Source organism: Streptomyces javensis (assembly GCF_039525925.1).
In the GTDB taxonomy this organism is placed as follows: Bacteria; Actinomycetota; Actinomycetes; order Streptomycetales; family Streptomycetaceae; genus Streptomyces; species Streptomyces asiaticus.
On sequence record NZ_BAAAIF010000028.1, the window covers coordinates 1 to 113,602 of the forward strand.

Annotated in this window: 100 protein-coding genes, 3 pseudogenes and 1 riboswitch; of the genes and pseudogenes, 42 read left to right on the plus strand and 61 right to left on the minus strand. The window is 71.1% G+C overall.

All coding sequences use genetic code 11. The features are described from left to right. Nucleotides 1–517 precede the first annotated feature (517 nt). The gene (locus ABD329_RS24080; protein WP_198280661.1) at nt 518–1,222 is read right to left on the minus strand and encodes an NADH-quinone oxidoreductase subunit B; all 705 of its coding nucleotides are present in this window, start codon (nt 1,220–1,222) and stop codon (nt 518–520) included. Continuing rightward, nucleotides 1,213–1,635, minus strand: coding sequence for an NADH-quinone oxidoreductase subunit A (locus ABD329_RS24085; protein WP_037963650.1), 423 nt, complete (start codon nt 1,633–1,635; stop codon nt 1,213–1,215). Before ABD329_RS24085 ends, ABD329_RS24080 begins: the two co-directional genes overlap by 10 nt. A gap of 180 nt (nt 1,636–1,815) precedes the next feature. On the opposite strand from ABD329_RS24085, the gene ABD329_RS24090 reads away from it, so the two are divergent. The 9 genes from ABD329_RS24090 to ABD329_RS24130 all read left to right on the plus strand — a co-directional run bounded on the left by ABD329_RS24090 (nt 1,816) and on the right by ABD329_RS24130 (nt 14,200). Continuing rightward, nucleotides 1,816–3,081, plus strand: coding sequence for a sensor histidine kinase (locus ABD329_RS24090; protein WP_344316881.1), 1,266 nt, complete (start codon nt 1,816–1,818; stop codon nt 3,079–3,081). Between the two features lie 210 nt (nt 3,082–3,291). Beyond that, nucleotides 3,292–4,635, plus strand: a complete 1,344-nt coding sequence (locus ABD329_RS24095; protein WP_344316883.1) for a sensor histidine kinase — start codon at nt 3,292–3,294, stop codon at nt 4,633–4,635. A 96-nt stretch (nt 4,636–4,731) separates the two neighbouring features. After that, nucleotides 4,732–5,445 carry a response regulator transcription factor gene (locus ABD329_RS24100; RefSeq protein WP_198280659.1) on the plus strand — a complete coding sequence of 238 codons (714 nt, stop codon included), beginning with the start codon at nt 4,732–4,734 and terminating at the stop codon, nt 5,443–5,445. Nucleotides 5,446–5,696: 251 nt separating this feature from the next. After that, on the plus strand, nt 5,697–7,649 hold the full coding sequence (locus tag ABD329_RS24105; protein WP_198280658.1) for a 2-oxoacid:acceptor oxidoreductase subunit alpha: 1,953 nt from the start codon (nt 5,697–5,699) through the stop codon (nt 7,647–7,649). Continuing rightward, the gene (locus ABD329_RS24110) at nt 7,642–8,724 is read left to right on the plus strand and encodes a 2-oxoacid:ferredoxin oxidoreductase subunit beta (RefSeq protein WP_198280657.1); all 1,083 of its coding nucleotides are present in this window, start codon (nt 7,642–7,644) and stop codon (nt 8,722–8,724) included. The genes ABD329_RS24105 and ABD329_RS24110 overlap by 8 nt, the downstream gene beginning before the upstream one ends. Nucleotides 8,725–8,829: 105 nt before the next feature. After that, complete coding sequence (locus ABD329_RS24115) at nt 8,830–10,839, plus strand: APC family permease (RefSeq protein WP_344316885.1); 2,010 nt, start codon at nt 8,830–8,832, stop codon at nt 10,837–10,839. An 89-nt stretch (nt 10,840–10,928) separates the two neighbouring features. After that, entirely contained in the window at nt 10,929–11,786 is an 858-nt protein-coding gene (locus ABD329_RS24120; protein WP_198280701.1) for an SDR family oxidoreductase, read from the plus strand. Nucleotides 11,787–11,839: 53 nt separating this feature from the next. Continuing rightward, nucleotides 11,840–13,060, plus strand: coding sequence for an EamA family transporter RarD (gene rarD / locus ABD329_RS24125; protein ID WP_198280702.1), 1,221 nt, complete (start codon nt 11,840–11,842; stop codon nt 13,058–13,060). A gap of 195 nt (nt 13,061–13,255) precedes the next feature. Next, nucleotides 13,256–14,200: a M28 family metallopeptidase gene (locus ABD329_RS24130; protein WP_246618981.1), complete on the plus strand. Its 945-nt coding sequence runs from the start codon at nt 13,256–13,258 to the stop codon at nt 14,198–14,200. A gap of 73 nt (nt 14,201–14,273) precedes the next feature. On the opposite strand, the gene ABD329_RS24135 is transcribed toward ABD329_RS24130, so the two are convergent. The 6 genes and pseudogenes from ABD329_RS24135 to ABD329_RS24160 form a co-directional block, all read right to left on the minus strand. Then, complete coding sequence (locus ABD329_RS24135) at nt 14,274–15,221, minus strand: ABC transporter permease (protein WP_246618982.1); 948 nt, start codon at nt 15,219–15,221, stop codon at nt 14,274–14,276. Then, nucleotides 15,208–16,191: an ABC transporter ATP-binding protein gene (locus ABD329_RS24140; RefSeq protein ID WP_344316887.1), complete on the minus strand. Its 984-nt coding sequence runs from the start codon at nt 16,189–16,191 to the stop codon at nt 15,208–15,210. Before ABD329_RS24140 ends, ABD329_RS24135 begins: the two co-directional genes overlap by 14 nt. A 98-nt stretch (nt 16,192–16,289) precedes the next feature. Beyond that, nucleotides 16,290–17,534, minus strand: coding sequence for a LolA family protein (locus ABD329_RS24145; RefSeq protein WP_198280801.1), 1,245 nt, complete (start codon nt 17,532–17,534; stop codon nt 16,290–16,292). Between the two features lie 220 nt (nt 17,535–17,754). Then, a complete protein-coding gene (locus tag ABD329_RS24150; RefSeq protein ID WP_198280800.1) occupies nt 17,755–18,765 on the minus strand; it encodes a polyprenyl synthetase family protein in 1,011 nt (336 codons plus the stop codon). Between the two features lie 253 nt (nt 18,766–19,018). Beyond that, nucleotides 19,019–19,814 (minus strand): annotated as a pseudogene (locus ABD329_RS24155) (NAD(P)/FAD-dependent oxidoreductase); the annotation flags it as partial. A 242-nt stretch (nt 19,815–20,056) separates the two neighbouring features. Beyond that, nucleotides 20,057–21,295: a carboxylate--amine ligase gene (locus ABD329_RS24160; protein WP_309142897.1), complete on the minus strand. Its 1,239-nt coding sequence runs from the start codon at nt 21,293–21,295 to the stop codon at nt 20,057–20,059. A 287-nt stretch (nt 21,296–21,582) separates the two neighbouring features. Between ABD329_RS24160 and fahA the strand changes: the two genes are divergently transcribed. From fahA to ABD329_RS24200, 8 genes are all read left to right on the plus strand, one after another. After that, on the plus strand, nt 21,583–22,833 hold the full coding sequence (fahA, locus tag ABD329_RS24165) for a fumarylacetoacetase (protein ID WP_344316889.1): 1,251 nt from the start codon (nt 21,583–21,585) through the stop codon (nt 22,831–22,833). Nucleotides 22,834–22,893: 60 nt separating this feature from the next. Then, the gene (locus ABD329_RS24170; RefSeq protein ID WP_198282290.1) at nt 22,894–23,400 is read left to right on the plus strand and encodes a hypothetical protein; all 507 of its coding nucleotides are present in this window, start codon (nt 22,894–22,896) and stop codon (nt 23,398–23,400) included. Between the two features lie 228 nt (nt 23,401–23,628). Beyond that, the gene (locus tag ABD329_RS24175; protein WP_198282289.1) at nt 23,629–24,399 is read left to right on the plus strand and encodes a GntR family transcriptional regulator; all 771 of its coding nucleotides are present in this window, start codon (nt 23,629–23,631) and stop codon (nt 24,397–24,399) included. Nucleotides 24,400–24,450: 51 nt separating this feature from the next. Then, nucleotides 24,451–24,678, plus strand: a complete 228-nt coding sequence (locus ABD329_RS24180) for a 4Fe-4S dicluster domain-containing protein (protein ID WP_014054080.1) — start codon at nt 24,451–24,453, stop codon at nt 24,676–24,678. A gap of 11 nt (nt 24,679–24,689) precedes the next feature. Next, on the plus strand, nt 24,690–26,048 hold the full coding sequence (locus tag ABD329_RS24185; protein ID WP_198281196.1) for an ABC transporter substrate-binding protein: 1,359 nt from the start codon (nt 24,690–24,692) through the stop codon (nt 26,046–26,048). Further along, nucleotides 26,045–26,947: an ABC transporter permease gene (locus ABD329_RS24190; protein WP_246619051.1), complete on the plus strand. Its 903-nt coding sequence runs from the start codon at nt 26,045–26,047 to the stop codon at nt 26,945–26,947. Before ABD329_RS24185 ends, ABD329_RS24190 begins: the two co-directional genes overlap by 4 nt. Beyond that, a complete protein-coding gene (locus ABD329_RS24195) occupies nt 26,944–27,735 on the plus strand; it encodes an ABC transporter ATP-binding protein (protein ID WP_198281195.1) in 792 nt (263 codons plus the stop codon). The genes ABD329_RS24190 and ABD329_RS24195 overlap by 4 nt, the downstream gene beginning before the upstream one ends. Nucleotides 27,736–27,902: 167 nt before the next feature. Further along, complete coding sequence (locus ABD329_RS24200; protein ID WP_344316903.1) at nt 27,903–30,809, plus strand: fumarate reductase/succinate dehydrogenase flavoprotein subunit; 2,907 nt, start codon at nt 27,903–27,905, stop codon at nt 30,807–30,809. Nucleotides 30,810–31,344: 535 nt separating this feature from the next. Here ABD329_RS24200 and nuoN read toward each other — a convergent pair. The 14 genes from nuoN to ABD329_RS24270 are packed head-to-tail and all read right to left on the minus strand — an operon-like array spanning nt 31,345 to nt 47,593. Continuing rightward, nucleotides 31,345–32,997: an NADH-quinone oxidoreductase subunit NuoN gene (nuoN, locus tag ABD329_RS24205; RefSeq protein WP_198278446.1), complete on the minus strand. Its 1,653-nt coding sequence runs from the start codon at nt 32,995–32,997 to the stop codon at nt 31,345–31,347. Continuing rightward, the gene (locus tag ABD329_RS24210; protein WP_198278447.1) at nt 32,994–34,673 is read right to left on the minus strand and encodes an NADH-quinone oxidoreductase subunit M; all 1,680 of its coding nucleotides are present in this window, start codon (nt 34,671–34,673) and stop codon (nt 32,994–32,996) included. Before ABD329_RS24210 ends, nuoN begins: the two co-directional genes overlap by 4 nt. Nucleotides 34,674–34,676: 3 nt before the next feature. Further along, the gene (gene nuoL, locus ABD329_RS24215; RefSeq protein ID WP_198278448.1) at nt 34,677–36,617 is read right to left on the minus strand and encodes an NADH-quinone oxidoreductase subunit L; all 1,941 of its coding nucleotides are present in this window, start codon (nt 36,615–36,617) and stop codon (nt 34,677–34,679) included. Nucleotides 36,618–36,633: 16 nt separating this feature from the next. Further along, complete coding sequence (gene nuoK / locus ABD329_RS24220) at nt 36,634–36,933, minus strand: NADH-quinone oxidoreductase subunit NuoK (RefSeq protein WP_046084223.1); 300 nt, start codon at nt 36,931–36,933, stop codon at nt 36,634–36,636. Next, nucleotides 36,930–37,862, minus strand: a complete 933-nt coding sequence (locus ABD329_RS24225) for an NADH-quinone oxidoreductase subunit J (protein WP_198278449.1) — start codon at nt 37,860–37,862, stop codon at nt 36,930–36,932. The genes nuoK and ABD329_RS24225 overlap by 4 nt, the downstream gene beginning before the upstream one ends. Further along, complete coding sequence (nuoI, locus tag ABD329_RS24230; RefSeq protein ID WP_198278450.1) at nt 37,859–38,473, minus strand: NADH-quinone oxidoreductase subunit NuoI; 615 nt, start codon at nt 38,471–38,473, stop codon at nt 37,859–37,861. Before nuoI ends, ABD329_RS24225 begins: the two co-directional genes overlap by 4 nt. After that, nucleotides 38,466–39,791, minus strand: coding sequence for an NADH-quinone oxidoreductase subunit NuoH (gene nuoH, locus ABD329_RS24235; RefSeq protein WP_214665101.1), 1,326 nt, complete (start codon nt 39,789–39,791; stop codon nt 38,466–38,468). Before nuoH ends, nuoI begins: the two co-directional genes overlap by 8 nt. Before the next feature lie 26 nt (nt 39,792–39,817). Then, nucleotides 39,818–42,307 (minus strand): NADH-quinone oxidoreductase subunit G, encoded by a 2,490-nt coding sequence (locus tag ABD329_RS24240; RefSeq protein WP_198278451.1) that lies wholly within the window; start codon nt 42,305–42,307, stop codon nt 39,818–39,820. Then, nucleotides 42,304–43,686 carry an NADH-quinone oxidoreductase subunit NuoF gene (gene nuoF / locus ABD329_RS24245; protein WP_198278452.1) on the minus strand — a complete coding sequence of 461 codons (1,383 nt, stop codon included), beginning with the start codon at nt 43,684–43,686 and terminating at the stop codon, nt 42,304–42,306. Before nuoF ends, ABD329_RS24240 begins: the two co-directional genes overlap by 4 nt. Further along, nucleotides 43,686–44,495 (minus strand): NADH-quinone oxidoreductase subunit NuoE, encoded by an 810-nt coding sequence (gene nuoE, locus ABD329_RS24250; protein ID WP_198278454.1) that lies wholly within the window; start codon nt 44,493–44,495, stop codon nt 43,686–43,688. The genes nuoF and nuoE overlap by 1 nt, the downstream gene beginning before the upstream one ends. A gap of 17 nt (nt 44,496–44,512) precedes the next feature. Further along, on the minus strand, nt 44,513–45,895 hold the full coding sequence (locus tag ABD329_RS24255; protein ID WP_344316890.1) for an NADH-quinone oxidoreductase subunit D: 1,383 nt from the start codon (nt 45,893–45,895) through the stop codon (nt 44,513–44,515). Further along, a complete protein-coding gene (locus ABD329_RS24260) occupies nt 45,895–46,650 on the minus strand; it encodes an NADH-quinone oxidoreductase subunit C (protein ID WP_037955230.1) in 756 nt (251 codons plus the stop codon). The genes ABD329_RS24255 and ABD329_RS24260 overlap by 1 nt, the downstream gene beginning before the upstream one ends. Next, nucleotides 46,647–47,201 carry a NuoB/complex I 20 kDa subunit family protein gene (locus tag ABD329_RS24265; protein ID WP_198279837.1) on the minus strand — a complete coding sequence of 185 codons (555 nt, stop codon included), beginning with the start codon at nt 47,199–47,201 and terminating at the stop codon, nt 46,647–46,649. Before ABD329_RS24265 ends, ABD329_RS24260 begins: the two co-directional genes overlap by 4 nt. Nucleotides 47,202–47,233: 32 nt before the next feature. Beyond that, nucleotides 47,234–47,593, minus strand: a complete 360-nt coding sequence (locus ABD329_RS24270) for an NADH-quinone oxidoreductase subunit A (protein ID WP_020869381.1) — start codon at nt 47,591–47,593, stop codon at nt 47,234–47,236. Between the two features lie 712 nt (nt 47,594–48,305). On the opposite strand from ABD329_RS24270, the gene ABD329_RS24275 reads away from it, so the two are divergent. Then, nucleotides 48,306–49,121, plus strand: coding sequence for a C40 family peptidase (locus ABD329_RS24275; protein WP_138914458.1), 816 nt, complete (start codon nt 48,306–48,308; stop codon nt 49,119–49,121). 104 nt (nt 49,122–49,225) lie between these two features. Here ABD329_RS24275 and ABD329_RS24280 read toward each other — a convergent pair whose 3' ends face one another. Next, nucleotides 49,226–49,645, minus strand: coding sequence for a CBS domain-containing protein (locus ABD329_RS24280; RefSeq protein ID WP_198279838.1), 420 nt, complete (start codon nt 49,643–49,645; stop codon nt 49,226–49,228). A gap of 269 nt (nt 49,646–49,914) precedes the next feature. On the opposite strand from ABD329_RS24280, the gene ABD329_RS24285 reads away from it, so the two are divergent. Beyond that, on the plus strand, nt 49,915–50,697 hold the full coding sequence (locus ABD329_RS24285; protein ID WP_198279839.1) for a VOC family protein: 783 nt from the start codon (nt 49,915–49,917) through the stop codon (nt 50,695–50,697). 181 nt (nt 50,698–50,878) lie between these two features. Here the strand turns inward: ABD329_RS24285 and ABD329_RS24290 are convergent, their stop codons facing one another. The 6 genes from ABD329_RS24290 to ABD329_RS24315 all read right to left on the minus strand — a co-directional run bounded on the left by ABD329_RS24290 (nt 50,879) and on the right by ABD329_RS24315 (nt 57,532). After that, nucleotides 50,879–52,189, minus strand: coding sequence for a geranylgeranyl reductase family protein (locus ABD329_RS24290; RefSeq protein WP_198279840.1), 1,311 nt, complete (start codon nt 52,187–52,189; stop codon nt 50,879–50,881). Nucleotides 52,190–52,267: 78 nt separating this feature from the next. Then, complete coding sequence (locus ABD329_RS24295; protein ID WP_198279841.1) at nt 52,268–52,960, minus strand: demethylmenaquinone methyltransferase; 693 nt, start codon at nt 52,958–52,960, stop codon at nt 52,268–52,270. Between the two features lie 54 nt (nt 52,961–53,014). Then, a complete protein-coding gene (locus ABD329_RS24300) occupies nt 53,015–53,464 on the minus strand; it encodes an imidazolonepropionase-like domain-containing protein (RefSeq protein WP_344316892.1) in 450 nt (149 codons plus the stop codon). Next, a complete protein-coding gene (mqnC, locus tag ABD329_RS24305; protein ID WP_198279843.1) occupies nt 53,464–54,663 on the minus strand; it encodes a cyclic dehypoxanthinyl futalosine synthase in 1,200 nt (399 codons plus the stop codon). Before mqnC ends, ABD329_RS24300 begins: the two co-directional genes overlap by 1 nt. A 128-nt stretch (nt 54,664–54,791) precedes the next feature. After that, a complete protein-coding gene (locus ABD329_RS24310; RefSeq protein ID WP_344316893.1) occupies nt 54,792–56,633 on the minus strand; it encodes a serine/threonine-protein kinase in 1,842 nt (613 codons plus the stop codon). Between the two features lie 80 nt (nt 56,634–56,713). Continuing rightward, nucleotides 56,714–57,532, minus strand: a complete 819-nt coding sequence (locus tag ABD329_RS24315) for a menaquinone biosynthetic enzyme MqnA/MqnD family protein (protein ID WP_198277868.1) — start codon at nt 57,530–57,532, stop codon at nt 56,714–56,716. Nucleotides 57,533–57,927: 395 nt separating this feature from the next. Between ABD329_RS24315 and ABD329_RS24320 the strand changes: the two genes are divergently transcribed. Further along, nucleotides 57,928–58,131 (plus strand): cold-shock protein, encoded by a 204-nt coding sequence (locus ABD329_RS24320; protein WP_030834854.1) that lies wholly within the window; start codon nt 57,928–57,930, stop codon nt 58,129–58,131. A gap of 197 nt (nt 58,132–58,328) precedes the next feature. Here the strand turns inward: ABD329_RS24320 and ABD329_RS24325 are convergent, their stop codons facing one another. Continuing rightward, nucleotides 58,329–58,775, minus strand: coding sequence for a cupin domain-containing protein (locus ABD329_RS24325; protein WP_198277867.1), 447 nt, complete (start codon nt 58,773–58,775; stop codon nt 58,329–58,331). Nucleotides 58,776–59,020: 245 nt separating this feature from the next. Between ABD329_RS24325 and ABD329_RS24330 the strand changes: the two genes are divergently transcribed. Both ABD329_RS24330 and ABD329_RS24335 read left to right on the plus strand, forming a co-directional pair. Next, nucleotides 59,021–60,112, plus strand: a complete 1,092-nt coding sequence (locus ABD329_RS24330; protein WP_198277866.1) for an AraC family transcriptional regulator — start codon at nt 59,021–59,023, stop codon at nt 60,110–60,112. Between the two features lie 99 nt (nt 60,113–60,211). Continuing rightward, on the plus strand, nt 60,212–61,381 hold the full coding sequence (locus ABD329_RS24335) for a lipase family protein (RefSeq protein ID WP_198277865.1): 1,170 nt from the start codon (nt 60,212–60,214) through the stop codon (nt 61,379–61,381). Between the two features lie 4 nt (nt 61,382–61,385). On the opposite strand, the gene ABD329_RS24340 is transcribed toward ABD329_RS24335, so the two are convergent. Beyond that, on the minus strand, nt 61,386–62,090 hold the full coding sequence (locus ABD329_RS24340) for a TetR/AcrR family transcriptional regulator (RefSeq protein WP_198277864.1): 705 nt from the start codon (nt 62,088–62,090) through the stop codon (nt 61,386–61,388). Nucleotides 62,091–62,222: 132 nt separating this feature from the next. Between ABD329_RS24340 and ABD329_RS24345 the strand changes: the two genes are divergently transcribed. Beyond that, nucleotides 62,223–63,269, plus strand: a complete 1,047-nt coding sequence (locus ABD329_RS24345; RefSeq protein ID WP_344316895.1) for an alpha/beta hydrolase — start codon at nt 62,223–62,225, stop codon at nt 63,267–63,269. Between the two features lie 7 nt (nt 63,270–63,276). Continuing rightward, a riboswitch (guanidine-III (ykkC-III) riboswitch) is annotated at nt 63,277–63,342 on the plus strand. A 31-nt stretch (nt 63,343–63,373) separates the two neighbouring features. Further along, the gene (locus ABD329_RS24350) at nt 63,374–63,694 is read left to right on the plus strand and encodes a DMT family transporter (protein ID WP_198277862.1); all 321 of its coding nucleotides are present in this window, start codon (nt 63,374–63,376) and stop codon (nt 63,692–63,694) included. A gap of 62 nt (nt 63,695–63,756) precedes the next feature. Here ABD329_RS24350 and ABD329_RS24355 read toward each other — a convergent pair. Then, nucleotides 63,757–63,900: pseudogene (locus tag ABD329_RS24355) on the minus strand (dicarboxylate/amino acid:cation symporter); the annotation flags it as partial. A 351-nt stretch (nt 63,901–64,251) separates the two neighbouring features. Beyond that, on the minus strand, nt 64,252–65,124 hold the full coding sequence (locus tag ABD329_RS24360; protein ID WP_198277861.1) for a ketopantoate reductase family protein: 873 nt from the start codon (nt 65,122–65,124) through the stop codon (nt 64,252–64,254). A 70-nt stretch (nt 65,125–65,194) separates the two neighbouring features. Here ABD329_RS24360 and ABD329_RS24365 point away from each other — a divergent pair, with 70 nt between their 5' ends. Continuing rightward, nucleotides 65,195–65,830 (plus strand): TetR/AcrR family transcriptional regulator, encoded by a 636-nt coding sequence (locus tag ABD329_RS24365; protein ID WP_198277860.1) that lies wholly within the window; start codon nt 65,195–65,197, stop codon nt 65,828–65,830. Between the two features lie 181 nt (nt 65,831–66,011). Next, nucleotides 66,012–66,888 (plus strand): annotated as a pseudogene (locus ABD329_RS24370) (DDE-type integrase/transposase/recombinase). Between the two features lie 22 nt (nt 66,889–66,910). On the opposite strand, the gene ABD329_RS24375 reads toward ABD329_RS24370, so the two are convergent. The 6 genes from ABD329_RS24375 to ABD329_RS24400 form a co-directional block, all read right to left on the minus strand. Then, the gene (locus tag ABD329_RS24375; RefSeq protein WP_198277859.1) at nt 66,911–68,239 is read right to left on the minus strand and encodes a dicarboxylate/amino acid:cation symporter; all 1,329 of its coding nucleotides are present in this window, start codon (nt 68,237–68,239) and stop codon (nt 66,911–66,913) included. 377 nt (nt 68,240–68,616) lie between these two features. Continuing rightward, nucleotides 68,617–68,904 carry a DUF4229 domain-containing protein gene (locus tag ABD329_RS24380; RefSeq protein WP_198277858.1) on the minus strand — a complete coding sequence of 96 codons (288 nt, stop codon included), beginning with the start codon at nt 68,902–68,904 and terminating at the stop codon, nt 68,617–68,619. Between the two features lie 142 nt (nt 68,905–69,046). Next, nucleotides 69,047–69,571 (minus strand): GNAT family N-acetyltransferase, encoded by a 525-nt coding sequence (locus tag ABD329_RS24385; RefSeq protein WP_198277857.1) that lies wholly within the window; start codon nt 69,569–69,571, stop codon nt 69,047–69,049. Nucleotides 69,572–69,724: 153 nt separating this feature from the next. After that, nucleotides 69,725–70,384, minus strand: coding sequence for a UdgX family uracil-DNA binding protein (locus tag ABD329_RS24390; RefSeq protein ID WP_198277856.1), 660 nt, complete (start codon nt 70,382–70,384; stop codon nt 69,725–69,727). 115 nt (nt 70,385–70,499) lie between these two features. Beyond that, nucleotides 70,500–71,678: an aminofutalosine synthase MqnE gene (gene mqnE / locus ABD329_RS24395; RefSeq protein WP_164433317.1), complete on the minus strand. Its 1,179-nt coding sequence runs from the start codon at nt 71,676–71,678 to the stop codon at nt 70,500–70,502. Between the two features lie 46 nt (nt 71,679–71,724). Then, nucleotides 71,725–72,186, minus strand: a complete 462-nt coding sequence (locus tag ABD329_RS24400) for an Lrp/AsnC family transcriptional regulator (RefSeq protein ID WP_014054040.1) — start codon at nt 72,184–72,186, stop codon at nt 71,725–71,727. A 112-nt stretch (nt 72,187–72,298) separates the two neighbouring features. Between ABD329_RS24400 and ABD329_RS24405 the strand changes: the two genes are divergently transcribed. After that, the gene (locus ABD329_RS24405; RefSeq protein ID WP_198277855.1) at nt 72,299–72,475 is read left to right on the plus strand and encodes a hypothetical protein; all 177 of its coding nucleotides are present in this window, start codon (nt 72,299–72,301) and stop codon (nt 72,473–72,475) included. Nucleotides 72,476–72,663: 188 nt separating this feature from the next. Here ABD329_RS24405 and ABD329_RS24410 read toward each other — a convergent pair whose 3' ends face one another. The 3 genes from ABD329_RS24410 to ABD329_RS24420 all read right to left on the minus strand — a co-directional run bounded on the left by ABD329_RS24410 (nt 72,664) and on the right by ABD329_RS24420 (nt 75,791). Then, on the minus strand, nt 72,664–73,338 hold the full coding sequence (locus ABD329_RS24410; RefSeq protein WP_344316904.1) for a UbiX family flavin prenyltransferase: 675 nt from the start codon (nt 73,336–73,338) through the stop codon (nt 72,664–72,666). 81 nt (nt 73,339–73,419) lie between these two features. Next, a complete protein-coding gene (gene mqnP / locus ABD329_RS24415) occupies nt 73,420–74,343 on the minus strand; it encodes a menaquinone biosynthesis prenyltransferase MqnP (protein ID WP_086882087.1) in 924 nt (307 codons plus the stop codon). Then, nucleotides 74,340–75,791: a menaquinone biosynthesis decarboxylase gene (locus tag ABD329_RS24420; protein WP_198280251.1), complete on the minus strand. Its 1,452-nt coding sequence runs from the start codon at nt 75,789–75,791 to the stop codon at nt 74,340–74,342. Before ABD329_RS24420 ends, mqnP begins: the two co-directional genes overlap by 4 nt. 90 nt (nt 75,792–75,881) lie before the next feature. Here ABD329_RS24420 and ABD329_RS24425 point away from each other — a divergent pair, with 90 nt between their 5' ends. Continuing rightward, complete coding sequence (locus ABD329_RS24425; protein WP_198280250.1) at nt 75,882–76,370, plus strand: PLD nuclease N-terminal domain-containing protein; 489 nt, start codon at nt 75,882–75,884, stop codon at nt 76,368–76,370. A gap of 110 nt (nt 76,371–76,480) precedes the next feature. Here ABD329_RS24425 and ccsB read toward each other — a convergent pair whose 3' ends face one another. The 7 genes from ccsB to hemL all read right to left on the minus strand — a co-directional run bounded on the left by ccsB (nt 76,481) and on the right by hemL (nt 84,395). After that, entirely contained in the window at nt 76,481–77,575 is a 1,095-nt protein-coding gene (ccsB, locus tag ABD329_RS24430; RefSeq protein WP_198280249.1) for a c-type cytochrome biogenesis protein CcsB, read from the minus strand. Further along, nucleotides 77,572–79,434: a cytochrome c biogenesis protein ResB gene (gene resB, locus ABD329_RS24435; protein WP_198280248.1), complete on the minus strand. Its 1,863-nt coding sequence runs from the start codon at nt 79,432–79,434 to the stop codon at nt 77,572–77,574. The genes ccsB and resB overlap by 4 nt, the downstream gene beginning before the upstream one ends. A gap of 3 nt (nt 79,435–79,437) precedes the next feature. Next, on the minus strand, nt 79,438–80,202 hold the full coding sequence (locus ABD329_RS24440; protein ID WP_037955272.1) for a cytochrome c biogenesis CcdA family protein: 765 nt from the start codon (nt 80,200–80,202) through the stop codon (nt 79,438–79,440). A gap of 6 nt (nt 80,203–80,208) precedes the next feature. Then, nucleotides 80,209–80,826 carry a TlpA family protein disulfide reductase gene (locus ABD329_RS24445; protein WP_198280247.1) on the minus strand — a complete coding sequence of 206 codons (618 nt, stop codon included), beginning with the start codon at nt 80,824–80,826 and terminating at the stop codon, nt 80,209–80,211. A gap of 120 nt (nt 80,827–80,946) precedes the next feature. Further along, the gene (locus tag ABD329_RS24450) at nt 80,947–82,134 is read right to left on the minus strand and encodes a polysaccharide deacetylase family protein (protein ID WP_198277791.1); all 1,188 of its coding nucleotides are present in this window, start codon (nt 82,132–82,134) and stop codon (nt 80,947–80,949) included. Nucleotides 82,135–82,383: 249 nt separating this feature from the next. Beyond that, nucleotides 82,384–83,070 (minus strand): histidine phosphatase family protein, encoded by a 687-nt coding sequence (locus ABD329_RS24455; RefSeq protein WP_198277790.1) that lies wholly within the window; start codon nt 83,068–83,070, stop codon nt 82,384–82,386. 8 nt (nt 83,071–83,078) lie between these two features. Beyond that, nucleotides 83,079–84,395: a glutamate-1-semialdehyde 2,1-aminomutase gene (gene hemL, locus ABD329_RS24460; RefSeq protein ID WP_198277789.1), complete on the minus strand. Its 1,317-nt coding sequence runs from the start codon at nt 84,393–84,395 to the stop codon at nt 83,079–83,081. 117 nt (nt 84,396–84,512) lie between these two features. On the opposite strand from hemL, the gene ABD329_RS24465 reads away from it, so the two are divergent. Beyond that, complete coding sequence (locus ABD329_RS24465) at nt 84,513–85,061, plus strand: hypothetical protein (RefSeq protein WP_241787818.1); 549 nt, start codon at nt 84,513–84,515, stop codon at nt 85,059–85,061. A gap of 210 nt (nt 85,062–85,271) precedes the next feature. After that, nucleotides 85,272–85,604: a YnfA family protein gene (locus ABD329_RS24470; protein WP_198277788.1), complete on the plus strand. Its 333-nt coding sequence runs from the start codon at nt 85,272–85,274 to the stop codon at nt 85,602–85,604. Here the strand turns inward: ABD329_RS24470 and ABD329_RS24475 are convergent. After that, nucleotides 85,594–86,970, minus strand: a complete 1,377-nt coding sequence (locus ABD329_RS24475; RefSeq protein ID WP_198277787.1) for a hypothetical protein — start codon at nt 86,968–86,970, stop codon at nt 85,594–85,596. The two genes, ABD329_RS24470 and ABD329_RS24475, sit on opposite strands and share 11 nt — an antisense overlap. A gap of 256 nt (nt 86,971–87,226) precedes the next feature. Between ABD329_RS24475 and ABD329_RS24480 the strand changes: the two genes are divergently transcribed. Continuing rightward, nucleotides 87,227–87,982 carry an SDR family NAD(P)-dependent oxidoreductase gene (locus tag ABD329_RS24480; RefSeq protein WP_198277786.1) on the plus strand — a complete coding sequence of 252 codons (756 nt, stop codon included), beginning with the start codon at nt 87,227–87,229 and terminating at the stop codon, nt 87,980–87,982. 243 nt (nt 87,983–88,225) lie between these two features. Continuing rightward, complete coding sequence (locus ABD329_RS24485) at nt 88,226–88,798, plus strand: hypothetical protein (RefSeq protein WP_198277785.1); 573 nt, start codon at nt 88,226–88,228, stop codon at nt 88,796–88,798. Nucleotides 88,799–88,880: 82 nt separating this feature from the next. Here ABD329_RS24485 and ABD329_RS24490 read toward each other — a convergent pair whose 3' ends face one another. Continuing rightward, the gene (locus tag ABD329_RS24490) at nt 88,881–90,074 is read right to left on the minus strand and encodes an RtcB family protein (protein ID WP_198277784.1); all 1,194 of its coding nucleotides are present in this window, start codon (nt 90,072–90,074) and stop codon (nt 88,881–88,883) included. A 163-nt stretch (nt 90,075–90,237) separates the two neighbouring features. Between ABD329_RS24490 and ABD329_RS24495 the strand changes: the two genes are divergently transcribed. The 3 genes from ABD329_RS24495 (at nt 90,238) to ABD329_RS24505 (ending at nt 93,628) form a co-directional block, all read left to right on the plus strand. Continuing rightward, nucleotides 90,238–91,197: a DUF3558 domain-containing protein gene (locus ABD329_RS24495; RefSeq protein ID WP_306420126.1), complete on the plus strand. Its 960-nt coding sequence runs from the start codon at nt 90,238–90,240 to the stop codon at nt 91,195–91,197. Nucleotides 91,198–91,344: 147 nt separating this feature from the next. Next, complete coding sequence (locus tag ABD329_RS24500; RefSeq protein WP_198277783.1) at nt 91,345–92,049, plus strand: hypothetical protein; 705 nt, start codon at nt 91,345–91,347, stop codon at nt 92,047–92,049. A gap of 97 nt (nt 92,050–92,146) precedes the next feature. Further along, nucleotides 92,147–93,628 (plus strand): DUF2637 domain-containing protein, encoded by a 1,482-nt coding sequence (locus tag ABD329_RS24505; RefSeq protein WP_198277782.1) that lies wholly within the window; start codon nt 92,147–92,149, stop codon nt 93,626–93,628. A gap of 93 nt (nt 93,629–93,721) precedes the next feature. Here ABD329_RS24505 and lysS read toward each other — a convergent pair whose 3' ends face one another. Beyond that, nucleotides 93,722–95,470, minus strand: a complete 1,749-nt coding sequence (lysS, locus tag ABD329_RS24510; protein ID WP_198277781.1) for a lysine--tRNA ligase — start codon at nt 95,468–95,470, stop codon at nt 93,722–93,724. Between the two features lie 156 nt (nt 95,471–95,626). Here lysS and argS point away from each other — a divergent pair, with 156 nt between their 5' ends. After that, nucleotides 95,627–97,414 (plus strand): arginine--tRNA ligase, encoded by a 1,788-nt coding sequence (gene argS / locus ABD329_RS24515; RefSeq protein ID WP_198277780.1) that lies wholly within the window; start codon nt 95,627–95,629, stop codon nt 97,412–97,414. Nucleotides 97,415–97,471: 57 nt separating this feature from the next. Here the strand turns inward: argS and ABD329_RS24520 are convergent, their stop codons facing one another. Then, complete coding sequence (locus ABD329_RS24520) at nt 97,472–98,962, minus strand: alpha/beta hydrolase (protein WP_344316897.1); 1,491 nt, start codon at nt 98,960–98,962, stop codon at nt 97,472–97,474. A 215-nt stretch (nt 98,963–99,177) separates the two neighbouring features. On the opposite strand from ABD329_RS24520, the gene ABD329_RS24525 reads away from it, so the two are divergent. Beyond that, nucleotides 99,178–99,765 (plus strand): AMIN-like domain-containing (lipo)protein, encoded by a 588-nt coding sequence (locus ABD329_RS24525; protein ID WP_198278642.1) that lies wholly within the window; start codon nt 99,178–99,180, stop codon nt 99,763–99,765. Between the two features lie 85 nt (nt 99,766–99,850). Here the strand turns inward: ABD329_RS24525 and ABD329_RS24530 are convergent, their stop codons facing one another. Both ABD329_RS24530 and ABD329_RS24535 read right to left on the minus strand, forming a co-directional pair. Beyond that, nucleotides 99,851–100,732 (minus strand): D-alanyl-D-alanine carboxypeptidase family protein, encoded by an 882-nt coding sequence (locus ABD329_RS24530; protein WP_198278631.1) that lies wholly within the window; start codon nt 100,730–100,732, stop codon nt 99,851–99,853. 177 nt (nt 100,733–100,909) lie between these two features. Continuing rightward, the gene (locus ABD329_RS24535) at nt 100,910–101,863 is read right to left on the minus strand and encodes a hypothetical protein (RefSeq protein ID WP_198278632.1); all 954 of its coding nucleotides are present in this window, start codon (nt 101,861–101,863) and stop codon (nt 100,910–100,912) included. A 334-nt stretch (nt 101,864–102,197) separates the two neighbouring features. Here ABD329_RS24535 and ABD329_RS24540 point away from each other — a divergent pair, with 334 nt between their 5' ends. Both ABD329_RS24540 and ABD329_RS24545 read left to right on the plus strand, forming a co-directional pair. After that, on the plus strand, nt 102,198–102,818 hold the full coding sequence (locus ABD329_RS24540; protein WP_198278633.1) for a nucleoside/nucleotide kinase family protein: 621 nt from the start codon (nt 102,198–102,200) through the stop codon (nt 102,816–102,818). After that, entirely contained in the window at nt 102,818–103,108 is a 291-nt protein-coding gene (locus tag ABD329_RS24545; RefSeq protein WP_425574376.1) for a sodium:solute symporter family transporter, read from the plus strand. The genes ABD329_RS24540 and ABD329_RS24545 overlap by 1 nt, the downstream gene beginning before the upstream one ends. 116 nt (nt 103,109–103,224) lie before the next feature. Here the strand turns inward: ABD329_RS24545 and ABD329_RS24550 are convergent, their stop codons facing one another. The 6 genes from ABD329_RS24550 to ABD329_RS24575 all read right to left on the minus strand — a co-directional run bounded on the left by ABD329_RS24550 (nt 103,225) and on the right by ABD329_RS24575 (nt 110,547). Next, nucleotides 103,225–104,217: an aldo/keto reductase gene (locus ABD329_RS24550; protein ID WP_198278634.1), complete on the minus strand. Its 993-nt coding sequence runs from the start codon at nt 104,215–104,217 to the stop codon at nt 103,225–103,227. A 322-nt stretch (nt 104,218–104,539) separates the two neighbouring features. Beyond that, nucleotides 104,540–105,544, minus strand: a complete 1,005-nt coding sequence (hemB, locus tag ABD329_RS24555) for a porphobilinogen synthase (protein ID WP_198278635.1) — start codon at nt 105,542–105,544, stop codon at nt 104,540–104,542. Further along, nucleotides 105,541–107,205, minus strand: a complete 1,665-nt coding sequence (locus ABD329_RS24560; protein WP_198278636.1) for a bifunctional uroporphyrinogen-III C-methyltransferase/uroporphyrinogen-III synthase — start codon at nt 107,203–107,205, stop codon at nt 105,541–105,543. Before ABD329_RS24560 ends, hemB begins: the two co-directional genes overlap by 4 nt. Continuing rightward, nucleotides 107,202–108,191 (minus strand): hydroxymethylbilane synthase, encoded by a 990-nt coding sequence (gene hemC / locus ABD329_RS24565; RefSeq protein WP_198278637.1) that lies wholly within the window; start codon nt 108,189–108,191, stop codon nt 107,202–107,204. Before hemC ends, ABD329_RS24560 begins: the two co-directional genes overlap by 4 nt. Further along, on the minus strand, nt 108,188–109,747 hold the full coding sequence (gene hemA, locus ABD329_RS24570) for a glutamyl-tRNA reductase (protein WP_198278638.1): 1,560 nt from the start codon (nt 109,745–109,747) through the stop codon (nt 108,188–108,190). The genes hemC and hemA overlap by 4 nt, the downstream gene beginning before the upstream one ends. Continuing rightward, nucleotides 109,744–110,547 (minus strand): redox-sensing transcriptional repressor Rex, encoded by an 804-nt coding sequence (locus ABD329_RS24575; RefSeq protein ID WP_198278639.1) that lies wholly within the window; start codon nt 110,545–110,547, stop codon nt 109,744–109,746. The genes hemA and ABD329_RS24575 overlap by 4 nt, the downstream gene beginning before the upstream one ends. A 351-nt stretch (nt 110,548–110,898) precedes the next feature. Between ABD329_RS24575 and ABD329_RS24580 the strand changes: the two genes are divergently transcribed. From ABD329_RS24580 to ABD329_RS24590, 3 genes are all read left to right on the plus strand, one after another. Continuing rightward, on the plus strand, nt 110,899–111,177 hold the full coding sequence (locus ABD329_RS24580; protein ID WP_198278640.1) for a glutaredoxin family protein: 279 nt from the start codon (nt 110,899–110,901) through the stop codon (nt 111,175–111,177). Nucleotides 111,178–111,293: 116 nt separating this feature from the next. After that, nucleotides 111,294–112,217, plus strand: coding sequence for an HAD family hydrolase (locus tag ABD329_RS24585; RefSeq protein ID WP_198278641.1), 924 nt, complete (start codon nt 111,294–111,296; stop codon nt 112,215–112,217). 516 nt (nt 112,218–112,733) lie between these two features. Then, on the plus strand, nt 112,734–113,540 hold the full coding sequence (locus ABD329_RS24590; RefSeq protein WP_198281763.1) for an ECF subfamily RNA polymerase sigma factor, BldN family: 807 nt from the start codon (nt 112,734–112,736) through the stop codon (nt 113,538–113,540). Nucleotides 113,541–113,602 lie beyond the last annotated feature (62 nt).

Sequence of the window (113,602 nt, forward strand, 5' to 3'; positions counted from 1 at the left end):
TTCGCAGACCCCGCAGCCCTCGCCCCAGTCGACTCGGCCCCAGTCGGCTCCGGCCCGCTCGGCTCAGTCCCGCTCGGGCCCACGGCCCCGCTTGGCTTCGCAGACCCCGCAGCCCTCGCCGCCCCGGTCCGCTCGGCCCCGGTCCGCTCGGCCGCGGTCGGCTCGGTCCCGCTCGGCCCCACGGTCCTGGTCGGCTTCGCAGACCCCGCAGCCCTCGCCCCAGTCGACTCGGCCCCAGTCGGCTCCGGCCCGCTCGGCTCAGTCCCGCTCGGGCCCACGGCCCCGCTTGGCTTCGCAGACCCCGCAGCCCTCGCCCCAGTCGACTCGGCCCCAGTCGGCTCCGGCCCGCTCGGCTCAGTCCCGCTCGGGCCCACGGCCCCGCTTGGCTCCGGCCCGCTCGGCTCCGCCATGCCGTTCGGCCCCGCCGTCCCGTCCGGCCCCGCCGTCCCGCTCGGCCCCGCCGTCCCGCTCGGCTCGTTCGCCGTCTCGTTCGGCTCGTTGGCCTCATGCCGCTCGGTCATCGCGTGTCTTCCCGCTCCGGAGGCGTGACCAGCCCGCTGCGCAGCGCGCCCGCCGACGGTCGGCCCGCGGCCGTGGAGGCGGCGCCGGGTACGGAGTTTCCGTAGCGCTCGCCCAGCGACTCGCGGGCGATCTTCTCCTGGAGCTTGAGGATGCCCTGGAGCAGCGCCTCGGGCCGGGGCGGGCAGCCGGGGACGTAGACGTCGACGGGGATGATCTGGTCGACGCCCTTGGTCACCGCGTACGAGTCCCAGTAGGGGCCGCCGCAGTTCGAGCAGGCACCGAAGGAGATCACGTACTTCGGCTCCGGCATCTGCTCGTACAGCCGCTTCACCGCGGGTGCCATCTTGTCCGTGACCGTGCCGGAGACGACCATCAGGTCGGCCTGGCGCGGGCCCGGCGCGAAGGGGATCACGCCGAGCCGGATGAAGTCGTGGCGGGCCATCGACGCCGCGATGAATTCGATCGCGCAGCAGGCGAGCCCGAAGTTGAAGACCCACAGGCTGTAGCGGCGGCCCCAGTTCAGGACCACCTTCATCGGCTCGGGGGCCAGCCGGGCCAGCGGGCCGAGACGGCGCGGCTCCGGCAGGTCCACCGGGCCGCCGGGCGCGGGGACCGGCGGCCCGGAGACCGGCGGCCCGGAGACCGGCGTCGGTGTTGGCGTCGGCGTTGGCGTTGGCGTCGGGTTCGGTGTCACGTCCACTCCAGGACGCCCTTCTTCCATGCGTACAGCAGACCTACGGCGAGGAACCCGAGGAAGATGAACATCTCCACCAGCGTGGCGGCCCCGAAGCCGGGCGCCGCGAAGACCGTCGCCCACGGGAACAAGAAGATCGAGTCAACGGCGAAAATCACATACAGAAAAGCGTAGACGTAGTAGCGGACCTGGGTGTGGGCCCAGCCCTCGCCCACGGGGTCCACTCCGCACTCGTAGGTCAGCAGCTTCTCCGGCGTGGGCACGACAGGCCGCAGCAGTCGCCCGGCCCCGAAGGCCACGGCGACGAAGATCACGCCGATCGCCGCCAGCAGTCCGACCACCGCATAGCCGTGGAAGTAGTCGGCCGCGAGCTGGACGCTGGTGACGCTGGTGGTGCGTACGGTCGTCGCCTCCGGCACGTCCGCCCCTCGCTCCCTGGTCTCGTGGTCCTTGTCCGCTCCTCGTCGACCTCGCGTGTTCGACGATCCGTACGGACGGGAAGTCTAGGCCCTGCCGCGACCCGGCCGGGCGGCCCGTCCGCCATGCGGTGGGGGTAGCCCCATGGCGGAGTCCCCGCGGGGCCGGGCAGTCTTGCTGTCATGACCTCCAGTTCCCCCGTCGACGGGCCCGTCGACGGCCCCGTCGGCGGCGGCCCCGACGGCGGCCGTGGCCACGCCGACGAGCGGCTGCCGCGCCCGCCCGCGTTCGCCTTTCCCACGCAGACCTGGAAGGAGATCGCGTATCTCCTGGCCAATCTGCTGGTGGGCATCGTGTGCTTCGTCTTCACCCTGGTCTGGCTGGCCGTGGGCCTGGGACTGGCCGTCACGGTGGTGGGCCTCCCCCTGCTGGCCCTGGGGCTGCGGTTCAGCCGGCTCCTCGGCCGGTTCGAGCGGAACCGCGCCCGGGCGCTGCTCTCGGTGCGCATCGACGAGCCCAGCCCCCTGCCGTACCAGCCGGACAGCGGCTTCCTGGGCAGGCTGTGGACGAGTCTGCGGGATCCGGTCGGCTGGCGGGCCACGCTCTACGCCCTGATCCGGCTGCCGTGGTCGGTGGTCACCTTCGCGATCACCCTGACCTCGCTGTTCGCGGCCTGGCCAGTGCTGCCGTGGATCGCCCGGGGGCTGACGCATGTGGACCGGGCGATGGTGCGCGGGCTGCTGTTCCCCTCCGACGAGCTGGAGCGGCGGATCGCCGAGCTGGAGTCGGACCGGGGCACGGTGGTGGACACCGCCGCCGCCGACCTGCGCCGGATCGAACGCGACCTCCACGACGGCGCCCAGGCCCGCCTGGTCGCCCTCGCCATGGGGCTCGGTCTGGCGAAGGAGAAGCTGGAGGAGGACCCGGAAGCGGCCGCCAAGATGGTGGACGAGGCGCACGGCGAGGTGAAGCTCGCCCTCCAGGAGCTCCGCGACCTCGCCCGCGGCATCCATCCGGCCATCCTCACCGACCGCGGCCTCGGCCCCGCCCTCTCCGCGCTCTCGGCCCGCTGCACCGTGCCCGTGAAGGTGGCGGTCGAGCTGCCCGAACGCCCGGCACCGGCCATCGAGGGCATCGCCTACTTCACCGTCTCCGAGCTGCTCCAGAACATCAGCAAGCACAGCGGCGCCCGCACCGCCGAGGTCGAGCTGTGGCGCACCGAGGACCGGCTGCTGATCCAGGTGCGGGACGACGGGCGCGGCGGGGCGTCCACCGACGGGGGCACGGGGCTCGCGGGCCTGGCGGAGCGGCTGGGTTCGGTGGACGGGCTGTTCGTGGTGGATTCGCCGTCCGGTGGGCCGACCGCCGTGACCGCCGAGCTGCCCTGGCACCACCGGACCGGGTCGGCGGCGGGCGCGGCGGTGGCACGGTCCCGGCGAAGAGGCTGAGCACCGTACCGGCGAAGAAGCCGCACCCCGCACGGCCCTGACCTCACCCCGCCCGAGGACCTCACCCCGCCCGAGCACCCCCGCCCGAGGTAGGGCTAACCCCCCGGTGAAGAGGCCGACCCGCCCGATGGCCGGGCCGGTCACGCTCCGGGACTCTTGGGGATACGCAGAAGCGCGACCGATCAGGCCCCCCGGAGGACGGACGAGACGATGGCCACCGCATACCGCCCCTACGAGCCGGGGACCGAGCCCCGTGGCCAGCTGGTGCCCGCAGCGCTGAAGGCGCCGTTCCAGGGCCGCGTATGGCGTGAGTTCCTCTACGTCCTGATCAGCCTGCCGATGGCCATCCTCACCTTCGTCTACACGGTCACGATGATCGCGCTCGGCGCCGGGCTGCTGATCACCTTCCTCGGCGTCCCGGTGCTCGGCGCCGCCCTCGCGGGCTGCCGGGCGCTCGGCGTCGTCGAGCGGGCCCGCGCCCGGGCGCTGCTGGGGCTCGAGGTGGCCGAGCCCGAGCCGGTGCTCGGCCGGAGGGGCGGCCGCGGGGGCAGGCGCGGACCGGTCGCCTGGGTGGGCGCGCTGCTCAGGAGCGGCACCTCCTGGCGTCATGTGATCTACGCGCTGATCCATCTGCCGTGGGCGGTGTTCTCCTTCGGCTTCGCGGTGGCGTTCACCTTCTACGGCTGGGGCTTCGCGACCTATCCGCTGTGGCGCTGGGTCTTCCCCCGGTATCTGGACGAGCCGGGTCTACAGGTCTTCGGGGACGACCACGGGCGCAACTTCTATCTGGACACCCCGTTCGAGATCACCGTGACCTGCCTCGCCGGGGTGCTGGTCCTGCTGCTGACCCCGTGGATCCTGCGGGCGCTGACCTCGGTCGACCGGATCATGGTGACCGGGCTGCTCGGCCCGTCCCGGCTGGCCAGCCGGGTCTGGGAGCTGGAGTCGGACCGGGGCACGGTGGTGGACACCGCCGCCGCCGACCTGCGCCGGATCGAACGCGACCTCCACGACGGCGCCCAGGCCCGCCTGGTCGCCCTCGCCATGGATCTGGGCCTGGCGAAGGAGAAGCTGGAGGAGGACCCGGAAGCCGCCGCGAAAATGGTGGACGAGGCGCACGGCGAGGTGAAGCTCGCCCTCCAGGAGCTCCGCGACCTCGCCCGCGGCATCCACCCCGCCATCCTCACCGACCGCGGCCTCGGCCCCGCCCTCTCCGCCCTCGCCGCCCGCTGCACCGTCCCGGTGAGGGCGACCGTGGACCTTCCGCGGCGGCCCGCGCCCGCGATCGAGGGCATCGTCTACTTCACCGTCTCCGAGCTGCTCCAGAACATCAGCAAGCACAGCGGCGCCCGCACCGCCGAGGTCGACGTCTGGCGCGCCGAGGACCGGCTGCTGCTCCAGATCACCGACGACGGACGGGGCGGGGCCGACACCTCCGCCGGTTCGGGTCTCGCCGGTCTTGCCGAGCGGATCGACGCGGTGGACGGCGTCCTCGTCGTCCACTCCCCGGCGGGCGGCCCGACCACGGTGACCGCCGAGCTCCCCTGGCGCTGACGGCGCACGAGCCTGGCGCTGACGGCGCACACCCCTCCACGTGTACGCGGCCCGTACGCGGCCGGTTCTGTGCGACGCGAGCGGCCGAACCCTGGGATGCTGGTCCCGACGAACCGAGTGAAACGGGGGCCGAGCATCGTGGCGGACAGAGTACGGGTGGTCATCGCCGAGGATTCGGTGCTGCTGCGGGAGGGGCTGACCCGGCTGCTGACCGACCGGGGCCATGACGTGGTCGCGGGCGTCGGGGACGCGGAAGCGCTGATCAAGTCGGTGCGGGAGCTGGCCGACGAGGGCGCGCTACCGGATGTGGTGGTGGCCGACGTCCGGATGCCGCCCACGCACACCGACGAGGGGGTCCGGGCGGCCGTCCGGCTGCGCCGCGACCACCCCGGGCTGTCGGTGCTGGTCCTGTCGCAGTACGTGGAGGAGCAGTACGCCACCGAGCTGCTGGCCGGGAACAGCCGGGGGGTGGGCTATCTGCTCAAGGACCGGGTGGCCGAGGTGCGCGAGTTCGTGGACGCGGTGGTGCGGGTCGCCCAGGGCGGCACGGCGCTCGACCCGGAGGTGGTCGCCCAGCTGCTGGGCCGCAGCCGCAAGCAGGATGTGCTGGCCGGACTCACCCCGAGGGAGCGGGAAGTCCTGGGGCTGATGGCCGAGGGCCGTACCAATTCGGCCATCGCCCGGCAGCTCGTGGTGAGCGACGGCGCGGTCGAGAAGCATGTGAGCAATATCTTCCTGAAGCTCGGCCTGTCGCCGAGTGACGGGGATCACCGTCGGGTGCTCGCCGTCCTCACTTATCTCAATTCCTGAGACTCTCAATTCCTGAAAGCAGACTCCCGCACACCAAAGCGGGGCCAAAGGCTGAACGGGGGATCAGCGGAAATGACAGCACGGGGGGAGGGACACGTCATGCCAAACCAGGACATATATGGTTCTTCTTTCGGCGTCCACCATGTGATCCGGCCAAGGAAGGCCACCCTTACCGACGTACGATGGTCATGGGACAACAACCGGTCGGCACCGACTGTCCAGGAGCGCCGCCTCAAGGGAGGTCCGAAGCAGTGACCAGCCAGGTCAGCAGCCCGGCCGAGCAGGCCGAACCAGCCGATCAGCAGGGCGGGCAGACGCCCGCCGGGGGACAGCGATCAGCAGACGGCGGCAAGGAGGTCCGCCGTCTGGACCGGGTGATCATCCGGTTCGCGGGGGACTCCGGTGACGGTATGCAGCTCACGGGTGACCGCTTCACCTCGGAGACGGCGTCGTTCGGAAACGACCTGTCGACCCTGCCGAACTTCCCGGCGGAGATCCGCGCCCCCGCCGGCACCCTGCCCGGAGTGTCGAGCTTCCAGCTCCACTTCGCCGATCACGACATCCTCACACCGGGTGACGCGCCGAACGTGCTGGTGGCGATGAACCCGGCCGCGCTGAAGGCCAACCTCCCCGATGTGCCGCGCGGGGCGGAAATCATCGTCAACACCGACGAGTTCACCAAGCGCCCCATGGCCAAGGTCGGCTATGACCAAAGCCCCCTGGAGGACGGCTCGCTGGACGGCTACCGCGTCCACCCGGTGCCGCTCACCACGCTGACCATCGAGGCGCTGAAGGAATTCGGGCTGTCCCGCAAGGAGGCCGAGCGCAGCAAGAACATGTTCGCGCTCGGGCTGTTGTCGTGGATGTACCACCGGCCGACCGAGAACACCGAGAAGTTCCTGCGCCAGAAGTTCGCCAAGAAGCCGCAGATCGCCGAGGCGAACGTGGCCGCCTTCCGGGCGGGCTGGAACTTCGGCGAGACCACCGAGGACTTCGCCGTCTCCTACGAGGTCGCCCCGGCCACCACCGCGTTCCCCACCGGCACCTACCGGAACATCTCCGGAAACCTGGCGCTGTCCTACGGGCTGATCGCGGCCTCCCGCCAGGCCGATCTGCCGCTGTTCCTGGGGTCGTACCCGATCACCCCGGCCTCGGACATCCTGCACGAGCTGTCCAAGCACAAGAACTTCGGTGTGCGCAGCTTCCAGGCCGAGGACGAGATCGCCGGGATCGGCGCCGCGCTGGGCGCGGCCTTCGGCGGCTCCCTCGCCGTGACCACCACCTCCGGCCCCGGTGTCGCGCTGAAGTCGGAGACCATCGGGCTCGCGGTCTCGCTCGAGCTGCCGCTGCTGGTGATCGACATCCAGCGCGGCGGCCCCTCCACCGGACTGCCCACCAAGACCGAGCAGGCGGATCTGCTCCAGGCCATGTACGGGCGCAACGGCGAGGCCCCGGTGCCGATCGTGGCCCCGAAGACCCCGGCCGACTGCTTCGACGCCGCGCTCGACGCCGCCCGGATCGCCCTGACCTACCGCACCCCGGTGTTCCTGCTGTCGGACGGCTACCTGGCCAACGGCTCGGAGCCCTGGCGGGTGCCGGACGTCGACGAGCTGCCCGATCTGCGCGTCCAGTTCGCAGCTGGCCCCAACCACGTCACTGCCGACGGCACCGAGGTCTTCTGGCCGTACAAGCGCGATCCGGAGACCCTGGCCCGCCCCTGGGCCGTGCCCGGAACGCCCGGTCTGGAGCACCGGATCGGCGGCATCGAGAAGCAGGACGGCACGGGGAACATCTCCTACGACCCGGCCAACCACGACCACATGGTCCGCATCCGCCAGGCCAAGGTGGACGGCATCGCGGTGCCGGACATCGAGGTGGACGACCCGACCGGCGACGCCCGCACCCTGGTCCTGGGGTGGGGGTCCACCTACGGCCCGATCACCGCCGCGGTGCGGCGCGTCCGCACCGCGGGCGACCGGATCGCCCAGGCCCATCTGCGCCATCTCAACCCCTTCCCGGCCAACCTCGGCAAGGTGCTGGAGGGTTACGAGAAGGTCGTGGTGCCGGAGATGAACCTGGGTCAGCTGGCGACGCTGCTGCGCGCCCGCTATCTGGTCGACACCCGCTCCTTCACCCAGGTCCGCGGGCTGCCCTTCAAGGCCGAACAGCTCGCCACCGCCCTCAAGGAGGCCATCGATGACTGACACCATCGCCGAGGGCGCGGCATCGGCTCGGCACGCGCTCTCCCTGGTGCCCAAGAGCGACACCAAGCAGACCATGAAGGACTTCAAGTCCGACCAGGAGGTCCGCTGGTGCCCCGGCTGCGGTGACTACGCGATCCTCGCCGCCGTCCAGGGCTTCATGCCCGAACTGGGCCTGGCGAAGGAGAACATCGTCTTCGTCTCCGGCATCGGGTGCTCCTCGCGCTTCCCGTACTACATGAACACCTACGGGATGCACTCCATCCACGGCCGCGCCCCGGCCATCGCCACCGGTCTCGCCGCCTCCCGCCGCGATCTGTCGGTGTGGGTCGTCACCGGTGACGGCGACGCGCTGTCGATCGGTGGCAACCACCTGATCCACGCGCTGCGCCGCAATGTGAACCTGAAGATCCTGCTCTTCAACAACCGCATCTACGGCCTGACCAAGGGGCAGTACAGCCCCACCTCCGAGGTCGGCAAGATCACCAAGTCGACCCCGATGGGCTCCCTGGACGCGCCGTTCAACCCGCTGTCGCTCGCGCTCGGCGCCGAGGCGGGCTTCGTGGCCCGCACCGTGGACTCCGACCGCAAGCATCTGACCGAGGTGCTGCGGCAGGCGGCGGCCCACCCGGGCACCGCGCTGGTGGAGATCTACCAGAACTGCAACATCTTCAACGACGGCGCCTTCGAGGCCCTGAAGGACAAGGACCAGGCCCAGGAGGCCGTGATCCGGCTGGAGCACGGGCAGCCGATCCGCTTCGGCACCGACCAGTCCAAGGGCGTCATCCGCGACCAGCGCACCGGCGACCTCGAAGTGGTCACCGTCACCGCCGAGAACGAGCACCACGTGCTGGTGCACGACGCCCACGCGGCCTCGCCCACCACGGCGTTCGCGCTGACCAGGCTCGCCGACGCCGACACCCTCCACCACACCCCCATCGGGGTGCTGCGCGATGTGGAGCGCCCGGTCTACGACACCCAGATGTCCGACCAGCTCGACAACGCCGTGGAGCTCAAGGGCAAGGGCGACCTCGGCACGCTGCTCGCGGGCGGCGACACCTGGACCGTCGTGGGCTGACCCCCTCAGCGCGCTCAGCGGGCGCGTTCGTACATACGGGCACTGGCGGATGCCCGGCCGGAGCGTCTGACCGCGCTCCGGCCGGGCACCCGCTCTGCTGTCCGCATGGCCGACACCGCCGCCCCGCCCCAGCCGCCCGACCGCCCCGGCTACCGCCTCAAGCGGCTGCTGCTCGGCCCACCCCTGGTCACCGAGCGGATCCGGCGCGAGAAGCTGAGCAATCCGGCCGCGCTGGGCGTGCTGGCCTCCGACTGCATCTCCTCGACGGCGTACGGCAGCGAGGAGATGCTGCGGGTGCTGGTGCCGGTCATCGGGGTCGCGGCGTTCACCATGATCCTCCCGGTGACCGGGGCGATCCTGCTGGTGCTGCTGCTGGTCACGCTCTGCTACAGCGATGTGGTGATGATCTACACCCGGGCGGGCGGCTCATATGTGGTGGCGCGGGAGAACTTCGGTCCGGACATCGCCCAGATCGCGTCCGTGGCGCTGCTGGTGGACTACATCGTCACCGTCGCGGTCCAGGTCTCGGCGGGCACCAACGCGATCATCTCGTTCGCCCATCTCGTCGGCGGCACCTGGACCGGTATCGACCATCTCCAACTGCCGCTCAGCGCCCTGGTGATCCTGATCCTGGCCTACGGGAACCTGCGCGGACTGCGGGAGGCCGGGCGGGTCTTCATGGTGCCCGCCTACCTGTTCATCCTCGCCGTCGGCCTGATGCTGGTGGTCGGCGTGGTCCGCGGGCTCACCGGGACGCTGCCGCACGCCGATGTGCACGCGGCGGGCGCCGTGCCCCTCGGCACCGCGGGCAGCGGCTGGCTCTACGGCGCCTCGCTCTTCATCGTGCTGCGCTCGTTCGCCAACGGCGGCTCCTCACTGACCGGTCTGGAGGCGATCTCCAACAGCGTCTCGGTCTTCCGCGATCCCAAGGGCCACAACGCCCGCCGCACGCTGGTCACGATGAGCTGCGTCCTGGGCACGCTGGTCCTCGGGGTGTCCGCCCTGGCCCACTTCACCCACGCCATCCCGTACCGGGACGGCACCCCGACCGTTCTCGCGCAGGAGGCCCATCTGGTCTTCGGCGGCGGGGTGCTGGGCGCCCTGGGGCTGGCGTTCGTCCAGCTGGCGACCGCGCTCATCCTCTACACGGGCGCCAACACGCCCTTCACCGGCTTTCCGTTCCTGGCCAGCTTCGTGGCCGAGGACCGCTTTCTGCCCCGGCAGCTGACCCGGCGCGGCCACCGGCTGGCCTTCTCCAACGGGATCGTGTCGCTGGCCGTGGTGGCGCTGGCGCTGCTGGTGGTCACCGAGGCCAATGTGGACCGGCTGGTGGCGCTGTACGCGATCGGGGTGTTCACCGCCTTCACCATGGCCGGGTCCGGGATGACGGCCTATCACCTGCGGCGCCGGGAGCCGGGGCGGACGTGGAAGGTCGCGGTGAACCTCATCACCGCGGTGGTCTCCGCGGCCGTGGTGCTGATCTTCGGGATCACCAAGTTCACCGAGGGCGCCTGGCTGGTCGTGGTGGTCTTCCCGCTCGGGGTCTGGGCACTGATCCGGATCAACCGCGAGTACCGCGCGGAGGCGGCCGCCCTGGAGGCGGTGCCACGCCCCGGGGACGACGTCCCGCGCTGGCGGCGCCATGTGGTCTTCGTCCTGGCGGACAGCATCGACCTCGCGACGGTCAAGGCGCTGCGGTACGCGCACGAGCTGCGTCCCGACGAGGTCCGCGCGGTGCACTTCATGGTGGACGAGGCCCATGCCCGGCGGCTGATGGCGCGGTGGGAGGCCACGGCCGGGGTGACGGCGGCGCTGGAGGTCGTGGAGTGCCCGGACCGGCGGCTGCGCCACGCGGTGATGGAGCTGGCGGCCCGTACCACCGAGGACGGGCAGACCGCGCTGACCCTGCTGGTGCCGCGCCGCACCTACACCTCCCCACTGGGCAAGCTGCTGCACAGGGGCACGGCGGAGTCGCTGGCCAAGGCGCTGGAGCGGCTGCCGGGCGTCGCGGTGACGATCCTGCCGTTCGCCGTCAGCCTCGCGGCACGGGAGCGGGGGCCGCGGGAGGAGGAGTCCGGGGAGCGCGAGCCCCGGGAACGACCCGGCCCCGAATGAACACACTTACTTAACCGGAAGTACCTTTCTCTTGGTTAGCGCTTCCCTTATGGTGGGTGTGCCGATCCCGAACCAGGAGAGTCACACATATGAGCATCGTCGTCACCGGAGCCACCGGCCACCTCGGCCGCCTCGTCGTCGAGGGGCTGCTGGAGAAGGTTCCCGCCGACCAGATCACCGCGGTCGTGCGCGACACCGCGAAGGCCGCCGACCTCGCCGACCGCGGGGTGCGGCTGCATGTGGCCGACTACAACCGGCCCGAGACGCTCCCCGGCGCCTTCGCCGCCGGCGACAAGGTGCTGCTGATCTCCGGCAGCGAGATCGGGCAGCGGGTGCCGCAGCACCAGGCCGTGATCGACGCCGCCAAGGAGGCCGGTGTCGCGCTGCTCGCCTACACCAGCATCCTGGGCGGCCCCGCCGCCGACTTCTCGCTGGCCGATGAGCACAAGGTCACCGAGCAGGCGATCACGGACTCCGGTCTGCCGTACGTACTGCTGCGCAACGGCTGGTACAACGAGAACTACACCGAGAACCTCTCCACCGTCCTGGAGCACGGCGCCGTCGTGGGCGCGGCGGGCGAGGGCCGGGTGTCCTCCGCCGCACGCGCCGACTACGCGGCGGCCGCCGTCGCCGTCCTGACCGGTGAGGGCCACGAGGGCAAGGCGTACGAGCTGTCCGGCGACACCGCCTGGGGCTTCGCCGAGTACGCCGAGGTGGTCGCCCGGCAGTCCGGCAAGGAGATCGTCTACGGCGCCGTCTCCCCCGCCGAGTACCAGTCCATCCTCACCGGCGCGGGCGTCCCCGAGCCGTTCGCCGTGATCCTCTCCGATGTCGAGGCGGCCATCGAGCGCGGCCGGCTGGACGCCACCCCGGGCGATCTGTCCCGGCTCATCGGCCGTCCGACCACGCCCATCGCGGACTCGGTGGCGGCCACGCTGAAGGGCTGACCCGCCCCGTACGCGCCACGGCCCGCCTGTCATCACCGTATTCCGATACGGGAATGACAGGCGGGCCTCACCAGCGCTACCTTCGGACCCTCGGAACGGGCCCGCCGGGGGCTCGTCATGCCGTCGGGGAGGGTGCCGTGACGCCGCAGGACCAGCAGGACCGCGTCGATCGCGCGGGTCTTCTCTACGGCTTCGCGGCGTACGGCATCTGGGGGCTGGTGCCGCTCTTCTGGCCGCTGCTCGAGCCCGCCGCGGCGATGGAGATCCTGGCCCACCGGATGGTGTGGTCGCTGGCGGCCGTCGGTCTGGTGCTGCTGGTGCTGCGCCGCTGGGGCTGGATACGGCCGCTGCTGCGGCAGCCCCGGCGGCTGGGCATGATCGCGCTCGCCGCGACCGTGATCTCGGTCAACTGGGGCCTGTACATCTGGGGCGTCAACAGCGGGCATGTGGTGGAGACCGCGCTCGGATACTTCATCAACCCGCTGGTCAGCATCGCCTTCGGGGTGCTGCTGCTGCGTGAGCGGCTGCGGCCCGCGCAGTGGGCGGCGGTCGGCGTCGGGGTGGTGGCCGTGGCCGTGCTGACGGTGGGCTACGGCAAGCCGCCGTGGATCGCGCTCACCCTCGCCTTCAGCTTCGCGACGTACGGCCTGGCCAAGAAGCGGGTCGGGCTCGACGGGCTGGAGTCGCTGGCCGCCGAGACCGCCGTGCAGTTCCTGCCCGCGCTCGGCTTCCTGATCTGGCTCGGCGCGCACGGCGGCAGCACGTTCGCGAGCGAGGGCGCCGGGCACGCGGTGCTGCTGGCGAGCTGCGGCTTCGTCACCGCGCTGCCGCTGATCTGCTTCGGGGCCTCGGCGGTGCGGCTGCCGCTGTCGACGATCGGGATGCTCCAGTACGTCGCGCCGACCTTCCAGTTCGTCCTCGGGCTCGTCGTCTTCCACGAGTCGATGCCACCCGAACGGTGGGCGGGCTTCGCCCTTGTCTGGCTCGCGCTCGCGCTGCTGACCTGGGACGCGCTGCGCACCGCCCGGCGGGCGCGGCGGGCGCTGGCCGACGCCGCCGCGCGGGCGGGGGCGCTGTCGGCGACAGTGGATGCCGATGTGGTTCCGGGGGCTGATGTCGTACCGGAGGCCGTTGTACCGGAGACCGTCGTGCCCGAGGCTGTCGTCCCCGAGGTCGTCGTGCCGGAGGTCGTCATGCCGGAGGTCGCCGCATCGGACGTCGTCTCGGATGCCGCCGTGCCCGATGCTCGGCCGGGACCGATATCCGGCGGGTGATGTCCGGTTTCCGCCCTTGACGCGGAGTCAGCCACGCCCGGAGCATCAGCACGTTCACCGCTCCACCGCCCCACGGGCACGTGCACCACACAGCGTCACGTCATTCCGTCCTGTCCTCGTTCGGAACCGGAGCCCCCCATGTCCTCATGCGCGCCAGCCCGCCCCCGAAGATCCCTGATACGGCGTACGGCCGCCATGGCCGCCGCCGGTACGGCGGTCGCCGCCCTGGTCTCGGCCGCCCCCGCCACCTCCGCCGCCGCATCGGCACGGCACACGGCGGACAACGCCCGTACCGCCCTCGCGGCACCGGACGTCTCCGTGGCCAATGTGAAGGCCCATCTGACCCAGTTGCAGTCCATCGCCACCGCCAACGGCGGCAACCGCGCCCACGGCCGCCCCGGCTACAAGGCGTCGCTCGACTACATCAAGGGCAAGCTGGACGCCGCCGGATACACCACCACCGTGCAGCAGTTCACCTCCGGCGGTGCCACCGGCTACAACCTCATCGCCGACTGGCCCGGCGGCGACACCAACAACGTGGTGTTCTCCGGCGCCCACCTCGACTCCGTCACCGCCGGCCCCGGGATCAACGACAACGGCTCGGGCTCCGCCGGAATCCTGGAGACCGCGCTCACCGTGGCCCGCCAGGGCGCGAAGCCCACCAAGCATCTGCGGTTCGCCTGGTGGGGCGCCGAGGAGCGCGGAATGGTCGGCTCCACCTACTACATCAACAACCTGCCGTCATCCGAACGGGCGAAGATCGACGGCTATCTCAACTTCGACATGATCGGCTCGCCCAACCCCGGCTACTTCGTCTATGACGACGACCCCGGGATCGAGTCGGTCTTCAAGGCGTTCTTCTCCGCCAAGGGCGTGCCCACCGAGATCGAGACCGAGGGCGACGGCCGCTCCGACCACGCGCCGTTCAAGAACAAGGGCATCCCGGTGGGCGGCCTCTTCAGCGGCGCCGACTACGTCAAGACCGCCGCCCAGGCCCAGAAGTGGGGCGGCACCTCCGGTCAGGCGTTCGACCGCTGCTACCACCGCTCCTGCGACACCTCGAGCAACATCGACGACACCGCCCTGGACCGCAACAGCGACGCCATCGCCTACGCGGTCTGGACGCTCGGCGGCGCCTGATCCCGGATGATGTGCTGCCGTGTTCGGCTCCACCGGCTCCACCGGCCCCGGCCGCCCGGACCGCTCCGGCCACTCAGGCCGTTATGTCCTTCGCGGTGAACCGGGCCCAGGCCGCCGAGCCGAACACGGCCACGTACAGCCCCTGTAGCCCCAGGTTCTTGACCAGCTCGTCCCAGTAGACCGGCTCGCGGAGGAGATCGGCGAAGCTGAGCCAGTAGTGCGGGAAGAGATACGGGTGGATCGCGTGCAGCTGCGGGATGGTGTCCAGGATCTGCGTGGTGACCACCAGCCCCACCGTCGTGGCCATGGCCGCGATCCCGCTGTTGGTGAGGGTGGAGATGAACAGCCCCACCGTGGCGATCCCCACCAGCGACAGGGCCACCAGGGCGGCCACGCCGAGCGCTCTGAGCAGCGCCTCCTCGAACGAGACGGTGATGCCCGAGATCAGCGTGACATCGCCGAGCGGGAACAGCAGCGCCCCCGTCACCAGGCTCGAGAGGGCCACCACCAGGGTCGCGATCAGGCAGAAGGCCATGGTGGTGGTGAACTTGGCCAGCAGCAGTCGGGTCCGCCCGGCGGGGGCGACCAGCAGATAGCGGAGCGTTCCGGAGCCCGCCTCACCGGCGATGGCGTCACCGGCGATCACGCCGATCACCATCGGCAGGAAGACCGGCAGCGTCGCCGCCAGTGACGCGAAGACCAGGAAGATCCCGTTGTTGGTGATCTGCGGGAAGAAGGCGGGGCCCTCCCCCTCTCCCCCGCGGCCGCCGCCGAAGCTGCCGCCGTCGCTGGTCTCGATCTTCACCGCGATGCCGATGAGGATCGGGATCAGCGCGAGCACTCCGAGCAGGACCAGGGTCCGCCAGCGGCGGAGGGTGATGGTCAGCTCGGAGCGGAAGAGCGCCAGGGCCCACAGGGGATTCGGGCGGGGTGGGTTCGCGGCCCGCCCGGCCGGTGCGCCGGTGTGGGCCGTCTTGGGTACGCCGGTGTCGGCCACCCTCTGTTCCTCAGCCCGCGACATCGAAGCCCTCCCCGGTCAGCGCGACGAAGGCGTCCTCGAGCGAGGCACGTTCGGCCCCGAAGGCCCGGACCCGCACCCCGGCGCGTACGAGGGCGGCGTTGAGATCGGCCAGCTCCAGCGGCGCGTCGTCCAGGCCGGGGCCGGGCACCGGCAGCTCACCGGAGACGCGCTCGTCCAGGACCACCAGATCCGTCACCCCGTGCTCCTTGAGCACCCGGACCGCGTCCACCGGGTCCGGGGTGGTGACGGCCAGCCGGCCGCGGCTGCCCGCCGCCAGCTCGGCCACCGTGCCCTGGGCGATCAGACGGCCCTGGGCCATCACGGCGGCGTGCGTGCACACCTGTTCGATCTCATCGAGGAGATGGGAGGAGAGGAAGACGGTGGTGCCCTCCTCGGCCAGCTCGCGCACCAGGGCACGGATCTCGCGCATGCCCTGCGGATCGAGGCCGTTGGTCGGCTCGTCCAGCACCAGCAGCTCACGCGGCTGGAGCAGCGCGGCGGCCAGGCCCAGGCGCTGCTTCATGCCGAGCGAGTACGCGCGGGCCTTCTTCCCCGCGGCGGCGGCCAGCCCGACCCGGTCCAGGGCGGCCGCCACGCGGGGGGCGCGGGTGCGGGGGTCGGCGGTGGGGTCGGCCGCGTCGTAGCGCAGCAGATTGTCGCGGCCGGTCAGAAAGGGGTACAGGGCGGGGCCCTCGATGAGGGCGCCCACCCTGGGCAGCACGCTCCGGGCGGCGCGCGGCATCGGCTCGCCGAGCAGCCTGGCTCTGCCCGAGGTGGGCTCGATCAGGCCCATGAGCATGCGGATGGTCGTCGTCTTCCCCGAGCCATTGGGCCCGAGGAAGCCGAAGACGCTGCCGCGCGGCACGGACAGGTCGAGTGCGTCGACCGCGAGCTGCCCGCCCCGGTAGCGCTTGGTGAGCCCGCGGGTCTCCACCGCGGCGTCGTCCCCCTCGGTGGACCGCTGCTCCACGGGCTCCCCTTCGTTCCGCGTCGTATCCGCGCCCTACGTGTGCTGCGTCGTATCCGCGGCTACGTCGTCCGTCACCGCGCCTTACGAGCCCAGGGGGCTCACTTGGCCGCGTTGGCGGCCTTGACCAGGGCGTCCTTGTCGACCGCGCCGACGAACACCTTGCCGTCGTCGGTGAGCAGCGCGTTCACCAGCCGGGTGCTGATCACGGTGCCGGAGCCGAACTTCCCCTTGACCTCCTTGCCGAAGCCGCCGAGGAGGCCGGAGGCCGCGCCCGGGCCGCCGTCGCCGCCGGGCGTCGTGGACGCCGCGCCGCCGCCGGGGGTGTCGAGCCTGGCGACCGAGTCCCAGCCCTCGCCGACGACCTTCAGCCCGGACAGGGCGCTCTGGGCGTCCTTGAAGTCCTTGCCGCCGAAGTCCTTCGAGGCGGACCTGTGGTCGGCCTTGGGCTCCTCGGTGACCTTGGCGCCCTTGGGCGGGTGGAAGTCGAAGGTGCTCGCCTTGGGCTTGCCGAAGTCCACGTCGGTGAAGCCCACGTCGACGATCGCCTTGCCACCGCTCTTCGGGGAGAGCGTGAACTTCAGCGGGACACCGTTGTCCGCGTCCACCGCGATACGGACGGACCCGATCGTGGAGTCGCTGTTCTGCTTGGGCTTGATCAGCAGGTCGTACGCGTCCCGCCCGGCGACCCGGGAGGTGCCGTCGACGGTCACATCGGTGGTGTCGTCCACGGAGGAGAGCAGCGTCTTGGCCATCTCCTGGGGCGTGGCGTCCCGCAGGTCCTTCGGCACCTCCTGCCGGTGGTCGCCCTTGGCCTTCGCGTCCTTCGGGGCGGTGGCGTGGAAGGCGGAGTTGCTCCCGCTGTCGTACGCCCAGATCTCGTCGCCGTTGTGGATCATGCTGTACTCGGCGGCGTTCTCGACGATCGACACCCGCTGCCTGTCGGGGCCGTCGGAGGCCACCCGCAGGGTGTGGGAGCCGGAGACCAGCTCCATCAGCTTGGACTCGGGAGCGGCGGACGCGTCGCCGCCCCGCGCCCCGCCGAGGTCGGCGATGGAGCCGCCGCCGGGGAGCGAGGGGATGCCCAGATCGGTGGTGATCTTCACCGAGCCGGACATCTGCTGGGCGTCCGATGCCGCCATCTTGCTGATGAGCTCTTGCGCCGAGATCTTCGGCAGATTGGGGTCGCCGGTGCTGGCGAGCGCCGGGACCAGTCCTATGGTCGCCGCCGCGATGCCCGCGACGGCGACCGGGGCGGCGTACCGGGCGGCCTTCTTCCCCCGTGATGGCCGCTCTTCATCCCAGAAGCCGTCGTCGGCGACCTGTGTCGGTCGGATCCGTGCCATATGTGCTCTACCTCCGTCGTCGGCGGCGGTTCGTCAGCTTGCACTCGTCCACCTCTCGGGCCATTGTCACCCGATCCCGCCATGTGGTGGTCTTTTCATCCCACCAAATCGTTCGACGTGGCGCGTCAGCCCGCAGGATCACCTCGGCGTAATGCTCGGGTATGACGCCGCTCCACCGGGAGTCAGGGGCCGGTCGGGGTGGATGGGGCGCCCGGCGGGGTCATCCGGCGCGGTGGACCACCGCGTCGCACAGCCCCTCCAGGGCCGCCTTCGCCGGGCCCTCGGGCAGCGGCGCCAGCATCGAACGGGCCTCCGCCGCATAGCGGACCGTGACCCGGCGGGCCCGCTCCAGCGCCGGATGGGCGCGCAGCCGCCGCAGCACCTCGGCATGGCGCGCGTCATCGGTGAGATCGCCCGCGAGCAGCTCGCACAGCTCGCGGTCCTCGGTCGAACCGGTCGCCTCGGCCTGCTCCCGCACATAGAGCACGGGCAGGGTGGCCACGCCCTCGCGCAGATCGGTGCCGGGGGTCTTACCGGACTCATGGCTGTCGCTGGCGATGTCCAGCACGTCGTCGGCGAGCTGGAAGGCCATGCCGAGCCGCTCGCCGTACTGGGTGAGGATGCTGACGATGCTCTCGTCGGCACCCGCCATCATCGCGCCGAACCGGCCCGAGACGGCGATCAGCGAGCCCGTCTTGCCGGCCAGTACGTCCAGGTAGTGCTCGACCGGGTCGCGGCCGTCGCGGGGACCCGCCGTCTCCAGGATCTGGCCGGTGACCAGCCGCTCGAACGCCTCCGCCTGGATCCGCACCGCCTCGGGGCCCAGGTCGGCCAGGATGTGCGAGGCCCGGGCGAAGAGGAAGTCGCCGGTGAGGACGGCCACCGAGTTGCCCCAGCGGGCGTTGGCGCTGGAGACGCCGCGCCGCACCTCCGCCTCGTCCATCACATCGTCGTGGTAGAGCGTCGCCAGATGGGTGAGCTCGACGACCACGGCCGAGGGCACCACTCCGGGCGCGTGGGGGTCACCGAACTGGGCGGCCAGCAGCACCAGCAGGGGCCGGAACCGCTTCCCCCCGGCCCGTACCAGATGCTGGGCGGCCTCCGTGATGAAGGGCACATCGCTTTTGGTGGCCTCCAGCAGGCCCTCTTCGACCGCCGTCAGCCCGGCTTGGGTGTCGGCTTCCAGAGTCCGGTCCCGCACGCTCAGCCCCAAGGGCCCGACGAAGCTCACGGGGTACTCCTGTCTGCCTACGAATGACGCGAATGTCGATGTGTCGCTGCCTCCACCAACAGGCAGCGTATCCGGTCGGGTATCGATCACTGTGGGCGCCTTCCCGCCTTGTGCGCCTCTCACCGTTCTCTCCCGAACCCGACCGCTTCACATCGCAGTACCGCGATCGCAGCAGATCATTCATGCTCCGGCCGCCCGACCGGACCCCGATCAGACCCCGATCGGCCGGCCGATGGCCGCGGGCGAGGCCCGCTCATCCGTGCATGGCGGCCACCGCCTTCGCCAGCCGTGGCGACGCGTACTCCGTACCGCAGACGAACCGCGTCACCGGGCCGAAACTCGCCGCCGCGGGCAGCCCGGTGAAGTACGGCCCCGGGACCGAGGAGCCGTAACCGGCGTCGAGCCAGGGGCCCCCGGCCCCGGTGACCGCCCCAGAGCGGAGGCCGGGCCCGGGGAAGTCCAGGGCCGCGACGCTCATCCGATAGCCGGTCGCGGCCATCACACGGTCGGCGGCCGGCTCACCGACCCGGCCGCCGCCGCGCGGGGTGAGCACCGGCCGGCCGTCGCTCCCCACCGTGACCCGGCTGATCCGCCGCCCCTGGGCGACCCGGACCCGCCCGGCGAACCGGTCCCGCAGCCACCAGGCGCCCTTGGGCCCCAGCACCCCGCGCACCAGATACTCCCGAGCCGGTGCGGGCGGCCGCGGAAGCCCACGGCGTGGTACGACAGCGCGTACAGCGACCAGGCGCGGCCGAACGGCGACTCGGGCCGCAGCCTGGGCTGTCCGTCCGGCGGGGTGCCGAAGGCGACCGCGCGGTCCGCGGGCCACCACCCGCACCGCGGCGGCGCCCGCCCCGGCCAGCAGCACCGCGCTCTCCAACGCCGACTGCCCGGCCCGACCACCACCACCTCACGGCCCAGCAGCGGCCGAGGTCGCGGTGTCGCGAACCGTGGGGGACGGGGCCGCCCGGAGCGGGTCCGCCCGGAGCGGGTCCGTCCGGAGCGGGTCCGTCCGGAGCGGGTCCATCCGGTACGGCGGCGGCCAGCTCCCGGAGCGGGTCCGTCCGGAGCGGGTCCGTCCGGTACGGCGGCGGCCAGCTACCGGAGCGGGTCCATCCGGTACGGCGGCGGCCAGCTCCCGGAGCGGGTCCGTCCGGAGCGGGTCCGTCCGGTACGGCGGCGGCCAGCTCCCGGGGGCGCTCCAGCTCCGGCACCAGCCGCTCCCGGCGCCACAGGACCGGCGCCGATGACCGCTACCGGGTCGTTCATGAACCCCCCCGAGGTGGCGCGTTCACTGGGCGCGCCACAGCCGGTACAGCTGTGCCGCGCCGGGCCGCAGCGAGCGGGCCAGCATGGTGAAGAACGGCCGCATGTCGTCCCGCGCGGCCCAGGCCAGCTCGGTCCCGCTCGCCCGCGCGGGGGCGTGCGGGGTGGTGTAACCACTGCGGCGGTAGGCGACCAGCGCGGGCAGGTCGATGTTCTCGACCAGGAACCGCCGGGCCGGCCGCTGCCCGGCCCCGGGAACCGCGCGTCCGGTCAGATCGAGATGCTGGGCCCGTACGACATCGATCCGCGCCGCGTTCTCGAAGAGCCGGAACTGGGCGCCCATCCGCGGATTGAAGCCCAGCAGCTTGTACCGTCCGTCACGCCGGTCGAAGCGCCAGTCCAGATCGGCGATCCCGCTGAAGCCGATCCGCTGGACGAACCGGGCCGTCATCCGCGCCAGTTCCCCGTTCTCCACCGCATAGGCGCACGCCGTCACCCCCGCGTGCGGTGGCCAGGACCGCACCTTGACCCCGGTGAACATCGCCAGCGGTGTGCTCCGGGCGTCGAAGTACGCGTGCACGATCCAGTCCTCGGCCTCCTCTCCCGGCAGATACTCCTGTAGGACCACCCCCGGCCGCGGCCCCCACCGCCGCGCCAGCTCCATCAGCTCCCGCGGCCCCTCGATCCGGGTGGTGCCGCACACCGCGGGCTTCTTCCGCCGCTCGAACGCCTCCCGGTTCTTGGCGACCACCGGAAACCGGGCACTGGCCGCGAACGCCTTGACATCGGCATAGGTGTCCGGGAAGACGCCCTCGGGCGTGGGCACCCCGTGCTTGACGCACAGCTCGTGCAGCCCTCGCTTGCTCGCCAGCCGTCTGGGCAACTCGGGCTCGGCGCGCGGGAAGAGAAAGCGGCCCTCCCCGGCGAGCCGGTCCGCGTGCTCGGCGATCAGCACGGCCGCCTCCTCGTCGGTGGGCAGCAGCACCGTCGGCCGGCCGATCGCCCGCCCCATCCGCAGCAGCCCCTCCACCAGCCGCTCCGGCCGCTCCTCGCCGGTGGTCGGCCAGACGAAGGCCCTCCGCAGATAGCGCGAGAGCGCCGCCGGGGTCCAACGGTCCTCGGTGACCGCGTACATGGGGACACCGAGACGCCCCAGGGACCGGATGGCGCCGACGCCGCCGTGATGCAGCGGATAGTGGCCGATCTTCACGATCAGAGCGGGCACGGAACGGTCCACCGCGAACGGCACGGCACTGCTCGCCACGAGTCCCCCTTGGTCACCGCAGTGCAGTGGCCCCCCACTGTGCGTGACCCTGATGAAGGACGCTACTTCGGAATCGCCGCCTCCAGCAAGGATTTTCCGGGCATTGCCATCTCTTTAGGGAGTAGCGGGCACTGTGTCATCTTCCTTGCCCCTGGCCTCCCGCGTCGTCCGGGCCCGGCCTCCGGCGCCGCCCTGGCCACCGGCAATGCCCTGGGCCTTGCCCGCGCCCTCCGCGCCTTAGGGTGTGCTGCGTCCCACAGTGACGAGGAGAAGGCGAGGCAGCCCCGATGCCGCAGCGATCCCCGCTGGACCTGCCCGAAGGCGACCCCTTCGGCCCGCACAACCTCCCCTATGGCGTCTTCACCGCGCCGCACGCTCCTCATCTGCGGAAAATCGGGGTGCGCTACGGAAACCACGTGCTGGACGTGGGCGCCGCCGCGGCCGCCACCGCCTCCCCGCACGCCGAGCCGCTGGGCGCCGACACCCTCAACCCGCTGATGGCCGCGGGCCGTCCGGTCTGGCAGGCCGTGCGCGCCGAGGTGCTCGACTGGCTCACCGACCCGGCACACCGCTCGACCATCGAGCCCCTGCTGCACCCCCTCCCCACCGTGGCGCTCCACCTCCCCTTCGAGGTGGCCGACTACGCCGACTTCTATGCGAGCGAGCACCACGCCACCAACACGGGCAGGATCTTCCGCCCCGACGGCGAGGCGCTCACCCCCAACTGGAAGCACATGCCGATCGGCTACCACGGCCGGGCCGGCACCATCCTCGTCTCGGGCACGCCCATCGTCCGCCCGCAGGGCCAGCATCTGCCCCCGGCCGATACCTCCGCACCACACGCTTCCTCCCCCACTCCGGTCTTCGGCCCCTCGCTCCGCCTCGACTTCGAAGCGGAGGTGGCCTTCGTCGTCGGCGCCCCTTCCACTGTGAATACACCGGTGCCGCTCTCCGGGTTCCACGACCACGTCTTCGGCGTATGTCTGCTCAACGACTGGTCCGCGCGCGACATCCAGGCGTGGGAGTACCGCCCGCTCGGCCCCTTCCTCGGCAAGTCCTTCGCCACCTCCCTAGCCGCCTGGGTCACCCCGCTGGACGCGCTCACCGCGGCCCGTACCAGCCCTCCCGCCCGCGATGTCCCGCCCCTCCCCTACCTGGACGACGGCGCCACCGAGCCCGGCGGGCTCGATCTGCGCCTGGAGGTCGCCCTCAACGGCCACACGATCTCCCGCCCGCCCTTCTCCGCCATGTACTGGACCCCGGCCCAGCAGCTCGCCCACCTGACGGTGAACGGCGCCTCGCTGCGCACCGGCGACCTCTTCGCCTCCGGCACGGTCAGCGGCCCGCGACCGGACGAGCTCGGCTGTCTCCTCGAACTCACCTGGGGCGGCCGCCAGCCCCTGCGGCTCCCCGACGGCACCCGCACCTTCCTGGAGGACGGCGACGAGGTGACCGTCACGGCCTGGGCGCCGGGCCCGCAGGGGACCCGTATCGGCCTGGGCGAGGTGACCGGCCAGGTCGTCCCCGCCACGCCCTGACGCGGCTGCTAATTTGTCGTGCTCCTGCCCTGACGATCCCGGACGACCGAGGAGAAGCACGTGAAGAAGGCAGTGAGCATCGCCGGCACGGTGGCGGCGGCCGCCCTGCTGCTGACCGCATGCGGCAGTGACGGTGGCGACGACAAGAAGGACACCTCCAAGGACCCCTCCTCCGCGTCGAGCGCCCCGGCGGAGGGGGGCGCGGACACGAAGGTCTCCGGCACCTATGTGGCGAAGGCCGGTGACGGGGCCGCCATCCTGTCCATCAGCGGCAAGAAGGCCGTCCTGATGGCCGACAAGCACATCTGCAACGGCGAGTACGCCGACATGGGCGGGAAGATGCTCATGCTCAAGTGCGCCGATGGGAACACCGACCGCAGCGCGGGCAAGGTCACCGCGAGCGCGGACGGCAAGACCCTCACGGTCGACTGGGACGCGCTCGCCAAGAATGACACCTTCATCAAGGCGACGCCCGGCGACCTCCCCTCGGGCATGCCGACGTCGCTGCCCTCCGGCCTCCCGAGCGGTGTGCCGACCGATGTGCCGACCGACCTCCCGACCGGCTGAACCACGGCGCCGGACCCCCTCCGGCACCCCGGGCCCCTGGCGCGCAGGCGCGCCGGGGGCCCGCCGCGCACAGTGGCAGATCTTGCCGCCGCGGACGCGAAACCGCAGGCAGAAGCGGTAGGAAAGCCGCCGTCAGGTGGCGCAATACTTCGGCAACACCATTGGCCCGGGCCCGTCGGTATGGTCCCGATACGACCCCGCCGACCAGCGAACCCCCGGAGCCGGCCGATGCCAGCCGAACGCCCCCGCGAGCACGCCCCGCCGGTCGCCGCCGCGCGCCGCCGGCGGCTCCGTGCCGACCGGGCACGGCAACTCGCCGACCTGCTCCGCCACCAGGTCCTCACCGGTGGCTTCCCAGGCGGTGTGCTCCCCCTGGAGGACGCGCTCGGCCAGGACTACGGCGCCTCCCGCAACACCGTGCGCCAGGCGCTCGACCTGCTGCGCTCCGAGCGGCTCGTGGAGCGGCAGCCCGGGGTGGGCACGGTCGTGGTCGCGGAGAAGTACCCGCACGGCCTGGACCGGCTGATGGGCCTGGCCGAGACCCTCCACGAGCACGGCCGGGTCACCAATGAGGTGCGCACCGTCGGCCCCGTCCCCGCGCCCGCCTGCGTCGCGGACCGGCTGGGCGTCCCCGCCCGTACCGATGTCCTCTACGTCGAGCGGCTGCGGCGGCTCGGCGGACTCCCGCTCTCCCTCGACCTCACCTACCTCCCGATGGACATCGGCGCCGACCTCATCGGCGCCGACCTGGAGAACACCGATGTGTTCCGGCTGATCGAGAAGATCACCGGACAGCCCCTGGGCACCGCCGAGATCACCCTCGAGGCCGTCAACGCCGACGCCCACTCGGCCGCCGTCCTACAGGCCCCGCGCGGTGCGGCGGTCCTGATGCTGGAGCGGCTCACCCATCTGTGCGACGGACGCCCGGTGGACCTGGAATTCATCCGGTTCCGCGGCGACCGGATCACCATGAGCGGCCAGTCGCGCCGCACCGCCTGAGACCCACCCACCACACCCTCCGCCCCTTCACGCCCTTCCCTGGAGACAGCCATGCCTCTGGCGCCCCAGCGTGCCGATGTTCCGGTGACGATCGACGAGTCCAAGTGCATCGACGGCTGCACCCTGTGCGTGGACATGTGCCCCCTCGACTCCCTCGCGATCCACCCCGACAGCGGTAAGGCGTACATGCACGTCGACGAGTGCTGGTACTGCGGCCCGTGCGCCGCCCGCTGTCCCACCGGCGCGGTCACGGTCAACATGCCCTATCTCCTGAGGTGAAAGGCCCCTCGATGCAGCGCACGACCCTTCCGTCGGCCCTCGCGGCCGGCGCCCTGCTGCTGTCCCTCACCGGCTGCGGCGGCAACGCGGACGCGGACGGCAAGACCGTGACCGTCACCGTCGGCTACCAGTCCAAGACCATCAACACCGTGACCGCGGGCACCCTGCTGCGCTCGCTCGGGGCCTTCGAACGCGAACTGCGCGCCCTGGGCCGCCGCGACGGCCATACGTACAAGGTGAAGTGGGAGGACTACGCCACCGGAGCGCCCATCACCGCGCAGATGGTCGCCGGTAAGGTCGACATCGGATCGATGGGCGACTTCCCGCTCCTGATCAACTCCGGTCGTGGCACCCAGCTGAACGCGCCGACCCGCCTCGTCTCCGTCACCGGCTACAACCTGCGCGGCGGCCTCAATACGGTCCTCACCGCGCCCGGCTCCAAGCTGCGCGCCCTGTCCGGGCTGCGCGGCAAGAACGTCTCCACCAGCGTCGGCTCCGCCGCGGACGGCACGCTCGTGCGCGCCCTGCGGCAGGCGGGCATCGACCCCGAGGGCGGCATCCACAAGCTCAACCAGCAGCCCGCCGTGGGCGCCTCGGCCCTGGAGGCGGGCAGCGCGGACGCCCTCTCGCAGTTCGTGGCCTGGCCGGGGCTGCTCGCCTTCCAGGGCAAGGCCAAGGCGCTGTACGACGGCGCCCGGCTGAACCTCCCCACCTTCCACGGGGTCACCACGCGCAAGGCGTTCGCCGACGAACGCCCGGCCGTCGTCCAGGCGTTCCTCGCCGCCCAGATCGACGCCACCCGCTATCTGCGCGCCCATCCGTTCGACGCCGCCCGTAAGGTCGCCACCGCGACCGGGCTGCCGCCCGAAGTGGTCTATCTCTACAACGGCACCGGCGGCATCGCGACCTTCGACCCGACCCTCAAGCCACGGCTGACCGCCGCGCTCAAGAAGGACGTCCCGGTGCTGCGGGACGCGAAACTGGTCGGCCCGGTCGATGTGTCGTCCTTTGTCGACGACCGCTATCTCAAACGGGCGTACGGAAGCGCGGACGCCTACGCCAAGGCGCTGCGCGCCACTCCGCCCGCCTCCCCGAACCAGCTCTGGCTCAAGGGCGAGGACCGGCTTCGCACCTTCGCCACCCCCACCGAGCTGCTGCGCTTCGCCGGAAGCCACCGCGGCCGCGTCCGGGCCGCCTACGTGCCCGACGCGGCCACCGGCACCCGGTGGTTCGCGGACCGGGCGATCTGGGTCCGCGACGGCCACGACCTGCGGGCCTTCGTCACCCCGGACAACGCCCGCACGTGGATGGCCGACCACCCCGGCGCCCGTACCCTCAGCTACCCGGCGGCCCTGGCGGCGGCCCGATGAGCGCGCCCGCCTCGTCCGTACGGCCCCGTCCGGCCCCGGAGGGCCCCGGAGCCCGGGGTGCCGCCGCGCCCCGGCCGCTTCGGCGGCGCCCCTGGGTCCGCTACACCCTGCGCGCCGGTTCGCTGCTGGCCGCGCTCGGACTGTGGCAGCTGCTCACCGCCCTCGACGTCAACCTGTGGCTGCGTTTCGCGCAGTTCCCCTCCGCCACCGATGTGGTCCGGGAGTTCGCCGATCGCCTCGGCACCGGCGCCTACTGGCAGGATCTGACCGACTCGCTCAGCCGCGTCCTCACCGGTTTCGCGCTGGCCGCCGTCCTGGGTGTGGCGGTCGGCACCGCCATCGCCCGCTCCCCGCTCGTCTCCGATCTGCTCGGCCCCGTCCTCGAGGTGTGCCGCCCGATCCCGGCCATCGCGCTGGTGCCGGTGGCGATCCTCATGTTCCCCAGCAATGAGCAGGGGATCATCTTCATCACCTTCACCGCCGCCTTCTTCCCGGTCATGGTGAGCACCCGGCACGCGGTCCGCGCGCTGGCCCCCGTCTGGGAGGAGGCGGTGCTGACCATGGGCGGCGGGCGCGGACGCATCCTGGTGTCCGTCGTCCTGCCCGGGGCGCTGCCCGGGATCCTCGGCGGGCTCTCCGTCGGCATCGGCGTCTCATGGATCTGTGTGATCTCCGCCGAGATGATCTCCGGGGCCTACGGGGTCGGCTACCGCACCTGGCAGGACTACACGATCGTCGACTACCCGGGCGTCTTCGTCGGCATGACCACGATCGGCATGCTCGGCTGGCTCACCTCCACGGCGGTCGAGCTGGCCGGACGGCGGCTGACCCGATGGCTGCCCCGTACGGAGACCACGGGCCGGCCGGCGCCCGCGCGCAAGGAGGCAGCCACCCCGTGAGCACATCCGACGTCACCACCACCCCGGCCGCGCCGGCCGCCGAAGCCGCCCCGCCGGGCGTACGGCTGCGCCTGGAGGACGCCGCACTCGGCCGCCCCGGCGCACCCGTCCTCCACGGTCTCGACCTGGACGTCGCGCCCGGTGACATCCTTACGGTCGTCGGCCCGTCCGGATGCGGCAAGTCCACCCTCCTGCGCACCCTCGCCGGGCTGCTGCCGGTCCTCGGCGGGCGGGTCACCCAGGACGGCACCGCCATCACCCGGCCGCACGCCGACCGGGCGCTGATCTTCCAGGAGGACGCGCTGCTGCCCTGGCGCACCCTCCGCGCCAACGTCGAACTCCCGCTCGCCATACGGGGCGTACCGCGCACCGAGCGCCGCGGCCGGGCCGGGACGTGGCTGGAGCGCGTCGGGCTGGCCGAGCACAGCGGGCGGCTGCCGCACCGGGTCTCGGGCGGCCAACGGCAGCGCGCGCAGCTCGCGCGGGCGCTCGTCGGCGAGCCGCGCGCCGTCCTCATGGACGAGCCGTTCGGCGCGCTCGACGCACAGACCCGGGCCGGGATGCAGCGGCTGCTGGTCGAGGTGCTCCAGGGCACCCGTGCCACCGTCGTCTTCGTCACCCACGACGTGGACGAGGCGCTGTTCCTCGGCGACCGGGTGGCGCTGCTGGGCGGCACGGAGGGCGGCGGCCGGGTGCTGGACATCCCGCATCCGCGCGAGCGCGCCGCCCATGACGCCGCGGCGACCATCGCGCTGCGCCGTCAGGTCCTCGAATCCCTCGGCATGTGAAAGGCCCAACTGGCGTGAACAACAGGGAGCACAGGAAGCGTCCGGAGCCCGGGGAGCACCCGGAGAACGGGGAGCACGTGGCGGACGGGGAGCACGTGGCGGACGGGAAGCACGTGGCGGACGGGGAGCACGCGGCGGACAGGGAGCACGCGGCGGACGCCGCGACCGTGGAGATCCCAGCCCTCTCCGCGGCCGAGGAGCTGACCTGCGACGTCCTCGTCATCGGCGGCGGCACGGCCGGCACCATGGCGGCGCTCACCGCCGCCGAGCACGGCTCCTCCGTCCTCCTCCTCGAAAAGGCGCACGTCCGCCACTCGGGCGCGCTCGCCATGGGCATGGACGGCGTCAACAACGCCGTCATCCCCGGCCGGGCCGAACCCGATGACTACGTCGCCGAGATCACCCGCGCCAACGACGGCATCGTCGACCAGTCCACCGTGCGCCAGACCGCCACCCGCGGCTTCGCCATGGTCAAGCGGCTGGAGCGGTACGGCGTGAAGTTCGAGAAGGACGAGCACGGCGAGTACGCGGTCCGCCAGGTGCACCGCTCCGGTTCGTACGTACTGCCGATGCCCGAGGGCAAGGACGTCAAGAAGGTCCTGTACCGGCAGTTGCGGCGGCGTGAGATGCGCGAGCGGATCCGCATCGAGAACCGGGTGATGCCGGTCCGGGTGCTGACCGCGGGCGGCCGTGCCGTCGGCGCCGCCGGATTCCACACCCGCACCGGCCACTTCGTCACCGTGCGCGCCGGTGCGGTGATCCTGGCCACCGGCGCCTGCGGGCGGCTCGGCCTGCCCGCGAGCGGCTATCTCTACGGCACCTACGAGAACCCCACCAACGCGGGCGACGGCTACGCCATGGCGTATCACGCGGGCGCCGAGCTGACCGGGATCGAATGCTTCCAGATCAATCCGCTGATCAAGGACTACAACGGCCCGGCCTGCGCCTATGTCGCCAATCCCTTCGGCGGCTACCAGGTCAACCGGCGCGGTGAGCGGTTCGTCGACTCCGACTACTGGTCGGGGCAGATGATGTCGGAGTTCGCGGCGGAGGTGGCGAGCGAGCGCGGCCCGGTCTACCTCAAGCTCAGCCATCTGCCGGAGGAGTCGGTGGCCGCGCTGGAGTCCATCCTGCACTCCACCGAACGCCCCACCCGCGCCACCTTCCACGCGGGGCGCGGCCATGACTACCGCACCCATGACGTGGAGATGCACATCTCCGAGATCGGGCTGTGCGGCGGCCACTCGGCCTCGGGGGTACGGGTCGACGCCCACGCCCGGACCACGGTCCCCGGGCTGTACGCGGCCGGTGACCTGGCCTGCGTACCGCACAACTACATGATCGGCGCCTTTGTCTTCGGCGATCTGGCGGGCGAGGACGCCTCCCGTCAGACGGCGTACCGGGGCGAACTGCCCCCGGAGCAGCTCGCCGAGGCGCATGAGCTGATCTACGCCCCGCTGCGGAACCCCGGGGGGCCACCGCAGCCGCAGGTCGAGTACAAGCTCCGGCGCCTGGTCAACGACTACGTGGCGCCGCCCAAGAGCGGCGCCCGGCTGTCGCTCGCCGTCGAGGCGTTCGAGCGGATGCGCGGGGACATCGCGGCTATGGGTGCCCATACGCCGCATGAGCTGATGCGCTGCGCCGAGGTGAGCTTCATCCGCGACTGCGCGGAGATGGCCGCGCGGTCCTCGCTGGCCAGGACGGAGAGCCGGTGGGGGCTCTACCACGAGCGGACCGACCATCCGCTGCGCGATGACGAGGGCTGGCTGCGCCATCTGGACTTGCGCAAGTCGGCGTCCGGGGCGATGGAGTTCACCGCGCGTCCCGTCGCCCCGTATCTCGTCCCGGTGGCGGAGTACGCGCCCACGGGCGGGCCGTCCCGCCCGCTCGGGGAGGTGCGGCCGGAGCAGGTGGCCACGGCGGGGCCGCGCGAGAGTGCGCCGCGGGCGGGGGCGGGGGCGGGGGCGGGACGGGTGGATGAGGACGGTAAGGAGGTCGGTGAGGAGGTCGGTGAGGAGGTCACGGACGTCTCGGCCGTCCGTACGGCCCTCACCGCCGCCTCGCCGCGCATCCTCGAACTGCTCGCCCTCGCCGAGGAGCAGCCCGAACTCGCCGCGCTCCGGCCCTATCTGGCCGACCCCGACCCGGCGGTGCGCCGGGCCGCCGTCGCCGCGCTGACCGAGACCGCGCCGCCGGGCACCGGCCCGGCCCTGGCGGCGGCCCTGGCCGACACGGACGCCGGGGTACGCGCCGATGCCGCGGCCTCGCTGCGCGAGCTGGTCGAGGTGCTGCCCCCGGAGCCCGCTCTGCGCGAACCCCTGGTGCACGGGCTGGCTGTGGCCGATCCGGTGGTGCGGGCCGCGGCGCTGAACGTCCTGCGCGCGCTGGGCCTCGGCGACGCGGAACTGTTCGCGGGGGCGCTGACGGACGACGCGGCGGTCGGGGTCCGTATCCAGGCCATACGGGGGCTGGTGTCGGAGGACGCGCTCACCGCGCTCGAGCCGGGAGCGGTGGACGCGTCGCGTGAGGTGAGAGTGGCGACGGCGGGGGCGCTGGGGACTCTGGCTTCTGGCGGGCGTGCGGCTGATGCTGCTGGCGGACGGGCAGCGGATGCTGCTGGCGTGTGGGCAGCGGATGCTGCTGGCGGGCGGGCAGCGGATGCTGCTGGCGGGCGGGCAGCGGATGCTGCTGGCGGGCGGGCGGCGGATGCCCGGCGGCTGCTCGCGCCGCTGCTGCGGGACCCGGACGTCCTTGTCCGGGCCGCCGCTTTGGAGGCCCTGGCCTCGGCGGGGTGCCCGGCGCCGCTGGACGCCGAGGCGGTGGCGGCGCTGGATGATGCCGCCTGGCAGGTGCGCAAGGGGGCGGCGACGGCGCTGGCCGCGGCGTCGCCGGGGCTCGGGATACCGGCGCTGGGCCGTGCCCTGGCCGACCCGCACGCGGATGTCCGTAAGGCGGCGGTCTTGGCGCTGTTGCCCTTGGCGGAGCGGGAACCGGCCGCTCGGGAGGCCCTGTCCTCGGTCCGCGCCGACCCGGACGCGGATGTCCGTGCGTACGCGGCCAAGGCGACGGCCTAGCGGTCGACGCGCCGCGCCTGCGGCGGGCTCGCCCCTCCCCGCCCCTTCCCGAAACCGGGGCCTCCGCCCCCCTCCCCCCCGCCGGGGCTCCGCCCCGGACCCCGCTCCTCAATCGCCGGAGGGGCTGGAAGACGTCCCCCGGCCCGGACCAAGGGCCGGAGGCCATGGATCCGGGAAGGGCGGCGGGGGCAGCTCCCGCCCCCGGACGCCGTCGCGATCTCCCTACCGGGGCGCAGCCCCCGTTCGGGAAGGGGCGGGGTGGGGGAGACTCCGCCCGGTGAGGACACCGTCATGGTGTCCCTGCCCCGCCGGGAGCCCAAGGGCAGAACCCCTGACCCCGGATAGGGCGGCACAGAGGACTCCTCCGCCCCCGGCCCGCCCCGGACAGCGTCGCGCCCGCCGGGGCGGGGTCCGGGGGCGCAAGTCCCCGGTCCGGGAAGGGACGGGTGGGGAACGGCTCCGGCCGGGCGCGGGCACCGTGTTGGTGTCCGGGCCCGGCCGGGGGCAGGGGGCTCAACCCCCTGGGGTCGCGTGGTCAGCGGACGAAGACTCCCGCCTGGCTCGCGAGGTCCAGGAAGTACTGCGGGGCGATGCCCAGGACGAGGGTGACCGCTACGCCGATCGCGATGGCCGACGAGGTCAGCGGGCTCGGCACGGCCACGGACGGGCCGTCCGTGCGCGGCTCGCTGAAGAACATCAGCACGATCACCCGGATGTAGAAGAACGCGGCGACCGCCGAGGAGATCACACCGATCACCACCAGCGCACCCGCCCCACCGTCGGCCGCCGCCTTGAAGACCGCGAACTTCCCGGCGAAGCCGCTGGTCAGCGGGATACCGGCGAAGGCCAGCAGGAAGACCGCGAAGACGGCGGCCACCAGGGGCGAACGGCGGCCGAGGCCGGCCCACTTGGACAGGTGAGTGGCCTCGCCGCCCGCGTCCCGGACCAGGGTGACCACCGCGAAGGCGCCGAGGGTCACGAAGGAGTACGCGGCCAGGTAGAAGAGGACGGAGGAGATGCCGTCGGGCGTGGTGGCGATGACACCGGCCAGGATGAACCCGGCGTGGGCGATCGAGGAGTACGCCAGCAGCCGCTTCACATCGGTCTGGGTGACGGCCACGATCGCGCCGCCCAGCATGGTGACGATGGCGACGCCCCACATCACCGGCCGCCAGTCCCAGCGCAGCCCGGGCAGGACGACGTACAGCAGCCGCAGCAGCGCGCCGAAGGCCGCGACCTTGGTGGCCGCCGCCATGAAGCCGGTCACCGGGGTCGGGGCGCCCTGGTAGACGTCGGGCGTCCACATGTGGAACGGCACGGCGCCGATCTTGAACAGCAGCCCCATCAGCACCATCGCCCCGCCGATCAGCAGCAGCGCGTCATTGCCCATGGTTCCGGCGAGCGCCGGGGTGACGTTCCTGACCTGGCCGTCGACGACGTCCGCGATCCCGGAGTAGGAGACCGTGCCCGCGTAGCCGTACAGCAGGGCGATGCCGAAGAGCAGGAACGCCGAGGAGAAGGCGCCCAGCAGGAAGTACTTGACCGCGGCCTCCTGCGACAGCGCGCGCTGGCGGCGGGCCAGCGCGCACAGGATGTACAGCGGCAGCGAGAAGACCTCCAGCGCCACGAAGAGGGTCAGCAGATCGTTGGCGGACGGGAAGACCAGCATGCCGCCGACCGCGAAGAGGACCAGCGGAAAGACCTCGGTGGTGGTGAACCCCGCCTTGACGGCGGCCTTTTCGGCGTCGCCGCCGGGCACGGCGGCGGCCTGGGCCGCGAAGGAGTCGACGCGGTTGCCGTGCACCACCGGATCCAGCCGCCGCTCGGCGAAGGTGAACACCGCCACCAGCGCGACCAGGAGAATGGTCCCCTGAAGGAAGAGCGCCGGTCCGTCGACCGCGATCGCACCCATGGCCGCGATACGGGCCTTGCTGGTGCCGTAGTCACCGGCGGCGAGGCCGATCACGGCGGCGAAGGCCGCGGCCAGGGCGACCACGGAGACGAAGAGCTGCGCCACGTACCGCTGGCGGCGCGGAAGGAACGCCTCGACCAGGACGCCGACGATCGCGGCGCCGAGCACGATCAGCGTGGGCGACAGCTGGCCGTACTCGATATCGGGCGACGGGATCTTGTCGGGCGCCGCCGCCGCTGTTGTCCACAGGCTGTGGACAGTGGCCGCGTGGGTCACTTGGCACCTCCGGAAGCACCGTCGTGGTGGGCACCGCCGTGATGGGCGCCCTCGGGCATCGGGCTGTAGCTGAACCAGCCCGCATCGGTCACGGGGTGATCGGGCTTGGGATCCTTCTTGTCCACCACGGACATCGTGTGGTCGACCGCCGGGTTGACGATGTCGGCGAGCGGCTTCGGATAGACCCCGAGGAAGATCAGGAGCGCGATGAGCGGGGTCACGACGATCAGCTCACGCACCCGCAGATCGGGCATGGCCCGCACCTCGGCCTTCACCGGACCGGTCATGGTGCGTTGGTAGAGGATCAGGACGTAGAGCGCCGCCAGCACTATTCCGACGGTCGCGATCACGCCGAGCGCCGGATAGCGGCTGAACGTGCCGACCAGGACCAGGAATTCGCTGATGAACGGCGCGAGCCCGGGCAGCGAGAGGGTGGCGAGCCCGCCGATCAGGAAGGTGCCGGCGAGCACCGGGGCCACCTTCTGCACCCCGCCGTAGTCGGCGATGAGCCGCGAACCGCGCCGGGTGATCAGGAATCCGGCCACCAGCATCAGCGCGGCGGTGGAGATGCCGTGGTTGACCATGTAGAGGGTGGCGCCGCCCTGGCCCTGGGTGGTCATCGCGAAGATGCCCAGGATGATGAAGCCGAAGTGGGAGATCGAGGCGTAAGCGATCAGCCGCTTGATGTCCCGCTGGCCGATCGCCAGCAGCGCCCCGTAGATGATGCTGATGAGCGCCAGGATCATGATCGCCGGGGTGGCCCACTTGCTGGCCTCCGGGAAGAGCTGGAGGCAGAAGCGGAGCATCGCGAAGGTGCCGACCTTGTCGACCACCGCGGTGATCAGCACGGCGACCGGGGCGGTGGACTCCCCCATCGCGTTGGGCAGCCAGGTGTGCAGCGGCCACAGCGGCGCCTTCACCGCGAAGGCGAAGAAGAAGCCGAGGAAGAGCAGCCGTTCGGTGCTGGTCGCCATGTCCAGATGGCCGCCCGCCCGCGCCTGGACGATCTCCTGGAGCGAGAAGGTGCCGGTGCCGAGCTGATCGGCGGTGACCGCGTACAGACCGACCACCGCGGCCAGCATGATCAGCCCGCCCGCCAGGTTGTAGAGCAGGAACTTCACCGCGGCGTAGGAGCGCTGAGTGGCCGTCTCCTCCTCGGAGCGGCCCCCGGCCCGGTCCCCGAAGCCCCCGATGAGGAAGTACATCGGGATCAGCATGGCCTCGAAGAAGATGTAGAAGAGGAAGACGTCGGTGGCCTCGAAGGAGATCACCACCATCGCCTCGACCATCAGGATCAGCGCGAAGAAGCCCTGGGTGGGCCGCCAGCGGCGGTTGGGGCGGGCGCCCTCCAGTGGATCGGCGTCATGCCAGCCCGCCAGGATGATGAAGGGGATGAGCACGGCGGTGAGCGCGATCAGCGCGACCGCGATCCCGTCCACGCCCAGTTCGTAGCGGACGCCGAAGTCCTTGATCCAGGCGTGGGATTCGGTGAGCTGGAAGCGGGCGCCGCCGGGGTCGAAGCGGACCAGCACGACCGCCGCGAGGGCGAGGGTGACCAGGGAGAAGCCCAGCGCCACCCACTTGGCGGCGGCGCGCTGGGCGGCGGGCACGGCGGCGGTGGCCACCGCGCCGAGCGCGGGCACCACGGCCGTGGCCGTCAGCAGGGGAAATGACATGACTCAGACCGCCCTCATCAGCAGGGTCGCGGCGATGAGCACCGCCGTACCGCCGAACATCGAGACCGCGTACGTACGGGCATAGCCGTTCTGTAGCCTTCGCAGCCGGCCGGAGAGCCCGCCGACCGAGGCCGCGGTGCCGTTGACCACCCCGTCGACCAGCTTGTGGTCGACATAGACCAGACCGCGGGTCAGGTACTGGCCTGGTTTGACGAGCGCGACATGGTTGAAGTCGTCCTGGAGCAGATCGCGCCGGGCGGCCCGGGTGAGCAGCGATCCGCGGGGTGCGGTGCGCGGCACCGGCCGGCGTCCGTACTGCGCCCAGGCGAGGGCGACACCGATCACCAGCACCACCATCGTCCCGGCGGTGACCGCCGCGGCGCTGAGCGGGGAGTCGCCGTGGCTGTGGCCGGTGACCGGCTCCAGCCACTTCAGGAACGCGTCGTTGACGCTGAACAGCCCGCCCGCGAAGACCGATCCCACGGCCAGGACGATCATGGGGATGGTCATGGACGAGGGCGACTCGTGCGGATGCGGCTCGGCGTGCGCCCCGGCCGACTCGGCGGCGGGCTCGGCGCTGGGTTCCTCGGGCGAGGGCGTGGTGCCCCAGCGCTTCTCGCCGAAGAAGGTCAGCAGCATCACCCGCGTCATGTAGTACGCGGTGATGGCCGCGCCCAGCAGGGCCGCGCCGCCGAGGATCCAGCCCTCGGTGCCGCCCTTGGCGAACGCCGCCTCGATGATCTTGTCCTTGGACCAGAAGCCGGACAGCCCGGGGAAGCCGATGATCGCGAGATAGCCGAGCCCGAAGGTGATGAAGGTGACCGGCATGTACTTCCGCAGACCGCCGTACTTGCGCATGTCGACCTCGTCGTTCATGGCGTGCATGACCGAACCGGCGCCGAGGAAGAGCCCCGCCTTGAAGAAGCCGTGGGTCACCAGGTGCATGATCGCGAAGACATAGCCGATCGGGCCGAGCCCGGCGGCCAGGATCATGTAGCCGATCTGCGACATGGTGGACCCGGCCAGGGCCTTCTTGATGTCGTCCTTGGCACAACCGACGATCGCACCGAAGAGGAGCGTGACCGCGCCGACCGCGACCACCGCGGCCTGGGCGTCCGGGGCGGCGTTGAAGATCGCGCCGGAGCGGGTGATCAGATACACGCCCGCGGTCACCATGGTCGCCGCGTGGATCAGGGCCGAGACCGGGGTCGGGCCCTCCATCGCGTCCCCGAGCCAGGACTGGAGCGGCACCTGGGCCGACTTGCCGCAGGCCGCGAGGAGCAGCATCAGCCCGATCGCGGTGAGCTTGCCCTCGCTCGCGTCACCCGCGTTGGCCAGCACCGGGGCGAAGGTGAAGGTCCCGAACGTCGTGAACATCAGCATGATCGCGATCGACAGGCCGACGTCGCCGACGCGGTTGACGATGAACGCCTTCTTCGCCGCCGTGGCCGCGCTGGGCTTGTGCTGCCAGAAGCCGATGAGCAGGTACGAGGCGAGGCCGACGCCCTCCCAGCCGACGTACAGCAGCAGGTAGTTGTCGGCGAGGACGAGCAGCAGCATCGCCGCGAGGAAGAGATTGAGATAGCCGAAGAAGCGGCGGCGGCGCTCGTCGTGCTCCATATAGCCGATCGAGTAGATGTGGATCAGCGTGCCCACACCGGTGATCAGCAGGACGAAGGTCATGGACAGCTGGTCGAGCTGGAAGGCGACGTCCGCGCGGAAGCCGCCCACCGGGATCCAGCTGAAGACCTTGCTGTGCAGGGCCCGGTCGTGCTCGCCGCGGCCGAGCATGTCGGCGAAGAGCACGGCGCCGATGACGAAGGAGGCGCCGGCGAGCACCGTGCCGATGTAGTGGCCCTTGCCGTCCAGCCGCCGCCCTCCGCACAGCAGCAGGGCCGCGCCGAGCAGCGGGATCGCGACGAGCAATCCGATGAGGTTCTCCACTTGAACGCGACCCCTTCTAGAGCTTCATCAGGCTGGCGTCGTCGACCGAGGCCGAGTGGCGGGAGCGGAAGATGGTCACGATGATCGCGAGACCGACCACGACCTCCGCCGCGGCCACGACCATCGTGAAGAAGGCGATGATCTGGCCGTCGAGATTGCCGTGCAGCCGGGAGAAGGTGACGAACGCCAGGTTGCACGCGTTCAGCATCAGCTCGACGCACATGAAGAGGACGATCGCGTTCCGCCTGATGACGACGCCGGCCGCACCAATGGTGAACAACAGGGCGGCCAGGTAGAGGTAGTTGACCGGATTCACTTGGCGACTCCCCTCGGGTTCGGCGCACTGCCCGCGTTCTCACCGTTCTCACCGTTCGCGCCGTTCGCGCCGTTCTTGGAAGTCCCTGACTTCCCGGCGTTCCCGGACGGCTTGCCGGTCTCGTGCTTCCGGCCCAGCCAGCGCTGCGAGCGCTGCTCCAGCGCCGCCAGCTCGGCCAGCGCCTCGCTGGAGACGTCCCGGATCTGACCGCGGCCGCGCAGCGTCGCGTTGACGGTGAGGTCGGACGGGGTGCCGTCGGGCAGCAGACCGGGGATGTCCACCGCGTTGTGCCGCGCGTACACACCGGGGGCCGGCAGCGGCGGCACGTTCCGACCGGTGCGCACCCGCGCCTCGGACTGCTCGCGCTGGGTGCGGGCCCGCTCGGTGCGCTCGCGGTGGGTCAGCACCATCGCGCCGACCGCCGCCGTGATCAGCAGCGCGCCGGTGATCTCGAAGGCGAAGACGTACTTGGTGAAGATCAGCGACGCCAGGCCCTCCACATTGCCGCCGGAGTTGGCCTGGCCCAGGCCGTTCCACGTCTTGAGCGAGGCATTGCCGATCCCGGCGCACAGCAGGATGCCGAAGCCGAGCCCGCAGAGGGCGGCGAGCCAGCGCTGCCCCTTCAGGGTCTCCTTGAGGGAGTCGGCGGCGGTGACACCGACCAGCATCACCACGAAGAGGAAGAGCATCATGATCGCGCCGGTGTAGACGACGATCTGGACGACGCCCAGGAAGTACGCGCCGTTGGCGAGGTAGAAGACCGCCAGGACGATCATGGTGCCCGCCAGGCACAGGGCGCTGTGCACGGCCTTGCGCATCAGGATCGTGCACAGCGCGCCGATCACGGCGACCGTGCCGAGCACCCAGAACTGGAGGGCCTCACCGGTGGAGGTGGTGGAGGCCGCCGCGGCCAGAGCGCCGCCGCTCATGCCTGCACCCCCCGCTGCCGGTCCTGCGACTCCTCGTTCCCCGCTGCCTGGTCGGACAGGGTCTCGCCCTTGCTGACCGCCACCTGCTGGGTGGTGCCGGGCGCGGCCTCGGTCACCAGGCCCCGGTAGTAGTCCTGCTCGTCGGTGCCGGGGTAGATGGCGTGCGGGGAGTCGACCATCCCGTCCTCGAGGCCCGCGAGCAGCTCCTCCTTGGTGTAGATGAGCGATTCGCGGGTGCGGTCGGCGAGCTCGTACTCATTGGTCATGGTGAGCGCCCGGGTGGGGCACGCCTCGACGCACAGACCGCACAGGATGCAGCGCAGATAGTTGATCTGGTAGACGCGGCCGTAGCGCTCGCCCGGGGAGTAGCGCTCCTCGTCGGTGTTGTCCGCGCCCTCCACATAGATCGCGTCGGCGGGGCAGGCCCAGGCGCACAGCTCGCAGCCGACGCACTTCTCCAGCCCGTCCGGGTGCCGGTTGAGCTGGTGGCGTCCGTGGAAGCGGGGCGCGGTGGGCTTCTTCACCTCTGGGTACTGTTCGGTGAGCCGCTTCTTGAACATGGCCTTGAAGGTCACGCCGAAGCCGGCCACCGGATTCTGGAAGTCAGACACCGTCGGCCTCCTTTCCGTCACTTACAGTGTCGGGGCCACCACTGACAATCAACTCACGCTCGGTGCGCGGACGTCGGCGGGGGACGGGCGGCAAGGTCTGGCCGGGCAGCGGCGGCACCGGGAAACCTCCCGCCATCGGATCGAAGGCGGGCTCCGGTCCCTGTTCCGCTCCGGCCTCGGCCTGCGCCGACCGGTCGCGGAAGAAGTCGACCACGAAGGACAGCAGCAGCAGCGCGATCACCGCGCCGCCCACGTAGAGCACGATGTCCTGGTAGTCGTAGTTCTCGTTGCGCAGCGCCCGGACGGTGGCGACCAGCATCAGCCAGACCATCGAGATCGGGATGAGCACCTTCCAGCCCAGCTTCATGAACTGGTCGTAGCGGACCCGCGGCAGCGTGCCGCGCACCCAGATGAAGACGAACAGCGAGGTCACGACCTTGCCGACGAACCACAGCAGCGGCCACCAGCCGTGGTTGGCGCCCTCCCAGAAGGTGCTGATCGGCCAGGGCGCCCGCCAGCCACCGAGGAAGAGGGTGACGGCGACCATCGAGACGGTGACCATGTTGATGTACTCGGCGAGCATGAACATCGCGAACTTGATCGAGGAGTACTCGGTGTTGAAGCCGCCGACCAGGTCGCCCTCGGACTCCGGCATGTCGAACGGCGCCCGGTTGGTCTCACCGATCATCGAGACGATGTAGATGAGGAACGAGACCGGCAGCAGCACCGCGTACCAGCGGTCCTGCTGCGATTCCACGATCTGCGAGGTCGACATCGACCCGGAGTAGAGGAAGACCGCCGCGAAGGAGAGCCCCATCGCGATCTCGTAGCTGATCATCTGGGCGCAGGAGCGCAAGCCCCCCAGGAGCGGATACGTCGATCCGGAGGACCAGCCGGCCAGCACGATGCCGTAGATGCCGACCGAGGCGGTGGCGAGGATGTAGAGGACGGCGATCGGCAGATCGGTCAGCTGCATCGCGGTGCGGTGCCCGAAGACCGAGACCTCGCCGCCGGCCGGGCCGAACGGCATCACCGCGACCGCCATGAAGGCGGGGATGGCCGCGACGACCGGCGCCAGGACGTAGACCACCTTGTCCGCGCCCTTGACGACCACGTCCTCCTTGAGCATCAGCTTCACGCCGTCCGCGAGGGACTGGAGCATGCCCCAGGGGCCGTGGCGGTTGGGGCCGATGCGCAACTGCATCCAGCCGACCACCTTGCGCTCCATGACGATGGAGATGAGCACGGTCACCATCAGGAACGCGAAGCAGAAGACGGCCTTGATCACGATCAGCCACCACGGATCGCGGCCGAACATCGACAGGTCCTCTGCGGCGAGAATCCTCACTGGGTCACCTCCGTCGCGGGGGCAGTGATCGTCACGACATCGCCGGGGCGGGCCCCCAGGTCGCGCTGGACACCGGAGCCGACGGAGGCCAGCGGCAGCCAGACCACCCGGTCGGGCATCGCGGTGACGCTCAGCGGCAGTTGGACCGAGCCGGCCGGGCCGGTGACCCGGACGAGCTGGCCGTCCTCGACCCCCGCCGCATCCGCCGTGGCCGCCGACAGCCGGGCCACCGCCGCGTGGCGGGTCCCGGCCAGCGCCGGATCACCGTCCTGGAGCCGGCCCTGGTCGAGCAGCAGCCGGTGGCCGGCGAGCACCGCCTCGCCCTCGGCCGGCCGGGGCAGCGGACCGCCCGTCTCCAGCGAGGCGGTGGCACGCGGGCCCTGCCAGCTGCCCAGCCGGGTCATCTCGGCGCGTACCGCCTCGACGTCCGGCAGGTCCAGGGGCGCGTCCAGCGCGTCGGCCAGCATGTGCAGCACCCGGGCGTCCGGGAGGGTGTGGCGGCGGGTCATCTGGTCGGGCTTGAGCGCCGCCTCGAACGGCCGGGCCCGGCCCTCCCAGTTGAGGAAGGTGCCGGACTTCTCGACGACCGCCGCGACCGGCAGCACCACATCGGCCCGCTCGGTGACCTCCGAGGGCCGCTGCTCCAGGCTGACCACGAAGTCCACCGCGTCCAGGGCCTCCAGGGCCCGCGCCGGATCGGGCAGGTCGGCGACCTCGACGCCCGCGACCAGCAGCGCGCCCAGCCCGCCGACCGCCGCGGCCTCGATGATCTGGCCGGTGTCCCGGCCCACCTGGTGCGGCAGGTCGGCGGTGCCCCAGACGGAGGAGACCTCCTCGCGGGCCCGCGGATCGTGCGCCGGGCGGCCGCCGGGCAGCAGCCCGGGCAGCGCCCCCGCCTCGATCGCGCCCCGCTCCCCCGCCCGGCGCGGAATCCAGGCGAGCGTGGCCCCGGTGGCGGCGGCGGCCCGTACGGCGGCGGTGAGTCCGCCGGCCACGGACGCCAGCCGCTCGCCAACGATGATCACCGCACCCTCCTGGCGCAGCGCCTCGGCGGCCCGCTCGCCGTCCGCGTCCAGACCGGTGCGGCCCGCGATGGCGTCCAGCCACTCGGTCTCGGTGCCCGGGGCGGCCGGCAGCAGGGTGCCGCCCGCCTTCTCCAGGCCCCGGGTGGCGTGAGTGGCGAGCGAGAAGGTGCGCTGTCCGTGCTTGCGGTGCGCCTTGCGCAGCCGCAGGAAGACGCCGGGCGACTCCTCCTCGGCCTCGAACCCGACCAGCAGCACGGCCGGGGCCTTCTCCAGCGCGGAGTAGGTGAGTCCGCCGCCGTCCATGTCACGCCCCCGGCCCGCGATGTGGGTGGCCAGGAAGTCGGCCTCCTCGTCGCTGTGGAGCCGGGCCCGGAAGTCGATGTCGTTGGTGTCCAGGGCGAGCCGCGCGAACTTCGCGTAGGCGTAGGCGTCCTCGACGGTCAGCCGGCCGCCGGTGAGCACGCCGGTGCGGCCGCGCGCCATGCTGAGCCCATCGGCCGCCGCGTCCAGCGCCTCGGGCCAGCTCGCCGGCTCCAGCTTCCCCGTCTCGCGGTCGCGCACCAGCGGGGTGGTGAGCCGCTCCGGCAGCTGGGCGTAGCGGAAGCCGAAGCGCCCCTTGTCGCAGATCCACTCCTCGTTGACCTCGGGGTCGTCCGCCGCCAGCCGCCGCATGACCTTGCCGCGCCGGTGGTCGGTGCGGGTGGCGCAGCCGCCCGCGCAGTGCTCGCACACGCTCGGCGAGGAGACCAGGTCGAAGGGGCGGGAGCGGAAGCGGTACGCCGCCGAGGTCAGGGCGCCCACCGGGCAGATCTGGATGGTGTTCCCGGAGAAGTACGACTCGAACGGGTCGCCTTCCCCGGTGCCCACCTGCTGGAGCGCGCCCCGCTCCAGCAGCTCGATCATCGGGTCGCCCGCGATCTGGTTGGAGAAGCGGGTGCAGCGCGCGCACAGCACACAGCGCTCGCGGTCCAGCAGCACCTGGGCGGAGATCGGGACCGGCTTGGCGAACGTCCGCTTCTGGCCCTCGAACCGGCTGTCGGCCTGTCCGGCGCTCATCGCCTGGTTCTGGAGCGGGCATTCGCCGCCCTTGTCGCAGACCGGGCAGTCCAACGGGTGGTTGATCAGCAGCAACTCCATCACCCCGCGCTGGGCCTTCTCGGCCACCGGCGAGGTGAGCTGCGTCTTGACCACCATCCCGTCGGTGCAGGTGATGGTGCAGGAGGCCATCGGCTTGCGCTGGCCCTCCACCTCGACGATGCACTGGCGGCAGGCGCCGGCCGGGTCGAGGAGCGGATGGTCGCAGAACCGCGGGATCTCGATGCCGAGCAGTTCGGCGGCGCGGATGACCAGCGTCCCCTTGGGGACGGAGATCTCGATCCCGTCGATGGTGACGGAGACCAGATCTTCTCGCGGCACCGCCGCCTCCCCGCCCGACGAGGGTGCGTTGGTGGTCACGGTCATGCGTTCACCCCCAGGTGAGTGGAGCGCGGCTCGTCGGCCCAGACGGTCGACTTGGCCGGGTCGAACGGACAGCCCCCGCCGGTGATGTGCTGCTCGTACTCCTCGCGGAAGTACTTCAGCGAGGAGAAGATGGGGCTGGCCGCGCCGTCGCCGAGGGCGCAGAAGGACTTGCCGTTGATGTTGTCGGCGATGTCGGCCAGCTTGTCGAGGTCGTCCATGCGCCCCTTGCCGGCCTCCAGGTCGCGCAACAGCTGGACCAGCCAGTACGTGCCCTCGCGGCAGGGTGTGCACTTGCCGCAGGACTCATGCGCGTAGAACTCGGTCCAGCGGGTCACGGCCCGCACCACACAGGTGGTCTCGTCGAAGCACTGGAGCGCCTTGGTGCCCAGCATCGACCCGGCCGCGCCCACGCCCTCGTAGTCCAGCGGGACATCGAGGTGCTCATCGGTGAGCAGCGGGGTGGACGAGCCGCCCGGGGTCCAGAACTTCAGCCGGTGGCCCGGGCGCATCCCGCCGCTCATGTCGAGCAGCTGGCGCAGGGTGATCCCGAGCGGGCCCTCGTACTGTCCGGGGTTGGCCACATGGCCGGACAGCGAGTAGAGCGTGAAGCCCGGGGACTTCTCGCTGCCCATCGAACGGAACCATTCCTTGCCCTTGTTGAGGATCGCGGGAACCGAGGCGATGGATTCGACGTTATTGACAACAGTGGGGCACGCGTACAGACCGGCGACCGCGGGGAAGGGAGGCCGCAGCCGGGGCTGGCCGCGGCGGCCCTCCAGCGAGTCCAGCAGCGCGGTCTCCTCACCACAGATGTACGCACCGGCGCCCGCGTGCACGGTGATGTCGAGACCGGGCAGTCCGTCCACCCCGAGCTTCCGCCGCCGCTGTTCCGCGGTGCCGAGGTAGCCCTCCTCGTACGCCTCGCGCACGGCCTCGTGCAGCCGACGCAGCACGGGGACGACCTCGCCCCGCAGATAGATGAAGGCGTGTTCGGAGCGGATGGCATGACAGGCGATGATCATGCCCTCGATCAGGGAGTGCGGATTGGCGTAGAGAAGGGGGATGTCCTTGCAGGTGCCCGGTTCCGACTCGTCCGCGTTGACGACGAGATAGTGCGGCTTGCCGTCGCCCTGCGGAATGAACTGCCACTTCATTCCGGTGGGGAAGCCCGCGCCGCCGCGGCCGCGCAGACCCGCGTCCTTCACCAGCGCGATCACCGCGTCGGGGTCCATCGCGAGGGCCTTGCGCATGCCCTCGTAGCCCTCGTGCCGCAGATAGGTGCGCAGGGACCAGGAGTTCGGCTGGTCCCAGAAAGCGGAGAGCACGGGTGCCAGCAGCTTCTCGGGGCTGTGCCCATTGATCTCGGTTGTCACGGTCATCACTCCCCCTCCTCGGCGACCGGACCTGCCGGGTGGTGCGGATCGGAGGCGGAGGTCCGCTGCGGCGCGTCATGCGAGCTGGGATGCGTCGGCGGAGCCTCGTCCTGCGGGGCGTCCGCGGACCTCGGCGAGACGACCCGGCCGGGGGTCACCTCCCCCTTGGCCAGCCGCAGCCCGACCAGCGAGGCGGGCCCCGCGGAGCCACCGGCCTCGACGGCGCCCGGACGGGCGTCGGGGAAGCCGGCCAGGATGCGGGCGGTCTCCTTGTACGTGCACAGCGGCGCGCCCCGGGTCGGCTCGACGGGCCGGCCCGCCCGCAACTCGTCGACCAGCGCCTTGGCGGATTCGACGGTCTGGTTGTCGAAGAACTCCCAGTTGACCATCACCACGGGTGCGTAGTCGCAGGCCGCGTTGCACTCGATGTGCTCCAGGGTGACCTTGCCGTCCTCGGTGGTCTCCCCGTTGCCCACCCCCAGATGGCTCTGGAGCTCCTCGAAGATCGCGTCGCCGCCCATCACCGCGCACAGGGTGTTGGTGCACACCCCCACCTGGTAGTCGCCGGAGGGCTTGCGCCGGTACATCGTGTAGAAGGTGGCGACCGCGGTGACCTCGGCGGTGGTCAGGCCCAGCATCTCGGCGCAGAACCGCATGCCGGTGCGGGTGACATGGCCCTCCTCGGACTGCACCAGGTGCAGCAGCGGCAGCAGCGCGCTGCGGCTGTCCGGGTAGCGGGCGATCACCTCCCGGGCGTCCTCCTCGAGCCGGGTGCGCACCTCGGCCGGGTAGTCGGGGGCCGGCAGCTCCGGCATCCCCAGCTGGACATCAGTCACCGGTCCACTCCTCCCATCACGGGGTCGATGGACGCGACAGCGACGATCACATCGGCGACCTGGCCGCCCTCGCACATCGCCGCCACGGCCTGAAGATTGGTGAAGGACGGGTCGCGGAAGTGGACGCGATACGGGCGGGTGCCGCCATCGCTGACCACATGGGCGCCCAGTTCGCCCTTGGGCGACTCGATCGCCGCGTACGCCTGTCCGGGCGGGACCCGGAATCCCTCGGTCACCAGCTTGAAGTGGTGGATCAGGGCCTCCATGGAGGTGCCCATGATGTTCTTGATGTGGTCCAGGGAGTTGCCGAGACCGTCCGGGCCGAGCGCGAGCTGCGCGGGCCAGGCGATCTTCTTGTCCGCGACCATCACCGGGCCCGGCTCCAGCCGCTCCAGGCACTGCTCGACGATCCGCAGCGACTGGCGCATCTCCTCCAGCCGGATCAGGAACCGGCCGTAGGCGTCGCAGGTCTCGGCGGTCGGCACCTCGAAGTCATAGGTGTCATAGCCGCAGTACGGATCGGTTTTGCGCAGATCGTGCGGCAGCCCGGTGGCCCGCAGTATCGGGCCGGTCACGCCGAGCGCCATGCAGCCGGCGAGGTCGAGGTAGCCCACGTCCTGGAGCCGGGCCTTGAAGATCGGGTTCCCGGTGGCGAGCTTGTCGTACTCGGGCAGGTTCTTCCGCATCGTCTTCAGCAGGGCCCGGATCTGGTCGACCGCCCCCGGCGGCAGGTCCTGGGCGAGCCCGCCGGGCCGGATGTACGCGTGGTTCATCCGCAGACCGGTGATCAGCTCGAAGATGTCCAGGATCAGCTCGCGGTCCCGGAAGCCGTAGATCATGATCGTGGTCGCGCCGAGCTCCATACCGCCGGTGGCGATGGCCACCAGGTGCGAGGAGAGCCGGTTGAGCTCCATCAGCAGCACCCGGATCACCGAGGCGCGGTCCGGCACCTGGTCCTCGATGCCGAGCAGCTTCTCGACGCCCAGGCAGTACGCCGCCTCGTTGTAGAAGGGCGTCAGATAGTCCATGCGCGTCACGAAGGTGGTGCCCTGCGTCCAGTTCCGGAATTCGAGGTTCTTCTCGATTCCGGTGTGCAGATAACCGATTCCGCAGCGGGCCTCGGTGACCGTCTCACCGTCGATCTCCAGGATCAGCCGGAGCACTCCATGGGTGGAGGGGTGCTGCGGACCCATGTTGACGATGATCCGCTCGTCGTCGGCCTTCGCCGCGGCGGCCACGACCTCGTCCCAGTCGCCGCCGGTGACGGTGTAGACGGTGCCTTCCGTGGTCTCGCGTGCCGAGGCGGAGGACGGCTGCGGCCCGGAGGGCCCCGTTGAGGGGTGGTGGCCGGGTGACGGGTGGGCGTGGGGGGCAGTCATCAGCTGTACGACCTCCGCTGGTCCGGAGCCGGGATCTGGGCGCCCTTGTACTCGACGGGGATGCCGCCGAGCGGGTAGTCCTTGCGTTGCGGGAAGCCCTGCCAGTCGTCGGGCATCATGATCCGCGTCAGCGCGGGATGACCGTCGAAGATCAGGCCGAAGAAGTCGTAGGTCTCGCGCTCATGCCAGTCGTTGGTCGGATAGACATCGACGATCGACGGGATGTGCGGGTCGTCATCCGGAGCGCTCACCTCCAGCCGCAGCACCCGGCCATGGGTGATCGACCGCAGGTGGTAGACCGCGTGCAGCTCACGTCCCTTGTCGCCGGGGAAGTGGACCCCGCTGACGCCGGTGCACAGCTCGAAGCGGAGCGCCGGGTCGTCGCGCAGGGTGCGGGCGACCCGCGGCAGGTGCTCCCGGGCGATGTGGAAGGTGAGCTCACCGCGGTCCACGACGGTCTTCTCGATCGCGTTCTCCGGGAGCAGCGACTGCTCCTCGAGCGCGCCCTCGAGCTCGTCGGCGACCTCGTCGAACCAGCCCCCGTACGGCCGGGTGGCCTGGCCGGGCAGCCGTACGGGGCGCACCAGCCCGCCGTAGCCGGTGGTGTCGCCGCCGTTGTTGGCGCCGAACATCCCGCGCTGGACGCGGATGGGCTCGCCCTGGTCGCCGCGGCGGCCGGGGAGGTTCTCGGCGTTGAGGTCCTTGTCCGGGTTGACCCCGTTGGCCCCGGGGTTGACCCCATTAGCCTCAGTCAACGCAGCAGCCCCTTCATCTCGATCGTCGGCAGCGCCTTCAGCGCCGCTTCCTCCGCCTCACGGGCCGCACGCTCGCGATTGACGCCGAGCTTCTCCTCGCGGATCTTCTCGTGCAGCTTGAGGATCGAGTCCATGAGCATCTCGGGCCGCGGCGGACAGCCGGGCAGATAGATGTCGACCGGGACGATGTGATCAACGCCCTGCACGATCGCGTAGTTGTTGAACATCCCCCCGGAGGAGGCGCAGACGCCCATGGAGATGACCCACTTCGGGTTCGGCATCTGGTCGTAGACCTGGCGCAGCACCGGGGCCATCTTCTGGCTGACGCGCCCGGCGACGATCATCAGATCCGCCTGGCGGGGCGAGCCGCGGAAGACCTCCATGCCGAAGCGCGCGAGGTCGTAGCGCCCCGCGCCGGTGGTCATCATTTCGATGGCGCAACAGGCCAGGCCGAAGGTGGCCGGGAAGACGGAGGACTTGCGGGCCAGCCCGGCGGCCTGTTCCACGGTGGTGAGCAGGAACCCACTCGGGAGCTTCTCTTCGATACCCATGCGATGTTTCCCCTATCTCCTCTAGAGCCCTTTTAGTCCCACTCCAGGCCGCCACGGCGCCACACATAGGCGTAGGCGACGAAGACCGTGAGCACGAAGAGGAGCATCTCCACGAGCCCGAACAGGCCGAGGGCGTCGAAGGTGACGGCCCAGGGGTAGAGGAAGACGATCTCGATGTCGAAGACGATGAAGAGCATCGCCGTCAGGTAGTACTTGATGGGGAAGCGCCCACCGCCGGCCGGATGCGGAGTCGGCTCGATGCCGCACTCATAGGCTTCGAGCTTGGCCCGGTTGTAGCGCTTGGGGCCGATGATCGCGGCCATGAAAACCGAGAAGATCGCAAAACCTGCCCCGAGGGCTCCCAGTACGAGGATGGGCGCGTATGCGTTCACCGTCCTCGCTCCCTTCAGTCGACGATGACTGCTTGGCGGACCGCACGGACATGCCGCCGCCCCACGAAGATCGCGCACATGTGAGGCAGTTCACAAGCCCGTTTCGCCTGCATCCTATGCCCGTCGGTCTGTGATCTGCGACACGGGGTACGACAACGTCTTTGTGATCTCCACCACCTGACGAAGGATCATGAAGTCGGATGAGCGGTGATCTTGTACACGAAGCATCCGAACGACCACGAGAAGTGACATTCGGAGACGTCATCACAGGTGAGCGCGTTGCGCCCTTACCAAGACATGGTACATACATGCAAATTTGCTCTGGACAACGTCAGCTGATACGCGCCTTCCATCCTCATGAGTGACCTTCGTCCCGGGACGATCGATCACGGGTTCACGCGCGTTCGCGATCACCGCTCCGCGCACGCGTTCACGAGCGGCTCGGAGCGAGTGAGGTATCCCACGCCCAGACGGGTTGTGGATCTAGATTTCATGGGAATCCTTTGTGCGCGAACCACATCGGTGGTAGGTCCCGCGCTGTCCCGGTATGGCCGTCAAATGCCGTGCGTAGACACATGATCGCGAAATCCGGGCAAGGCGGCCGAGTGGGCCGCGGAGATCATTTGGCCCGGTTTTTGGGCGTGTGCACGTCAAATGTGGCGCACCCCACTTTTGTTGATCTGGGCCTTAGGGCCCTGGTAGCCAGTGACCTATGTCCCCAGTCGCACACATACCCAGCCACCGGAAGCCCCGCCGTGCCGCGTCGACGCGTGCGCTCCGCGCAGGGGTGACCGGTGGCTTCCTCACCCTCGCGGTGGCCGGTGCCGCCGTGCCCGCCTCCGCCACGGAGAACAACGCCGCTCCGGCCGAGTCCACCCTGGAGATGCCGACCGTCAGCGCCACGCTGGCGAGCACGGCCGCCCAGACCGCGGACGCCACCCAGCAGGCGGCGTCCGACTACGAGCTCCAGGCCCAGAAGGACCAGGCGGCCGCCCACGCGAAGATCGCCGCCAAGAAGGCCAAGGCGGAGGCCGACCGCAAGGCGAAGGAAGCCCGGGAGGCGGCCCGTAAGGCGGCCGCCAAGCGCGCGGCCGAGGCCAAGGCCCAGGCGGCGAAGGCGTCGCGCTCCGCCGAGCGCACCACGCTCTCCACCACCAGCGTCAGCAACGCTTCCGGCAATGCCGCGACCCTGATCAGCTTCCTGAAGGCGCAGCTGGGCAAGGCGTACGTGCTCGGCTCCAGCGGTCCGTCCTCCTACGACTGCTCCGGGCTGACCCAGGCCGCCTTCAAGCAGGTCGGCGTGAGCCTGCCGCGGGTCTCGCAGGACCAGTCCACCGCCGGCACCCCGGTCTCGCTGGACTCCCTCCAGCCGGGCGACCTGCTCTACTGGGGCAGCGCGGGCAGCGCGTACCACGTCGGCGTCTACGTCGGCGGCGGCAAGTTCATCGGCGCCCAGAACTCGAGCACCGGGATCGTCGAGCGCCCGCTGGACTACGACATGCCCACCGGGGCCGTGCGCGTCCTGTAAGACGCCCGTGCGCGTCCTGTAGGGCGCCCGCCGGTCATCCGTTGGTTATTGGACCCTGGGGCCGCCGTTCCCGTCGTGGACGGCGGCCTCACGTCCTTCCCTCCCTACTGCGCGTAGACCTTCTCCACGAACTCGCCGAGCAGGTCGTCGCTGAGGTGATGGGCCAGATCCGCCTCGGAGATCATTCCGACCAGCTGCTTGTTCTGGTCGATCACCGGGAGCCTGCGGATCTTGTGCTCCTCCATCTCCCGCAGGACGTCCCTGACATCGGCGTCCGCGGGGATCCAGCGCGGGGTGCCCTTGGTGAGCGCGCCGACGGGAGTCCCCGAGGGGTCGGCGTTCTCCGCGACGCATCCGATGACGATGTCGCGGTCGGTCACGATGCCGCACAGCCGCTCGTTGGCGTCGCTGACCGGCAGGGCCCCCACCTCCAGGTCCCGCATCAGCTGGGCGGCACGCAGCACCGTCTCGTTCTCCGGTATCCACTGCGCGCCCGGGTGCATGATGTCCGCTGCCTTCGTCATGGTGTACCTCCTGCCAGGCCCACCGGCGGTGGATCCGGCCCCGTGGGCCCCATCGGTCCGGCGTCGCCGCGGCTGGCGCACACGGCGCCCCCTGCCTTCATTGTCACCACCGCCGCACGGCGACGTCATGTCGAGCCCGGCGGCGGCTGTCGGTGCCCGGTGCCAGACTGAGTAACGAGGCAGTACCGGACAGAACGAGGCAATCACCGGCAGAACACTTCCGCGCAACTCTCCTGCGCCTTCGCGCCCGACCGTCGAAGGAGCACCCCATGCTCACCACCGATTACGTCCCCGGCGCCCCCAACTGGCTCGATCTGGGCGCCCCCGACACCGAAGCGGCCGTGGCCTTCTACGGCTCCCTGCTGGGCTGGCGCTTCGAGTCGGCAGGCCCCGAAGCGGGCGGGTACGGCTTCTTCACCCTGGACCGGAAGACCGTCGCGGCCGTCGGGCCGCTCACCGAGGAGGGCGCGCGCCCCGCCTGGACGCCGTACTTCCACACCCCCGACGCCGAGGCGACCGCCAAGACCGTCGAGCAGGCGGGCGGCACGGTGCGGCTCGCTCCGTTCGACGTCTTCGAGGAAGGGCGGATGGCCCAGTTCACCGACCCCGGCGGGGCCCGCTTCGCCGTCTGGCAGCCCGGCAGGACGGCCGGGCTGGACGCGGTCACCGACCCGGGCACCCTGTGCTGGACCGAGCTGCACTCCCCCGATCCCGCCAAGGATCTCGCCTTCTACCGCAAGATCTTCGGCTGGGACACCGAGGAGATGTCCTTCCCCGGCGGGTCGTACACGGTGCTGATGACGTCCGGCGCCGGCCGGGAGGGCTCCTTCGGCGGCGTCGCCCAGCTCCAGGAGGGGCATTCGACACCGCCGCAGTGGCTGCCGTACTTCGAGGTGACGGACTGCGACGCGGTGGTGGCCAGGGGGCAGGACCTGGGCGGCTCGGTGCTGATGCCGGCCATGTCGGCCGAGGGGATCGGCCGGATGGCCTGGCTGGCGGACGCGGGCCGGGCACCGTTCGGCGTCATAGCGAGCGGCGGCCCCGGAGCGTAAGCGCTGCGCTCGCTGGGCGGTCGCGATACCTCTGTGCCGCGATACGTCGTGGATCGGCTGCTGCGCCGTTGTGGCTAGGCGCGCAGTTCCCCGCGCCCCTGCGGGGCGCCGTTGTGGCTGGGCGCGCCCCGCGGCGGAGCCGCATATCGATACAGCCCCGCGCCCCTTCGGGGCGCTGGTGTCAGGCGCGTGGGGTGACCTTGGTGAGGCCGTTGATGATGCGGTCCATGGCGTCACCGCCCGTCGGATCGGTCAGATTCGCCAGCAGCTTGAGCGTGAACCGCATCAGCATCGGATGGGTCAGCCCGCGCTGTGTCGCCAGCTTCATGACCTTCGGGTTGCCGATCAGCTTCACGAACGCCCGGCCCAGCGTGTAATAGCCGCCGTAGGTGTCCTTGAGCACCTTCGGGTACCGCTGGAGGGCCAGTTCGCGCTGGGAGGCGGTGGCGCGGGCATGGGCCTGGACGATCACATCCGCGGCGATCTGTCCGGATTCCATCGCATAGGCGATGCCCTCACCGTTGAACGGGTTGACCATGCCGCCCGCGTCCCCGACGAGCAGCAGCCCGCGGGTGTAGTGCGGCTGACGGTTGAAGGCCATCGGGAGCGCGGCGCCGCGGATCGGACCCGTCATGTTCTCCGGGGTGTAGCCCCAGTCCTCCGGCATCGAGGCGCACCACGCCTTGAGGACCTCGCGCCAGTCGAGCTCCTTGAAGGAGGACGAGGTGTTGAGGACGCCCAGGCCCACATTGCTCGTGCCGTCGCCCATGCCGAAGATCCAGCCGTAGCCGGGCAGCAGCCGGTCCTCCGCGCCGCGCCGGTCCCACAACTCCAGCCAGGACTCCAGGTAGTCGTCGTCATGGCGGGGCGAGGTGAAGTACGTCCGCACGGCCACGCCCATCGGACGGTCCTCGCGCCGGTGCAGTCCCATGGCGAGCGAGAGCCGGGTGGAGTTGCCGTCGGCGGCGACCACCAGGGGCGCGTGGAAGGTGACGGGCGTCTTCTCCTCGCCCAGCTTGGCCTCGACCCCGGTGATCCGGCCGGTGCGCCCGTCGATGATCGGGGCGCCCACGGTGCAGCGCTCGTACAGCCGGGCCCCGGCCTTACTGGCCTGCCGCGCCAGCTGCTCGTCGAAGTCGTCGCGCTTACGGACCAGGCCGTAGTTGGGGTACGCGGCCAGCTCCGGCCAGTCGAGCTGGAGCCGCACCCCGCCGCCGAGGATCCGCAGGCCCCGGTTGCGCAGCCAGCCCGCCTCCTCGGAGATGTCGATGCCCATGGAGACGAGCTGCTTGGTGGCGCGCGGGGTCAGGCCGTCACCGCACACCTTCTCGCGCGGAAAGGCCGTCTTCTCCAGCAGCAGCACATCCAGCCCCGCCTTGGCGAGGTAGTACGCGGTGGTGGAGCCGGCCGGTCCGGCGCCGACGACGATCACATCGGCGCTGCGCTCCGAGATCCCGGAGGACGCGCTCTCGGTGGGTGCGGTCTCGCTCACGCGGGGTCTCCCCAAGCCTCGGTAACGGCGTGCCGGTCACGCCGGGCACTGGACAGCTTGCAGTCTATGGGGGCGGTCTTACGGCTTGTACGCCCGGTGGAGGGCCACCACACCGCCGGTGAGATTGCGCCAGGCCGGGCGCTCCCAGCCCGCCGACCGCAGCCGCGCGGCCAGACCGGGCTGGTCCGGCCAGGCGCGGATGGACTCGGCGAGGTAGACATACGCGTCCGGGTTGCTGCTGACCGACGTCGCGATCGGCGGCAGCGCGCGCATCAGGTACTCGGTGTAGACCGTGCGGAACGGCTGCCATGTGGGATGGCTGAACTCGCAGATGACGACCCGTCCGCCGGGCCGGGTCACCCGCAGCATCTCGGCCAGCGCCCCCCGCGTGTCCTGGACGTTCCGCAGCCCGAAGGAGATGGTGACGGCGTCGAAGACCCCGTCCGCGAAGGGCAGCCGGGTCGCGTCGCCCGCCGTCAGCGGCAGCCCCGGATGGCGCTTCTTGCCCTCGCGGAGCATCCCGAGCGAGAAGTCGCACGGCACCACGTACGCGCCCGCCTCCCGGAACGGCAGCGAGGACGTCCCCGTACCGGCGGCGAGGTCCAGCACCCGCTCACCGGCGCGCGCGTCCACGGCCCGGGCCACGGCCTTGCGCCACAGCCGGGCCTGCCCGAGCGACAGCACATCGTTGGTGAGGTCGTATTTGGCCGCCACGTCGTCGAACATGGCGGCGACTTCGTGCGGCTGCTTGTCCAGGGATGCTCGGCTCACGCCCCCATTGTTCACCTCGCGGGCCCCGCGCCCCCGCCCGGGGCCCGGCGTGCCTCAGCGGCGCCGGTGCACCAGCCGCCCGGCCACCACCGTGGCCAGGCAGGCGCCGTCCGCGTCGAAGACGGCCAGGTCGGCGCGGCCCGCCGGGGCGAGGGCGGGCGGGCGCGGCCGGTCCAGGACGGCGATGCCGCCCCGGTGGGCGGCCGGGCGCAGCTCGGCGTCGGCGAGGTGCAGGGCGAGGACGGCGGTCGCGCCGCGCCGCAGCAGGGCGTGGATCCGCTCGCGCGGGCTGGGCGCGTCCGGCACCGGGCCCTCGTGGACCAGGGCCGGGCCGAGCTCCCCGGGCCACTCCCGCACCCGGGCCCGCGGATAGCTCTCGCGCAGCTCCGCCAGGGGGCCGATGGCCGCGATGCGGTCGCCGTCGACCGCGACGGCCGCGTCGTGCAGCGGCGCCGCGTCGCCGGGGGTGATCCGGACGACGGGCGCCGCGTGGAGCGTGAGCATCAGGACGCCTGGATCACCGTCAGCTCGGGGTGGGCCGTGCCACCCTCGATCGCCGTCGAGGACAGGTGCGAGACGACGTGGTCGTCGACCGGGTCGTTCGCCGGGTCGTCGTGCACCACCAGGTGCTCGTACGTCGTGGCGCGCTGCGCGGGGACCCGCCCGGCGGCGCGGATGAGGTGGAGCAGCTCCATCCGGTTGGACCGGTGGCGGGCGCCCGCCGAGGAGACCACGTTCTCCTCCAGCATCACCGAGCCGAGGTCGTCCGCCCCGTAGTGCAGGGCCAGCTGGCCGGCCTCCTTGCCGACGGTCAGCCAGGAACCCTGGATATGGGCCACGTTGTCGAGGAAGAGCCGCGCGATGGCGATCATCCGCAGGTACTCGAAGACGGTGGCCTGCGTCTGGCCCTTCAGATGGTTGTTCTCGGGCTGGTAGGTGTACGGGATGAAGGCGCGGAAGCCGCCCGTCCGGTCCTGTACGTCCCGGATCATGCGGATGTGCTCGATCCGCTCGGCGTTGGTCTCGCCGGTGCCCATCAGCATGGTGGAGGTGGACTCCACACCGAGGTTGTGGGCGATCTCCATGATCTCCAGCCAGCGCTCACCGGACTCCTTCAGCGGCGCGATGGCCTTGCGCGGCCGCTCGGGCAGCAGCTCGGCGCCCGCGCCCGCGAAGGAGTCGAGACCGGCCGCGTGGATGCGGCGGATGGCCTCCTCGGCCGAGACGCCCGAGATCCGCGCCATGTGCTCGACCTCGGAGGCTCCCAGCGAGTGGATCACCAGCTGCGGGAACGCCTGCTTGATCGCCGCGAAGTGCTTCTCGTAGTACTCCACCCCGTAGTCCGGGTGGTGGCCGCCCTGGAACATGATCTGCGTGCCGCCCAGCTCGACGGTCTCAGCGCAGCGGCGCAGGATGTCGTCGAGGTCGCGGGTCCAGCCCTTCGCGGTGTCCTTCGGAGGGGCGTAGAAGGCGCAGAACTTGCACGCCGTCACGCAGACGTTGGTGTAGTTGATGTTCCGTTCGATGATGTACGTCGCGATGTGTTCGGTGCCCGCGTAGCGACGGCGCCGGACCGCGTCGGCCGCGGCCCCCAGCGCGTGCAGCGGAGCCGAGCGGTAAAGGTCGAGCGCCTCTTGCGGGGTGATCCGACCCCCGTCGGCGGCGCGGTCGAGGACAGCCTGCACCTCTGCGTTTGCGGTCACCGGGGCGTACCTTTCGGAGGTTTATGGGTGGACCGAGCCAGACTACGCCAGGGCCTGTACGCCCGTACGAGTACGTGCCAGGCACACCTGTGGCCCCTCCTGAACCCGCCGCGCCCGTCGCTCCGCGCTCATTTGAGCTTGCGGAGGGTGCCCGTGGGATCGCCCGCCTGTTCGTCCTTCGCCTGGTAGCTGATCGTCCCGTCGGAGGTGAGCGTGAAGTGCTCGTCCGTCGAGGCGTCGCTGCACCCCTGCTGGGGCTCGGACCCCTTGAGGCGCGCGTCGAGGTGGAGCTGTTTCGGAGCCGCCGAGACCAGCTTCCAGGTGCTGTCGCAGCGCAGCACCGACAGCTTGACCCGGCCACTGGCGACGTCCTGCCCGGTGTGCCCCTGCCGGAAGGTGATGGTCAGGGTGCCCACCGGGATGCCCGAGTCGGAGGTCAGATCGCCCTGCCAGGTGCCGATGAACTTCTTGGGCACATCGCCCTTTTCTGAGCCGGTGTCCCCGGCTCCCGGCTGCTGTTCCGTGGCGGACGGACGGGCTCCCCCGGCGTTCTGGTCGGAACTGTCGTCGGAGCCGCCGGGGAGCACCTGGAAGAGCACGGCGGCGGTCGTCGCGGCGGCCAGCGCGCCCGCGACGGAAAGCACCAGCGTGCAGCTCAGCGCCTTGGGGCGCTTCTTACCGCCGACGGCGGCGGAGAGCGAGACGCTGCGGCGGCCGACCGGCTCCGACGACGGCGGGGCGGGGAGCGGGTGGGCGGCGGGCCGGTCCCTCCCGGGCAGCCCGTCGGCGTACGACGGGTCGGGCGGGCCGAAGGCGCCGAGCATGGGCGCGGCCGGGGCCGGGCCCACGGCCGGGGTGGGCGGCGGGGTCGGACGGTCCTCGGCGGACGGTGCGGCGTCGGACGGCTCGACGGCGGACGACTCCGTGGCGGACGGGGCGGCGTCGGACGGGCGGGCGTCGGACGGGCGGGCGTCGGACGGCCGGGGCGCGGACGGCTCGGGCGCGGACGGCGCGGGCGCGGACGGCGCGGGCGCGGACGGCGCGGGCGCGGACGGCGCGGCGACGGCCTCCGCCTCCAGGTCGAGCAGCTCCACCACCTGCCGGCTCACCCGCTCGACCAGCGCCCCCGGCAGCCAGCCCGGCCGCGCCAGCCCCGAGGCGCCGTCCTCCGGAGCGAGGCGCCGCACGATCTGCTCGGGGGTCGGGCGGTCGGCCGGGTCCTTGGCGAGGCACGCGGCGACCAGATCACGCAGCTCCCCGGTCAGCTCGCGGCCGAACCGGGGCTCGTCGTGCACCACCTTGTACAGCAGCGCGGCCGAGGTGTCGCCCGGGAACGGCGGCTCACCGGTCGCCGCGTACGCCAGCACCGCGCCGAGCGAGAAGACATCGGCCGCGCCCTCGACGTTCCCGCCCAGGATCTGCTCGGGCGCCATATAACCGGGCGAGCCGATGGAGGCGCCGGTCGAGGTCAGCGACACCGTGCCCTCGGTGGCCCGGGCGATGCCGAAGTCGATCAGCCGCGGACCGTCGAGCGCGAGCAGCACATTGGACGGCTTGACGTCGCGGTGGACCAGGCCGAGGGCGTGCACCGCGGCCAGTGCCTCGGCGAGCCCCGCGCCCAGCGCCCGCACCGACGACGCGGGCAGCGGCCCCTCGTCGGACACGGCCTGGTTGAGCGGAGGGCCCGCCACATAGCCGGTGGCGACCCACGGAATGCCTGCTTCCGGGTTGGCGTCCAGGACCGGTGCGGTGAAGGCACCGCCCACCCGGCGCGCGGCGTCGACCTCGCGCCGGAAACGGGCGCGGAACTCCTCGTCCAGCGCGAAATGGGCGTGCACGACCTTCACCGCGACCGTGCGCCCGCCCGCGCTGCGGCCCACGAAGACCCGGCCCATACCGCCCGAACCGAGCCGACCGAGCAGCCGATAGGCGCCGATGACCTGCGGATCGTCCGCTCCCAGCGGATCCATCGCGTTGCCTCCCCCTCCGTGCGCCGGTCCAGCTTAGGGGGTGTTCCGGCCATCCACCGCAGGTCGTGCGGCCGGGAAGGTCAGCTCAGCAGCTCGACCCGGACGTCCGCGGGGTATCCGGTCGTCGGCCCCGTACGGCGGGCGAACTCGGCGATGCCCTCCAACTGCGCCTGGCCGAGGCTGAAGTCGAGGGTGGTGAAGTAGCGCTCCAGCACCGACGCCTCGAGCTGCTCCCAGCGCGCCGCCTGCTCGGCGACCTTGCCGACCTCCTCCAGGGAGAGGTTCCGCGAGGACAGGAACGCCTCGTGGACCTGCCGGACGATCTCCGGCTCCCGCTCCAGATACTCGCGGCGGGCGGCCCACACCGCGAAGACGAAGGGGAGTCCGGTCCACTCCTTCCACATCTGGCCCAGGTCGTGGACCCGCAGGCCCAGCCGGGGCGCGTCATGGAGGTTGGCCCGCAGCGCGGCATCGCCGATCAGCACCGCCGCCTCGGCCTCCTGCATCATCAGGCTGAGGTCGGGCGGGCAGGTGTAGTAGTCGGGGGCGAGTCCGTACCGCTCGGCGAGCAGCAGTTGGGCCAGGCGTACGGAGGTGCGCGAGGCGGAACCGAGTGCGACGCGCGCCCCGTTCAGCTGCTCCAGCGGCAGCTGCGAGACGATCACGCAGGACATGACCGGCCCGTCACAGCCCACCGCGATGTCCGGGAGCGCGACGAGATCGTCGGCATTGCGCAGATACTCCACCAGGCTGATCGGGCCGATGTCGAGATCGCCACGGACCAGCAGGTCGTTCAGGGCGTCGGGAGACGCCTTGGTGAGGTCGAAATCCAGGAGGGATCCGGTCCTGGCGAGGCCCCAGTACAACGGCATGCAATTGAGGTACTGGATGTGCCCCACTTTTGGCCGACTCAGCCGATGGCCGCCGGGCGGTCTGAGGCTTTCCGAGGCGTCCTGTGTACTCCGCGAGGGGGAACTCGGTGAATTGTCCACGTCTCGGAGGCTAGCCCCGCTCGCCCCGGGTAATGGCGGCGGGGTGGTCCGGTAGCCTTGTGCTGACTGGCACGTACCCGCTCGACCTGCGATCTTATCCACCTCAGAGGCCCGGGAAACCCCTCGTTTTCGTGATCTTCGGCTCTTTCCTCGCGCACACGGAGCGTGCTAGGCTCGCCGCAAGTTGCAGTTTGGTTTCCTTGCAGTACAGAGCCTGCGGAGCATGTAACCGCAGGCTTTTGTAGTTTTCAGACTTCTTGCAGGTTCTGGAGCAGGGCAACCCTTTGGCCCAAGGAGGGCTTATGGCTACCGGAACCGTCAAGTGGTTCAACGCCGAGAAGGGCTTCGGCTTCATCGCCCAGGACGGCGGCGGCCCCGATGTCTTCGTTCACTACTCCGCGATCAACGCGACCGGCTTCCGTTCTCTCGAGGAGAACCAGGCCGTGACCTTCGACGTCACCCAGGGCCCGAAGGGCCCGCAGGCGGAGAACGTCAGCGCCGTCTGATCACAGCAGCACCACCCAAGGAGCCCTGCTCCCCGCCCAGCGGGGAGGCGGGGCTCCTGCCTTTTGGGCCTCCTGCCTCGGGCTCCCCCGGCCTCGTGCCTTGGGGCCCCTGGCTTGGGGGCCCGTGGCTTGGGGCCCGTGGCTTGGGGGCCCGTGGCTTGGGGGCCTGTGACTCCTGGCCCCGTGCCCGGATGTGTTCAGTCCTCCAGCAGCCGGAAGTCGGCGAAGTCGAAGCCCGGGGAGACCACACAGCTCACCAGGACCTCCTCGTCCGCCTCCGGACGGGCCGCCTGCCAGACGCCCGGCGGGATGACGACCTGGGGGCGCTGGCCGGAGGCGACATCGGGGCCCAGGAGCACCTCGGTGGGGACCGCCTCCGGGGCGTCGCCCATACCGGCCAGCCGCAGCCGCAGCGGGCCGCCGCTGTGCCACAGCCACAGCTCGGCCGAGCGCACCACATGCCAGCGGGACTCCTCACCGGGAGTCAGCAGGAAGTAGATCGCCGTGGCGGTCGCGCGCTCGCCCTCGTACCCCGACGGCCGCACCGTGACATCGCTGCGCCAGGTCTCCCGGTACCAGCCGCCCTCCGGATGGGGCTCGAGTCCGAGCCATTCGGCCGTCGCGGGCCGTCGGGTCGTGGCCATGTCGCTCCCCGCTCTCACACGTCCGTTCGGGCCCGTCGAGGATAGCCCGTAGGACCCGGCACCTCCTCAGGGCCGCTCACCGCCGCCCCTATGGCGCTCATGTCGTCCTTATAGCGCTCATGTCACCCTTACGGTGCTCACGCCATCCCTACGGTGCTCACGCCATCCCTACGGTGCTCACGCCGTGTAGGGGCCCCGCGACGCACCGCTGACGCGGCGCCCCCGCTCGGGCTACGGTTTTGACCATGGGGCACGGGCGGCGGACGGTGACGGTGCACCATGTGCGGGCCGCGCTGCGCGGTGCGCAGCGGCTCGGCCTCGACACCGTCCCCCTGCTCCAGCGGGCCCGGATACCCCCGCTGCTGCTCACCGACGACCGCGCCCGCGTCTCCCCGGAGCAGTTCGCCCGGCTGGTGCGCGCCCTGCACCGGGCCACGGGGGACGAGTTCCTGGGGCTGGGGACCGTCCGCAGCCGGCCCGGCACCTTCGCGATGATGTGCTACGCCGCACTGGGCTGCCCCGACCTCGGCACCGCGGTGGAGCGCGGCGCCCGCTTCTACCGGCTCTTCCCCGGCGGCCCCGATCTGGCCCTGGAGCGCGGCGCGGGCCGGGGCCGGGAGGCGGTGTTCGCCCTGCGCGGCGGGCTGGGCCCGCATGGGGACGCCCTTGCGGCGGCCGAGAGCCATATCGTCGCCGAATGGCTCATGCTCGTCTGGCACCGGGTCGCGGGCTGGCTGATCGGGCGCCGGATCCCGCTGCTGTGGGCCCAGTTCGCGTACCCGCCGCCCCCGTACGCCGAGGACTACGAACCGCTCTTCGGCTGTCCGCCCCGGTTCGGGGCACCGCGCACCGCGGCCGGTTTCGACCGCCGCTGGCTGACCGCCCCCGTCGTCCAGGACGAGGCCACGCTCCAGACGCTGCTGCGGCACGCGCCCGCCGGGCTGCTCAGCCGCCGCGACTACGGGACGACCGTCGCCGAGCAGGTGCGGCACGTGCTCACCTGCGCGCTGCGGACGCGCGGCGGCCCGGCCGACGGCCCACGCGCCCGGCACACCGCGCACCTCCCGGAGCTGCCCGAGGTCGCCGCCCGGCTGGCGGTCAGCCCGGCGACGCTGCGGCGGCGGCTGCGCAAGGAGGGCACGTCCTTCCAGGAGCTCAAGGACACCGTGCGGCGCGACGAGGCGGTCAGCAGCCTGGCCGAGGGGGCCGAGCCCATCGCCGACCTGGCCTTACGGCTGGGCTTCTCCGAGGACACCGCGTTCCACCGGGCGTTCCGGCGCTGGACCGGGACAACACCGGGCGCATACCGACATGAGACGTGGAGTCAGCACATCTGAGCGCCGCGGTCAGCCACAGACGCCCCGCTCATCCCTACGGTCCTCGCAGAGCGACTCAGCATCACCAAGGCGCACCGCCCGCACCGTTGGGAGAGCCGTATGCGCATCCGCACCACCGTGCTCGCCAGCCTCGCCGCCCTCGCCCTGACCTCGGCGCTGTCCGCCGCCCCGGCCGCCGCCGCATCGGGCACCCCGGCCGCCGGCACCGGCAGACCCGGCGACATCGTCACCTCCGCCCCCACCGCCTTCCACACCCAGCCCGGGGTGCCGACCGCCGCCAAGGCATGGCACATCACCTACCGCTCCACCACCGCCACCGGCCGCCCCGACGTCGTCTCCGGCACGGTCCTCGTCCCCGACGACGGCAAACAGGGTCCCCGGCCGCTCCTCACCTGGGGCATCGGCGCCGTGGGCCTCGCCGACGACTGCGCGGTGTCCGGCCGGTTCCCGCGGGGCACCTCGAGCGAGGCCCAGCTGATCGACCTCGCGCTGCGCCGCGGCTGGGCCGTGGCCGTCACCGACTACGAGGGCCTGGGCACCCCGGACGACCACACCTATACGGTTGGCCGGTCCGAGGGCCATGCCGTCCTGGACGCGGCGCGCGCCGCCCAGCGGCTTCCGGAGGCCGGGATCTCACCGGACGCGCCCGTGGGCATCATGGGCTACTCCCAGGGCGGCCAGGCGGCCGGCTGGGCCGCCGAACTGCACTCCTCGTACGCCCCCGAGCTGCGGCTGAAGGGCACGGTCGCCGGAGGCGTGCCCGCCGACCTGCCCACGACGCTGGAGTACAACGACGGCGGACCGGGGGCCGGGCTCGCCCTTATGGCGCTCACCGGACAGGACGCGGCCTTCCCCGCGCTGCGGCTCGACTCGTACCTCAACGACCGGGGCCGCGGCTATGTGGACTTCATGAAGCGGAACTGCGTGCCGCTCAGCACCATCGGCGGGCTCTTCCGGCACAGGTCCGAGGTGACCGTAAGGGACCCATTGGCCAGTCCGGCCTGGCAACTCGCGCTGCGCGGCTCCTTCTTGGGCACCCGCTCCCCCGATCACCCCGTCTACCTCTACCAGGGCACGGTGGACGAGCTGATCCCGTACCGGGTCGGCGCGGCGCTGCGCGACCGCTGGTGCGCCCGGGGCGTACCGGTGGAGTGGAGGGACTATCCGCTGGACCACGTCACCACGGCGGTGACCGGGATACCGACGGCCCTGGAGTGGATGGCCGGACGGCTGGCGGACGAGCCGACGCGGGGCAACTGCGCCGCGTAACCCGTCAGCCGGTCCGCTCGGGCGACCACCCCTGCCCCTGGAGCAGATTCCCCAGCCCGGCCCAGGCGAAGTTCATCAGGGTGGCCGCGGCCTCCTTGGCCGACGGCCCACCCGCTCGCCCGTCCGCCGTCCAGTCCGCGAGCGACTCGGCCGCGCCCACCAGCGCGTGCGCGAGCCCGGACACCTCGGTGCCCGCGAGGGTCCGGGCGCGCACCGCCCCGCGCGCCTGCTCCCGCGCCGCCGCGCCTATCAGCTGCGTCACGAACTCCACGATCTCCGCCCGCATCGCGACCACTTCGCGGGCGAAGGACCGCCCCTGCGTACGGGCCTGCACATGCAACAGCGTCCAGCCGTCGGGATGTTCGGCCGTGTGCGCGAAGAAGCCGCTCAGCCCGCTCCACAACTGCCGGTCGGCGGGCGCGTCCCGCTCCACGGCGGCCCGGACCGCGGTCACCAGCGCCGCGGCCTCCCGCCGTATGCACGCCGTGAACAGGTCGTCCTTGGAGTTGAGATAGAGATAGACCAGCGGTTTGGAGACCCCGGCCAGCTCGGCGATGTCGTCCATCGAGGCGTTCTGATAGCCGCTGCGCGCGAAGGCCCGCACCCCCGCGTCCAGCATCTGCTGCTCCCGCACGGCCCGTGGCACGCGCTTGCTCCCCGTCGCCCCGCCCACGCAGGCCGCCCCCTTCGATCGTGCCCCCGCACACATATCGCGGACAAGCCTACGTGGGACCGCTGTCAGCGCTCTTGCCACGGCCGCCCGACGACATCAAAGTTTCAACTGACCACGCACCGTGCCCCGTTCAGCTCCGTAACGCAGTGCCGCGAAGGAGAACGAACGATGCCGAACCGCCGTCGCACGCTCGCCGCGCTGACCGCGCTGGCCGCCGCACCGCTCCTCCCCGCCCGCGCGGAAGCCCGTTCCCCGGAACCAGGCGTCCCGGCGCCCGGCGCCCCTCAGCCCGGCTCCTCGAAGGCCCGTTCCCCGGAAGCCCCCGCCGGACGCACGGCGCCCACCCACGCACGCCTCGTCGCCGCGGAGCGCGTCGACGAGCGCGTCCTTGACCTGACGATCGACTCGCCCGCGCTGGGCCGCGAGGGCCACGCCCGCGTGCTCCTCCCCACCGGCTACGACCGCAGACCCCACCACCGCTGGCCCGTCCTCTACCTGCTCCACGGCTGCTGCGACCCGGGCCCCGGCTGGGAGGCATGGACCCGCAACACCGATGTCGAGGCCATCACCGCCGCCACCCCGGCGCTGATCGTCTCCCCCGAGGGCGGCCCCGCCGGCTTCTACTCCAACTGGTGGAACGGCGGCCACTACGGCCCGCCCGCCTGGGAGACCTTCCACCTGGCCGAGGTGCGCCCCCTGCTGGAGCGCGCCCTGCGGGCCAACGGCCGCCGGGCGATCGCCGGTCTGTCCATGGGCGGCTTCGGCGCCCTCTCCTACGCCGCCCGCCACCCCCGCCTCTTCCGCGCGGCGGCCTCCTTCAGCGGCGTCATCCACACCGCCCTGGACCCCGCCGGAATCCAGAACATCATCACGGGCCAAGGCGCCGACCCGACGGCCCTCTGGGGAGACCCCACCGCCCAGTCCGCGCTCTGGGACGCCCACAACCCGTACGCCCTGATCCCCCGGCTCCCCCGCGGCTACCCGCTCTACGTCGCCTGCGGCAACGGCACCCCCGGCCCCCTCGACCCGCCGGGCCGCCCCGAGGACGCCCTGGAGCGCGGCCTCGGCGAGATGGCCCAGCGCTATGTGCGCCGCGCCCGCGCCCACGGCCTGGCCGTCACCGGCCACCTCTACGGCCCCGGCACCCACACCTGGCCCTACTGGGAGCGTGAACTCACCCACGCCCTCCCCCTGCTCACCGCCCGGCTCGGCTGACAGGCGAGGTTTGCTACGGTCGGGAGGAACCCGACGAGACGCGCCGTACCGGGACCCGCAAAGACGACGCACCCCCGTAATCGAGGCTTCACGGAGGTGCCGTCATGGCATGGGTCCTGCTGCTCACGGCCGGGCTGTTCGAGATCTGCTGGTCGATCGGCATGAAGCTGAGCGACGGCTTCACCCGGCTGTGGCCCAGTGTGTTCACCGTCGCCGGTCTGATCGTCAGCATGGGGCTGCTCAGCGTGGCCGTGAAGAGCCTGCCCATCGGCACGGCCTACGGCGTCTGGGTCGGCATCGGCGCGGTCGGCACGGCCCTGCTGGGCATGCTCCTCTTCCACGAACCGGTCACCCCGGCCCGGATCTTCTTCCTGCTCCTGCTGGTGGCGGCCATCGTCGGCCTGGAGGCCACGGCGGGCGAGTGAACGGCACGGTGCCCCCGGACCGGGAGAGGTCCGGGGGCACCGCCCGTTGCTCGGGGCGGGTGTTACGCGGCGGCCAGCTGGGGCTCCGGCTCGTCGTGGTCGTCCAGCGGGGAGGCGCTGGCGTGGGCGTACGCCTCGTGGTCGAGGATCTTCTCGCGGGCCGAGACGAGCACGGGTATCAGCCACTGCCCGGCCACGTTCGTAACCGACGCTTCGGACTCGCGAAGCGGCTTCGGTCGTCAGGGAGACCCGCACCGAAACCGACGCCCTGGCCGTATGGAAGGACGAGGACATGCAGAACCTCGAACGCCGCCGGGCCATCGTGGCGAGTGTCACCGTCCACCACGGCCGATAGCGGAGCGCGTGCTCCGGCGGCGGTACCCACCGGGCGAGGATTTCAGCGATCCACTCCGGTGGTTCCCAAGGCCAGGTCTGATCATGCTCCCGTCATGACGGCACCTGCGGTCGTATGCCTGGAAGGCCCGGCGACGCTACGCCCGGACCGATCCACTGCCGCTAGTTGCGCTGTCTCTTGAGATTGGTGCCGTCTGCGGGACTCAGGGGGTGCCAGCGCGGGTGCGGATCTGCTCGGCCAACCGCTCCATTTCGGCCGCCGTCGCGGGTGAGAGGTTGTTGAGGCTGCTCTGCACCGCTGCGGGGCTCTTCAAAAAGGCGCGGATCCCGGCAACGAGGAATCCTTGCGGCAGGGTCCGCAGCGCGCCGAACGCGCGGGGCACCGGCCGCGTCCCCATAGCGGCGAGGTTGCACCGCATCCGGTAGAGCATGGCGCGGACCGCGTCCGGGTCGGCGGCCAGTGCCGCCGGTCCGCCCGCCGCGTGGACCGCCTGCCCGAGCGGGACTTCGAACGCGGCGTGGGTCTTGAGCCACGTATCGATGCGCGGTTCGGCCTTGGCGTTGATCCCGGCGGCACGGAACGTCCTCACGATCCGTTGCAGGCGCTGGGTGGTACGGCCGTCGCTCTCGCCGATCGGCATCGCGACCCGGCGGGTCATGGCGGTGGTCTTGCGGTAGCGGACCACGTCGCCGTCCATCGTGCCGGCTGCCGTGGGGAAGCCGAGCAGCACCCGGTTGTCGCCGATCACCGCACCCAGCGACTCCGGGCCGGCGGCCCAGTTGTGGAGGAACAGCACGTCGCCTTCGACGGGGGCGAGTGACTCCAGCACCGCGTCGACCTGGTGGGCGCGGACCAGGACGGTGATCAGGTCGTACGCGCCGTCCGGGTGCTCGACCACCGGTATCGGCACCCGCCGGATGGCCTGGCTGCCCGCCTCGGCGAGCTGCACTCCGTGCTCGCACAGGGAGGCCAGTCGCTCACCCCGGGCTAGGAGTGAGACGTGATGGCCAGCCTCGTGCATGCGGGCGGCGAACAGGCTGCCGAGAACCCCGGCGCCGTACACGAGCAGTTTCATGACACATCTCTTTCATACGTACGCTTAATTCATACGTTCGTTTCATTCAAGCATATGTATAGTCCACGCTGTGGCAACACCAGACACCCGCACCCAGATCCTCGACGCGGCCGAGCAGCTCTTCGCCGAGCACGGATTCCGGGGCACCTCAATCCGTGCGGTCACCAAGCTCGCCGGCGCGAACCTGGCCGCTGTCGGCTACCACTTCGGCACCAAGGCCGATCTCCTGGCCGCAGTTGCCCGTCGCGTGATCGAGCCCATCAACGCTGCACAGAGCGCCGGGCTCGACACTCTGCTCGCCCGCACCGCCGACCCACAGGTCAGGGAGCTCGTAGAGGCGTTCATCGGGCCGCTGGTCGACGGAACGCCAACCGGCGGCGAGGGTAGCGCCCGGACATCCCGGCTGCTCGTGATGATCCTCAGCGACCCGGCCGAGGAGGTCCGCAGCTGGGCCGGACCGGCCCAAGACGAGGTCCGCGAGCGCTACCTCGCGGCCTTCGCGCGCACGCTGCCCGGCCTGTCCCCACAGGAACTGCGCTTCCGGATGCGGGGGCTCGTCGCCGTGACGGCCGTCGACCGCGCCGAGGTCTACCAGCAGCCCTCCCCGAGCTGCGCGCCCCCGGCAGAGGGAGAGGAGGCCCGGAGGTGGGCGGTCACGTTCCTGACGGCAGCGATGAGCGCGCCCCCCACCCCGGCCCTCCCGTAGTGGAGCGCTGCGCCGTCTCTGGAGACTGGTGCCGTCTGCGGGACTCAGAGGTCGCCGTTGAACTCCTGGTGGAGGTCGCGCGCCGGCCTTCGCCGCCATCCCGCCAGGGCACACACCCTTCGGTGACCGCGTGCACGCTGAAACTGATGAGCACTCAGGGCTGCTGTCCTGAAGGGCCAATATGGCGAGGCATCCCAACGCCCCGCTGACGCCGAAAGGGCGTCGCCGACTCTGTGAGCGCGTGGACGCCGGGCGCCCGATCTCGCACGTCGCGGCCGAAGCCGGGATCTCCCGACGCTGCCTGGCCAAGTGGTACTCCCGCTGGAGCGCACACGGCGAGAACGGGCTCCTCGACCGCTCCTGCCGACCGCTCACCAGCCCGGCCCGCACCTGCGAACCGTTCTCCGACCTGATCTCGATCCGCCCACCGGCGAGCAACTGCGCGAAGCCATCCGCTACGAGTACGAACGCGTCGGCGACCTGGTCCACGTCGACGTCAAGAAGCTCGGTCGCATCCCCACGGGCGGTGGGTGGCGGATGCACGGCCAGGGGAGCGACGCTGCGCGGGCCTCCAACCGAACCGGCCCCGGCGCCGGGAAGGTCGGGTACACGTACCCGCACTCGGCTCGACGATCACTCCAGGCGCGCCTACACCGAGGCCAAGGATGACGAGAAGGCGGTGACCGCGGTCGCCTTCTGGCACCGCGCCGTCGCCTTCTTCGCCGCCCACGGCATCACCCCGATCCACCGGTGTCTCACTGACAACGGCTCGTGCTACCGGTCCACGACCTGGGCCAACGCGCTCGCCACGACCGGCACGAGGCACAAGCGGACCCGGCCCTACGGCGTATGTGCGCGACTACACGTCCGAGCACGAACGCCCCGTCGCGCTCGCCGAGTTCGTGAACTACTACAACCACGAGCGACCGCGCACCACGCTCGGCGGCCGACCGCCCGTCAGCCGGACCGATGGAAGCGACTCCCGCCTCGTCTTCGGCCAGCCGCCCGAACCGCTCGTCGACATCCCGCAGCAGCTCACCTTTGAGAACCTCGTGTAACCAACGTCCCGAGACACCACATCTAGGCAGCAGCCGCGACCGGCTGCGGCTCGGTCTCCGAGTCCTTCACGTCAACGCTCTTCACGTTGTCGTACGCGTCACGATCGAGGATTCCCTCACGCGCGGCCACCAGCAACGTGCATACCGATTGTCCAGCGACGTTGGTGGCGGTCCGCATCATGTCCAGGACCGGGTCGATGGCCATCAGCAGGCCGACGCCCTCCAGGGGCAGCCCCAGGGTGGAGAGGGTCAGGGTCAGCATGACCGTGGCGCCCGTAAGGCCGGCGGTGGCGGCGGAGCCGATCACCGAGACGAAGGCGATCAGGAGGTAGTCGCCGACGCCGAGGTTCACGTCGAAGATCTGGGCGATGAAGATCGCGGCGATCGCGGGGTAGATCGAGGCGCAGCCGTCCATCTTCGTCGTCGAGCCGAAGGGCACCGCGAAGGAGGCGTACTCCTTGGGGACGCCGAGCCGCTCGGTGACCTTCTGGGTCAGCGGCATGGTGCCGACCGAGGAGCGGGAGACGAAGGCGAGCTGGATGGCGGGCCAGGCGCCCTTGAAGAAGTTCAGGGGGTTGACCTTGGCGACCGTCGCGAGCAGCAGCGGGTAGACGCCGAACATCACCAGCGCGCAGCCGATGTAGATGTCGGCGGTGAAGGTCGCGTACTTGCCGATCAGGTTCCAGCCGTAGTCGGCGATGGCGGTGCCGATGAGGCCCAGGGTGCCCAGCGGGGCGAGGCGGATGACCCACCACAGGGCCTTCTGGAGCAGTTCGAGCACCGACTGGCTCAGGGTGAGGATCGGCTGGGCCTTCTCGCCGAGCTGGAGGGCGGCGACGCCCGCGACGGCGGCGATGAAGACGATCTGCAACACGTTCAGCTCGGTGAACGGGGTGATGACGTCGGTCGGCACGATGCCGGTGAGGAAGTCCAGCCAGGAGCCCGCGTGGTCGGGCTTGGCGCCGTCCTTGGGGGTCAGGTCGGTCCCGGCGCCCGGGTTGGTCACCAGGCCGATCGCCAGGCCGATGGCGACGGCGATGAGCGAGGTGGCCATGAACCACAGCAGGGTGCGGGTCGCCAGCCGGGCGGCGTTGTTGACGTTCCGCAGATTGGTGATCGAGATCAGGATCGCGAAGAACACCAACGGGGCGACGGCCAGCTTCAGCAGCTGGACGAAGATGGTGCCGATCTTGTCGAGCGTGGTGACCAGCCAGCCGACATCACCGCTGCGGGCGATCCAGCCGAGCACCACACCGAGGACGAGGCCCAGCAGGATCTGCGCCCAGAAGGGCACCTTGGGCAGGCGGAAGGACGACGACCCCTGGGGGGACGCCTTGAGGGCGGACGACAACGGACACACTCCGGTGGAGGTAAGAGGGCGGGAGAAAGCCAGGAGTCCGTACGGGATCTCCGGCCGCTGTGCGCGAGGTGGATCAGCGGCGACGACAGGCCGCGGACAGGCAGCGGCAAAGATCGATGTGCAGGCGCGCCACGAGCGGAACGCTCGCTGAGATGTGGGGCGCGGCTGCTGTCTTCATGACAAGTACGTTAACACCGCCGCTTTGGGGAACCCAAAGGAAATCTTTGACTTCGATGCGCGCCTGGGGTGATGGGAGGGCATCTGAGGGGTCAAAAGACGTCAACGCCCCCTGCGCCAGCGGAAGCTGGCCCAAGGGGCGTCGGTGGAGTGTGCGGGGTGGTGTGAGGAGGGTTACAGGCCAGCGCCGGTCAGACGCCGTCCTCCTGGCTCTGGTTCGCCGCCAGCCGCTCCTTGGCGCGGTCCACCTTCTCGGCGACCTCGACGGCCAGGGCGTCCCGCTGCTTGCGCAGCACGATCCAGCTGAGCGGCGCGGAGACGACCAGCGCGAGCAGCATCACCCAGAAGAGATTGGAGCTGCCGAGGCCGGAGGGCAGCACCCGGAAGTAGACCAGGCCCCAGATGACCAGGAACGAGCCGACGAAGATTCCCAGGCGCATGAGGGTGTAGCGGAACGCGGCGCTCGGCGTGAAGGACACGACTCGTCCTCTCTCTCCTGGGAGTTCTGCGGGAGTTCTGCGGGAGCTCTGTGGGGAGCTCTGCTGCGGGGCCTTCCGAGGGACTTCCGGGGGCTTCCACCGGAAGAACCTGTCCTCCCAGTGAACCACGGCCGGTTTCTGATCAATTCAGCGGCAGCCACATGGTGATGTCGTCCCGGAAGTCGTCGTCCGCGACCTTGATCGCGCCGGGCACCCGCCCGACCTCCTTGTAGCCGCACCGCTCGTAGAAGAGGTCCGCCCCGGTGCCACCTCGGCAGGTGAGCCGTATCCCCCGGATGCCGTCCATATCGCGCGCGGCGTCCTCGGCGGCGGCCATAAGGGCGCGGCCGTATCCCCTGCCCTGGTGGGAGGGGTGCACCATCACGGTGTAGAGCCAGCACCAGTGGCGCATCAGCCGGTGGGTGTTGAAGGTGAAGAAGGCGGTGGCGGCCACCGCGCCGCCCTCGTCGCGGCCGAGGAGCAGACGGGTCCGGCCCTCCGTCATCGCGGCGAGGTGCTTGATCAGCTCGGGGCGTATGTCGTCCTTGACCACGGGCGGTACGAAGCCGACGGCGCCCCCCGCGTTCGAGACGTCGGCCCAGAGGGCGCAGACGGAGTCGAGCAGCTCGGGGGTGGTCTCGGGGTCGAGTTCACAGCGCAGGGGCATGCGATCGACGATACCCAGGGGGTCTGTCAGCGCCCCCGCGCGCCCCGAGTCCGTACGCGGCCGCGGTCCGGCCGCCTCGTACGTGGCCGCGGTCCGGCCGACTCGTACGCGACCACGGTCCGGCCGACTCGTGCGCGACCGCGGTCCGGCCGCTCAGCCCAGCACTTCCGCCGCGACCCGCAGATCGGCCACCAGCCCCTCGTACACCGCCTCCCGGTCATCGGCCCGCAGCACCGCGGAGGGGTGGATCGTGGGGACGATCAGGGCGCCGCGCGCCGGCCCCGACGGGGCGCCCTCCAGCCGCGTGCCGCGCTGCTTGGTCACCCGGAACGACGAGCCCAGCAGCGCCTTCCCCGCCGTGGCGCCGAGCGCCACGACCACCTCCGGCTCGATCAGCTCCAGCTCGGCCTCCAGCCAGGGCCCGCACGCGGAGAGCTCGCGCAGGCTCGGCGGCTTGTGGATGCGCCGCTTGCCGCGCTCGGGGACATGGGTGAACTTGAAGTGCTTGACCGCGTTGGTGATGTATGTCTCGTCCGGGTCGATCCCGGCCTCGTCCAGGGCCCGGTCGAGGACCTTGCCCGCCGGGCCCACGAAGGGTTTGCCCTGCCGGTCCTCCTGGTCGCCCGGCTGCTCGCCGACGAGCACGACCCGGGCGTCCGGGTCCCCGGCGCCGAAGACGGTCTGCGTGGTGTCGCGGTGCAGCGGACAGCCGTGGCATCCGGCCGCCGCTTCCCGGAGCGCGCCCAGGTCGGCGCCCTCCGGGACGAAGGGGGCGGCGGTGTACGCGTCCTCGGGGCTCTTCGTACCGGCCATAACCCCCGAGTGCCCCGCTCGGCGGCCGTCAGACAGCGGCCGCCGGGCGAGGGCGATACGGGTCACACCGGCACCGGCGGTACGCCCGCGAGGCGCGTCATACCCGCCGTACGGATCACACCCGCATCGGCTGCGGGGTCTCGCGGCGGGCCGGGTCCGGGCCCTCGAACTCGCGGATGACCTCGTAGCGGGTGTTCCGCTCGACCGGCCGGAACCCGGCGTCCCGGATCAGGTCGAGCAGGTCGTCACGGGTGAGCTTGTTGGGCGTCCCGTAGTCGTCGGCGTCGTGGGTGATCTTGTACTCCACGACCGACCCGTCCATGTCGTCCGCGCCGTGGTTGAGCGCGAGCTGCGCGGTCTGCACGCCGTGCATCACCCAGAAGACCTTGACGTGCGGCACGTTGTCGAAGAGCAGCCGCGAGACCGCGAAGGTCTTCAGCGCCTCCGCGCCGGTGGCCATGGTGGTGCGGGCCTGGAGGCGGTTGCGGATCTTGCCGTCCTTCATGTCCACGAAGTCGTGCTGGTAGCGCAGCGGGATGAAGACCTGGAAGCCGCCGGTCTCGTCCTGGAGCTCACGCAGGCGCAGCACGTGGTCCACCCGGTGGCGGGGCTCCTCGATATGCCCGTAGAGCATCGTGCAGGGCGTCTTGAGCCCCTTCTCGTGCGCGAGCCGGTGGATGCGCGACCAGTCCTCCCAGTGGGTCTCGTGGTCGACGATGTGCTGCCGGATCTCCCAGTCGAAGATCTCGGCGCCGCCGCCGGTGAGCGACTCCAGCCCGGCGTCGATCAGCTCGTCGAGGATCTCCGAGGCGGGCATGCCGGAGATCTTCTCGAAGTGGTGGATCTCGGTGGCGGTGAACGCCTTGAGGGAGACCTGCGGAAGGGCCTCCTTGAGCGCCTTGAGCGACCGCGGGTAGTAGCGCCAGGGGAGGGTCGGGTGCAGGCCGTTGACGATGTGGAGCTCGGTGAGGTTCTCGTTCTCCATCGCCTTGGCGAGCCGGACGGCCTCCTCGATGCGCATCGTGTAGGCGTCCTTCTCGCCGGGCTTGCGCTGGAAGGAGCAGTACGCGCAGGACGCGGTGCACACGTTCGTCATGTTGAGGTGGCGGTTGACGTTGAAGTGCACGACGTCGCCGTTCTTACGGGTGCGCACCTCATGGGCGAGACCGCCCAGCCAGGCCAGGTCGTCGGACTCGTAGAGGGCGATGCCGTCCTCCCGCGAGAGCCGCTCACCCGCGCGGACCTTCTGCTCCAACTCCCTCTTGAAACCCACGTCGTGTGTGGTCCCCGTCACCCCGGTCGCCTCCCAATACGTCTGCTGATGTCAGCCTTGGCCGACACTACGCCTCGATGTCCTCCGGAAGCTCGCCGACCCGGTTCTCCCACTTCGTGGACAGCACGATCGTGGTCCGGGTGCGGGAGACGCCCTTGGTGCCGGAGAGCCGGCGGATGGTCCGCTCCAGGCCGTCCACGTCGGAGGCGCGCACCTTGAGCATGTAGGAGTCGTCGCCCGCGATGAACCAGCAGTCCTCGATCTCGGCGAGCTCGCGCATCCGGTGGGCCACCTCCTCGTGGTCGGTGGCGTCCGAGAGCTGGATGCCGATCAGCGCGGTGACGCCCAGCCCCAGGGAGGCGGCGTCCACGGTCGCGCGATAGCCGGTGATCACCCCGGCGGCCTCCAGGCGGTTGATCCGGTCCGTGACGCTGGGCCCGGAGAGGCCGACGAGCCTGCCGAGCTCGGCGTAGGAGGCCCGGCCGTTCTCCCGCAGGGCCTGGATGAGCTGCCTGTCCACCGCGTCCATATCCACGTACGCCTTCCATTATTCAAGGTTTGAGCGGGATTACATGTAGAATCTAAGGCATCAGGGCCACAAGCCCTGTAAATCTTTTAGGCGATCGACCATCCCTCAGGAGATGAGACTCACCGTGTACACGATCGAGGGCCTTGAGGCCCGCATGCTCGAGCTGCGGGACCTGGCCAGCCGCTCGCGTGCAGCCCGTACCACCGACCGGCCCGTCTCCCGCGCGGCCCGCCGCGCGGCCGTCGTCGCGGCCCGCACCGCGCGCACCAGGCGGCGCTGGACCCGCTAGGGCCAGTCGTCAAGGGGAGCGCCCTGCTCCCGACGCCTGGCACGGCCGCTCGCCGCGTTGTCGCATCACCCGAGTACGCCCAGTACGAGGGCGATGCTCCGCCTTGCGATCGACCGCACCAGACTCCCCCAGCTACCGCTGGGAGGTGCCCCCTGCTCGCGGCCGGGCGCCCCCTTTGACGCCAGACCCTAGGCCGTTCCCCGGTCCCGGTCCCCACCGAGTTCCCCCTCCCACCGGCGGTACAGCTTGTGCGGCACCCCCGCCGCGTCCAGCACCCGCCCCGCGACGAAGTCCACCAGATCCTGGATGTGCGTCGCCCCCGCGTAGAACGCCGGCGAGGCGGGCAGCACCACCGCGCCCGCCTCGTCCAGCGTCACCAGAGCCTTCAGCGTCTGTCCGCTCAGCGGTGTCTCACGCACCGCCACCACGAGCTTGCGCCGTTCCTTGAGCGTGACGCTCGCGGCCCGCTGGAGCAGGTCCTTCGACAGCCCGAGCGCCACCCCGGCGACACACGCGGTGCTCGCCGGGACGATCAGCATCCCCTTGGCCGGATACGAGCCGGAGGACGGCCCGGCCGCCAGGTCCCCGGGCGACCAGTGGGCCACGTCCGCCACCTCGGCGGGCACCTCGAAGGCGTCGGGGCTGCCGTCCGCGCCGCGCGCCAGCCAGCGGCGCAGATCGTCACGCCAGTGGGCGTCCCGGAAGCCGATCCCCGTCTCGTCCAGCAGCGTCAGCCGTGACGCCCGGCTGACCACCAGGTCGACCGCCTCGCCCGCCGCCAGCAGCGCGCGCAGCACCGAGGCGGCGTACGGCGTCCCGGACGCGCCGGACACACCGACCACCCAGGGACGGCGCCCGCCCACTTCTTCGTGCGGCCCGTACGGCTCGTGCGGCCCGTAAGGCTCGTGCGGCGTCTCCACGTCACCGAGCCTATCCGGCGGGTCTCACAGGCCGAGGCCCCGCACCACCAGGTCGAGGAGCGCGCAGCAGAACAGGGCGATCCCGATGAAGCCGTTGACCGTGAAGAAGGCGCGGTTCAGCCGGGACAGATCGCCCGGCCGCACGATGGTGTGCTCGTACGCGAACGCCGCCGCGACGATCGCCAGCCCGACCCAGAAGAACGCCCCGGCGTCCGTGGCCAGCGCGTACCAGACCAGCAGGGCCGTGGTGACCACATGGCAGACGCGCGCCCCGTGGAGCGCGCCCGCGATGCCGAAGCGGGCCGGCACCGAACGCACCCCGTGCGCCCGGTCGGCCGCCACGTCCTGGCAGGCGTAGATCAGGTCGAAGCCGCCGATCCAGATGCCGATCGCGAGCCCCAGGATGGCCGCGTCCCACGACCACTCGCCGGTGACCCCGATCCAGGCGCCGACCGGCCCGATGGCCTGGGCCACGCCCAGGATGGCGTGCGGATAGTCGGTGAACCGCTTGCCGTACGGATAGACCACCATCGGCACCACCGCGAGCGGCGCCAGCGCCAGGCAGAGCGGGTTCAGGAGCGCCGCCGAGCCCAGGAAGACGGCGAGCGCGATGAGCGCGCCGGTCCACGCGGTGCGCACCGACACGGCGCCGGTGACCAGCTCACGGCCGGCGGTGCGCGGATTGCGGGCGTCGATCTCACGGTCGATGATCCGGTTGCAGGCCATCGCGAAGGTGCGCATGCCCACCATGGCGATCGTGATCAGCAGCAGCCGCGTCCAGTGGACGGTGCCGTCCCACAGGTGCATCGCGGTCAGCGCGGCGATGTAGGCGAAGGGCAGCGCGAAGACCGAGTGCTCGATCATCACCAGCCGCAGAAACGCCCGGACCCGGCCGGGCGGCGCCGGTTCGGGGCCGAAGAGATCGGGGGTCGCGGAATCGGCGCTCACAGCCCGTACTCCTTCCATCGCTTTGTCACCCGATCGGCGGTCTCCGGATCGGACATGACCATGCGCGGCCATCCGCCGTCGCGCGTATAGCCCTCCTCGGGCCACTTCGCGGTGGCGTCGATGCCCGCCTTACCACCCCAGAACTGCTGGTACGAGGCGTGGTCGAGATGGTCGACGGGGCCTTCGACCACGGTCAGATCGCGGGCGTAGTCGGTGTTCCCCAAAGCGCGCCAGGAAACCTCGTGCAGATCGTGGACATCGCAGTCGGCGTCGACCACGACGATCAGCTTGGTGAGCGACATCATGTGGGCGCCCCAGATGGCGTGCATCACCTTCTGCGCGTGCTTGGGGTACTTCTTGTCGATCGAGACGATCGCGCAGTTGTGGAACCCGCCGGACTCGGGGAGGTGGTAGTCCACGATGTCCGGGATGATGATCTTGAGCAGCGGGAGGAAGAACCGCTCGGTCGCCCTGCCCAGCGGTCCGTCCTCGGTCGGCGGACGGCCCACCACGATCGACTGGAGCAGCGGTCGCCGCCGCATCGTCACACAGTCGATGGTCAGGGCCGGGAACGGCTCCTGGGGCGTGTAGAAGCCCGTGTGGTCGCCGAACGGGCCCTCCGGCAGCGTCTTCCCGGGCTCCAGCCAGCCCTCGATGACGACCTCGGCGGCCGCCGGGACCTGGAGCGGCACCGTCTTGCAGTCGACCATCTCGACCCGCCGGCCCTGGACGAACCCCGCGAAGAGGTACTCGTCGATGTCGCCGGGCAGCGGCGCGGTCGAGGCGTAGGTCACGGCGGGCGGCGCGCCGAAGGCGATCGCCACCGGGAGCTTCTCCCCGCGCCGGGCGGCCACTTGGTAGTGGTTGCGGCTGTCCTTGTGGATCTGCCAGTGCATGCCGATGGTGCGGCGGTCATGGCGCTGGAGGCGGTAGAGGCCGAGGTTGCGCACCCCGGTCTCCGGGTGCTTGGTGTGGGTCAGGCCGAGGTTGAAGAACGACCCGCCGTCCTCGGGCCAGGTGAACAGCGCCGGAAGCTGGTCCAGATCGACGTCCTCGCCGGTGCGGACCACCTCCTGGACGGGCGCCTCCTTCACCTTCCGCGGCGGCACATGGGCCATCGAGCCCAGCTTCCCGAACGCCTCGCGCAGGCCGACGAACCCCTGCGGCAGCTCGGGCTTGACCAGCCCGCCGATCTTCTCGCTGATCTCGTCGTACGAGCGGAGTCCCAGGGCCTTCAGGAGGCGGCGGTCGGTGCCGAAGACATTCATGGCCAGCGGCATCGCCGAACCCTTGACGTTCTCGAAGAGCAGCGCGGGGCCGCCCGCCTTGTTGACCCTGTCGACGATCTCCCCGACCTCGAGATGGGGATCGACCTCGGCCCTGACCCTCTTGAGGTCGCCTTCCCTGTCGAGCGCCCGCAGAAAGGAACGAAGATCGTCATAAGCCATACGTCCCAGTATCCGGTACGCACTACCCTGGTCCCGTAACTGGGGGCCCGAGCCACCGCCCCGAACACCACACGCAGGGGGAATCGCCTCATGCTACGGGTGCTGATGATCCTGGTGCCGCTGGCACTGAGCATCTACGCGTTCATCGACTGCATCACCACCGACGAACAGGACATCCGCTATCTCCCCAAGCCCATCTGGGCGATCCTCGTCCTGCTGTTCCCCGTCGTGGGCTCCGTCTCCTGGCTGATCACGGGCCGCAAGCGCGCCGCCCCCGGAGGCGCCGGCCGGCCCGGCGTCCGGGGCACGGGCGGCGGCGGGGGCGGCTGGATCGCGCCGGACGACAACCCCGAGTTCCTCAAGTCCCTGAACGACAAGGGGCGTAAGGACGACGGGGACGGACCGGCCGACACGTCCGGCGAACGTGAGAGCGACGAGGAGCGCCTGAGGGACTGGGAGGCCGACCTCCGCCGCCGCGAGGAGGAGCTGCGCCGCAAGGGCGAGGGGCCGGGCTCCGGTTCGGGTTCCGGTTCCGGGTCCGGGTCGGGTCCGGAGGACACCCCGCCGGCCGCGTCCTGAGAGGCGGCCGGACGGCCACAAGGCTGGAGCGGCCAGAAGGCTGGAGAAGTGCGGCAACGGCCGGTTCCCCCGACATGGGTCGGGGGAACCGGCCGTCGCGTTGTGCGGTGTCAGACCCCGGCGTAGGAGTGCTTGCCGGTGATGAAGATGTTGACGCCGTAGTAGTTGAACAGGTAGCAGCCGAAGGCGATCAGCGCGAGGTAGGCGGCCTTGCGGCCCTTCCAGCCGGCGGTGGCGCGGGCGTGCAGGTAGCAGGCGTAGGCGACCCAGGTGATGAAGGACCAGACCTCCTTGGGGTCCCAGCCCCAGTAGCGGCCCCAGGCGGCCTCGGCCCAGATCGCGCCCGCGATGATCGTGAAGGTCCACAGCGGGAAGATCGTGGCGTTGATGCGGTACGCGAACTTGTCCAGCGACGCCGCCGAGGGCACCCGCTCCAGAACGGACTTGGCGAACCGGCCGAACTGCTTGCCCTCCGGGTTCTCCAGCTGGACCTCGTAGCGGTCGCGGAAGAGGTAGAGCAGCGTGGCGACGGCCCCGATGTAGAGCGAGGCGCCGGAGACGATCGCGCAGCTGACGTGGATCCAGAGCCAGTACGAGTGCAGGGCCGGAACCAACTGGTCGCTCGCGGTGTACAAGACAGAGACGGCGAGACCGAGGTCGAGGAGGACCGTGGTGACGAGGGGCAGCCCGATCCAGCGCACATTCTTCTTCAGCGCCAGCAGCACCAGGTACGTGGCCACCGCGACCATGGCGAAGGTCGTGGAGAACTCGTACATGTTGCCCCACGGCGCCCGCCGCACCGACAGCGCGCGGAAGAGGACGCCCGCGGCATGAAAGAGGAAGGCCAGTACGGTCAGGCCGACCGCGATCCGGCCGTACACATCGCCCTGTTCGGTGCCGCCCGCGGCGCCCGGCCCGTCCGGGACGTCGCGGCTGCCCGCCGCGGAGCGCGTGACGATCTTCGGCCGGTCCAGGACGGCGGTGCCACCGCTCTGCCCGCCGACCCGCACGGTCACCTTGGCGCGCTGGGCGGTCTCGGCGTCGGCGGTGATCGCGGCGGCGGTGCGGCCGACGGCGCTGCGGCTGCCGAACACCCACTCGGCGATATGCGCCAGGAAGGCGAGGGTGTAGACCGCCATCGCCGAGTAGATCAGCACGTTGCTGTAATGAGCCAGGTTCTCGTTGACTTCGGCGGCGAGGTTCACGCGCGCGCTCCTTCGGCAGGATCTGCGGGATCTGCGGTGTCGGATGCGGATTCCGAGGCGGAGTCCTCGGTGGATTCCTTGGTGGAGGATTCCTTGGCGGAGTCCTTACCGGAGTCCCCGGTGGAGTCCTTACCGGAGTCCTTGGTTGAGTTCCGGTCGGGCTCCGGGTCGGGTTCCGCTTCCGGGGCCGGGGGTGCGTCCGCCTGGAGACGGACGGCCAGATCGGCGAGTTCTTCGGGCAGCTTGGCGTACTCACTGCGGCCGAGCCCCGCCATCTCGACCACGGTGGCGCCGTCCTCGCCCCTCACCGCGCGCACCCACACCCGGCGGCGCTGGATGAACAGGGAGGCGGCCAGGCCCACCAGGGCGGCCACGGCACCGATGAGGGCGCCCTGGTCACCCGGCTTGTGCGAGATCTGGAAGCTGGCCCATTCCTTGACGCCGTCGAACGACAGCGTTCCGGCGCCGTTCGGCAGCTTCATGGTGTCGCCGACCTTGAGCGCCCGGGCGAACTTGGTCTTGCCGTCGGGCTCCATGAACTGCTTCATCCGCGACTTGTCCAGCTGGTACACGCTCTGCGGAGTGCCGCCGTCCACACCGAGGCTGCCGTGGTAGGCGGTCAGGACCAGCGTCGGGTTGTCCAGCGCCGGGAAGACGGAGAACATGCCCTGGCTGCGCACCCAGGTCGGCAGGAACTGCCCCTGGAAGCCGATTTGGTCCTTCTTGCCGTTCTTGTCCCGATAGTCCGGGACCTTGATGACCATGCTCTCGGTGAGGTTGGCCCCGTCGATCGGCAGCCCGACCACCGGGCCCTGGTGCACCACATCACCCTTGCCGTCCCGGATGGTGACGACAGGCGAGTAGCCGTGGTTCAGCAGGAAGACCTTGTAGCCCTGGATCTCCAGCGGCTCGTTCACCTTGATCGAGGTCTTGTGGCTGGCGCCGTCCGCGCCGTCCCAGTAGCTCACATCGGCCCGGAAGGTGCGCGGGGTGCGCATCTGCGGACCGCTGCGTTCATAGGTCGCGGTGAAGCGGTCCAGCTGGAAGCCGAAGGGGGCGAGGTCGTCGCTGTTGAACAGCTGCCCCGTCTTGATGTCGTCGTACTGGGTGAGGCTGTTGGAGAAGCCGCCGCCCTCGGTGATCAGGCTGCTGCCCTCGGTCTTCCACAGCTGCCCGGCGGCGAAGGACACCAGCAGCACGATCAGCGCGGTGTGGAAGAGCAGATTGCCCACCTCGCGCAGATAGCCCTTCTCCGCGGCCACCGCGTCACCGGAGGTCTCGACGCGGAAGCGGCGCCCCCTCATGATCTTCCGGGCGGCGGCCAGCACCTGCTCGGGCTCGGCCTCACTGCGCCAGGTGGTGTACGCGGGAAGCCGGGTCAGCCGGCGCGGCGCGGCCGGCGGGCGGCCGCGCAGCTGGCCGATGAACTGCCAGGTGCGCGGCACGATGCAGCCGATGAGCGAGATGAACAGCAGGAGGTAGATCGCCGAGAACCACACCGAGCTGTAGACGTGGAACAGCTGGAGCTTCTCGTAGATCGGGGTGAGCGTCGGGTGCCGCTCCTGGAAGTCCTGCACCTTGAGCTGGTCGATGCTGGTCTGCGGGACCAGCGAGCCGGGGATCGTGGCGAGGGTGAGCAGCAGGAGCAGCAGCAGCGCCACCCGCATCGAGGTCAGCTGCCGCCAGAACCACCGGGCCCAGCCGAGCGGCCCCAGCGAGGGGACGTTGATCTCCTCGGCCGGGGCGGTGGACAGTTGCGACCCCGCGGCGCCGAGCTCGCGCTCCTCGGCGGTCGCGCCACCCTCGGGCGGCGGGCCGGCCTCCTTGCCGGCCGCGGTGTCGGTATCGGTGGTGGACATCGATCAGATCCCAACGTTGAAGCCCTGAGCCCAGGTCTGCATGGAGCCCATCATGGTGTCCCAGACACCTGTGAGCAGCAGCACCCCCAGAGCGACGAGCATGCCGCCCCCGGCTCGCATCACCCAGACGTAATGCCGCTTGACCCAGCCGAAGGCACCCAGCGCCCGGCGGTAGGCCACGGCCACCACCACGAACGGCAGCCCGAGTCCCACGCAGTACGCGGCGGTGAGCAGGGCCCCGCGCCCCGCGCTCGCCTCATTGAACGCCAGGGCGTTGACGGCGGTGAGCGTCGGCCCCAGGCACGGCGTCCAGCCGACGCCGAACAGGGCGCCCAGCACCGGCGCCCCCGCGAGCCCCAGCGTGGGCTTGATGTGGAAGCGGAACTCCCGCTGTCCGAAGCCCCCCAGCACCCCCATGAAGGCGAGGCCCATCACGATCGTGACAACCCCGAGGATCTTGGAGATGGTCTCCTTGTGCTCCTGGAGCGTCCAGCCGAAGTTGCCGAAGAGCGCGCCCCCGGAGACGAAGACCGCGGTGAAGCCGAGCACGAAGAGCGAGGCGCCCGCGACCATCCGGCCGCGCTTGGCCTCGGCCAGATCCGTGCCCGTGACGCCTGTGACGTACGACATATAGCCGGGCACCAGCGGCAGTACGCAGGGGGAGAAGAAGGAGACCAGTCCGCCGAGCAGGGCGACCGGAAGCGCCAGCAGCAGCGCCCCGGTCAGGACGGTCTGGTTGGGATCGGTCGCGGCGGCCAGCGTGTTCACGAAAGGTCACTTCTCCGCGATCAGCGGGGTGACCATGGTGCGCAGGCGCTCCTCGCTGAGCGGCGTCAGAGCGCGGGCCGCGATCCTGCCCTCCCGGTCCAGCACGATCGTCGAGGGGATGGCCTGCGGGTTGAGGCTGCCCTTGGGGAAGCGCAGCATGAGCTTCCCGATCGGGTCGTACAGACTCGGGTAGTCGATGCCGTATTCCTTCTCGAACCTCAGCGCGGGGGCGCGGTTGGAGTCACGGGTGTTGATCCCGACGAACTGCACACCCTTGGCCTTGGTGTCCTTGGCCACCTTGGCCAGGTTCGACGCCTCGGCCCGGCAGGGGGCGCACCAGGAGCCCCAGACGTTGAGGACCACGATCTTGCCCTTGTAGTCCGCCACATCCAGCGGCTTGCCCTCCAGGGTCTTGCCCGAGAGCTGGGGTGCGTCCTTACGGTTCTCCTTGGCGACGGTGTCCACGCCGCCCTTGCCCTGGACGAACTTGGTGTCGGCGGAGCCGCCCGAGGTGCCGCCCCCGCCGCAGGCGGTCAGGGACAGCGCGGCAACCGTGGCCCCGACGGCCAGCACGGTTGCGCGACGACGGGTCGCGAGGCCCCGAGGGGCACGGCAGGCACTCATGTGAAAAGTTTCGCATGGCCCTTTTGGGGATCTTCGCCACCCCCCTCCGGGCATCCCGCGGGGCCCCGCGGGATGCCGCCCCCGGCTCACCCCCGGCTCGCCCCGCGCCCACCGGCGCCGTCAGCCGCCGTGCGCGCTCCACGCCTGGCCCACGCCGAGCCCGCGCAGCTCGGCCAGGACCGCGGGGTCCTGTGCGTCCAGCCAGTCGGTGAGCTGCTTGAAGGAGACCAGCCGGACGTCCTTGTGCCGCTCGTCCGCCATGTGCTTGAGCGCCTCCTCGACGGCGTCCATATAGATACCGCCGTTCCACTGCTCGAAGTGGTTCCCGATGAAGAACGGGGCGCGATTGGTCTCATAGGCCCGCTTGAAACCGGCTATGTAGGCCTCGGTGGCCTGCTTGCGCCAGCCCGGGTAGTTCGCGGGCGGGGCATTGGTGGAATTCTGCGACTGGTTCGCCAGAATATTGTAGTCCATCGAGAGCACCTCGAAGGAGTGCCCAGGAAAGGGAATCTGCTGGAGCGGGAAGTCCCACACACCCTGCTTCTTCGACGGCCACACCTGAAGTCCGCCCGGCGAACTGGCGTCATAGCGCCAGCCGAGCTCCCGGGCGGTCGGCAGCAAATTGGTCTGCCCCTTCAGACATGGCGTGCGGCCGCCGATAAGCTCCTTGTGATAGTCGAAGGGCAGCGGATCCACATCGGTGAACCGGGTATTCGTCTTCCACTCCGTGACGAAGGACATGGCCTGGTCGATCTCGGACTTCCACTGCGCGGACGTCCAGTTCTCCACCGAGCCGCTTCCGGAACAGAAGTGGCCGTTGAAATGGGTGCCGATCTCATGGCCCTCGAGCCACGCCTCGCGCACGTTCCGCAGCGTGGCCTTGATGTGGTCATCCGTGAGATAGCCGATGTCGGAGGCGCCCACCGGGTTGTTCGGCGGCCGGTAGAGCGACTTCTTCGACTCCGGAAGGCAGTAGATACCGGAGAGGAAGAAGGTCATGGTCGCGCCGTGGTCCTCGGCCAGCTTGCGGAACCGCGGGAAGAGACCGTTCCCGACCTCTCCCGCGCCGTCCCACGAGAACACCACGAACTGCGGCGGCTTCTGCCCCCGTTCCAGCCGCTCCGGCTTCGGGGCCTCCTTACGCCGCTCACCGTGCGAAGTGGAGCCGTCACCGATCGGCTTCGCCTGGGTCGTCTTCGAGGGCTTCGGCGTACCGGATCCGGACCCCGAGGAACAGCCGGCGACGGCCAGTGATGCCGCCGCTCCCACACCAAGACCGAGGATCCCCCTCCGGCTGACCTCACGCATAACGTCCTCAATTCGCACTCGCCGTTCTGATTGCCCGGGGTGTCCGGACAACCCTGGAGATGGCGAGGCGAATAGCGAGGTTCCGAAAGAACGCGGTCAATTACAGGGCGGACACAATGTCTCCATTCGGTGGCACGCCGTATGCCCCGACGGCCATCCCACGGCCATGTGCCCGTCACGCACATCGCGGGCCCGCCGCACCGCACATGGCGGCCCGCACCCCCGGCCGGGCGCGGCCGGGCGCACCCCTCAGGCGCCGTAGCCCTTGGCGGCCCCCTTCACCGGCTTGGCGCCCGCGCGCAGATGGGGCGGAACGAGATCACGGGCGGGTTCGCTGTAGCCCACCGAGACGATCCGGTCACCGCGGAAGGTGAAGCTGGTGAGGCTGGCCAGCGTGCACTGCCGCCGACGCGGGTCGTGCCACAGCCGCCGCCGCTCCACGAAGCTGCGCACGATCCAGATCGGCAGCTGATGGCTGACGCACACCGCCTCGTGCCCGCGCGCGGCGTCCCGCGCCCGGCCCAGCGCCGCCATCATCCGCACCACCTGGTCGACATAGGGCTCGCCCCAGGACGGGCGGAACGGGTTGGTGAGATGACGCCAATTGCCCGGTTTGCGCAGCGCGCCGTCGCCGACACCGAAGGTCTTGCCCTGGAAGACGTTGGCCGCCTCGATCAGCCGCTCGTCCGAAGCCACGTCCAGGCCGTGCGTCTTGGCGATGGGCGCCGCCGTCTCCTGCGCCCGCTCCAGCGGGGAGGCGACCACATGGGTGACGTCACGGTCGGCGAGGTGATCGGCGACCCGATCGGCCATCTGCCGCCCCAGATCGGAGAGGTGATAGCCGGGAAGCCTGCCGTAGAGCACGCCCTCCGGGTTGTGGACCTCGCCGTGGCGCATCACATGGACGACGGTGATGTCGTTCTCGCTCTGTGTCATGTCACCCATCATTCAGTGGCCTCGGCGGCGGCCCGCGCCGCCCCCGGCAGAGCCGCCGCCACCCGCTCCAGCGCCTTCTCGTCGTGCGTCGTGGAGACGAACCACGACTCGAAGGCGGACGGCGGGAGGTAGACGCCCTGGGACAGCATCGAATGGAAGAAGGCGGTGAAGCGGAACGCCTCCTGCGCCTTGGCCTTCTCGTAGTCGGTGACCTCGTCGGCGGTGAAGAAGACCGAGAACATGTTGCCCGCGACCTGGACCCGGTGCGCCACGCCCTCCTTGGAGAGCGCCTCCGTCACCATCGCCCGCAGCCGCTCGGAGGCCGCGTCGACCAGTCCGTACGCCGCGTCGTCCAGCAGCCGCAGCTGGGCGACGCCCGCCGCCGTGGCGACCGGGTTCCCGGACAGGGTGCCCGCCTGGTAGACCGGGCCGGCCGGGGCCAGCCGCTCCATGACCTCGGCGCGCCCGCCGAAGGCCGCCGCCGGGAAGCCGCCGCCCATGACCTTGCCGAAGGTCATCAGGTCCGGCTCCACGCCGTCCAGTCCGAACCACCCGGCCCTGGAGACCCGGAAACCGGTCATGACCTCGTCGGAGATGTAGAGCGCGCCATGGTCGGCGCACAGCTGCTTGAGGCCCGCGTTGAACCCGGGCAGCGGCGGCACCACGCCCATGTTGCCCGCCGACGCCTCGGTGATCACACAGGCGATCTCCCCGGGGTGCGCGGCGAAGGCCGCCCGGACCGCCTCCAGGTCGTTGTACGGCAGCACCACGGTCTCCCCCGCCTGCGCTCCCGTCACCCCCGGAGTGTCCGGCAGCCCGAAGGTCGCCACCCCGGACCCGGCCGCGGCCAGCAGGGCGTCCACATGCCCGTGGTAGCAACCGGCGAACTTGATCACCTTCGACCGCCCAGTGAACCCACGGGCCAGCCGGATCGCCGACATCGTCGCCTCGGTGCCGGACGACACCAGGCGCACCTGCTCGACCGGGGCGACCCGCGCCACGATCTCCTCGGCGAGCTCGACCTCGCCCTCGCCCGGCGTGCCGAACGACGTACCGCGGGCGACGGCGGCCTGCACGGCCGCGGTGACCTCGGGGTGGGAATGGCCGAGGATCATCGGTCCCCACGAGCACACGAGGTCCACGTACTCGCGTCCGTCGGCGTCGGTGAGGTACGGACCGTCCCCGGACACCATGAAGCGGGGCGTACCTCCCACGGCGCGGAACGCCCGCACCGGAGAGTTCACGCCGCCGGGCGTCACGGCGGCCGCGCGATCGAAAAGCGTCTGCGAAACTGGGGCTGCGTACGGATAGCTCACACAAGCCATGTTGTCAGAGGCGGACGTACTCCCGCGGCCGGGCGTTTCACAGCTCTATGGTGGGGGAGGTCTCTGTGAACAGAGATCGGGTTGCGCGGTAGTGGCCGCGAGTGGTCGGGTGGAGATATGTATCGCGGTGGCGAGCTGGGTGAAGGGACTGACGACCGAGGCCCCGAGCGTGCCCGGCCCGGACGCCATCGGCGGGACGAGGCGGGCAGGGCAGGCAGGAGCGGGGGCCGCATGGGGGTGACCTACAAGTACTTCGGTGCGCCGGACGGCGCCACCGCGGCCAGGGTCCCCATCTCCATGCGCCCCGAGGAGCTCGGCGGCGACGAGCTCGGCCACGGCATGTTCACGAAGATCAAGCCGGAGACGGTGGCGGCGATGGTCCTCACCGGCATCGAGGGCGTCCCGCTGCACAAGGTCCCCCCGCTCGAACTGGTCGTTCTCCACCCGGACTACGCCGTCGTCAAGCTCCCGATGACCGCCGTCGATCCGCTGCGCGGCGTCGGCGAGGAGGCGGTGGGCGCCGCGGCCTTCATCTGGTCCACGGTCCCCGACCGCGGCGGCCCCCGGGACGCCTTCACGGTCTATCAACTGCTCCACGAGTGGCAGGACTTCAGCCACCGGCTGCACGAGGCGGGCCACCAGCCGTACTGCCTGGTCTGGCCCTGAGCCGGGGGCTCGGGCGGGCCCGGGTGCGGCCGGGTCAGTGGATTGTTCTGAGCAGGTCGCAGACCGGGTGGCCGAGACCCCTCCTCGGCGGCGTCGACTCGAAGGCGTAACCGCACGGCACCCATCCCCCGGTGGGATCCTGTGGTGGGCGCCGATCGTAGCGTTCCGCTCCGCCACGGGCCTCGCATGGGCGGGCCGTACCCTTCCCCCATGCTCATCGCACGTTCCATCGCTCTGTTCGCCGTGGCCGCGCTCCTGGAGATCGGAGGCGCCTGGCTCGTCTGGCAGGGCGTGCGTGAGCACAGGGGGTGGGTGTGGGTCGGCGCCGGGGTCATCGCCCTTGGCGCCTACGGATTCGTGGCCACGCTCCAGCCGGACGCGGAGTTCGGCCGCATCCTCGCGGCGTACGGCGGCGTGTTCGTCGCCGGATCGCTCGCCTGGGGCATGGTCGCCGACGGCTACCGGCCCGACCGCTTCGATGTGATCGGAGCGCTGATCTGTCTGGCCGGAGTCGCCGTGATCATGTACGTGCCTAGGAGGTAACCATCGGTCGGCCGTGGCCGCCCTTGCCTCCGTGGTCGCCGTGGTTGTCCTTGCCGTGGTCACCGTGGTGGTCGTCCTGCTCCTGCTCCGTGCCGAGGACGCAGCCGGTGTCCGGGTCGATGATGACGGTCGTGATGGTGTGGTCGCACTCGACCTCCACGACCCACACCTGCTTGACCTGCTGCTTGTGCGGGTCCTTGTGCTCGTCCTTGCGCTGCTTGTCCTTGCGCTGGTCGTCGTGGTGGCGCGCGTCCTTGCGGTCGTCCTTACGGCCGTCCTCGTGCTTGCCCTGGTGGTGCGCGTCGTCCTCGGGGCAGTCCACCAGCTCGGCGCTGACCGCCTGGCCGCCGACCTCGCACTCGGCGATCTCGACCGCCTCGGCGAGCGTCACCGAGTCGTTCTTCTTCTGGTCCTGCTTCTTCTGGTTCTGGTGGTCGTTGTGCTCCTGGCCGTGGCGCGCCTGGTCGTCCCCGTGGACGGGAACGGCGACGGGACGGACGGCACCGCGGTCCTGGGCCTCCTCACCTGACTGGGCGGCCTCGTACGGCTGAGCGGCCTGCTCGGGCTGCGCGGCCTGCTCGGGCTGAGCCGCCTGCTCGGGCTGCGCGGCCTGCTCGGGGCGCGCCGCGCTGCGGCCCTGGATGCCGGGCCAGTACTTCCCGGTGGGGAAGTAGCGGGTCGGGTCCTGACGACCCTGGTCCTCGCGCTGGCCGTGCTCCTCCTTGCCGCTGTCCTCCTTACGGCTCTCCTCCTTGCCGCTGTCCTCCTTACGGCTGTCCTCCTCGCGGCTCTCTTCCTCGCTGCCGCTGTCCTCACGACCGCTGTCCATCTTCTCGTCGTACTGGCCGTGGTCCTCGTGCTGGCCGTAGTCCTCGCGCTGGTCGCTCTCCTCGCGCTGGTCGCTCTCCTTCTTCTCGTACCCCCCGGCCTCGTCGTGACGGCCCTCCTGGTCGTCCCGGGCGTGGTCATCGTGGCGACCGCCGTTGGGGTCCTTGTGGCTGCTCGCCTCGTAGCTGCTCGCCTCGTAGCGGCCGTGCTCGTGGTCGCTCTTCTTGTCCTCGTGCTGGCCCTTCTTGTCCTCGTGCTGGCCCTTCTTGTCCTCGTGACGGCCGTTCGGGTCCTTCGCCTCGTAACGACCGTGCTCTTGCTGGCCCTTCTTGTCCCCGTGCTGGCCCTTCTTGTCCTCATGACGACCGTTGTCGTGGTTCCCCTTGTCGTGGTTCCCCTTGTTGTCGCCGTGCGCCCGGTCCTGAGGACAGTGGTTGCTCTGCGACGAGTGCGGGTCGGGGGTGCTGGCCGAGGCCCATGCGGTTCCCGGAGCACCGGTGACCAGGGCCGCCGCCGCGATGGCGCCCGCTGAGGCCACGCCCCAGCGTCGGAAAGAACGACGGGACCGCTGAAGGAATCTGCTCTGCTGGGTCATTACCTGAATTCACTCCTTGGGCATGGGTGCTCCAACTACCGGCGCCGCGCCGGACGAAGTGCACCCTTCCCCGAGCCCGAGAGCCCCTAGCGGATTCCTATCTTCAGTCCCCCGGTTGGAGGCAAATCAGGACGTCATATCCTGCGTATGGATCATGCGCACACACCACCGTCTGCGCCACGTCGCCACTGGAGGGCCGATGACCACCCGTACCGCAGTGATCACCGGCGCGAGCAGCGGGATCGGAGCCGCGACCGCGCGCCGCCTGGCGGCCGCCGGATTCCGCGTCGTCCTCGCCGCCCGCCGCAAGGAGCGCGTCGACGCGCTCGCCGCCGAGCTGACCGGGGCGGGGCACCAGGCCGAGGCGTACGTCCTGGACGTCACCGACCGCGCCGCCGTGGAGTCCTTCGCCGCCGGTCTGGACCGCTGCGACGTCCTGGTGAACAACGCGGGCGGGGCGGTCGGCGCCGAGACCGTGGCCACCGCCGACCCGGCCGACTGGCGGGCGATGTACGAGGTCAATGTGGTGGGCGTACTCCAGGTGACCCAGGCGCTGCTGCCCGCCCTCACCGCCTCCGGCGACGGCACGATCGTCGTGCTGTCCTCCACTGCGGGCCATGTGGCGTACGAGGGCGGCGGCGGTTACGTGGCGGCCAAGCACGGCTCCCACGCCATCGCGGCCACCCTGCGCCTGGAGCTGTGCGGTGAGCCGGTACGGGTGATCGAGATCGCCCCGGGCATGGTCAGGACCGACGAGTTCGCGGTGAACCGCTACCGCGGCGACGAGAGCCAGGCCGCGGCCGTCTACGAGGGCGTGGCCGAGCCGCTGACCGCCGATGACGTGGCCGACACGGTCGAGTGGGCGGTCACCCGCCCCTCGCATGTGAACATCGACATGATGGTCATCCGCCCCCGCGCCCAGGCCGCCCAGCACAAGGTCCACCGCGAGCGCTGAGCCCGCCCTCCCTCCTCCTGCCGCGGCTCCTTATCGCCCTGCCACCACGGCCGCCACCGCCCGTTCGGCCCAGTGCGGGTGCGCCGTCCCGGATCCGCCGACCACGCCACGGCCCGCAATGGCGACATCGGGCAAGTCGCTACACAGGCGCCCGCGGACCGGGGGCAGGACACCCAGCGGCGGCGTCAGCTGCGCAATGTCACAGAGGTGTCTTGCCCCCACCCGCACCTATGCAGAGGAATCATGCATCACACCCACAGAGCGACCACACTCATAACCGTTTGCTGCCTTGCCCTTCTCACCGCCTGCACCGATGGCGATGACCAAAGTAAGCCCGAGGAGACTCCGCGCACTGCGCCCAGGCTGGGGCAGAGCGCCGATACCGTCGGCGTCGACGGCAAAGGGGCTGTGCGGATCACCCCGGACACTGTGGTCTACGTCCACAAGGCCAGCACGGGCATGCCGGAACACGACCTCTACGCCGTCGTCACCTTCCAAGCCGAGAACCGGTCTGATGCCCCCGTGACAGTAGCGACCAGCAAAGGAGGCTTCCGCTGGAAGGCACCCAGCGGGCACACCGTCAAGGCGGGGAACAGCAAGGGTGCGGCAAGGATCGCTCCCATCGGCTTCCATGACGGCGGGCCTGCCGTCCAGCCTCACACCTTCCGCAGAAACACCGTCGCCTTCGACATCACCGACGCCGAAAAAGGCGGCGCCCTCGTCTATGTCGACGGCAACGGTGACGCCTCTCGCTGGACAATCCCGACCGCCGATTCAGGGACCGCCGTCTCGGCGTTGAAGTCCGCGCTGACATAAACCGGGCTGCGTTCTCCAAGGCGGCCACCTTCGACGGCCAGGGGCGTTCGGGTCGGCTCTCGATTGCGGGCGGTCCTGGAGGTCAGCCCTTCACGCACACCAGCTGCTTGAGCCGCGCCACCACCTCGACGAGGTCCCGCTGCTGGTCGATGACCTTCTCGATCGGCTTGTACGCCCCCGGGATCTCGTCCACGACGCCGGAGTCCTTACGGCACTCCACACCCCGCGTCTGCTCCGCCAGATCCTGGGTCGAGAAGCGCTTCTTCGCCGCGTTACGGCTCATCTTCCGGCCCGCTCCGTGCGAGGCCGAGTTGAACGACGCGTCGTTCCCCAGACCGCGCACGATGTACGAACCGGTGCCCATGGAGCCCGGGATGATCCCGTAGTCCCCGCTCCCGGCGCGGATGGCGCCCTTACGGGTCACGAGAAGGTCCATGCCCTCGTAGCGCTCCTCGGCCACGTAGTTGTGGTGGCAACTGATGACCGGCTCGAAGACCGGACGGGCCTTCTTGAACTCCTTGCGCACCACGTCCTGGAAGAGCGCCATCATGATCGCGCGGTTGTACTTCGCGTACTCCTGCGCCCAGAAGAGATCGTGCCGGTACGCGGCCATCTGCGGGGTGTCCGCGATGAAGACGGCCAGGTCGCGGTCGACCAGATTCTGGTTGTGGGGCAGCTTCCGGGCCTCGCCGATGTGGTACTCGGCCAGCTCCTTACCGATGTTGCGGGAGCCGGAGTGCAGCATCAGCCAGACCGAACCCTCGTCATCGAGACAGAACTCGATGAAGTGGTTACCGGATCCGAGCGAACCCATCTGCTTGACGGCGCGCTCCTGGCGGAACCTGACCGCCTGGGCCACTCCCCCGAACCGGCTCCAGAAGTCGTCCCACCCCGTGGTCGGAAACGCGTGCAGCCGCCCCGGGTCCACCGGGTCGTCGTGCATACCGCGCCCCACCGGGATCGCCTGCTCGATCCGGGACCGCAGCCGCGAGAGATCCCCCGGAAGGTCGCCCGCGGTCAGCGACGTCTTGACGGCCGACATCCCGCAGCCGATGTCCACCCCGACCGCCGCCGGGCACACCGCGCCCTGCATCGCGATCACCGAACCGACCGTGGCACCCTTCCCGTAGTGCACATCCGGCATCACGGCGAGGCCCTTGATCCAGGGCAGCGTGGCCACATTGCGCAGCTGCTGCATGGCCACGCCCTCGACCGTCGAGGGGTCGGTCCACATCCGGATCGGCACCTGCGCGCCGGGCACCTCGACATACGACATGATGTACTCATTCCCCCGTAAAAGACTGAAAACGCAAAAGCCGGGCCAATGCCCCATAGGCGGCGGGCGACCGGCAGGCACGGCAGTGCGTGCGGTAGACATTGTGTCCAGCCACCGCCTACGGGCGGCAAGGAGTTTTCCGTCGCTCGAAGGGACACCGACAGTGCAGCCAGCGCAGCGAAGGGCGTACGGACGGCGGGCCACCCCGGCCGTCGCCGTGCTCATCACCGTGCTCGCCGCCGCGGGGCTCGGTGGATGCACCGGTTCCGATTCGACGGCCGACCCGGACGACGGCGCCTCCGGCGACTCCGGGACGGCCGTCTCGGCCGAACCCGGCCGCTATCGCACGCTGCCCGAGGCATGCGGCGCGGTGAGCCGCAAAACCCTCCAGACCCTGCTGCCCGGCGCGGATCAGGACGACAAGGTGTACGACGGCCAGGCGGCCGTGACGTATGACATAGACCGCCGGGACGGCTGCCGCTGGAAGGTGGAGACCTCGAGCGGCACGCGCTATCTCACGATCGACTTCCAGCGGGTGGTCTCGTACGACCCCTCGGTCAGCGATGACGACCGGGCCCAGGAGACGTACGAGAAGAAGGCCGTCGCCGCCGACATCCCGGACGCCACGAGCCCTCCCTCGAGCCCCTCCGACTCGGAGAGCGGCGCGGGCGACGAGGGCGACGCGGGCGGCTCGAGCGACGGCGGCGACTCCTCCCCCTCCGCCAGTTCGAGCGCCGATGAGCCCGGCAAGGGCGGCAAGGGCGGCAAGGGCGACGAAGCCGGTAAGGGCGACAAGGCCGACGAGGGGGGCAAAAGCGCCGATAGCCCCTCCGCGGGCGCCGATGCGAGCGGCGGAAGTGACGAAAGTGACACCGCCTCGGAGGACACCGCCCCGCGCCGGCTGGACGACCTCGGTGACGACGCCTTTCTCAACGACCAGCTGATCACCAAGGACTCGGGTATCCACCGCGACATCACCGTCGTGTTCCGGTCCTCGAATGTGATTGCCACCATTGAGTACGACCAGTGGACGACCGACAAGAAGCACATTCCCAGCAGCCAGGAACTCCAGGAAAACGCCCAGGACTTGGCCGATGAACTGACCGGTCGCCTCAACGAATAACGGGTCCTCGCCGCACCCCCGCGAGCGCCGCGTCCCCACCCCGCGGAGACCTCGGAAATTGGGACGCCCGCGCGTCGGCCGCGTACCGTGCCGACTAATGACGCGGGCGGTACGTCCGCCCATCGACAGAGAATGAGCGAAGGACCCATGCACCGTTCAGCCCCGCGACTCGCCCGAATACTCGCCTGCGCGACCGTACCGGTGGTGCTCGTCGCCGGCTGCTCCTCCGGCTCGGACAAGAAGGACGACAAGAACGCCGGTGGCTCAGCGAGACCCGGCTCGCCCAGCGCTTCTCCCACCGTCGCGGCAGCGAAGTTCAGCAAGCTGCCGGATGTGTGCTCCACGCTTTCCGGGAAGACGGTCGACGATCTCGTCCCCAAGGCGCAGAACAAGAAGGGCAAGGCCCTTCCCTCGGCCGACACCAATACGTCGGCCAGCTGCCTGTGGAGCGGCCTCGACAAGTTCGACTACCGCTCGCTGACCGTCTCCCTCAAGCTGTTCCACTCCGACCCGGGGCTCGGCTCCGGCGACAAGCGCGCCGGGGAGTACGCCGCCCAGCAGGCGAGCAGGGCCGCCACCGCCGGCAAGGTGACCGACCCCAAGACCGAGAAGGTCGCGGGCATCGGCGACGACGCGACCACGGTCAGCGCCAAGGAGAAGAAGGACGGCGACGACTTCCGCGATCAGACGGTCGTGGTCCGCACCGCCAATGTCGTCATCACCCTCCAGTACGACGGCGCGGGCTATGAGACCGCCAAGGCCCCGGACGCGGCCGACCTGCTCAAGGACGCCAAGTCCGCGGCCAAGGAGGCCGTCGGCGCCATCGGTAAGGGCGCCAAGAGCGGCGCCTGACCCGCCGACACGACCCCTTCCCGCCCCTGAGCCTTGACGTGTATGCGACGCTGATGCGGCTGTTGTTGAGGACGGGGAGGGGTCGCGGGTGGCCGCGATGCAACTGACACGGATGCACCGAATACTGGCCGGGGTGGTCGTCACCGGGGCGGTGGTGATCGCGGCGATCGGCTTCGCCGGTTCCTACGCCGCGGTGCGCGATCTCGCCCTCGACAAGGGCTTCGGCAAGTTCGCCAATGTCTTCCCGATCGGTATCGACGCGGGGATCGTGGTCCTGCTCGCGCTGGATCTGCTGCTCACCTGGATCCGCATCCCCTTCCCGCTGCTGCGCCAGACCGCCTGGCTGCTGACCGCGGCCACCATCGCCTTCAACGGCGCGGCCGCCTGGCCGGACCCGGTCGGCGTCGGCATGCACGGCGTGATCCCGATCCTGTTCGTCGTCTCCGTCGAGGCCGCCCGGCACGCGGTCGGCCGGATCGCCGACATCACCGCCGACCGGCACATGGAGTCGGTCCGCATCGCCCGCTGGCTGCTCGCGCCGGTGCCCACCTTCCGGCTGTGGCGCCGGATGAAGCTGTGGGAGCTGCGCAGCTACGAGGAGGTCATCAGGCTGGAGCAGGACCGGCTGGTCTACCAGGCCCGGCTGCGCGCCCGCTACGGGCGGTCCTGGCGCCGTAAGGCGCCCGTGGAGTCGCTGATGCCGCTGCGGCTGGCGCGGTACGGGGTGCCGCTGGCGGACACCGCCCCGGCGGGGCTCGCGGCGGCCGGTCTGGACCCGTCCACGGTGTCGGCGACCGCGCTCCCCCCGGGCCGGTCGGCCGCGGCGGACGAGAAGGGGCCCCGGAACGCGTCCCTGGAGGCCCAGCCGGGCCCGTACGGCGCGCCGGGGGCCGCGGTGGACCTGGGCCCGCACCAGCACCCCCAGCAGCCCCAGACGCAGGAGCTGCCGCTCTCGCTGCCCCTGCCGGTGTACCAGCAGCCCGCCGGGCAGGGCCATGACGGCCGGAACGCGGTGCCCTTCGACCCGGCGGCCGCCCACCCCTCGCCGGTCGAGCAGCAGCCCCAGCAGCTCCAGCACCCGCAGCAGGCACAACAGCTCCAGCACCCGCAGCAGGCACAGCAGCCGCAGCAGTTCCAGCCGCAGGACCAGCAGGTCCCGGGCCAGGCGCCACAGCCCGAGCAGCAGCCGCAGCAGTTCCAGCAGCCCCAGCCCCAGCAGCCGCAGCTGACCGTGCCGGTCGGGCCCGGCGGCCGGGTGCGGCCGCTAGGCGGTGAGGGCGTGGGGAGCCATCAGGGCGTCTACGTACCGGAGCAGCGCGAGCCCGAGCGGTTCGCCTACGAGGAGCCGCAGCCGGAGCAGCAGCTGAACCAGCTGCCGGACGACGTGCCGCGCGAGGAGGTCTACTACGCGACCTTCCGCCAGTTCCTCGCCGACCACAGCAAGTACCCCTCCGCGTACCAGTTCGGGCAGCGGCTGCGGGAGACCTACGGCGTGAACGACCTCAGCAACAGCGAGCTGGCGGGGTACGTCGAGGACTTCAAGGAGCGCGTCCGCCTGGAGCGCGAGGCCATCCCGTAGTCGCCCCCCGGCCGCCCTTTGGCCGTCCCGCGGAGCCGGAACGCCGGGCGGCGGCCGTAAGGCCATCCGCCCGGCGCCCGGGAGTCGCGGAGGTCAGGCCGCGAGCAGCTTGCGCACCCGGTCAGCCCCGACCGCCAGCAGCAGCGTGGGCAGCCGCGGGCCGGTGTCCCGACCGACCAGCAGGGTGTAGAGCAGCGCGAAGAACGACCGCTGGGCGACCTTCAGCTCCGGCGTCGGCTTGGCCTCCGGCGACAGCCCCGCCTGGATCTTGGGCACCCCGTAGACCAGCGTGGTGAGGCCGTCCAGCGACCAGTGGTCGTCCAGGCCGTCGAGCAGCAGCCGCAGCGACTCCCGCTCGGTGTCGCCCAGCGCGGCCAGCCGCTCCGTGTCCGGCTCGTCCCGGACCCGGGTGCGCTGATCGGCCGGGACCTGGGTGGTGATCCAGCGCTCGGCCTTGTCGAGCCGGGGCCGGGTCTCCTCCAGGGACTTCACCGGGTTGTCGGGGTCGAGCTCGCCGAGGATGCGCAGCGTCTGCTCGTCATGGCCGGTGGTGATGTCCACCACCGAGGCCAGCGTGCGGTACGGCAGCGGGCGCGGGGTGCTGGGCAGCTCGCCCGTGGCGGTCCGGGTCGCGCGGCGGTACGCGGCCGCGTCCGCGGGCTGGGCCGTGGACTCGGTGATCTTCCGCTCCAGCGCGTCCCACTCGTCGTAGGTCCGCTGGATCTCCTGATCGAAGGCGATCTTGAAGGACTGGTTGGGCCGGCGCCGGGCGTACAGCCAGCGCAGCAGCGGCGCCTCCATGATCTCCAGCGCGTCGGCCGGGGTGGGCACCCCGCCCTTGGACGAGGACATCTTGGCCATGCCGCTGATGCCCACGAACGCGTACATCGGGCCGATGGGCTGCTCCGCGCCGAAGACCTCGCGGACGATCTGGCCGCCGACCACGTAGGACGAGCCCGGCGAGGAGTGGTCGACGCCCGAGGGCTCGAAGACCACGCCCTCGTACGCCCAGCGCATCGGCCAGTCGACCTTCCAGACCAGCTTGCCGCGGTTGTGCTCGCTCAGGCGGACGGTCTCGCCGTGGCCGCACGCGCAGGTGTACGCCAGCTCGGTGGTCTCGTCGTCGTACGAGGTCACCGTGGTCACATCGCGCTCGCAGACCGAGCAGTACGGCTTGTACGGGTAGTAACCCGCCGCGCCCGCGCTGCCGTCGTCCTCGGCGGCCGCGCCCGAGCCCTCGGCGGCGGCCAGCTCGGCCTCGTCCACCGGCTTCTGCTGCTGCTTGGGCTTCTTGGCGCCGGGCTTGTCCTTGGTGCGGTACCGGTCCAGGACGGCGTCGATCTCCCGGCGGTGGCGCATCGCGTGCAGGATCTGCTCCCGGTACGCCCCCGAGGTGTACATCTCGGTCTGGCTGATGGGGTGGAACTCGATGCCCATCTCCCGCAGCGCCTCGGCCATCGGCGCCTTGAAGTGCTCCGCCCAGTTCGGATACGGGGAGCCGGGCGGGGCCGGGACCGAGGTGAGCGGCTTGCCGATGTGCTCGGACCAGGAGGGGTCGATCCCGGCCGGGACCTTGCGGTACCGGTCGTAGTCGTCCCAGGACAGGATGTGAACGCATTCGTGGCCCCGGCGCCGGATCTCGTCGGCGACCAGGTGCGGGGTCATGACCTCGCGCAGATTGCCGAGGTGGATCGGGCCGGACGGGCTGAGGCCCGAGGCGACGACGACAGGTTTGCCCGGGGCGCGGCGCTCCGCCTCGGCAATGACCTCGTCGGCGAATCGGGAGACCCAGTCGGTCTCGGTGCTCTGAGCCACGGTCGGCACTTCCTTCCTAGCGGTCATGGCACCGCCCATTGTCCCAGACGGAACAGACCCCTCCGGATTCACCCACAGGGCCCGCCGGGCGGGCCCGGGTTGTCCACAGGCCGGGGAAATCGTTGGACCCGCCGTGAAATACTGGGTTGCCCATACCACCACTATCGGAATGGCACCTCATCCATGGCATCGGTCCTTTCCCTCGCCGCTACGGTCCATCAGCGCGTCGCGGACGCCCTCTCGGCTGCCCTGCCGGAGGCCGGCTCCGCGGACCCGCTGCTGCGACGAAGCGACCGGGCCGACTTCCAGGCCAACGGGATGCTGGCGCTGGCCAAGCAGCTCAAGGGAAACCCCCGTGAGCTGGCCGCCAAGGTCGTGGCGCACCTTCCGGTCGCCGCCACCTCGGCCGACCCCGATCCGGTGATCGCCGACATCGAGGTCTCCGGCCCCGGCTTCCTCAACATCACGATCGCCGACTCCGCGATCACCGCGACGCTCGCCGCCCGCGCCGCCGACGACCGCCTCGGCGTGCCGTACGCGCGGGAGCCCGGCACCACCGTGATCGACTACGCCCAGCCCAATGTGGCCAAGGAGATGCACGTCGGCCATCTGCGCTCGGCGGTGATCGGCGACGCGGTGGTGCGGATCCTGGAGTTCGCGGGCGAGACGGTGATCCGCCGCCACCACATCGGCGACTGGGGCACCCAGTTCGGCATGCTCATCCAGTATCTGATCGAGCACCCGCACGAGCTGGACCACAAGGACGCCTCCTCCGGCGAGGAGGCCATGTCCAACCTCAACCGGCTCTACAAGGCCGCGCGGGCGCTCTTCGACTCCGACGCGGAGTTCAAGGAGCGGTCCCGGCGCCGGGTGGTGGATCTCCAGGCGGGCGACGAGGAGACCATCGCCCTGTGGCGGAAGTTCGTGGACGAGTCGAAGATCTACTTCTACTCGGTCTTCGACAAGCTGGACATCGAGATCCACGACCCCGACGTGGTCGGCGAGTCGGGTTACAACGACATGCTGGCCGAGACCTGCCGGCTGCTGGAGGAGTCCGGTGTCGCCGTGCGCTCCGAGGGTGCGCTGTGCGTCTTCTTCGACGACATCAAGGGCCCCGAGGGCAATCCGGTGCCGCTGATCGTGAGGAAGTCCGACGGTGGCTTCGGCTACGCGGCCACCGACCTCTCCGCGATCCGCGACCGGGTGCAGCACCTGAAGGCCGACACCCTGCTGTATGTGGTGGACGCCCGGCAGTCGCTGCACTTCAAGATGGTCTTCGAGACCGCCCGCCGGATCGGCTGGCTCAATGACCAGGTGCACGCCGTGCAGCTCGCCTTCGGCACCGTCCTGGGCAAGGACGGCAAGCCGTTCAAGACCCGCGCGGGCGAGACGGTGCGGCTGGAGGACCTGCTGGACGAGGCCACCGAGCGGGCCGCGGCCGTGGTCCGGGAGAAGAGCGAGAAGCTCGGCCTCACCGAGGAGGAGATCCTCGAGCGCGGCGCCCAGGTCGGGGTCGGCGCGGTGAAGTACGCGGACCTGTCCACCTCCGCCTCGCGGGACTACAAGTTCGACCTCGACCAGATGGTCTCGCTCAACGGGGACACCTCGGTCTACCTCCAGTACGCGTACGCCCGGATCCAGTCGATCCTGCGCCGCGCCGCGGAGGACCAGCGGCCGCTGGCCCACCCGGAGCTTCCGCTGGCCCCGGCCGAGCGGGCGCTGGGCCTGCACCTCGACCAGTTCGGGGAGACGCTGCGCGAGGTGGCCGCCGGATACGAGCCGCACAAGCTGGCCGGGTATCTCTACCAGCTGGCCTCGCTCTACACGACCTTCTACGACCAGTGCCCGGTGCTGAAGGCGGAGGGCGGCCCGGCCCAGGTGGAGAACCGCCTCTTCCTGTGCGACATCACGGCGCGCACGCTGGGGCAGGGCATGTCCCTGCTGGGCATCCGCACCCCCGAGCGCCTCTGAGTGACCGCGTGTGCGGAGCCCCGCCCCGGCTTCCCGGGGCGGGGCTCCGCACGTTCCTCACCGGCAGAGCACATCGCGCTTCGGCCGCTCACCGGTCAGCAGGAACTCCGTCACCCTCCGGTCCGCGCAGGCGCTGCCGTTCTCCACATACGCCGCGCCATGCCCCATCGCGTCCACACTGACCATCCGGGCCCGGTCCCCATATGCCCGCCGGAGGCCCCGCGCCCCGCTGTACGGGGTGGCCACATCGCGCTTGTTCTGCACCAGCAGGACGTTCGACGGCCCCTGGTCCGTGATCCGCACCGGCTTGTCCCGCGGCTCGTCATGCCAGAACGCGCACGGCGTGACGTTCACCGGCATGCCCGCGGTGAGCGGGTGGCTCTTGCGGCTGGCGGCGACGTCCCGCGCGTAACCGGGCAGGGAGGTCGGCCAGTCCACGTCGTTGCAGATGGTCGCGAGGGACACGGCCGCGGCGTCCTGCGGGGGGTCGGCCGGTGGATCGGCGGGCACCTTGCCCGCGTCCGCGTCGACGATCAGCCGGGCCAGGCTCTCGAAGTCGTCCCGGGAGTACAGGGCGTCCAGCATGGACTGGCGCAGCGCGTTGCCGTTCAGCTCGGGCGGGTTGGCGCCGGGCCACGGCAGCGGCTTCGCGTCCAGCCGGGCGGCGAGCTCCAGGACCCGCCGCCGCACCCCGTCGGGGGTCTCGGCGAGCCGGACGGGGCTGTCGGGCGCGGAGGCCCACGCGGCGAAGTCGGGGAAGGTGTCCTCGACGCCGACCGCGTAGTTGGCCAGCCAGCCGCGCTCCACCCGCTCCGGGTTCGGGTCGTCATTGCTGTCCAGCACCCAGCGGTCGGTGTGCTCGGGGAACAGCTGCGCGTAGACGGAGCCCACGTACGTCCCGTACGAGACGCCCCACGCGGACAGCTTCCGCTCGCCGAGCGCCCGGCGGACGCTGTCGATGTCCCGCGCCTCGTTGACGGTGCTGATGGTGCGCAGCAGTTCGCCGCCGTTGCGGGCGCAGGTGTCGGCGATACGGCGGCCGGTGGTGACGTTCCGCGTGATGTCCCCGCCGGGGGCGGGCCAGGGGCGGGAGGCGAGCAGCGAGAGATCGGCGGGGTTCAGATCGCATCCGGTGTGCGTGGACTGCCCCAGACCGCGCGGGTCGAAGCTGACGACGTCGTACGCGTCCCGCACCGACTTCGGCAGCCGCTTGCCGAGCGTGCTGGGCCGATTCAGCCCGGGCGATCCGGGGCCGCCCGGGATCAGCAGCAGGGCGCCCCGGCGGGCCTGCGGCCGCTCGCTGGGGATGCGGGAGACGGCGAGGGAGATCCGCTTGCCGCCTGGATCGCGGTAGTCCAGCGGCACCTTGAGCGTGGCGCATTCCTGACGGGGGTCGAGCCCGGTGCCCTCGCAGGCGCCCCAGTCGAGCGCGGCGGCCCGGTCAGCCGGCGGGTCCGGGGTCGCGTTCGCGGACGCGACCCCGAGGAGGGAGGCGGTGGCGGCGGTGGCGAGGGCCAGTGCGGCGGTTCTGCCGGTCATCGGTCTCATGTGCGCAAGCCTTGTCGAACCGGCCCTCCCGTCCCATCCGGGCAACCGGCCGACCCGCTCGGGGGAAAACCCCCGGGGCGACGGCCATGAGTGCCCCCGCGCACGTAGCATTCGGGACACATTTCCCGGACCGGGACAACCTCTCACCGCCCCGGCCCGTCCAACCCCGTGAATCACCTGTCATCGACGGACAACGGACCATTGGGGGCTTGACCATGCGACGGTGGGGGACCGCACTCGCGGCGACGGCGCTCGCGGGCGGCGCGCTGGCGGCGACGGCGGGGACGGCCGGGGCCGTCACGCCGACCGCGGCCAAGGCGGCGACGACCTGCGAGACCGGCTGGGGCAGCGGCGAGAAGACGGCCCGGCCGGCGGGACACGCACCGCTGGGGAACATCAGGACGGGCCGGCACGCGTGCTACGACCGCATCGTGTTCGACGTGAAGGGGGCCACGGCCGCCGATCGCGTCGGCTACCGCGTGGGGTATGTGAACACGCTGTACCAGGACGGCTCGGGCGAGGAGATCCCGGTCCGCGGCGGCGCGATCCTGGACATCCATGTGTCCGCGCCGAGCTACGACCCGGGCAGCGGCGCCGAATCGTACCCGGGGCGGGCACGCAAGCCGCTGCCGGGCGTGGACATCTCCGGCTACCAGACCTTCCGGGACACCCGCTTCGGCGCCAGCTTCGAGGGTGAGACCCAGGTCGGCCTCGGGGTGCGCGCACGGCTGCCGTTCCGGGTCCTCCAGACCGACGGACATGTCGTGGTGGACGTGGCGCACTCCTGGAACGCGGTGCGCTGAGCACCGCGCCGGGGCCAGGACAAGGGCCTGCCCCGCGACCCGATGGGTTCGCGGGGCAGGCCCCTTGCCGTGCCACGGGCGTCGGCTACCTGCTGAAGCCGTAGTCCATCAGCTTCTTCGCGTCCTTCGTGCGATTGTCCACCGAGGTGGAGGCGAGGACGGTGCCGATCATCGTCTTCCCGCTCCGGGTGGCGGCGAAGACCAGGCAGTACTTGGCCTCCGGCCCCGAGCCGGTCTTGACGCCGATGGTGCCCGAGTAGCTGCCCAGCAGGTTGTTGGTGTTGGTCCACGACATGTAGCGGTAGCCGCCGTTCTTCGTGGTCACCTTCTGCTTGGTCGACTTCGTCTTCACGACCGAGCGGAACGTGGAGTACTTCATCGCGCTGCTGGCCAGCTTGGTCAGATCGCGCGGCGTCGAGTAGTTGGCGCCGTGCCCGATGCCGTCGAACGAGTCGAAGTGGGTGTTCGTCAGCCCGAGCGACTTGGCGGTGGTGTTCATCTTGCCGATGAACGACTTCACCCGCGCGGCCCGGGTGGAACCGGTGCCGAACTTGTCCGCCAGCGCGTACGCCGCGTCACAGCCGGACGGCAGCATCAGCCCGTACAGCAGCTGGCGGACGGTGACCTTGTCGCCGACGATCAGCTTGGCCGAGGAGGCCCAGTTGTTGTCGACGATGTAGTCGCTGTACGCCTTCTGGACCGTGACCTTGGCGTCCAGGTTGAGGTTCGACTGCGCGAGCACCACCCGGGCGGTCATGATCTTGGTGGTGGAGCCGGTGGAAAGACGGGTGTCCGCGGCCTTGGTGAACAGGCTCTTCCCCGTGGCGTTGTTCATCACGAACCCGCCCTTGGCGGCGATCGTGGGACTTGCGGTCGTCGCGGCCTGCGCGGAGGCGGTGAACGCCCCCGCCGTCAGCACGGCTCCAGCGGTGATCGTGACCGCGGATACACGACGTAGACCCTTCATGCCGGTTTTCAACGTGAATATCTCCAAATGCCCCTGGCCTGCGGCCGCATCACAGGGCCGCTCCCTGGTCAGACGTCCGAGAGGACCCGATGGATGTGCCCTCTGCCGAGATTTCCTGGAAATTCCCCCGGGTGGCGCGCCCCGGGCGCCGGGGCGCGCGCCTGCGCGCCGGGGGCGTCAGGCCAGGTAGTGGATCGTGCCGTGCAGTGCGGGCTCGACGCCCTCACAGTGCTGGATGAACGTGGCCGCGAGCGCGTCGATGTCGCCCGCCGCGTCGTGCGAGAGCTCGGTGATGGTGAACTCGCCGCGGCTCGCGTTGCAGGCGCCGCCCGGTCCGGAGACGTCCAGCGCCGCGGTGCCGTCCAGGCCCAGGCGCGTGGTCTGGTAGGTCCTGCCGACCTCGACCGCCTCGCCGCCCGGCGCGGCCATCGTCACCGACCAGTTCTGGCGCTTCCCGGAGACGCCGACGTCGATATGGCCGACGCCGGTGCCCGCGAGGGTGAACAGGCTGGTGGAGCCGGTGTGGACGTCGGACCGGCCGCCGCCCAGCGGATCGCCCTCGTCGCTGGTGTAGCCGTACGACAGCGGATGGGCGTTGATCTTCACAGTGCCGTTGAGCGCGGGGGCGGCTTCCTGGCAGCGCTGGGTGAAGGTGGCATCCAGCATCGTGACCGCGCCGGAGGCGTCCGTCTCGATCTGGTCGATGGCGAACTGCCCGTAGACCTCGTTGCAGCCGCGCCCGAGGCCCGAGACATCCAGCCCGGGGGCGCGGCCGGTGCGGGATCCGGCGCGCTCGGCTTCGCGGTAGACGCCCGGGTGCAGGGTCTCGCCCTTCGGCGCGGCGAGTTCGATGGTCCAGGACCGCAGGGCGCCGGTGGAGACCTGGACGGTGAGGTACTCGGCGGTGCCGACGGCCTTGAGGGTGTCGGTGGGCGCGGCGTACGACCCCGTCTCACCCCGGCCGACCCAGTCGCCGCGCTCGCTGGTGTACGTGAAGGAGGTCACGGCCCCTACGGCGGTTTCCGGGGCCGCGTGGGCCGGGGCGGCGACCGCCCCGAGGAGTCCCGTCACCGCGATCAGGCCGGTGGCGGCGGACGAGACGATACGTCTCCACCTGGTGCGTGAGCGCACGAGCATTGCCTCTCTGCTGAGGAACGCGAAGGGAGCGAACGGCCTCAACCTAGCGCGCGGGTACGACAGTTGGCGGTCACCGCAGTTGGGAGCCGACCGCCACCGGGTCGAAGAGGGCGTCCGCGACCATATGGGCCGCGCCGGTGACGCCCGCGCGGGTGGCCGGCGGGGAGAGGACCACCCGCAGGTCCCGCGGGGCCAGGGGCAGCGACCGGCGGTGGGTGACCTCCCGGATACCGGCGACAGGTGCTCCTGGGCATGGGCGGCGGTCTGAGGACCCCGCCCCGTCTCCCCCGTCCCGTAAGATCCCCGGACCCGCCGAAAGTGCCCGCTTATGACTTCCCAGCAGCTCCTTGAGCGCGCCCAGCGCCTGGCCGACGCAGGCGGCCGCCGTCTGCTCGGCATCGCCGGACCACCCGGGGCCGGCAAGACCACCCTCGCCGAGCACCTGGTCGACGCCCTCGGCACCGACCGGGCCGTCCTGGTGCCCATGGACGGCTTCCACCTCGCCGACGCCGAGCTGCGCCGACTCGGCCTCATCGGCCGCAAGGGCGCCCCGGAGACCTTCGATCCGTACGGCTACACCGCGCTGCTGCGGCGGCTGCGGGCGCCGCGCGCCGAGGAGGTCGTCTACGCGCCGGGGTTCGACCGCGAGCTCGAGCAGCCGATCGCGGGCACCATCCCGGTGGAGCCGGAGATCCCGCTGGTGATCACCGAGGGCAACTACCTGCTCCTCGGTGAGGCGCCCTGGCTCCCGGTGCGCGAGCTGCTGGACGAGACCTGGTGGGTCGACCTGGACACCGAGGAGCGGGTGCGCCGGCTGATCGAGCGCCATGAGCGGTTCGGCAAGCCGCACGACGAGGCCGAGCGGTTCGTCCTCACCTCCGACGAGGCCAACGCCCGGCTGGTGGCCCCCGGGCGGGCGGCCGCCGACTTCGTGGTCAGGGGCCGATGATGACCGGCGCGCTCAGCCTCGGGGCCGTCGACCGGTTCCTGCTCACCGTCTACTTCGGCGCGATCACCGCCATCGGCGTCACGACCAGGCGGGCCGTCCACACCACCGGTGACTTCTTCCTCGCCGGGCGCTCCATGCCCGCCTGGATCACGGGCCTGGCCTTCATATCCGCCAACCTCGGCGCCCTGGAGATCATCGGCGGCGCGGCCAACGGCGCCCAGTACGGGGCCGCCGCGGTGCACTTCTACTGGCTGGGCGCGATCCCCGCGATGGTCCTCCCGGCGTCGTGATGACGCCGTTCCCCTACTCGACGCGGGTCCATGTCAGGGGTGGGCGCCGCATCGCCCCGGCGGCGATTCACCTTTCCCTGCCCTGCCCCTGCCCCTGCCCCTGCCCCGCAGGAGGGCTAGCCCCGAGCGACCTCGGCGGTGTGCGCGGGGGTGTAGCGCTCGCCCATCACCTGGTCGCTCAGCGGATCCAGTGCGGCCAGCGCCTCGGCGTCCAGGGTGAGCTCCAGCGCGGCCGCGTTCTGCTCCAGCCGGGCAGGGCTGCGGGTGCCCGGAATGGTCGCCACCGCCACCCCGAGCCGCTCGGCCTGGGCGTACACCCAGGCCAGCGCCACCTGGGCCGGGGTGGCACCCAGCCGGTCGGCCACCTCGCGCACGGTCCGCGCGATCTTCTCGTTGGCCGCGCCCGCCTCGCCGGCGAAGCGGGGGTTGGTGCGCCGGAAGTCCTTCTCGCCCAGTGTGGAGCGGTCCAGGGTGCCGGTCAGGAACCCCCGTCCCAGCGGCGAGTACGGCACCAGCCCGACCCCCAGCTCGGCCATCACCGGGGTGACCGCCTCGACCTCGCGGGTCCACAGCGAGTACTCGCTCTGCACCGCGGCGATCGGGTGCACCGCGTGCGCCCGGCGCAGCAGCTCGCCGTCGACCTCGGACAGGCCCAGATGGCGGACCTTGCCCGCCTCGACCAGCTCGGCCATCGCCCCGACGGTCTCCTCGATCTCCACGTCCTGGGGCGGGCGGTGGGCGTAGTACAGGTCGATCACCTCGACGCCCAGCCGCAGCAGCGAGGCGTCGCAGGAGCGCAGCACGTAGTCCCGGGCACCGCGGATGCGGCGTGCCCGGTCGCCGGCGCTGCGGTCGATGCCGAACTTGGTGGCCAGCTGCACCTGGTCCCGGCGGCCGTGGATGGCCCGGCCCACCAGCACCTCGTTGTGCCCGGTGCCGTAGGCGTCGGCGGTGTCCAGGAACGTGATGCCCAGCTCCAGGGCCCGGTCGATGGTGGCCAGGCCGCCGTCCCAGTCGGCGGCGCCATAGCTCTCGCTCATCCCCATGCACCCCAGGCCCATCGCGCTGACGGTGAGACCGGGCGAGCCGAGCGTGGTTCGGGTGATCATGCGCGGATACTCCTCCTGCCCGGCGGACCGGGCGGTACCTTGAGCACTGACGAACGCCACCGAAGCTAGGACTTGGAGCGCGCTCGAAGTCAAGCCGGAGGGCCGGCCCCCGCCGGCGGGTCAGGCGCGGCGGGAGCGGGTGGGGGGAAGCGGTCCACCGGCGGCAGGCCGCCACCCCCGCGCCCGGGAAGCTGCCATACGCCGACACCTGGTCATCGGACAGGAACCCAACCGGCAGCGCATCTCTGCTGCGGCAACCCGCCCACCGCGACGGGCCGCATGCGCCTGGTGCGCATGCGGCCCGTACGGCGTGTGTGAAGACCTACTCCCCGCGGTTCAGCCGCTGGGCCACCTCGGTCGCCCAGTATGTGAGGATCATCCCCGCGCCCGCGCGCCGGACCGAGGTCAGCGTCTCCATGATGGCGCGGTCGCGGTCGATCCAGCCGTTGGCCGCGGCCGCCTCGACCATCGCGTACTCACCGGAGATCTGGTACGCGGCCACCGGCACGTCCACGGCGTCGGCGATCCGGCTCAGGATGTCCAGGTACGGCAGGGCCGGCTTGACCATGACCATGTCCGCGCCCTCGGCCAGGTCCAGTTCCAGCTCGCGCAGCGACTCACGGGCGTTGGGCGGGTCCTGCTGGTACGTCTTGCGGTCGCCTTTCAGCGAGGAGCCCACCGCCTCGCGGAACGGGCCGTAGAAGGCGGAGGCGTACTTGGCGGTGTAGGCGAGGATCGAGACGTCCTGGTGCCCGGCGCCGTCCAGCGCCTCGCGGACCACCCGGACCTGCCCGTCCATCATCCCGCTGGGGCCCACCGTGTGGACGCCCGCGTCGGCCTGGGCGCGGGCCATCTCCGCGTACCGCTCCAGCGTGGCGTCGTTGTCGATCCGGCCCTCGGCGTCCAGGACGCCGCAGTGGCCGTGGTCGGTGTGCTCGTCCAGACAGAGGTCGGACATGATCACGAGGTCGTCGCCGACCTCGGCGCGCACATCGCGGATCGCCACCTGGAGGATCCCGTCCGGGTCGGTGCCCGGGGTGCCGACCGCGTCCTTCTTGGACTCCTCCGGCACCCCGAAGAGCATGATCCCGCCGAGCCCCGCGGCGACCGCCTCGGCCGCCGCCTTCCGCAGGGTGTCCCGGGTGTGCTGGACCACGCCCGGCATCGACTGGAGCGGCACCGGCTCGGTCACGCCCTCGCGGACGAACGCGGGCAGGATCAGCTCGGCCGGGTGCAGCCGGGTCTCCGCGACCATGCGCCGCATCGCGGGCGTGGTGCGCAGCCGGCGCGGCCGGGTACCGGGGAAGCTGCCGTACGAGATGCTCAAGAGCGTGCCCTCCTTCGCGAACCGGGCCGTCGCTCGCTCGGGCGGGTGACCGGCTCCCCGGCCTCGAGCGCGGCCTGCCGCCGCGCCGCCCCGAAGTCCGCGAGCGCCTCGGCCAGCTTGAGCACCGAGGGCTCGGGCGACAGCACGTCCACCCGCAGTCCGTGCTCCTCCGCGGTCTTCGCGGTGGCCGGGCCGATACAGGCGATGACAGTGACATTGTGCGGCTTGCCCGCGATGCCGACGAGGTTCCGCACGGTGGACGACGAGGTGAAGAGCACCGCGTCGAACCCGCCGCCCTTGATGGCCTCACGGGTCTCGGCCGGTGGCGGCGAGGCGCGCACGGTGCGGTACGCGGTCACGTCGTCGACCTCCCAGCCCAGCTCGATCAGCCCGGCGACCAGGGTCTCGGTGGCGATGTCGGCACGCGGCAGGAACACCCGGTCGATCGGGTCGAAGACCGGGTCGTACGGCGGCCAGTCCTCCAGCAGCCCGGCCGCGGACTGCTCACCGCTGGGCACCAGATCCGGCTTCACCCCGAACTCGATCAGCGACCTGGCGGTCTGCTCGCCCACCGCCGCGACCTTGATCCCGGCGAACGCGCGGGCGTCGAGCCCGTACTCCTCGAACTTCTCGCGCACCGCCTTGACCGCGTTGACCGAAGTGAACGCGATCCACTCATAGCGCCCGGTGACCAGGCCCTTGACCGCGCGCTCCATCTGCTGCGGGGTGCGCGGCGGCTCCACCGCGATGGTCGGCACCTCGCTGGGCACCGCGCCGTAGCCGCGCAGCTGATCGGAGAGCGAGGCGGCCTGCTCCTTGGTGCGCGGCACCAGGACCTTCCAGCCGAACAGCGGCTTGGACTCGAACCATGACAGCTGATCGCGCCGACCGGCCGCGCTCTGCTCGCCGACCACGGCTATCACCGGCTGGGCGCCCTGCGGCGACGGCAGTACCTTCGCCGCCTTCAGCACCTGGGCGATGGTCCCGAGCGTCGCGGTCCAGGTCCGCTGGCGGGTGGTGGTGCCCGCGACGGTGACGGTGAGCGGGGTGTCCGGCTTGCGGCCCGCGGCCACCAGCTCGCCCGCGGCGGCGGCCACCGTCTCCAGGGTCGCGGAGACCACGGCGGTCGCGTCGGACGAGCCGATCTCGCTCCAGCAGCGCTCGTCGGCGCTCAGGGCGTCCACGAAGCGCACATCCGCGCTGTGGGAGTCCCGCAGCGGCACCCCCGCGTAGGCGGGCACGCCCACCGCGGCGGCCACACCGGGCACCACCTCGAAGACGATGCCCTCGGCCGCGCAGGCGAGCATCTCGTCGGCGGCGTATCCGTCGAGGCCGGGGTCGCCCGCGACCGCGCGCACGACCCGCTTGCCGCCGCGCGCGGCCGTCATGACAAGATTGGTGCTGTCCCTGAGTACGGGGACGGTGGCGGTGCCTGACGACCCATCGGCGTCCGCCTGCCGCGGTGTGCCCTGAGCGTCCGCGGCCACGCCCGGCCTGACGTGCTGACGCACCACGTCGAGCACTTGAGGGTCGGCGATCAACACGTCCGCGGTGGCGAGTGCCTCCACGGCGCGCAAGGTCAGCAGGCCCGGATCTCCGGGGCCCGCACCGAGGAAGGTGACGTGTCCGCAGCCGGGGTGATTCGGGGCGGTGGGGTTCAAAGTGCTCGCTCCCCCATAAGACCGGCCGCACCCTTGGCGAGCATCTCGGCGGCGAGTACGCGACCGAGGTCCGCGGCCCCACTGGGCGATGCGGGTACGGGACCGGTGGTGGACAGCTGCACCAGCGTCGTGCCGTCGAGCGTGCCGACGACGCCGCGCAGGCGCATTTCGGTGACAGCCTGACCGTCGCCCAACAGGTCGGCCAGCGCCCCCACGGGTGCGCTGCAACCGGCCTCCAGGGCGGCGAGCAGGGATCGCTCGGCGGTCACGGCGACCCGTGTGGACGGGTCGTCGATCTCGGCGAGCCGGGCAGCGAGCGCCACGTCGGACGCGGCACACTCCACTGCCAGGGCCCCCTGGCCGGGGGCGGGCAAAACATGGTCGACATCGAGCAGCTCGGTCGCCTCGCCGATCCGTCCCAGACGGATCAGACCGGCGGCGGCGAGCACCACGGCGTCCAGCCGTCCCGAGCGGACGTAGCCGATACGGGTGCCGACATTGCCGCGTATCGGCACGGTCTCGATGTCGAGGCCGAAGGAGCGGGCCCACGCGTTCAGCTGGGCCGCGCGGCGCGGGGATCCGGTGCCTATCCGGGACCCCGGCGGCAGCTGGGCGAAGGTGAGCCCGTCCCGGGCGATCAGCGCGTCCCGCGGGTCCTCGCGGCGCGGGACCGCGGCCAGCGTCAGCCCGTCCGGCTCCGCGGTGGGAAGGTCCTTCAGCGAGTGCACGGCCAGGTCGATCTCGCCCCGGAGCAGCGCCTCGCGCAGCGCCGAGACGAAGACGCCGGCGCCGCCGATCTGGGCGAGGTGCTCCCGCGAGGTGTCGCCGAACGTGGTGATCTCGACGAGCTCGACGGAGCGCCCGGTGACCTCGCCGACCAGGTCCGCGACCAGGCCGGACTGGGCCATGGCGAGCGCGCTGCGGCGGGTGCCAAGGCGCAGCGGCGGAGCGCCGCCGGAGGCGGCGGGTGAGGGGGTGCGGTTCATGCCCGGCCTCCCTTCGGGTCGTTCGGTTCCGCGGTGCGCGCCGAGCCGTCGGCGCGGCTGACGGCGGCGACCGCCTGCGGGTCGAGGTCGAAGAGCTCCCGCAGCGCGTCCGCGTAACCGGCGCCGCCCGGAGTGCTCGCGAGCTGCTTGACCCGCACGGTGGGCGCGTGCAGCAGCTTGTCGACGACCCGGCGCACGGTCTGCGTGATCTCGGCCCGCTGCTTGTCGTCCAGATCGGGAAGTCGCCCGTCGAGGCGGGCGATCTCACTGGCGACGACGTCCGCCGCCATGGTACGCAGCGCGACCACCGTCGGGGTGATGTGCGCGGCACGCTGGGCCGCCCCGAAGGCGGCCACCTCCTCGGAGACGATGGTCCGCACCTTGTCCACATCGGCGGCCATCGCCCCGGCGGACGAGCCCGGCGCGCCGGACGGCTCGGCGGCCGCCTCGGCGAGGGACTCGATGTCGACCAGGTGCAGCCCCTCGATCCGGTGCGCCGCCGCGTCTATGTCGCGCGGCATCGCCAGGTCGAGCAGCGAGACGTCCGCCCCCGCAGGGTGCGCCCCGGGCGGGCAGGCCGCGCGCTGGGCGAGCGCGGTGCACAGCTCGGCGGCGGTCAGGACCAGCCCGGTCGCGCCCGTACAGGACACGACGACGTCGGCGTGCGGCAGCTCGGCGGCGACCCGGTCCCGGGGCACGGCGCGGGCCACCAGGCCCTCGCGCAACGTTTCCGCACGGGTCTCCGCGCCGGTTCCCGCACGGGTCTCCGCGCCGGTTCCCGCACCGGTCTCCGCGCCGGTTCCCGCACCGGCGGAGGCGTCCTCACCGGCGGGGACGATCGCGGCCGGGGTGGCGGCGTGCTGCTGGGCCAGCGACTCGGCGAGGCGCAGCGCCCGCTCCAACGTCCTGTTGGCGATCACCAGTTCTGACACACCGGCGCGCGCGAGCGTCGCCGCGGCCAGCGAGGACATCGAACCGGCGCCGATCACCAGCGCGCGCTTGCCCCGGGCCCACTCCGCGACCGGCGCGCCCTGGGCCAGCTGCTCCAGGCCGAAGGTGACCAGCGACTGGCCCGCCCGGTCGATCCCGGTCTCGCTGTGGGCCCGCTTGCCGACCCGCAGCGCCTGCTGGAAGAGATCGTTCAGCAGCCGCCCGGCGGTGTGCAGCTCCTGCCCCAGCGCCAGCGCGTCCTTGATCTGGCCGAGGATCTGGCCCTCGCCCACGACCATCGAGTCCAGCCCGCAGGCCACCGAGAACAGGTGGTGGACGGCCCGGTCCTCGTAGTGGACGTAGAGGTACGGGGTGAGCTCGTCCAGTCCGACGCCGGTGTGCTGGGCGAGCAGCGTGGACAGCTCGGCGACCCCGGCGTGGAACTTGTCCACGTCGGCGTAGAGCTCGATGCGGTTGCAGGTGGCCAGCACCGTGGCCTCGGTGGCGGGCTCGGCGGCGAGGGTGTCCTGCACCAGCTTCGCCTGCTCGTCCCCCACCAGGGCGGCGCGCTCCAGCACGCTCACGGGCGCGCTGCGGTGGCTCAGTCCGACGACGAGGAGACTCATGCCGGCATCACGGCGGGCACGTCCCCGTCAGGTCCTTGCCGGCCGCTGTCGGCACCGGGGGCGCCGGAGGGCGCTCGATGGGGTGCCACGGGCGGCGGTGGCACCGCCCCCGCGACCTCCTCGGGGGCGCCGACCTCCTCGCCCGCCTTGCGCTGCTCGTGGAAGGCGAGGATCTGGAGCTCGATCGAGAGATCGACCTTGCGCACGTCCACCCCGTCCGGAACGGACAGCACGGTGGGCGCGAAGTTGAGGATCGAGGTGATCCCGGCGGCCACGAGCCGGTCGCAGACCTGCTGGGCCGCGCCCGCCGGGGTGGCGATGACGCCGATCGAGACGCCGTTGTCCGTGATGATCTTCTCGAGCTCGTCGGTGTGCTGCACCGGGATGCCCGCGACCGGCTTCCCGGCCATCGCCGGGTCGGCGTCGATCAGGGCAGCGACCCGGAAGCCCCGGGAGGCGAAGCCGCCGTAGTTGGCGAGCGCGGCGCCGAGGTTACCGATGCCGACGATCACAACCGGCCAGTCCTGGGTGAGCCCGAGCTCCCGCGAGATCTGGTAGACGAGGTACTCGACGTCGTAGCCGACCCCGCGGGTGCCGTACGAACCGAGATAGGAGAAGTCCTTGCGCAGCTTGGCCGAATTGACGCCGGCCGCGGTGGCCAGCTCCTCCGAGGACACCGTGGGCACCGAGCGCTCGGAGAGAGCGGTCAGCGCACGCAGATACAGCGGTAGCCGGGCGACGGTGGCCTCGGGGATCCCTCGGCTGCGGGTCGCCGGTCGGTGAGTTCGGCCAGTTGCCACGGTGCTCCTGCGGGTAGAGCGAGGCTGTGGGCGGCCGGGTGTTCCATGACCGCCCCATCGACAGCAGGCTATGTCTTTGTGAACGCGTGCACAAAGATGGTGTCCGCTTTGTCCGTGCAAAGTGACCGGTGTCACGCGCCTTATCGAGCCAGCCGCGGAACCACTACCTGCGTCGCACCGTTCCCCGCGGGCACGCTCGCCCCGCTGGGCCGCCGACGGGAGCACAGGCCCTCACTCCTCACCTTTTTACCCCCGGACAGCAACAAAACGCCCACGATCGTAATCGACCGAGAGCCCACTTCCGAACTCGTCGCAAGCGGCCCGCCCGCGCGGGCGGGCACACTTGTGGGCATGAGCCCGTTGCTGCGCCGCACCCCGCGGAAGAAGCCCACCGAGCGCACGGTCACGCTGATCGGCAAGCCCGACTGCCATCTGTGCGAGAACGCCGAGGCCGTGGTCGAGGAGGTCTGCGGCGAGCTGGGCACCCCCTGGGAGAAGAAGGACATCACCCAGGACGAGGAGCTGTACCGCGCCTACTGGGAGCAGATCCCGGTGGTGCTGATCGACGGCGAGCAGCACGACTTCTGGCGGGTGAACCCCCAGCGGCTGCGCACCGCGCTCGGCGGCTGATGACGGCCCCCGGACCGGGACCGTTCGCCCCTTGCGCGCCTCCCTTTCGCGTAACCTGAATCGGCCCGACACCCGGGCGTAACGGGATGCGCCGGAGCGCTGGCTATGCTCGCCCCATGGCCGCACTGGGATGGTTCACCCGACGTCGACAGCCCGCCACCGAGCGGAGCGTCCTCGCCGGAGAGGCATCGGCCGAGGCCGCGCGCAAGTCGTCGGCCGAAACCCCCGCACCACAGGCCCCCGCCGAACCGGAGTTCCCCGTCGTCGGCGACGAGCGGGCCGCCGCCTTCTTCGACCTGGACAACACGGTCATGCAGGGCGCCGCGCTCTTCCACTTCGGCCGCGGCCTCTACAAGCGGCACTTCTTTCGCAAGCGCGAACTCGCCCGCTTCGCCTGGCAGCAGACCTGGTTCCGGATGGCCGGGGTCGAGGACCCGGCGCACATGGAGGACGTGCGCAGCAGCGCCCTGTCCATCGTCAAGGGCCACCGGGTCTCCGAGCTGATGTCGATCGGCGAGGAGATCTACGACGAGTACATGGCCGACCGCATCTGGCCCGGCACCCGCGCCCTCGCCCAGGCCCATCTGGACGCCGGGCAGCGGGTCTGGCTGGTGACCGCCGCACCGGTCGAGACCGCGACGATCATCGCCCGGCGGCTGGGGCTGACCGGGGCGCTGGGCACGGTGGCCGAGTCGGTGGGCGGCATCTACACCGGCCGACTGGTCGGCGAGCCGCTGCACGGCCCGGCCAAGGCCGAGGCCGTACGGGCGCTTGCGGGGGCCGAGGGGCTGGACCTGACCCGCTGCGCGGCCTACAGCGACTCCGCGAACGACATCCCGATGCTGTCGATCGTGGGCCATCCGTACGCGGTGAATCCGGACACCCGGCTGCGCAGGCACGCCCGTGAGCACGGCTGGCGGCTGCGCGACTACCGCACCGGGCGCAAAGCGGCCAAGATCGGCATCCCGGCGGCGGCCGGGGTGGGCGCGGTGGCGGGCGGCACGGCGGCCGCCGTTGCCCTGCACCGCCGGCGCCGCTGACCACCGGCGGCCGAGGCCGGCTCACCCCCCTGGCGTCGCCCCCGACCCCCGCCTGACCTCCCGTTGAGCCCCTTCCGGAGTGCCTCGTTCGGGCGGCGCTGACCGCCTGCGTACGACCGTGACCGAGGACGGTCAAGCCTGACCGTCGATCGCGCTCCGTGACGACGCACCCCTCGATACACAGCGTCACCAACCGAACGCGCCCGCCCTGTTTCGGTCATTCCGCGCTTCCTACCCCACAGCGCCCCCGCCAGTCCCCTTACCGCCGCTTTGTCACAACACGCCACACAATCGCACAATCCACGAACGGTTCCGATCAATTGGCGGTACACGTTCGATACTTGATGCGTCATCAATCCATAACAGAGCGAACGGAAACGATGATTTGAGCAACTGGGTGTAGTGCCGCCTGTACGAAGCGTTATTCTCCTTAGACGCAAACCGGTACCCACGCGTCCCTACGGCGGGTGACGGTCCCGTACTGCACGTGATGGAAGCTCTGCCTCTGGGAGTCCCGTGTACCCACACGTCGGGGTTGACGCCTCGGGCCTGGCTACGCTGCGCGCAACGGTCCTCGACTGTCTGCGCGGCTTCGTCCCCACCGCGTATGCCGTCCCCGCCCTCGCCACCCCACTGCCCGTCAGCCCTGCCGTCGGCACGGTCGACCGCCCCGGCCAGGCCGGTCCGTGCTACGCCCTGGCGGACGGCGGCGCCGCGGTCGGCAGACGTTCCCGCGGCTCCACCCCCACCGCCCGGCGCCCAGGCGCCGACAGCGACAGCCGCCGCATGATGGACCTCGTCGAGCGCGCCCAGTCCGGGGAGGCCGAGGCGTTCGGCCGGCTCTACGACCAGTACGCCGACACGGTCTACCGGTACATCTACTACCGCGTGGGCGGCCGGGCCACGGCCGAGGACCTCACCAGTGAGACGTTCCTGCGCGCCCTGCGCCGCATCGGCACCTTCACCTGGCAGGGCCGCGACTTCGGCGCCTGGCTGGTGACCATCGCCCGCAACCTCGTCGCCGACCACTTCAAGTCCAGCCGCTTCCGGCTGGAGGTCACCACCGGCGAGATGCTGGACGCCAACGAGGTCGAGCGCAGCCCCGAGGACTCCGTCCTCGAATCGCTGTCCAACGCCGCCCTGCTCCAGGCGGTGCGAAAGCTCAACCCGCAGCAGCAGGAGTGCGTGACGCTCCGCTTCCTCCAGGGCCTCTCGGTCGCCGAGACCGCCCGGGTCATGGGGAAGAACGAGGGCGCGATCAAAACGCTTCAGTACCGGGCCGTACGCACGCTGGCCCGGCTTCTTCCGGACGACGCCCGCTGACCGCCGGTAGCCTCCCGGCCACGGTCCGTCCGCCCGCCGGGCGGGCCCTCGGGGAGGGCGTA

What these genes read in the sequence shown, in the direction of transcription:
- ABD329_RS24505 (WP_198277782.1), top strand. Translation starts at nt 92,147, where the DNA reads ATGCAACTGACACGGATGCACCGAATACTGGCCGGGGTGGTCGTCACC.
- ABD329_RS24385 (WP_198277857.1), bottom strand. Translation starts at nt 69,571, where the DNA reads ATGCCCCTGCGCTGTGAACTCGACCCCGAGACCACCCCCGAGCTGCTC.
- ABD329_RS24530 (WP_198278631.1), bottom strand. Translation starts at nt 100,732, where the DNA reads ATGAAGGGTCTACGTCGTGTATCCGCGGTCACGATCACCGCTGGAGCC.
- ABD329_RS24480 (WP_198277786.1), top strand. Translation starts at nt 87,227, where the DNA reads ATGACCACCCGTACCGCAGTGATCACCGGCGCGAGCAGCGGGATCGGA.
- hemL (WP_198277789.1), bottom strand. Translation starts at nt 84,395, where the DNA reads ATGGCTTGTGTGAGCTATCCGTACGCAGCCCCAGTTTCGCAGACGCTT.
- ABD329_RS24320 (WP_030834854.1), top strand. Translation starts at nt 57,928, where the DNA reads ATGGCTACCGGAACCGTCAAGTGGTTCAACGCCGAGAAGGGCTTCGGC.
- ABD329_RS24470 (WP_198277788.1), top strand. Translation starts at nt 85,272, where the DNA reads ATGCTCATCGCACGTTCCATCGCTCTGTTCGCCGTGGCCGCGCTCCTG.
- ABD329_RS24210 (WP_198278447.1), bottom strand. Translation starts at nt 34,673, where the DNA reads ATGTCATTTCCCCTGCTGACGGCCACGGCCGTGGTGCCCGCGCTCGGC.
- ABD329_RS24325 (WP_198277867.1), bottom strand. Translation starts at nt 58,775, where the DNA reads ATGGCCACGACCCGACGGCCCGCGACGGCCGAATGGCTCGGACTCGAG.
- ABD329_RS24145 (WP_198280801.1), bottom strand. Translation starts at nt 17,534, where the DNA reads ATGGCACGGATCCGACCGACACAGGTCGCCGACGACGGCTTCTGGGAT.
- ABD329_RS24090 (WP_344316881.1), top strand. Translation starts at nt 1,816, where the DNA reads ATGACCTCCAGTTCCCCCGTCGACGGGCCCGTCGACGGCCCCGTCGGC.
- hemC (WP_198278637.1), bottom strand. Translation starts at nt 108,191, where the DNA reads ATGAACCGCACCCCCTCACCCGCCGCCTCCGGCGGCGCTCCGCCGCTG.
- ABD329_RS24585 (WP_198278641.1), top strand. Translation starts at nt 111,294, where the DNA reads ATGGCCGCACTGGGATGGTTCACCCGACGTCGACAGCCCGCCACCGAG.
- ABD329_RS24455 (WP_198277790.1), bottom strand. Translation starts at nt 83,070, where the DNA reads ATGACACAGAGCGAGAACGACATCACCGTCGTCCATGTGATGCGCCAC.
- ABD329_RS24405 (WP_198277855.1), top strand. Translation starts at nt 72,299, where the DNA reads ATGAGACTCACCGTGTACACGATCGAGGGCCTTGAGGCCCGCATGCTC.
- ABD329_RS24500 (WP_198277783.1), top strand. Translation starts at nt 91,345, where the DNA reads ATGCACCGTTCAGCCCCGCGACTCGCCCGAATACTCGCCTGCGCGACC.
- ABD329_RS24525 (WP_198278642.1), top strand. Translation starts at nt 99,178, where the DNA reads ATGCGACGGTGGGGGACCGCACTCGCGGCGACGGCGCTCGCGGGCGGC.
- ABD329_RS24300 (WP_344316892.1), bottom strand. Translation starts at nt 53,464, where the DNA reads ATGCTCACGCTCCACGCGGCGCCCGTCGTCCGGATCACCCCCGGCGAC.
- ABD329_RS24175 (WP_198282289.1), top strand. Translation starts at nt 23,629, where the DNA reads ATGCCAGCCGAACGCCCCCGCGAGCACGCCCCGCCGGTCGCCGCCGCG.
- ABD329_RS24280 (WP_198279838.1), bottom strand. Translation starts at nt 49,645, where the DNA reads ATGACGAAGGCAGCGGACATCATGCACCCGGGCGCGCAGTGGATACCG.
- ABD329_RS24095 (WP_344316883.1), top strand. Translation starts at nt 3,292, where the DNA reads ATGGCCACCGCATACCGCCCCTACGAGCCGGGGACCGAGCCCCGTGGC.
- argS (WP_198277780.1), top strand. Translation starts at nt 95,627, where the DNA reads ATGGCATCGGTCCTTTCCCTCGCCGCTACGGTCCATCAGCGCGTCGCG.
- ABD329_RS24330 (WP_198277866.1), top strand. Translation starts at nt 59,021, where the DNA reads ATGGGGCACGGGCGGCGGACGGTGACGGTGCACCATGTGCGGGCCGCG.
- ABD329_RS24135 (WP_246618982.1), bottom strand. Translation starts at nt 15,221, where the DNA reads ATGTCGCGGGCTGAGGAACAGAGGGTGGCCGACACCGGCGTACCCAAG.
- ABD329_RS24465 (WP_241787818.1), top strand. Translation starts at nt 84,513, where the DNA reads ATGTATCGCGGTGGCGAGCTGGGTGAAGGGACTGACGACCGAGGCCCC.
- ABD329_RS24520 (WP_344316897.1), bottom strand. Translation starts at nt 98,962, where the DNA reads ATGAGACCGATGACCGGCAGAACCGCCGCACTGGCCCTCGCCACCGCC.
- ABD329_RS24450 (WP_198277791.1), bottom strand. Translation starts at nt 82,134, where the DNA reads ATGCGTGAGGTCAGCCGGAGGGGGATCCTCGGTCTTGGTGTGGGAGCG.
- ABD329_RS24400 (WP_014054040.1), bottom strand. Translation starts at nt 72,186, where the DNA reads ATGGACGCGGTGGACAGGCAGCTCATCCAGGCCCTGCGGGAGAACGGC.
- ABD329_RS24120 (WP_198280701.1), top strand. Translation starts at nt 10,929, where the DNA reads ATGAGCATCGTCGTCACCGGAGCCACCGGCCACCTCGGCCGCCTCGTC.
- ABD329_RS24110 (WP_198280657.1), top strand. Translation starts at nt 7,642, where the DNA reads ATGACTGACACCATCGCCGAGGGCGCGGCATCGGCTCGGCACGCGCTC.
- ABD329_RS24335 (WP_198277865.1), top strand. Translation starts at nt 60,212, where the DNA reads ATGCGCATCCGCACCACCGTGCTCGCCAGCCTCGCCGCCCTCGCCCTG.
- ABD329_RS24190 (WP_246619051.1), top strand. Translation starts at nt 26,045, where the DNA reads ATGAGCGCGCCCGCCTCGTCCGTACGGCCCCGTCCGGCCCCGGAGGGC.
- hemA (WP_198278638.1), bottom strand. Translation starts at nt 109,747, where the DNA reads ATGAGTCTCCTCGTCGTCGGACTGAGCCACCGCAGCGCGCCCGTGAGC.
- nuoH (WP_214665101.1), bottom strand. Translation starts at nt 39,791, where the DNA reads ATGTTCGGCCGCGATCCGTGGTGGCTGATCGTGATCAAGGCCGTCTTC.
- ABD329_RS24445 (WP_198280247.1), bottom strand. Translation starts at nt 80,826, where the DNA reads ATGAGTGCCTGCCGTGCCCCTCGGGGCCTCGCGACCCGTCGTCGCGCA.
- ABD329_RS24545 (WP_425574376.1), top strand. Translation starts at nt 102,818, where the DNA reads ATGACCGGCGCGCTCAGCCTCGGGGCCGTCGACCGGTTCCTGCTCACC.
- ABD329_RS24225 (WP_198278449.1), bottom strand. Translation starts at nt 37,862, where the DNA reads ATGAGCGGCGGCGCTCTGGCCGCGGCGGCCTCCACCACCTCCACCGGT.
- ABD329_RS24345 (WP_344316895.1), top strand. Translation starts at nt 62,223, where the DNA reads ATGCCGAACCGCCGTCGCACGCTCGCCGCGCTGACCGCGCTGGCCGCC.
- ABD329_RS24390 (WP_198277856.1), bottom strand. Translation starts at nt 70,384, where the DNA reads ATGGCCGGTACGAAGAGCCCCGAGGACGCGTACACCGCCGCCCCCTTC.
- ABD329_RS24420 (WP_198280251.1), bottom strand. Translation starts at nt 75,791, where the DNA reads ATGGCTTATGACGATCTTCGTTCCTTTCTGCGGGCGCTCGACAGGGAA.
- ABD329_RS24310 (WP_344316893.1), bottom strand. Translation starts at nt 56,633, where the DNA reads ATGGATCCGCTGGGAGCGGACGATCCGCAGGTCATCGGCGCCTATCGG.
- ABD329_RS24360 (WP_198277861.1), bottom strand. Translation starts at nt 65,124, where the DNA reads ATGAAACTGCTCGTGTACGGCGCCGGGGTTCTCGGCAGCCTGTTCGCC.
- ABD329_RS24130 (WP_246618981.1), top strand. Translation starts at nt 13,256, where the DNA reads ATGGCCGCCGCCGGTACGGCGGTCGCCGCCCTGGTCTCGGCCGCCCCC.
- ABD329_RS24485 (WP_198277785.1), top strand. Translation starts at nt 88,226, where the DNA reads ATGCATCACACCCACAGAGCGACCACACTCATAACCGTTTGCTGCCTT.
- ABD329_RS24180 (WP_014054080.1), top strand. Translation starts at nt 24,451, where the DNA reads ATGCCTCTGGCGCCCCAGCGTGCCGATGTTCCGGTGACGATCGACGAG.
- ABD329_RS24115 (WP_344316885.1), top strand. Translation starts at nt 8,830, where the DNA reads ATGGCCGACACCGCCGCCCCGCCCCAGCCGCCCGACCGCCCCGGCTAC.
- nuoE (WP_198278454.1), bottom strand. Translation starts at nt 44,495, where the DNA reads ATGCCGGAGCTGCCGGCCCCCGACTACCCGGCCGAGGTGCGCACCCGG.
- fahA (WP_344316889.1), top strand. Translation starts at nt 21,583, where the DNA reads ATGCCGCAGCGATCCCCGCTGGACCTGCCCGAAGGCGACCCCTTCGGC.
- resB (WP_198280248.1), bottom strand. Translation starts at nt 79,434, where the DNA reads ATGTCCACCACCGATACCGACACCGCGGCCGGCAAGGAGGCCGGCCCG.
- ABD329_RS24550 (WP_198278634.1), bottom strand. Translation starts at nt 104,217, where the DNA reads ATGATCACCCGAACCACGCTCGGCTCGCCCGGTCTCACCGTCAGCGCG.
- ABD329_RS24425 (WP_198280250.1), top strand. Translation starts at nt 75,882, where the DNA reads ATGCTACGGGTGCTGATGATCCTGGTGCCGCTGGCACTGAGCATCTAC.
- rarD (WP_198280702.1), top strand. Translation starts at nt 11,840, where the DNA reads ATGACAGGCGGGCCTCACCAGCGCTACCTTCGGACCCTCGGAACGGGC.
- lysS (WP_198277781.1), bottom strand. Translation starts at nt 95,470, where the DNA reads ATGACCGCTAGGAAGGAAGTGCCGACCGTGGCTCAGAGCACCGAGACC.
- ABD329_RS24580 (WP_198278640.1), top strand. Translation starts at nt 110,899, where the DNA reads ATGAGCCCGTTGCTGCGCCGCACCCCGCGGAAGAAGCCCACCGAGCGC.
- ABD329_RS24185 (WP_198281196.1), top strand. Translation starts at nt 24,690, where the DNA reads ATGCAGCGCACGACCCTTCCGTCGGCCCTCGCGGCCGGCGCCCTGCTG.
- nuoF (WP_198278452.1), bottom strand. Translation starts at nt 43,686, where the DNA reads ATGACCGTGACAACCGAGATCAATGGGCACAGCCCCGAGAAGCTGCTG.
- ABD329_RS24490 (WP_198277784.1), bottom strand. Translation starts at nt 90,074, where the DNA reads ATGTCGTATGTCGAGGTGCCCGGCGCGCAGGTGCCGATCCGGATGTGG.
- ABD329_RS24285 (WP_198279839.1), top strand. Translation starts at nt 49,915, where the DNA reads ATGCTCACCACCGATTACGTCCCCGGCGCCCCCAACTGGCTCGATCTG.
- ABD329_RS24265 (WP_198279837.1), bottom strand. Translation starts at nt 47,201, where the DNA reads ATGGGTATCGAAGAGAAGCTCCCGAGTGGGTTCCTGCTCACCACCGTG.
- ABD329_RS24255 (WP_344316890.1), bottom strand. Translation starts at nt 45,895, where the DNA reads ATGACTGCCCCCCACGCCCACCCGTCACCCGGCCACCACCCCTCAACG.
- ABD329_RS24240 (WP_198278451.1), bottom strand. Translation starts at nt 42,307, where the DNA reads ATGACCGTGACCACCAACGCACCCTCGTCGGGCGGGGAGGCGGCGGTG.
- ABD329_RS24275 (WP_138914458.1), top strand. Translation starts at nt 48,306, where the DNA reads ATGTCCCCAGTCGCACACATACCCAGCCACCGGAAGCCCCGCCGTGCC.
- ABD329_RS24540 (WP_198278633.1), top strand. Translation starts at nt 102,198, where the DNA reads ATGACTTCCCAGCAGCTCCTTGAGCGCGCCCAGCGCCTGGCCGACGCA.
- ABD329_RS24100 (WP_198280659.1), top strand. Translation starts at nt 4,732, where the DNA reads ATGCTGGTCCCGACGAACCGAGTGAAACGGGGGCCGAGCATCGTGGCG.
- ABD329_RS24350 (WP_198277862.1), top strand. Translation starts at nt 63,374, where the DNA reads ATGGCATGGGTCCTGCTGCTCACGGCCGGGCTGTTCGAGATCTGCTGG.
- ABD329_RS24340 (WP_198277864.1), bottom strand. Translation starts at nt 62,090, where the DNA reads ATGTGTGCGGGGGCACGATCGAAGGGGGCGGCCTGCGTGGGCGGGGCG.